103 protein-coding genes (2 of these 103 running past the window's edge) are annotated in these 115343 nt (G+C 44.6%); 41 read left to right on the top strand and 62 right to left on the bottom strand.

From position 1 onward, the window contains the following. The 4 genes in view from LZG73_RS16235 to LZG73_RS16220 are tightly spaced (at most 16 nt apart) and all read left to right on the top strand, a layout consistent with a single transcriptional unit that may run on beyond the window. Window positions 1–233: the 3' portion of a PqqD family protein gene (locus LZG73_RS16235; RefSeq protein ID WP_233852185.1), read on the top strand. 37 nt of this gene lie to the left of the window's left edge; 233 of the gene's 270 nt are visible here — the last part of the coding sequence; its start codon lies off the left edge, out of view; it ends in the stop codon at window positions 231–233. Window positions 234–237: 4 nt separating this feature from the next. After that, window positions 238–678 carry a lasso peptide biosynthesis B2 protein gene (locus LZG73_RS16230; RefSeq protein ID WP_233852182.1) on the top strand — a complete coding sequence of 147 codons (441 nt, stop codon included), beginning with the start codon at window positions 238–240 and terminating at the stop codon, window positions 676–678. A gap of 16 nt (window positions 679–694) precedes the next feature. Continuing rightward, window positions 695–1612, top strand: a complete 918-nt coding sequence (locus tag LZG73_RS16225) for a serine kinase (protein ID WP_233852175.1) — start codon at window positions 695–697, stop codon at window positions 1610–1612. Between the two features lies 1 nt (window position 1613). Beyond that, complete coding sequence (locus LZG73_RS16220; RefSeq protein ID WP_233852172.1) at window positions 1614–2738, top strand: nucleotidyltransferase family protein; 1125 nt, start codon at window positions 1614–1616, stop codon at window positions 2736–2738. Here LZG73_RS16220 and LZG73_RS16215 read toward each other — a convergent pair. The 3 genes from LZG73_RS16215 to rsfS form a co-directional block, all read right to left on the bottom strand. Then, the gene (locus LZG73_RS16215) at window positions 2735–3682 is read right to left on the bottom strand and encodes an aldose 1-epimerase (protein WP_233852170.1); all 948 of its coding nucleotides are present in this window, start codon (window positions 3680–3682) and stop codon (window positions 2735–2737) included. The two genes, LZG73_RS16220 and LZG73_RS16215, sit on opposite strands and share 4 nt — an antisense overlap. Before the next feature lie 89 nt (window positions 3683–3771). Beyond that, window positions 3772–5829, bottom strand: a complete 2058-nt coding sequence (ftsH, locus tag LZG73_RS16210) for an ATP-dependent zinc metalloprotease FtsH (RefSeq protein ID WP_233852168.1) — start codon at window positions 5827–5829, stop codon at window positions 3772–3774. 73 nt (window positions 5830–5902) lie between these two features. Further along, complete coding sequence (gene rsfS, locus LZG73_RS16205; protein ID WP_233852153.1) at window positions 5903–6286, bottom strand: ribosome silencing factor; 384 nt, start codon at window positions 6284–6286, stop codon at window positions 5903–5905. A gap of 44 nt (window positions 6287–6330) precedes the next feature. On the opposite strand from rsfS, the gene LZG73_RS16200 reads away from it, so the two are divergent. Beyond that, window positions 6331–7098, top strand: coding sequence for a biotin--[acetyl-CoA-carboxylase] ligase (locus tag LZG73_RS16200; protein WP_255697126.1), 768 nt, complete (start codon window positions 6331–6333; stop codon window positions 7096–7098). A gap of 1 nt (window position 7099) precedes the next feature. Here the strand turns inward: LZG73_RS16200 and LZG73_RS16195 are convergent, their stop codons facing one another. Together LZG73_RS16195 and LZG73_RS16190 are read right to left on the bottom strand one after the other, a co-directional pair. Then, a complete protein-coding gene (locus LZG73_RS16195; RefSeq protein WP_233852138.1) occupies window positions 7100–7429 on the bottom strand; it encodes a transmembrane 220 family protein in 330 nt (109 codons plus the stop codon). A 91-nt stretch (window positions 7430–7520) separates the two neighbouring features. After that, window positions 7521–8222: a tetratricopeptide repeat protein gene (locus LZG73_RS16190; protein WP_255697125.1), complete on the bottom strand. Its 702-nt coding sequence runs from the start codon at window positions 8220–8222 to the stop codon at window positions 7521–7523. 281 nt (window positions 8223–8503) lie between these two features. Between LZG73_RS16190 and fsa the strand changes: the two genes are divergently transcribed. After that, the gene (gene fsa / locus LZG73_RS16185) at window positions 8504–9160 is read left to right on the top strand and encodes a fructose-6-phosphate aldolase (RefSeq protein WP_233852127.1); all 657 of its coding nucleotides are present in this window, start codon (window positions 8504–8506) and stop codon (window positions 9158–9160) included. 21 nt (window positions 9161–9181) lie between these two features. Further along, the gene (locus tag LZG73_RS16180) at window positions 9182–9859 is read left to right on the top strand and encodes a cell division ATP-binding protein FtsE (protein ID WP_233852125.1); all 678 of its coding nucleotides are present in this window, start codon (window positions 9182–9184) and stop codon (window positions 9857–9859) included. A gap of 75 nt (window positions 9860–9934) precedes the next feature. Here LZG73_RS16180 and LZG73_RS16175 read toward each other — a convergent pair whose 3' ends face one another. After that, entirely contained in the window at window positions 9935–11503 is a 1569-nt protein-coding gene (locus LZG73_RS16175) for a bifunctional response regulator/alkaline phosphatase family protein (RefSeq protein WP_233852111.1), read from the bottom strand. A gap of 156 nt (window positions 11504–11659) precedes the next feature. Continuing rightward, window positions 11660–12400, bottom strand: a complete 741-nt coding sequence (kdsB, locus tag LZG73_RS16170) for a 3-deoxy-manno-octulosonate cytidylyltransferase (RefSeq protein WP_233852108.1) — start codon at window positions 12398–12400, stop codon at window positions 11660–11662. Between the two features lie 55 nt (window positions 12401–12455). On the opposite strand from kdsB, the gene LZG73_RS16165 reads away from it, so the two are divergent. The 5 genes from LZG73_RS16165 to LZG73_RS16145 all read left to right on the top strand — a co-directional run bounded on the left by LZG73_RS16165 (window position 12456) and on the right by LZG73_RS16145 (window position 17151). Next, window positions 12456–13244 carry a DUF4905 domain-containing protein gene (locus LZG73_RS16165; protein ID WP_233852104.1) on the top strand — a complete coding sequence of 263 codons (789 nt, stop codon included), beginning with the start codon at window positions 12456–12458 and terminating at the stop codon, window positions 13242–13244. Between the two features lie 3 nt (window positions 13245–13247). Further along, on the top strand, window positions 13248–14330 hold the full coding sequence (locus LZG73_RS16160; protein WP_233852103.1) for a LysM peptidoglycan-binding domain-containing protein: 1083 nt from the start codon (window positions 13248–13250) through the stop codon (window positions 14328–14330). A 17-nt stretch (window positions 14331–14347) separates the two neighbouring features. Beyond that, window positions 14348–14560, top strand: coding sequence for a hypothetical protein (locus LZG73_RS16155; RefSeq protein ID WP_233852102.1), 213 nt, complete (start codon window positions 14348–14350; stop codon window positions 14558–14560). After that, a complete protein-coding gene (locus LZG73_RS16150; protein ID WP_233852101.1) occupies window positions 14547–15350 on the top strand; it encodes a TIGR02757 family protein in 804 nt (267 codons plus the stop codon). The genes LZG73_RS16155 and LZG73_RS16150 overlap by 14 nt, the downstream gene beginning before the upstream one ends. 163 nt (window positions 15351–15513) lie before the next feature. Continuing rightward, window positions 15514–17151 carry a tail fiber domain-containing protein gene (locus LZG73_RS16145; RefSeq protein ID WP_233852100.1) on the top strand — a complete coding sequence of 546 codons (1638 nt, stop codon included), beginning with the start codon at window positions 15514–15516 and terminating at the stop codon, window positions 17149–17151. A 79-nt stretch (window positions 17152–17230) separates the two neighbouring features. On the opposite strand, the gene LZG73_RS16140 is transcribed toward LZG73_RS16145, so the two are convergent. From LZG73_RS16140 to LZG73_RS16120, 5 genes are all read right to left on the bottom strand, one after another. Continuing rightward, window positions 17231–20638 carry a ThuA domain-containing protein gene (locus LZG73_RS16140; RefSeq protein ID WP_233852099.1) on the bottom strand — a complete coding sequence of 1136 codons (3408 nt, stop codon included), beginning with the start codon at window positions 20636–20638 and terminating at the stop codon, window positions 17231–17233. A 92-nt stretch (window positions 20639–20730) separates the two neighbouring features. Further along, window positions 20731–21783 (bottom strand): sugar phosphate isomerase/epimerase, encoded by a 1053-nt coding sequence (locus LZG73_RS16135; protein WP_233852098.1) that lies wholly within the window; start codon window positions 21781–21783, stop codon window positions 20731–20733. Window positions 21784–21840: 57 nt separating this feature from the next. Next, window positions 21841–22209: a four helix bundle protein gene (locus tag LZG73_RS16130; RefSeq protein WP_233852097.1), complete on the bottom strand. Its 369-nt coding sequence runs from the start codon at window positions 22207–22209 to the stop codon at window positions 21841–21843. 62 nt (window positions 22210–22271) lie between these two features. Next, on the bottom strand, window positions 22272–23417 hold the full coding sequence (locus tag LZG73_RS16125; protein ID WP_233852096.1) for a Gfo/Idh/MocA family protein: 1146 nt from the start codon (window positions 23415–23417) through the stop codon (window positions 22272–22274). A gap of 36 nt (window positions 23418–23453) precedes the next feature. Then, the gene (locus tag LZG73_RS16120; RefSeq protein WP_233852454.1) at window positions 23454–24581 is read right to left on the bottom strand and encodes a Gfo/Idh/MocA family protein; all 1128 of its coding nucleotides are present in this window, start codon (window positions 24579–24581) and stop codon (window positions 23454–23456) included. A gap of 243 nt (window positions 24582–24824) precedes the next feature. On the opposite strand from LZG73_RS16120, the gene LZG73_RS16115 reads away from it, so the two are divergent. Then, the gene (locus tag LZG73_RS16115; RefSeq protein WP_233852095.1) at window positions 24825–26060 is read left to right on the top strand and encodes a sugar MFS transporter; all 1236 of its coding nucleotides are present in this window, start codon (window positions 24825–24827) and stop codon (window positions 26058–26060) included. Between the two features lie 69 nt (window positions 26061–26129). Here the strand turns inward: LZG73_RS16115 and LZG73_RS16110 are convergent, their stop codons facing one another. Next, window positions 26130–28541: an endonuclease MutS2 gene (locus tag LZG73_RS16110; RefSeq protein WP_233852094.1), complete on the bottom strand. Its 2412-nt coding sequence runs from the start codon at window positions 28539–28541 to the stop codon at window positions 26130–26132. 48 nt (window positions 28542–28589) lie between these two features. After that, window positions 28590–29108: a hypothetical protein gene (locus LZG73_RS16105; RefSeq protein ID WP_233852093.1), complete on the bottom strand. Its 519-nt coding sequence runs from the start codon at window positions 29106–29108 to the stop codon at window positions 28590–28592. Window positions 29109–29250: 142 nt separating this feature from the next. Here LZG73_RS16105 and LZG73_RS16100 point away from each other — a divergent pair, with 142 nt between their 5' ends. Further along, window positions 29251–29547: an iron-sulfur cluster assembly accessory protein gene (locus LZG73_RS16100; RefSeq protein ID WP_233852092.1), complete on the top strand. Its 297-nt coding sequence runs from the start codon at window positions 29251–29253 to the stop codon at window positions 29545–29547. 13 nt (window positions 29548–29560) lie between these two features. Here the strand turns inward: LZG73_RS16100 and LZG73_RS16095 are convergent, their stop codons facing one another. Further along, window positions 29561–30133, bottom strand: a complete 573-nt coding sequence (locus LZG73_RS16095; RefSeq protein ID WP_233852091.1) for an NUMOD4 domain-containing protein — start codon at window positions 30131–30133, stop codon at window positions 29561–29563. A 145-nt stretch (window positions 30134–30278) separates the two neighbouring features. On the opposite strand from LZG73_RS16095, the gene LZG73_RS16090 reads away from it, so the two are divergent. Beyond that, entirely contained in the window at window positions 30279–30638 is a 360-nt protein-coding gene (locus LZG73_RS16090) for a CoA-binding protein (RefSeq protein ID WP_233852090.1), read from the top strand. 6 nt (window positions 30639–30644) lie between these two features. Here LZG73_RS16090 and LZG73_RS16085 read toward each other — a convergent pair whose 3' ends face one another. The 5 genes from LZG73_RS16085 to LZG73_RS16065 all read right to left on the bottom strand — a co-directional run bounded on the left by LZG73_RS16085 (window position 30645) and on the right by LZG73_RS16065 (window position 34744). Beyond that, window positions 30645–31646 carry a 3-oxoacyl-ACP synthase III family protein gene (locus LZG73_RS16085; protein ID WP_233852089.1) on the bottom strand — a complete coding sequence of 334 codons (1002 nt, stop codon included), beginning with the start codon at window positions 31644–31646 and terminating at the stop codon, window positions 30645–30647. A gap of 50 nt (window positions 31647–31696) precedes the next feature. Continuing rightward, window positions 31697–32416 (bottom strand): CDP-diacylglycerol--serine O-phosphatidyltransferase, encoded by a 720-nt coding sequence (pssA, locus tag LZG73_RS16080; RefSeq protein WP_233852088.1) that lies wholly within the window; start codon window positions 32414–32416, stop codon window positions 31697–31699. A 37-nt stretch (window positions 32417–32453) separates the two neighbouring features. After that, complete coding sequence (locus tag LZG73_RS16075; RefSeq protein ID WP_233852087.1) at window positions 32454–33092, bottom strand: MBL fold metallo-hydrolase; 639 nt, start codon at window positions 33090–33092, stop codon at window positions 32454–32456. Window positions 33093–33243: 151 nt separating this feature from the next. After that, a complete protein-coding gene (locus tag LZG73_RS16070; protein WP_233852086.1) occupies window positions 33244–33948 on the bottom strand; it encodes a hypothetical protein in 705 nt (234 codons plus the stop codon). A 91-nt stretch (window positions 33949–34039) separates the two neighbouring features. Beyond that, window positions 34040–34744, bottom strand: a complete 705-nt coding sequence (locus LZG73_RS16065) for an SAM-dependent methyltransferase (protein WP_233852081.1) — start codon at window positions 34742–34744, stop codon at window positions 34040–34042. Between the two features lie 80 nt (window positions 34745–34824). Between LZG73_RS16065 and LZG73_RS16060 the strand changes: the two genes are divergently transcribed. After that, complete coding sequence (locus LZG73_RS16060; protein WP_233852079.1) at window positions 34825–35259, top strand: hypothetical protein; 435 nt, start codon at window positions 34825–34827, stop codon at window positions 35257–35259. Here LZG73_RS16060 and LZG73_RS16055 read toward each other — a convergent pair. Beyond that, complete coding sequence (locus LZG73_RS16055) at window positions 35252–36028, bottom strand: alpha/beta fold hydrolase (RefSeq protein WP_233852077.1); 777 nt, start codon at window positions 36026–36028, stop codon at window positions 35252–35254. The two genes, LZG73_RS16060 and LZG73_RS16055, sit on opposite strands and share 8 nt — an antisense overlap. 451 nt (window positions 36029–36479) lie before the next feature. Between LZG73_RS16055 and LZG73_RS16050 the strand changes: the two genes are divergently transcribed. Continuing rightward, entirely contained in the window at window positions 36480–39836 is a 3357-nt protein-coding gene (locus LZG73_RS16050; protein WP_233852057.1) for a carboxypeptidase regulatory-like domain-containing protein, read from the top strand. Window positions 39837–39867: 31 nt separating this feature from the next. Here LZG73_RS16050 and LZG73_RS16045 read toward each other — a convergent pair whose 3' ends face one another. Beyond that, on the bottom strand, window positions 39868–40776 hold the full coding sequence (locus LZG73_RS16045; RefSeq protein WP_233852052.1) for a patatin-like phospholipase family protein: 909 nt from the start codon (window positions 40774–40776) through the stop codon (window positions 39868–39870). 175 nt (window positions 40777–40951) lie between these two features. Here LZG73_RS16045 and LZG73_RS16040 point away from each other — a divergent pair, with 175 nt between their 5' ends. Together LZG73_RS16040 and LZG73_RS16035 are read left to right on the top strand one after the other, a co-directional pair. Further along, window positions 40952–41926 carry a polyprenyl synthetase family protein gene (locus LZG73_RS16040; protein ID WP_233852043.1) on the top strand — a complete coding sequence of 325 codons (975 nt, stop codon included), beginning with the start codon at window positions 40952–40954 and terminating at the stop codon, window positions 41924–41926. Window positions 41927–42044: 118 nt separating this feature from the next. Continuing rightward, a complete protein-coding gene (locus LZG73_RS16035; RefSeq protein WP_233852040.1) occupies window positions 42045–43421 on the top strand; it encodes a leucine-rich repeat domain-containing protein in 1377 nt (458 codons plus the stop codon). Window position 43422: 1 nt separating this feature from the next. On the opposite strand, the gene LZG73_RS16030 is transcribed toward LZG73_RS16035, so the two are convergent. Together LZG73_RS16030 and LZG73_RS16025 are read right to left on the bottom strand one after the other, a co-directional pair. Continuing rightward, a complete protein-coding gene (locus LZG73_RS16030) occupies window positions 43423–45600 on the bottom strand; it encodes a DUF5916 domain-containing protein (protein ID WP_233852038.1) in 2178 nt (725 codons plus the stop codon). Window positions 45601–45645: 45 nt separating this feature from the next. Next, a complete protein-coding gene (locus tag LZG73_RS16025; protein ID WP_233852036.1) occupies window positions 45646–45945 on the bottom strand; it encodes a DUF3817 domain-containing protein in 300 nt (99 codons plus the stop codon). 273 nt (window positions 45946–46218) lie between these two features. On the opposite strand from LZG73_RS16025, the gene LZG73_RS16020 reads away from it, so the two are divergent. Beyond that, window positions 46219–48771 (top strand): TonB-dependent receptor, encoded by a 2553-nt coding sequence (locus LZG73_RS16020; RefSeq protein ID WP_233852033.1) that lies wholly within the window; start codon window positions 46219–46221, stop codon window positions 48769–48771. 72 nt (window positions 48772–48843) lie between these two features. Here LZG73_RS16020 and ccsA (LZG73_RS16015) read toward each other — a convergent pair whose 3' ends face one another. From ccsA (LZG73_RS16015) to LZG73_RS15995, 5 genes are all read right to left on the bottom strand, one after another. Continuing rightward, entirely contained in the window at window positions 48844–51441 is a 2598-nt protein-coding gene (ccsA, locus tag LZG73_RS16015) for a cytochrome c biogenesis protein CcsA (RefSeq protein WP_233852029.1), read from the bottom strand. After that, window positions 51438–51872, bottom strand: a complete 435-nt coding sequence (locus LZG73_RS16010) for a cytochrome c maturation protein CcmE (protein ID WP_233852017.1) — start codon at window positions 51870–51872, stop codon at window positions 51438–51440. The genes ccsA (LZG73_RS16015) and LZG73_RS16010 overlap by 4 nt, the downstream gene beginning before the upstream one ends. Window positions 51873–51878: 6 nt before the next feature. Next, the gene (locus LZG73_RS16005; protein ID WP_233852014.1) at window positions 51879–52103 is read right to left on the bottom strand and encodes a CcmD family protein; all 225 of its coding nucleotides are present in this window, start codon (window positions 52101–52103) and stop codon (window positions 51879–51881) included. Between the two features lie 72 nt (window positions 52104–52175). Next, the gene (gene ccsA / locus LZG73_RS16000) at window positions 52176–52862 is read right to left on the bottom strand and encodes a cytochrome c biogenesis protein CcsA (RefSeq protein WP_233852010.1); all 687 of its coding nucleotides are present in this window, start codon (window positions 52860–52862) and stop codon (window positions 52176–52178) included. A gap of 36 nt (window positions 52863–52898) precedes the next feature. Beyond that, the gene (locus LZG73_RS15995; RefSeq protein WP_233852007.1) at window positions 52899–53576 is read right to left on the bottom strand and encodes a heme exporter protein CcmB; all 678 of its coding nucleotides are present in this window, start codon (window positions 53574–53576) and stop codon (window positions 52899–52901) included. A 170-nt stretch (window positions 53577–53746) separates the two neighbouring features. Here LZG73_RS15995 and LZG73_RS15990 point away from each other — a divergent pair, with 170 nt between their 5' ends. Further along, on the top strand, window positions 53747–53974 hold the full coding sequence (locus tag LZG73_RS15990) for a FeoA family protein (protein ID WP_233851995.1): 228 nt from the start codon (window positions 53747–53749) through the stop codon (window positions 53972–53974). Between the two features lie 30 nt (window positions 53975–54004). Next, window positions 54005–56140, top strand: coding sequence for a ferrous iron transport protein B (feoB, locus tag LZG73_RS15985; RefSeq protein WP_233851993.1), 2136 nt, complete (start codon window positions 54005–54007; stop codon window positions 56138–56140). Window positions 56141–56372: 232 nt separating this feature from the next. Here feoB and LZG73_RS15980 read toward each other — a convergent pair whose 3' ends face one another. From LZG73_RS15980 to LZG73_RS15970, 3 genes are read right to left on the bottom strand one after another with little or no spacing between them, the layout of a single operon-like run. Further along, window positions 56373–56729 (bottom strand): DUF5615 family PIN-like protein, encoded by a 357-nt coding sequence (locus tag LZG73_RS15980; protein WP_233851989.1) that lies wholly within the window; start codon window positions 56727–56729, stop codon window positions 56373–56375. Further along, complete coding sequence (locus tag LZG73_RS15975) at window positions 56729–56956, bottom strand: DUF433 domain-containing protein (protein WP_233851978.1); 228 nt, start codon at window positions 56954–56956, stop codon at window positions 56729–56731. Before LZG73_RS15975 ends, LZG73_RS15980 begins: the two co-directional genes overlap by 1 nt. 37 nt (window positions 56957–56993) lie before the next feature. Continuing rightward, window positions 56994–58475, bottom strand: coding sequence for an NAD(P)H-hydrate dehydratase (locus tag LZG73_RS15970; RefSeq protein WP_233851976.1), 1482 nt, complete (start codon window positions 58473–58475; stop codon window positions 56994–56996). Between the two features lie 132 nt (window positions 58476–58607). Here LZG73_RS15970 and rplS point away from each other — a divergent pair, with 132 nt between their 5' ends. Beyond that, window positions 58608–58970 carry a 50S ribosomal protein L19 gene (rplS, locus tag LZG73_RS15965; protein ID WP_082213983.1) on the top strand — a complete coding sequence of 121 codons (363 nt, stop codon included), beginning with the start codon at window positions 58608–58610 and terminating at the stop codon, window positions 58968–58970. A 156-nt stretch (window positions 58971–59126) separates the two neighbouring features. After that, the gene (gene dapF, locus LZG73_RS15960; RefSeq protein WP_233852452.1) at window positions 59127–59912 is read left to right on the top strand and encodes a diaminopimelate epimerase; all 786 of its coding nucleotides are present in this window, start codon (window positions 59127–59129) and stop codon (window positions 59910–59912) included. A gap of 19 nt (window positions 59913–59931) precedes the next feature. On the opposite strand, the gene LZG73_RS15955 is transcribed toward dapF, so the two are convergent. Both LZG73_RS15955 and LZG73_RS15950 read right to left on the bottom strand, forming a co-directional pair. Then, entirely contained in the window at window positions 59932–60237 is a 306-nt protein-coding gene (locus LZG73_RS15955; RefSeq protein WP_233851974.1) for a rhodanese-like domain-containing protein, read from the bottom strand. 2 nt (window positions 60238–60239) lie between these two features. Beyond that, complete coding sequence (locus LZG73_RS15950) at window positions 60240–61382, bottom strand: DEAD/DEAH box helicase (RefSeq protein ID WP_233851971.1); 1143 nt, start codon at window positions 61380–61382, stop codon at window positions 60240–60242. Window positions 61383–61583: 201 nt separating this feature from the next. On the opposite strand from LZG73_RS15950, the gene LZG73_RS15945 reads away from it, so the two are divergent. Beyond that, entirely contained in the window at window positions 61584–62381 is a 798-nt protein-coding gene (locus LZG73_RS15945) for a hypothetical protein (RefSeq protein ID WP_233851955.1), read from the top strand. A 3-nt stretch (window positions 62382–62384) separates the two neighbouring features. Here LZG73_RS15945 and LZG73_RS15940 read toward each other — a convergent pair whose 3' ends face one another. From LZG73_RS15940 to LZG73_RS15860, 17 genes are all read right to left on the bottom strand, one after another. Continuing rightward, window positions 62385–64115, bottom strand: a complete 1731-nt coding sequence (locus LZG73_RS15940; RefSeq protein ID WP_233851950.1) for a M14 family metallopeptidase — start codon at window positions 64113–64115, stop codon at window positions 62385–62387. A gap of 17 nt (window positions 64116–64132) precedes the next feature. After that, a complete protein-coding gene (locus LZG73_RS15935; RefSeq protein WP_233851948.1) occupies window positions 64133–65290 on the bottom strand; it encodes a lipase family protein in 1158 nt (385 codons plus the stop codon). 83 nt (window positions 65291–65373) lie between these two features. After that, entirely contained in the window at window positions 65374–66402 is a 1029-nt protein-coding gene (locus LZG73_RS15930) for a hypothetical protein (protein ID WP_233851946.1), read from the bottom strand. A 5-nt stretch (window positions 66403–66407) separates the two neighbouring features. Further along, window positions 66408–69092 (bottom strand): hypothetical protein, encoded by a 2685-nt coding sequence (locus tag LZG73_RS15925; protein ID WP_233851943.1) that lies wholly within the window; start codon window positions 69090–69092, stop codon window positions 66408–66410. Between the two features lie 11 nt (window positions 69093–69103). After that, window positions 69104–69847: a glycosyltransferase family 2 protein gene (locus tag LZG73_RS15920; RefSeq protein ID WP_233851939.1), complete on the bottom strand. Its 744-nt coding sequence runs from the start codon at window positions 69845–69847 to the stop codon at window positions 69104–69106. A 75-nt stretch (window positions 69848–69922) separates the two neighbouring features. Beyond that, window positions 69923–71041 carry an acyltransferase gene (locus LZG73_RS15915; protein WP_233851937.1) on the bottom strand — a complete coding sequence of 373 codons (1119 nt, stop codon included), beginning with the start codon at window positions 71039–71041 and terminating at the stop codon, window positions 69923–69925. 2 nt (window positions 71042–71043) lie between these two features. Then, window positions 71044–72738 (bottom strand): hypothetical protein, encoded by a 1695-nt coding sequence (locus LZG73_RS15910; RefSeq protein ID WP_233851935.1) that lies wholly within the window; start codon window positions 72736–72738, stop codon window positions 71044–71046. Continuing rightward, entirely contained in the window at window positions 72735–73655 is a 921-nt protein-coding gene (locus LZG73_RS15905) for a transketolase family protein (RefSeq protein WP_233851932.1), read from the bottom strand. Before LZG73_RS15905 ends, LZG73_RS15910 begins: the two co-directional genes overlap by 4 nt. A 21-nt stretch (window positions 73656–73676) precedes the next feature. Then, window positions 73677–74036 (bottom strand): helix-turn-helix domain-containing protein, encoded by a 360-nt coding sequence (locus tag LZG73_RS15900; RefSeq protein ID WP_233851928.1) that lies wholly within the window; start codon window positions 74034–74036, stop codon window positions 73677–73679. Between the two features lie 11 nt (window positions 74037–74047). Next, on the bottom strand, window positions 74048–74341 hold the full coding sequence (locus tag LZG73_RS15895) for a type II toxin-antitoxin system HigB family toxin (RefSeq protein ID WP_233851917.1): 294 nt from the start codon (window positions 74339–74341) through the stop codon (window positions 74048–74050). 78 nt (window positions 74342–74419) lie between these two features. Further along, window positions 74420–76414 carry an NAD-dependent epimerase/dehydratase family protein gene (locus tag LZG73_RS15890; RefSeq protein ID WP_233851909.1) on the bottom strand — a complete coding sequence of 665 codons (1995 nt, stop codon included), beginning with the start codon at window positions 76412–76414 and terminating at the stop codon, window positions 74420–74422. Next, window positions 76407–77234 (bottom strand): transketolase, encoded by an 828-nt coding sequence (locus tag LZG73_RS15885; RefSeq protein ID WP_233851899.1) that lies wholly within the window; start codon window positions 77232–77234, stop codon window positions 76407–76409. The genes LZG73_RS15890 and LZG73_RS15885 overlap by 8 nt, the downstream gene beginning before the upstream one ends. Window positions 77235–77349: 115 nt before the next feature. Beyond that, complete coding sequence (locus tag LZG73_RS15880; RefSeq protein WP_233851897.1) at window positions 77350–79218, bottom strand: glycosyltransferase family 39 protein; 1869 nt, start codon at window positions 79216–79218, stop codon at window positions 77350–77352. Between the two features lie 107 nt (window positions 79219–79325). Beyond that, window positions 79326–81377 carry an OmpA family protein gene (locus LZG73_RS15875; protein ID WP_233851895.1) on the bottom strand — a complete coding sequence of 684 codons (2052 nt, stop codon included), beginning with the start codon at window positions 81375–81377 and terminating at the stop codon, window positions 79326–79328. A gap of 20 nt (window positions 81378–81397) precedes the next feature. Beyond that, entirely contained in the window at window positions 81398–82681 is a 1284-nt protein-coding gene (locus LZG73_RS15870) for a DUF4038 domain-containing protein (RefSeq protein ID WP_233851893.1), read from the bottom strand. A gap of 57 nt (window positions 82682–82738) precedes the next feature. Next, complete coding sequence (gene rpe, locus LZG73_RS15865; RefSeq protein ID WP_233851888.1) at window positions 82739–83386, bottom strand: ribulose-phosphate 3-epimerase; 648 nt, start codon at window positions 83384–83386, stop codon at window positions 82739–82741. Between the two features lie 118 nt (window positions 83387–83504). After that, window positions 83505–84026 carry a Uma2 family endonuclease gene (locus tag LZG73_RS15860; RefSeq protein WP_233851874.1) on the bottom strand — a complete coding sequence of 174 codons (522 nt, stop codon included), beginning with the start codon at window positions 84024–84026 and terminating at the stop codon, window positions 83505–83507. Window positions 84027–84227: 201 nt separating this feature from the next. Between LZG73_RS15860 and ligA the strand changes: the two genes are divergently transcribed. From ligA to LZG73_RS15800, 12 genes are all read left to right on the top strand, one after another. Beyond that, window positions 84228–86318, top strand: a complete 2091-nt coding sequence (gene ligA, locus LZG73_RS15855) for an NAD-dependent DNA ligase LigA (protein WP_233851870.1) — start codon at window positions 84228–84230, stop codon at window positions 86316–86318. A gap of 61 nt (window positions 86319–86379) precedes the next feature. Further along, entirely contained in the window at window positions 86380–87270 is an 891-nt protein-coding gene (dapA, locus tag LZG73_RS15850; RefSeq protein ID WP_233851865.1) for a 4-hydroxy-tetrahydrodipicolinate synthase, read from the top strand. Between the two features lie 6 nt (window positions 87271–87276). Further along, window positions 87277–88335, top strand: a complete 1059-nt coding sequence (locus LZG73_RS15845) for an aminotransferase class V-fold PLP-dependent enzyme (RefSeq protein ID WP_233851860.1) — start codon at window positions 87277–87279, stop codon at window positions 88333–88335. A gap of 69 nt (window positions 88336–88404) precedes the next feature. Continuing rightward, window positions 88405–89118, top strand: coding sequence for an NrtR DNA-binding winged helix domain-containing protein (locus tag LZG73_RS15840; RefSeq protein WP_233851854.1), 714 nt, complete (start codon window positions 88405–88407; stop codon window positions 89116–89118). Window positions 89119–89206: 88 nt separating this feature from the next. Then, window positions 89207–89776 (top strand): MarC family protein, encoded by a 570-nt coding sequence (locus LZG73_RS15835; RefSeq protein ID WP_233851847.1) that lies wholly within the window; start codon window positions 89207–89209, stop codon window positions 89774–89776. A 43-nt stretch (window positions 89777–89819) separates the two neighbouring features. Beyond that, a complete protein-coding gene (locus LZG73_RS15830; RefSeq protein WP_233851840.1) occupies window positions 89820–90284 on the top strand; it encodes a nucleoside triphosphate pyrophosphohydrolase family protein in 465 nt (154 codons plus the stop codon). 24 nt (window positions 90285–90308) lie between these two features. Continuing rightward, entirely contained in the window at window positions 90309–91544 is a 1236-nt protein-coding gene (pepT, locus tag LZG73_RS15825; RefSeq protein WP_233851834.1) for a peptidase T, read from the top strand. 78 nt (window positions 91545–91622) lie between these two features. Beyond that, window positions 91623–92258, top strand: coding sequence for a viroplasmin family protein (locus tag LZG73_RS15820; protein ID WP_233851827.1), 636 nt, complete (start codon window positions 91623–91625; stop codon window positions 92256–92258). A 7-nt stretch (window positions 92259–92265) separates the two neighbouring features. Further along, entirely contained in the window at window positions 92266–92988 is a 723-nt protein-coding gene (locus LZG73_RS15815) for a tRNA1(Val) (adenine(37)-N6)-methyltransferase (protein ID WP_233851821.1), read from the top strand. 60 nt (window positions 92989–93048) lie between these two features. Continuing rightward, entirely contained in the window at window positions 93049–94017 is a 969-nt protein-coding gene (locus LZG73_RS15810) for a glycosyltransferase family 2 protein (protein WP_233851816.1), read from the top strand. 59 nt (window positions 94018–94076) lie between these two features. Further along, on the top strand, window positions 94077–94688 hold the full coding sequence (locus tag LZG73_RS15805) for an inorganic pyrophosphatase (protein WP_255697117.1): 612 nt from the start codon (window positions 94077–94079) through the stop codon (window positions 94686–94688). A 98-nt stretch (window positions 94689–94786) separates the two neighbouring features. After that, on the top strand, window positions 94787–96382 hold the full coding sequence (locus tag LZG73_RS15800; protein ID WP_233851811.1) for a peptide chain release factor 3: 1596 nt from the start codon (window positions 94787–94789) through the stop codon (window positions 96380–96382). A 78-nt stretch (window positions 96383–96460) separates the two neighbouring features. On the opposite strand, the gene LZG73_RS15795 is transcribed toward LZG73_RS15800, so the two are convergent. The 4 genes from LZG73_RS15795 to LZG73_RS15780 form a co-directional block, all read right to left on the bottom strand. Beyond that, window positions 96461–96832: a hypothetical protein gene (locus LZG73_RS15795; RefSeq protein WP_233851801.1), complete on the bottom strand. Its 372-nt coding sequence runs from the start codon at window positions 96830–96832 to the stop codon at window positions 96461–96463. A 66-nt stretch (window positions 96833–96898) separates the two neighbouring features. Beyond that, on the bottom strand, window positions 96899–97642 hold the full coding sequence (locus LZG73_RS15790) for a DUF3307 domain-containing protein (protein ID WP_233851798.1): 744 nt from the start codon (window positions 97640–97642) through the stop codon (window positions 96899–96901). Further along, complete coding sequence (locus LZG73_RS15785; protein ID WP_233851792.1) at window positions 97639–98277, bottom strand: SatD family protein; 639 nt, start codon at window positions 98275–98277, stop codon at window positions 97639–97641. The genes LZG73_RS15790 and LZG73_RS15785 overlap by 4 nt, the downstream gene beginning before the upstream one ends. 82 nt (window positions 98278–98359) lie before the next feature. After that, entirely contained in the window at window positions 98360–98650 is a 291-nt protein-coding gene (locus tag LZG73_RS15780; protein ID WP_233851781.1) for a hypothetical protein, read from the bottom strand. Window positions 98651–98729: 79 nt separating this feature from the next. Between LZG73_RS15780 and LZG73_RS15775 the strand changes: the two genes are divergently transcribed. Both LZG73_RS15775 and LZG73_RS15770 read left to right on the top strand, forming a co-directional pair. Continuing rightward, a complete protein-coding gene (locus LZG73_RS15775) occupies window positions 98730–101756 on the top strand; it encodes an amidohydrolase family protein (protein ID WP_233851776.1) in 3027 nt (1008 codons plus the stop codon). A gap of 27 nt (window positions 101757–101783) precedes the next feature. Further along, the gene (locus LZG73_RS15770; protein ID WP_233851773.1) at window positions 101784–103106 is read left to right on the top strand and encodes an amidohydrolase family protein; all 1323 of its coding nucleotides are present in this window, start codon (window positions 101784–101786) and stop codon (window positions 103104–103106) included. Between the two features lie 37 nt (window positions 103107–103143). Here LZG73_RS15770 and LZG73_RS15765 read toward each other — a convergent pair whose 3' ends face one another. From LZG73_RS15765 to LZG73_RS15735, 7 genes are all read right to left on the bottom strand, one after another. Then, entirely contained in the window at window positions 103144–103983 is an 840-nt protein-coding gene (locus LZG73_RS15765; protein WP_233851761.1) for a S1 RNA-binding domain-containing protein, read from the bottom strand. Window positions 103984–104032: 49 nt separating this feature from the next. Further along, window positions 104033–106438, bottom strand: coding sequence for a TonB-dependent receptor (locus tag LZG73_RS15760; protein ID WP_233851753.1), 2406 nt, complete (start codon window positions 106436–106438; stop codon window positions 104033–104035). Between the two features lie 169 nt (window positions 106439–106607). Next, window positions 106608–107936: a TolC family protein gene (locus tag LZG73_RS15755; protein ID WP_233851751.1), complete on the bottom strand. Its 1329-nt coding sequence runs from the start codon at window positions 107934–107936 to the stop codon at window positions 106608–106610. A gap of 49 nt (window positions 107937–107985) precedes the next feature. Further along, on the bottom strand, window positions 107986–111075 hold the full coding sequence (locus tag LZG73_RS15750) for an efflux RND transporter permease subunit (protein ID WP_233851747.1): 3090 nt from the start codon (window positions 111073–111075) through the stop codon (window positions 107986–107988). 39 nt (window positions 111076–111114) lie between these two features. Further along, window positions 111115–112212, bottom strand: a complete 1098-nt coding sequence (locus LZG73_RS15745) for an efflux RND transporter periplasmic adaptor subunit (protein ID WP_233851742.1) — start codon at window positions 112210–112212, stop codon at window positions 111115–111117. 148 nt (window positions 112213–112360) lie between these two features. Beyond that, a complete protein-coding gene (locus LZG73_RS15740; RefSeq protein WP_233851739.1) occupies window positions 112361–113608 on the bottom strand; it encodes a chorismate-binding protein in 1248 nt (415 codons plus the stop codon). Between the two features lie 50 nt (window positions 113609–113658). Then, window positions 113659–114084, bottom strand: coding sequence for a hotdog fold thioesterase (locus tag LZG73_RS15735; protein ID WP_233851736.1), 426 nt, complete (start codon window positions 114082–114084; stop codon window positions 113659–113661). Window positions 114085–114169: 85 nt separating this feature from the next. Between LZG73_RS15735 and LZG73_RS15730 the strand changes: the two genes are divergently transcribed. Continuing rightward, a complete protein-coding gene (locus LZG73_RS15730) occupies window positions 114170–114814 on the top strand; it encodes a histidine phosphatase family protein (protein ID WP_233851726.1) in 645 nt (214 codons plus the stop codon). Window positions 114815–114916: 102 nt separating this feature from the next. Continuing rightward, on the top strand, window positions 114917–115343 hold the start of the coding sequence (locus LZG73_RS15725) for a sensor histidine kinase (protein WP_233851724.1). 641 nt of this gene lie beyond the right edge of the window; only the first 427 of its 1068 coding nucleotides appear in the window; the start codon lies at window positions 114917–114919; its stop codon lies beyond the right edge, outside the window.

Genomic DNA, 115343 nt, shown 5'->3' with positions numbered 1-115343 from the left:
CCAAAGTTGCCGGCGAAACAGTAATTCTTAACCATAGCAAAGGCGCTTATTACGGGCTGAATGAGGTGGGTGTGTTGGTGTGGGACAATCTTGAAAAGGGTCCACAAACATTGGATTCACTTTGTGACGCGGTGATAAGTGAATATGAAGTGGATGCTGAAACCTGCAAGACTGACATTGATATTTTGCTTAAAGACCTTATTTCTGAGAAACTGGTTGAGAAAACCGACTAAGCCATTGAAACGATTACAGCATTACATTGGCAAATGGAGCAGTTTATCCGGCGAAGAGAAATTGATTTTTCTCAAAGCGGCTGTTTGTCTGGTGCTTGTGAAAATAGGCTTGACCGTGTTGCCTTTCGGAACTTTCAAAGAGGTCTTTCACTGGTTTTGCAAAACAAATTCGTCAAGGGAAATTTCGGCTAAGCGAATCGAATTGACGGTTTGGGCAGTGGACACGGCTGCTAACTTGCTTCCAATGGACCTGCTGTGCCTGCCTCGTGCGCTGGCTACAAAATATCTGCTACGAAAAGTGCCAGCCTTAACATTGGAAATTGGGATAGAAGTTAATCCTGCCAAGCAATTTGAAGCACACGCCTGGGTGGAACGGAATGGCTCCATCATCATTGGTAATTGGCCCGAATCAGTGCTGTATAAGCGAATTTGGGTTTGGAAATGAATTTACTATTACACACATGAAGTCTTATAAAGCCTTCGGGTTAATAATCCATTCTGAAATTGAATTGCCAGAACTGAGTGATGGCGATGCTGGCATGGAAGCTGATCTGCACATTGAACTTGGCGAATTTGAACTGCCGCCACTAACAAATACGCATTTATACAGGAGAGGAGTAAGGGCCAGCTTTGCGAAAGATGCAGACGAAAATCTCTATCTGCATTGGGACGGCATTGCGTCCTTTAAAGCGATTAACGGCAACCAGTTGATTGTTAATCCGTTGGTTCAGGATCATAATTTGATCAGCCTCTTTACAGTCAGCGAAGCCGTCGGGCTAATTCTGTTTCAGAGAGGTCTTTTCCTTTTACACGCAAGTGCGGTCCAGGTCGGAAATGAGGCATGGTGCTTTATGGGAACGCCGGGGGCAGGCAAATCGACCACAGCTGCTGCGTTTATCAAGGCAGGTTGCAAATTGTTGAGCGATGATTTGACAGCCATTTCTTTTGATTCCGATGGTTTAGCCTACATTATCCCCGCCTATCCGCAGTTGAAAATCTGGGACAACACTGTTAATGGATTGGATTATGAAAGGTCAGATCTGCATCCGGTCAGTGAAGGTGTCAACAAATTTTCCTATCAGCCAAAAACCGACTTCCCGCAAGAACCGGTGCGATTAAGGGAAGTTTTTTTCTTGCACAGAGCACGCAATAAAAAATCATTGACGCCCTTGCCGGCCATTGAAATGCCAACCGAGACGCTTAAAAACTTTCCCTTGCCCAGTCAGTTGCTAACGGACAGTGTGTTGCGCAGTCATTTTTTGCAGAGCCTTCAATGTGCAAAGTCAGCGCGCCTTTGGAAAAAAAAGCGCCCAGACGGTTTTGCAAACCTCGAAAAATGGGTGAATGACAGCGTTCAGCAACAACTAATTGCTGGTTGATATGCCCAATTTGAAAATTTCTCCTGAACTGGCATTATTAATTCAAGCTGCGCTAAAAAGTGATCACATCCCGGTTCCTGAAATCCATCAAGACATTCATTTTGATAAGCTGACCAGATTGGCTAAATGGCATCAGGTCAGGCCGTTGTTGCTGCATTATATAGAGGCGATCGAAGTCAAAGTTCCAAAGCAACATTCCGAGGCACTGAAAGATTTTGCCATGGGACAGGCGGTGACAAATATGGCCTTCTTGGGAATTTCGGTCAATCTTTATAAGCAACTTTTGGCCAAGGATGTCAAAGCCTTTTTGATGAAGGGAGCGATATGGGCCTGGTTACTTTATGAGAATCCGACTCAGCGTGAGTTCGGTGACATTGATTTTTTTATCAATGATAGTGATTTGAATAAGAGTTTGCTTGTGCTCGGGAGCAATGGTTTTCAACCTGACGCTTACCGCCAATATTTGGTTGCTCAAAAAGCGCTGCGAACCGCCTATATCGCAACAGATTACCAACTTCCACTCGAACCGGTGTCAGATCATACATTGCAATCGCTCGAAGTGCAATGGCGGCCAACTTATCCTCGATATTGCTACAATTTATCTTGGGAAGAGCTCTCAGAAGACATGATTTCGGTAAACATGTCTGGTTCGACCATTCAAATTCCAAATATGGAAAATCAACTGCTTATGATGGTCATTCACCACGGCGGCGTTGAACAATGGGATAAACTGAAATACATGGCTGACTTCGTCAGACTTTTGAGCAGACATGCCGAGACAATGGATTGGGCTTATATTCAAAGCGTTACCAAGCGAAAAGGTTTCAATCGGCTGCTAATGGAATCGCTGGGAATGGCTTATTTGCTGACAGGCGAAAAGATTTTCAGTTTAGAAACGAATGTTGCCGCATTTCCGTCAGAGCGCTTTCGGGATGCAATCCTGTCACATTGGGAAAATGAGCGCCCGGCCCTGAAATCAAAGTCCTGGCGCATTTTTCTTTATAATATGCGCGTCCGGGATAATCTTAAAGTCAAGTTATCCATTCTCGCGGCTCACCTCAGCTATCTGACCAATTGGCAATTACTCTGGCATAAAGCCCTTTGGTATAAAAAACACCGTTTTTAAATCAGATTCAGCGTTATCTCTCCTGTAACACGCGTTCCAGGCGACAGAATGTTAAGTCCGTCTCCTGAATTGAAGGAATCAACATTAGCCGTTAACGGCTCAATCGCCACGCAATCGCGGGAAGGAGGTGTATAAATGACCAGATAATTGAATTTACCTTCACCTGTTTCCTGGCGAATTTGCAATGTAACATGCTGATTTTCTGAAATGAGTTCGGTTAGGACGGTTCCATTTGTGGAGTTAATGACGAAACAATTGTCAAATGCCTTGCGATACAGTTTTGTCGGCTTTTCAACCAAGAATGGCTTTTTGCCAATAGGAATCAAGTTGCTGTCAAAGTCTACGATCTCATCAGAAGGAATTTTGATTTTCCAGACATCGGCTGTCTCATTCCCAAGCACGAAATAGGGATGCCACCCGAACATTACAGGAGCGGGGCTGGTGCCTTCATTCACGGCTTCATAATTTAATGTGAAACGTCCATCTGCGTGCAATGTGTAAAGAACTGAAAACTGAACATGAAATGGATATCCTTCCGGTTCTTGAAGCTTGTAAGATAGTCTTAGCGAAGCAAAATCCTCCTCTGCAATTTGCTCGTCCAAATCAAATGCCTGCTTTCTAACCAGACCGTGAATTGCATTTAAATTGCCAGTTTCGTTTCTTACCAATCGATATTCTTTCCCCAAGAACTTGTATTTACCATCCGGAATGCGGCTTGCAAAAGGGAAAAGCAATTCACTTGCACTCTTTGCATCAGCGATGAGCGCATCGGGAGTGGGCGGCGTTTTTAGCAGCGAAAACAATGTCACGTCTTTGCGGAGCGATAACTGGCGGAGTAGCCCTCCGAGTTCCGGGATTATTACGGCTCTATTTCCTGTAATTGTGTCTTGAAGGACGATCTCAGTAAGGTCACCGAATTGCTGCTTGGATATTTCGAAAGGCATTTTTGAGGGGATTAGCTGTATGGTTTTACAAAAAAATAGCCAGACAATCAGTTTGTCCGGCTATGTACTCATTATATCAATGGAATTGGCTATTCGTTAGAAGATCCTTTTTCAGCTTCTGCCATTTCTTCTTCCTTTTTCTCATTTTCAAGCGTGTTCTTCACAACTTCTTCGTGAATTGCAGCTTCTTCGTTTGAGCGACGGTTTATGTAAGCCTGATAGCTCGTTTCCTTCTCGTAAGGACGTTTTCCAATCAGTTTTTCAAGATCACTTTGGAACAAGATTTCTTTTTCCAAAAGCTCTTTTGCCAACACTTCCAGTTTATCGCGTTTTTCGGCTAACAAGTTTTTAACAAACTGGTAAGCCTGGTCGATCAATTTCCTAACCTCTTCATCAATCGCTTGCGAAGTAGACTCAGAATATGGTTTGGTGAATGCGTAATCGCTTTGTTTCGAATCGTAATAGGAAATGTTACCAATCCGCTCATTCATGCCGTACATTGTAACCATGCTGTACGCCACTTTCGTAACTCTTTCAAGGTCGCTCAATGCACCGGTTGAAATTTTACCAAAAACAACATCCTCTGCCGCACGTCCGCCCAATGTCATACACATTTCGTCGAAAAGCTGCTCTGTGCGATACAAATACTGCTCTCTTGGTAAATACTGTGCGTAACCCAAGGCTGCAACACCACGAGGGACAATTGAAACTTTAACCAATGGATCAGCATGTTCCAGGAACCAACCTGCCACTGCGTGACCAGCTTCGTGATAAGCAACGATCTCTTTCTCTTCTGGCGAGATCAGCTTGTTTTTCTTCTCCAAACCACCAATAACGCGGTCCATTGCATCTTGAAAATCCTGCATGGTCACTTCATCGCGGTTACGACGAGCTGCAATTAAAGCCGCTTCGTTACAAACATTCGCAATTTCAGCACCCGCAAAACCTGGGGTTTGAGACGACAGTTTTTGAATATTAACATCAGTCGAAAGTTTCAAAGGTTTTAAATGCACTTTGAAAATCGCCTCGCGACCGATAACGTCTGGCTTGTCTACTGAAATCTGACGGTCGAAACGTCCCGGACGAAGCAATGCTGGGTCCAAAACATCAGGACGGTTTGTTGCTGCAACGATAATGATTCCTGAATCGGTTGCAAAACCGTCCATTTCTACCAACAGGGAGTTCAATGTATTTTCACGCTCGTCATTAGAACCTGGCATTGCGCCACGTCCGCGTGAACGTCCTACTGCGTCAATCTCATCAATAAAGATGATACACGGCGCTTTTTCTTTCGCTTGTTTGAAAAGGTCACGAACCCTTGCAGCTCCCACACCCACAAACATTTCAACAAAGTCGGAACCTGACAGCGAGAAGAAAGGAACACCCGCTTCACCTGCAACAGCCTTAGCCAACAACGTTTTACCCGTTCCCGGAGGTCCTACAAGCAAAGCGCCTTTTGGAATTTTAGCACCCAGCTTCTTGAATTTGTCAGGGCTTTGCAGATATTCAACAATTTCCTTAATTTCTTCCTTCGCTTCATCTAAGCCAGCAACGTCATTAAAGGTGATTTTCACCTTGTTTTCAGCATCGAACAATGTTGCGCGTGAGCGGCCAATGTTGAAAATCTGTCCACCCGGTCCAACCCCACCTGACATTCTGCCCAGGATAAAATACATTACCAAAATCATCACAATAAAAAAGCCCCAGGTTCCGAGGAAACTGGTCCAGTCATTGCGCGTATCAACCACAAAAGGCACTTTGTCATCGTCCGGAATGCCCTCCTGCATCTTGTCAAAATCTTTCTTGAACGTTTCCGCAGAAGTTACCTGGAACTGATAATGCGAAGCAGTCTCACCTCCAAAATAATTATTTTCCTTTCCAACAACCTTATATTTATCTTGTTTTAGAGCCTCTGGTTTTAGTGTAACCTCAACCGACTTGTCATTTACAATCGTTACCCGTTCAACCTCCTTGTCAGCCATCATTTTTTCAAAACGTTTCTGAGTCGTTTCGCGAATGGTTGACGTTCTGTTCAGATATGTAATTCCAAGTATAGTGGCAATCAGAGCGGCGATAATCCAGCCCTGATATCCCTTCTGAGGACTTTTAGGACTAAGAGGCCCTCTTTTGTTATCGTTTTCAGACATTCTGTGTTTTAAATTAAGAGGAAATATAATAAACAACATACCGGGCAGGGTGAATGTTCACCTGCCCGGCCATTTATACCATGGAATCTTCCAGGTATGTTACCTCTGCATCTCCCCAAAGTTCTTCAAGATCATAATGCTTGCGACGATCTTTGTTGAAAATGTGCGCTACAACGTCTACATAATCAATCAAGATCCACTCTCCATTTGCCTTTCCCTCCTTCTGCCAGGGTTCTGTTTTGGACATTTTATAAACTTCGTCTTCAACCGAATTGGCCAAAGCATCTATTTGCGTGTCGGAATTACCCGAACAAATTACAAAAAAATCAGTTATTGAATTTTTAACTTTTCTGAGGTCAAGTATTGTGATGTCCAAGCCCTTCTTTTCTGTCATTCCTTTTGCTACCAGCTCAGAGAGATCTTTTGAGGATAGTTCTTTATTTTTGCGTTCTTTCATTCGTAGTTAATTCCTTTTCTAAACCCTAAAGTAAAGCAAAAAAATTGTACAACTCCATACAGGATACCTTAATTATCGGTAAAAAAGTTATATATCTGCCAACTTGTCATTCTACAAACGACATAGCGGCTGAAATAGTGCATGCCGGGTTGTTCGACGAAGGGACCATTGTCATAACCGATAATCAGGTTAAAGGAAGGGGCCAGCGGGGGACAGAATGGCTCGCGAATCCGGGCGAAAACCTGACTTTTTCAGTCATTTTAACGCCGCACTTTTTGCCGATTTCTCATCAGTTTTTGCTGAGCCAGACCGTTGCCCTTGCGGTGAGAGATTTTGTCGGGAAATACGTTGTTGACACGAAAGTGAAATGGCCCAATGACATTCTTGCCAATGGCAAAAAGGTCTGTGGCATATTAATTGAGAATGCAATCCAGGGAAGTAAAATCGTAAGCTCCGTTGCTGGAATAGGGTTAAATGTCAATCAGATCCTGTTTGAAAACCCTTACGCAACATCGATTAGCAACGAAACAGGCAGGCAGATTTCGTTGCAGGAGGCGTTTGAAAATTTAGTGCTGGTCATTGAATCCTATTATTTCAAACTAAAAACAGCTGATGGTCAGGATCAGATCCGGGCGGCCTATTTAAATCATTTATACGGATATAAAAAAACTGTCCGGTTCAAGTACGCAGATCGCACGCTCGAAGGGACAGTTGATCATATCACGCCTCAGGGAAAACTTGTTTTGCAACTCCTTTCAGAACCCGGTCAGATCGAGGTTGGGCTGAAAGAGATTGAATGGCTTTGGGATTGAATCAACCCCATTTGCCAATGACCAGCATTACAAGCGTACAGATTCCCAGTCCAAGCGATTCTCTGGCCAGCTCAATATTCATGCTTCTCATTGCTGCCTCGCCAAAAAATATTCCTTCAAATTCCGGCGGCCATTGCAGCACGGCTGCCACCAAATATCCGGCACCAAGCGCGTAAAAAACCCAGCTCGGCCATAATTCGCGAATGCTCATAAAGCAGGCTAGCGCTGCGAAGGAGTAAATCGCAATCCAAAGTCCCGAATCGGGATCATTGAGCTGCAAATAGGCGAAAATTACAAATACAATTCCGAAAAAAATCTTGAAAAGTCTCATTTACTATGCGTTTTAAGCGTCTTGCTGATCTTATAATATAATAAGCCCGGGGCTTACAATTGTTAATCACACAAACGCTGATTTTTTCAAATTATTGACAAAACTGGGCCATTGCATTGGCGGCATCAGAATAACCCAAGTTCAGTGATTGCTTCAAGTTGGAACAGCCTAAATCCTTTTCTCCATCATTCCACTGCGCGAGGCCCAGCCCATAAAACGCTTTGCCATAACTTGCGTCCAGCCTTACCGTCTGCCGAAACGCCAATGTTGCTTTTTTGTAGTCCTTGTTACGATAATAAGTGTTTCCAAGATTATACCAGGCTTGCTTGTTGTTTTCATCAAGTTTTGTGGCCTTCTCAAAATCGGTGATGGCCTCATTGCTTTTTTCCATCAACACCAATAACTGTCCACGGTTGAGAAAAACGTCAGCCGTGTCAGGCGCAAGGGCAGCCGCCTTATTATAATCAGAAAAGGCAGAATCCAACCGGTTTTCGTCTGTATAAAGCAAGGCGCGATTGAAATAGGGGCGATACGAATCGGGTTGTAATTTGATGGCTTGGCCAAAATCAAGCAATGCGGTCGGATATTCCTTCAATTCATAATAAGCGACGCCGCGCAGGTTGAATGCATCCGCGTTTGCATCGTCTTTTTCTATGGCTTTGTTAATAAATTCAATGGCTTCACGCTGCTTTCCTTGCTGCATCAACTCCTTGCCTTTTTTAAGAAAAGCATCAGAAGATTGGGCACAAGAGCAGAGTAAAAAAAGAAAAAATAAAAAAAAATTACGCGGCATAACTGTTCATTTCTAATTGATTCGCACAAAAGTAAGCCCAAACGTTAATTGAATGTTTTCTTTTTGTCAATAAAATGTCTTTATCTTTGCACCTGGCAAATCGGAACTACCAGCTCCTTCCGAATCCCCCAGGTCCTGACGGAAGCAAGGGTAGGTGGTCGATGCGGTGAGATTCTCGGTTTGCCTTTTTTTATGCCCTTTCGGTTCTATTCTCCTCTTTCATTTTGCATTTGACCAGGGTTTTCTACTTTTGTGGAAATTCTAACCATTAAAATCCCGATATGAAATTTTTTATTGACACTGCTAATCTGCAGGAGATTCAGGAAGCACAAGCACTTGGTGTTCTCGATGGCGTTACGACCAATCCATCATTGATGGCGAAGGAAGGAATTACGGGAAAGGACAACATTATGCGCCATTATAAAGCCATTTGCGATATCGTGGACGGCGATGTAAGTGCTGAGGTGATCTCGATAGATTTGGAGGGAATGATTCGTGAAGGTGAAGAATTGATTGAAATTGATGATAAAATTGTAGTTAAAATTCCAATGACCAAAGAAGGCGTGAAAGCGTTGAAATATTTCTCTGGCAAAGGTGTTCGTACAAATTGCACATTGATTTTTTCTGCTGGTCAGGCACTTCTGGCAGCAAAAGCAGGCGCAACTTATGTGTCTCCGTTCATCGGGCGTCTGGACGATATTTCAACAGACGGCATTGGTTTGATCGAACAAATACTTCTGATTTATAGAAATTACGGTTTTGATACACAAGTTTTAGCAGCTTCCGTGCGTCACCCGATGCACATTATACAATGCGCAGAAGTTGGAGCTGACGTTATGACAGGCCCGTTGAGCGCAATGGAAGCATTGTTGAAACACCCACTTACCGATATCGGACTTGAGAAATTCCTTGCTGATTATAAAAAAGGAAATTCCTAAGACTTAATTTTCTTCAATGCTATGACTGAGTCAACAGAGCCAATTATCATACTGGATCGGGCGGATATTTATCAAGGTGAGCGGCCTGTGTTGAATGATGTGCATTTTGAAATAAAAAACGGCGAGTTCGTCTATATGATCGGACGGACCGGAAGTGGCAAAAGCTCTCTTTTGAAAACGCTTTATGCGGATTTATGGCTGCATACAGGATCGGCAAAAGTCGCTGGTTATGAGCTGCATAACATTAAGAGATCGGATATTCCCTTCCTTCGACGCAAAATCGGCATCGTTTTTCAGGATTTTCAATTGCTTTCCGACCGGTCGGTTGAAGATAACCTGTCATTTGTCCTTCGGGCAACAGGCTGGGATCAGCAGGCGAAGATTTCCAAACGCATTGCAGAAGTTTTAATGCAGGTTGGACTTGGAACGGCTCAGAAAAGAATGCCACATCAGCTTTCCGGCGGTGAGCAGCAGCGTGTTGTGATTGCCCGCGCCATGTTGAACGAGCCGCGAATTCTGATCGCAGATGAACCAACCGGTAATCTCGACCCGGAAGTCGGAGAGCAGATCATGCAGGTTTTTCGCACCATTAACAATGCCGGTATTGCGATTTTAATGGCAACGCATAACCACGAATTTTTACGAAGATTCCCAGCCCGCGTTTTAAAATGCGAGAATGGAAGCGTTATAGAAGGATAAAACGAGTAAGCATAAAAAAGGAGAGCATCCCGTCGATCGATGGGATGCTCTTCTCTTTTATATTTTGAACGAAAATTATTTTGCTGTCAAATCAATGATTGGAATGATCATTTCTTCCAATGAGACGCCTCCGTGCTGGAATGTGTCGCGATATAAATTCACGTATTGATTATAATTGTTGGGGTATGCAAAGAAATAATCCTCTTTGGTAAACACGTAAGACGTTGACACGTGCGGTTTAGGAAGGAAAATTCGCTCAGGCTTGCGGCAAACCATCAGGTTTTTATCATCAAAGCCCAAGTTCTTGCCATGTTTGTAACGAAGGTTTGTATTGGTCTCGCGGTAGCCGATGATTTTTACGGGTCGTTGCACGCGGATCATTCCGTGGTCTGTTGTCAAAATCAGCCTGCATTTCTTCTCTGCCACCTTTTTGATAAAATCCAGAAGTGGCGAATGCTGGAACCATGACTTCGTAATTGACCTATAAGCAGCCTCATCCGGAGCCAATTCTTTGATCATTTGAACGTCCGTGCGCGCGTGTGAAAGCATATCCACGAAATTGTAAACCACCACATTCAGCTGATTATTCAGCATGTTGTTGAAGTTATCAATCAATGCTTTCCCCTGATTCGCATTCAGAATCTTATGATAGGAGCTTTTAACATTGTTCAAATGATTCATTTCCAGTTGTTTCTGGAGAAAGTCATGCTCGTGATTATTGAGTCCTTCTTCGCCTTCGGGTGTATTTTCATCGCTAACCCACCATTGCGGGTGCTTACGCTCCATCTCGCTCGGCATAAGGCCTGAAAAAATGGCATTGCGCGCATAACCGGTTGTTGTAGGCAAAATCGAGTAATAAGAAGACTCTTCCTCAATGTTGAAATATTCCTGCAAAATAGGCTGGATCATTTTCCATTGATCATAACGGAAATTATCAATCAGCAAGAAGAACAATGGCTCATCCGATCCTTTCAGATGCGGGAAAACCTTTTGTTTCATCAACTGATGCGATAAAATTGGCTTATCCGCACGCGGATCATTCAACCATTCCTCATATTTGTCTTCTATAAATTTGCAGAAATTAGCGTTGGCCTCACTCTTTTGCATGCTGAAAACTTCCGCCATGCCCTGATCTTCTGAACTTTCCAGCTCCAACTCCCAGTAGATGAGTTTTTTGTAAATATCAGCCCATTCTTCATGACCTATCCGGTCCTGATATTGCATGGCCAGGTTCCTGAATTCCTGCTGATAACTCAATGTCGTTTTCTCCGTAACCAGCCTTTTATTGTCCAGGATCTTTTTTACAGAAAGTAATATCTGATTGGGGTTCAGTGGCTTAATAAGATAATCGTCGATTTTTGAACCAATGGCATCTTCCATTATATGTTCTTCCTCACTCTTTGTAATCATCACAACAGGCAAATTCGGCTGTTGCTGTTTTATTTGTGCCAATGTTTCAAGCCCGGTCATACCCGGCATCATTTCATCAAGAAACACAATATCAAATCGGTCGTTTTCAATCCGGTCCAAAGCATCCGCACCGCTGTTAACAGGCGTCACATTGTAACCTTTATTTGTCAAAAACATGATATGTGGTTTGAGAAGATCTATCTCGTCATCGGCCCAAAGAATGTTATATTGCATAGAAATGGTTTTTCAAAAATGGTTAATAAATTACTGTAAGGGTAACGCCCCAATTTCCGTGGGTCGTATAAAAATACCCGTTTTAACGTTTTTTAAGAGAAGTTAATCCGAATGCTTCGTGTCATAAAAGTTACAAATAGCATTCCAGATCGCCTTTTATAACAAAAACTTTCTGGTAACCCGGATCAAATCCTCCGGTGTATCCACGCCATGCGAATCGTCAGAAGTTATCACCGCTTTAATCGCATAACCGTTTTCCAGCCAGCGAAGTTGCTCTAATGCTTCGGCTTTTTCGAGAGAAGAAACGGGCAGTTTGGTGATTTCCGCAAGCACGTCCGCCCGATATGCGTAGATGCCTATATGTTTGTAAAATGTGTGAGCGCCAAGCCACTGCCCTGATTCGGGATTGCGCAGATAAGGAATGGTTTGCCGACTAAAATAAAGCACTTCATTTCTTTTATTCAAAACGGCTTTTGGCACATTGTGATTGAACAGAATTTCGTCGCTGTCAATGACCTTGACCAATGTTGCCAGCTCGGTTTCACCATTCAATGCTGCGGCAAGATCATCAATCGGCTCGGGGCTTATGAATGGTTCGTCGCCCTGAATGTTGATGACATAGTCGTACACGCCTTCCGTTTTTGTCATCGCTTCATAGCATCGATCGGTGCCGCTTTGGTGACTATCGGCAGTCATAATGGCTTTTCCGCCAAACTCAGTAACATGATTATAGATTCTTTCGTCATCCGTGGCAACGATAACCTGATCGAGTTGCGTAGCTTTGGACGACTGTTCATAAACCCGCTGGATCATGCTTTTTCCGCCAATATCCACCAATGCTTTGGCAGGAAAACGGGTTGAAGCGTAGCGGGCAGGGATGATTCCTAATATTCGCACGAGGTTTGTTGGTATGGTCTTTGTTGAAATTTGTTTCAAAATAAAGCCAAAAAAATTGCAAAAAGTTTTTTCCAAAGCGTTTTCCCAAAATATCTGGCGGATTTTGCCAAACGAAGATCCGCATAGCAACTTGTGGGTGATTGAATTGCGCGAAACGGAAGCCAAGAAAGTCTCGTTTGCATTAATTGATACGGCAGCAGAACGGATTTTGTGGCAACGCACTCCGGAAGAAGCGGATTGGTGGAGCTCGCTAACTGCGTTTTACTACGACCATTTTTTCTTGCACAATTACCGCTATCCCGAAATTCCCGAACCCACCGACCTGCTTGCGTTCCATGCCAATGATGGTCAATATTTATGGGTTTTGCCAAATCATTTGCTTGTTAAACCATTGACTACGAAACTTATTGAAGTTGCGACTAAGTCAGGCGAACAATTTATTTACAAGGAATGTGAAGTCGAGACGGGCAAGCTTTTCGCCCGTCAGGAAAGTTATCCGGCAGAGTTTGAAAAAGTAATTTTGCAGGAACCCGTTCGTTACAAGAAAAACAGCATTTACTTTGAAAAGCTTGCCACATTTATTCATAAAATAACGAATGGGCACATTGCGGTAAGCATTGATTATTTGGAGAAAAGGCCCTATATAATGTTTTCTTATTATATTTACGAGCAAGATAAATCAGTTCAATATCTCCTCATTGTGACAGATCAGCAGCAGGTTGTATTGCACGAACAACTGTCAGAAGAACGCGAAGGAATGGGCCGCTCAACAATGATGTTAAAGGCATCAACATTGGTTTATCTAAAAAACAACAACGAATTTTCGAGTCTAACACTTTCATAATAAATGAAATACATTTTTTGCCTGACCTTTTTGGCAGGTTTGTTGACGAGTTTTATTGAAGTCCGGGCTAACGGAAATTTTGTTGTAGACTCTGTCGGAGTCGAAAGAGTGGGAGGGAAGGTTTTCGTTCTCCATAGAGTGAATCAGGGGCAAACGATGTTTGCAGTCGTGCGTCAATATGGCACGACCATTCAAGCCCTTAGAGAAGCCAACCCAGGCATGGCGGATCAGATTCAGTCTGGCCAGACCATTCGAGTGCCCTACACAGCGAAGGCCGGCAAAAAAGAATCTCGAAAAGAGGAGAAAAAAGAAGCTGCAAAAGCAGAAGTTAAGGATGTAAAACCGGCACCGACTGCTCCCGCACCGACCGCGCCTGCACCAACAACAACCGCAACAACAACAGTTACAACACCTTCTGCAACAACGCCACCTGCGTCAACGCCTGCGCCAGCCGTGGCAACCAATTCTGCGCCCATTGCAGGATCGGCAGTTTCGGTTCCTGCCAATGGCATTCACATTGTAGAACCCGGGCAAACCTTATATCGCGTGGCTGTGAAATATGGCGTTTTAATGGCTGATTTGAGAAAATGGAATAACCTGGCTGACGATAACCTGAAAGATGGTCAGGAACTGATTGTAAGTGAAAAAGGCTTAGAAAAGCCTGTTGCGGCTCCTGTTGCAACAGTTGCGCCGCCTGCACCGAAAGTAACCACTACTACCACCGTTGTGAAAGATTCAGTAAAAGCCAAAGCCGTTGTTCCTGAAAAGGTTGTTAAGCCGGTGGAAGAAGTTGCTGCTCCAAAAGTGGTGAGAGGAAAAAGAAAATCAGAATCGGGATTGGCAGAGGTGATCGAAACGGACGAAAGCACAAGCAAATTTCTCGGACTGCACCGCACAGCTCCTGTTGGTGCATTGGTTGAGGTTTTGAATGAGTATAATCAGGAAAAAATCATCGTCCGCATCATTGGTCGCATTCCCGACACGAGCATTAATGATGACATTGTAATCAAGTTATCTTCAAGGGCTTTCGAAAAAGTTTCGCCCAACAGTAAACGATTCAGGGCGGTTGTCAGTTACCTTGAATAAGCACTTACATCAACATCATGAAACATTCACCTGAATTTCGTTCTAAAAGAGAAGAAGAGCGGGCCGCGCTCAAAAACACCGCAGGATACAAGCTTTGGAGCGTTATGTTCACGCTGCTTTATCCGTTCATCGCCATTTTTACATTCTTGTTTTCTGGCGTAATCATGTTTTTTTCGGGTATTTCAAAAGTTTTGGCTTACCTGTTTGGAGGAAGCCATGTTAGGCACTGAGACGATAATTCCTACATTCTCATCATTTGTTACAGATTTATTGGAAGAAAAGGCGGAGCAGTACAATCAGCCTGCATTCATTCCTTTTGACCCAATCAGCATTCCGCATTCGTTTTCTGTAAAACAGGACATTGAAATCATGGGCTTCTGGGCAGCAGTGCTTGCCTGGGGACAGCGAAAAACGATTATTAACAAATGTCAGGAACTGTCCGCCTTAATGGACGGCGCTCCCTATGACTTCGTGCTTAACCACACAGAAAGTGATTTAAAGCCATTCCTGCATTTCAAGCACCGCACATTCAACGCGACGGACACATTATATTTCCTGCATTTTTTCCAGCAATATTACCGCCAGCACGATTCGTTGGAATTTGCATTCAGCAGTCATTTGCAAGAAGGTGACGAAACGATTGAAAACGCCCTGATTGGCTTTCATAACCTATTCCGCGACTCGGAAAATTTCCCTGGCAGAACCGCGAAACACATTGCGACACCCATAAGAAAATCCTCCTGCAAACGCCTCAACATGTTCCTTCGCTGGATGGTAAGAAAGGACGATAAAGGCGTAGACTTCGGCATATGGAACACCATCAAACCATCTCAGCTTGTGTGCCCCTGCGACGTCCACGTAGACCGCGTCGCCCGACTCCTCGGCCTCATCAAGCGCCCCAAGACCGACTGGCAAACCGCCAAAGAACTGACCGCTTCATTAAAACAACTTAGTCCCGAAGACCCTGTAAAGTATGATTTTGCATTGTTTGGCTTGGGGATTGAAGGTTTTGCGAAGTAGTGTTACCTAGACGCTTACAACTATTTACATTTTTATAAATCTCTTTTCCGATTATTAACTCCGCATTACCGGTTATTCATTGATTTTGTTTTAAGCCTTGGATAAGTACAATTTGGACTTATTACTAATCGAGGTGAGAGCCTCCTAAAACAAAACAATTTTAATGAAACAGATTTGCAAAATCGCGGCTACGCTTTTTCTAGGCGCATTATCAATGCAAAATGTCAATGCACAAACGCATTATGGTGTTGGTGCTGGGACCAAGGGAAATGGCCACGCATTTTTTGGTGCCAAAGCGGGTCAGGTAAACTTAGCAAGTAGTAACACATTTATCGGGGATGAATCAGGGGCAAGCAATGTTAATGGGCTTGAAAACACATTTGTAGGCTTTCAGTCTGGTACCAATAACAATGGAAACTACAATACGTTTATAGGGATTTTCGCAGGGGCAAAAAATGTAGGGGGCGGGACAAACACATTTGTTGGACATTCAGCGGGTGTGAATAATTTGAGTGGATCGTCCAATACATTTATTGGAATGGGAGCAGGAGGACATTTGGTCACAGGAACTGCAAATACATATGTCGGACTTGGTGCGGGCTCAAATAGTGACGGAGGTACACACAATGTAGCATTAGGAGCCAACGCAGGAACATTTGCTAATGGCAATAGAAATGTTCTAGTAGGCCATAGCGCTGGTGACAATGCAGAAGGAGATGAAAATGTATTTGTAGGTTCAAAGGCCGGTTTCCTAACAAAAACTTCATGGAACACCTTCGTAGGTTCTCAGAGCGGTTATAAAAATCAATCAGGAACGGCTAATGCTCTTTTTGGAACGGAGGCGGGATATTCCAACACGACAGGAAGCAATAACGCATTCTTTGGCTTCGGCTCGGGCTACACAAACACGAAGGGTGAGAAGAACACTTACCTGGGATATGCAGCTGGTGGAAATCCTGAATTAACAAATGCAACCGCAATTGGTGCGCTTTCAAAAGTGACAGCTAGCAATAGCCTGGTACTAGGTAACAATGCGAATGTTGGGATCGGCTTGTCAGCTCCGGCCTATCAACTTCATCTTAGCACGGACGGCGCTGCTAAACTTGGATCTCCAACTTGGACGGTTGCATCTGATAGGCAACTAAAAAAAGATATTTCCAACTACACAGATGGTCTGGAAGTGCTGAAAAAGATTAACCCGGTTTGGTTTAGATACAATGGCAAGGCAGGGACTAAAACCGACAAAAAATTCGTAGGCATAATCGCGCAGGATATGAAGGAAATTGCGCCTTACACCGTAGGAAGCTTCACCTACAAAGACTCCCTAGACAACAAAACAGAATATCTGGATTATGATGCGGGTGCGGTGACTTATATGTTGGTTAATGCGGTGAAAGAGCAGCAGGAGATTATTGAGCAGAAAGAGACGAAGATTCAGGATTTAGCCAAGCGTCTGGAACAATTAGAACGCATTGTTGCCTCTGGATCAATCAAGCCTTTGACCGGTAATAATGCAGCGCGTCAAGAGCCCAACGCAAATGGAGTTTTGTTGGAGCAGAATGCGCCGAACGGGTTTTCTCAAAGCACTGCCATTCGCTTCTTCATTCCGCAGGCAGTGAAAGAGGCTGTGATAAATGTCTATTCAATCGAAGGCGTAAAAGTAGGTTCTTATCCTGTTAAAGATCGCGGCGAAAGTGCATTAACATTATCCGCAGACCAGTTTGCCAGTGGCGTTTTTGTCTATGACCTGATAACAGACGGTAAAAGTAACGGTGCCAAGAAGATGGTTATCACCAAGTAAAAACAGCTTTTTAATTATAAAAAAATGCTGGCCCCGTTCAGGAGCCAGCATTTTCGCTTCTGAAATCGCATTCAAAACCTTACATGACCGAGCTGTCAAACTTTACCCATTCAATTCCAAAAAGGGGTTTGGGGCCGGCTGAGGGGTTTTTGTAAATGAAAAATACTTTGTGCAGCTTATTATCTGCCGGAGCCTTGATTGGAATGTTGATTGTTTCTGCTTTATCTACTTTTCCTTCGCCCACTTTCGGGCCAGAAACGCCGTCGAGATGGATTTCCAGGGTTCCGCCGGCAGTTCTGGCTCCATCGGATATAACTGCCACTGAGAGGTTGGAGATTCCGCTCAGGTCAATGTCGTCGAATGATATGAAACTGCCGTTTTTCGTTCCTATGACCATTTCGCCGCCTTTTTCATTCTTGAATTTGAAAATGCTGCTTGTGCTGTCAGCTGCATTTGCAAGGATTGTAGCAGGACGCAATGCAATGGTTTTTGAACCTGTCAATGGTCCCATGGCCACACCGCCTTTATCCGTATAACTGGCTGTAAAAATGTAAGAACCTTCTTTTTTCTTAGCCTCGGTTACGTATGTGCTTTTCAGCGGCTTTTTATCAACGACTTGTTCCTTAGCCAAGGAAAGAATGTATTTCACCATTTCTTCCGCTTCCTCTGGCTTGTGCTGCGGATGAGCTGCCATTGCCTGCTCGCCCCAAACGCCGCCACCGCCTGTAATTACTTTTTGAGCCAGTGTTTTGACAGCATTGCGTTCTTTCTCGTAACGTTTTGCAACTTCAATATAAGCTGGTCCAATTGACTTTTTGTTAATAGAATGGCAGGCTTTGCAATCGCTCAATTCAATCAAACGCTTGCCAGTTTCGAAGCCCGTGTTAGCCACGTGGCCTTGCGCCAGCTGCGTTTTGTCAAAACCTTCCAGATAATTGATTGTCAATGTTACTTCGTCTTCCGGGATTTTCTTGTCTGCCAATGTTCCATCTTCCTTATCAGCGACGGATACTTCATAATTTACAGGTTTATCATTCCAATAAAATGTCTTATTGCCTTTGATGGCGACATCCACTTTTGGAATTGCATTGCCCGCTTTTACAGTCACCTCGGAAGTGTTAGAGTTGCCAGAGGCATCGGTTACTTTCAAGACAGCAACATATTCACCTGGTTTTGCATAAGTGAAACTTGGGTTGGCAACCGTGCTTTTTGGCAGGCCTTTTCCAAAATTCCATTCATATTTCACCGCGTCTCCGTCATGGTCTATCGAGCCTTTTGAAGAGAAATTCACTTTCAAAGGAACCGCACCGATTGTGTTCGTCGCTGCCGCAATGGCAACCGGAGCGCGGTTTCCTGCATTGTAAGTAATGTGCGACAAGCTGGCTTCATCATTTTGCGCGAACCAGTTTGGGCCGTATTCCAATGTGTACAATGATCCGTCATTAGCAAACTGCATGTCAATCGGGTGGCTGAACTTTGCACTCGGCATAAAGCGCTCAATGTTCTGCAAATCGCCTTGTTCGTTCATGGTTACAATATTGATGTAATCGCGAATCCAGTCATAAGCGAAGAATTTACCATTGTAATAACCAGGGAATTTGCTTTTACTATCCTGAAAATCACCTGCATAGTAAACTGGTCCGGCCATTGCATTACGACCTCCCTTACCCACAATCGCGCCGAATTCTGGCGAATCTGCATACGGATAGTAAATGAATGCAGGCTGTGCTGGCGGAAGCTCCTGCAAACCCGTGTTATGCGGTGAGTTGTTGATCGGCTTAGCCGGATCGAATGGCTTACCCGATGTGCTGTCTGCAAAATTAAACTCTACATATGGCTTGTTATCGGCAATGAAGAGGGGATAACCAAAGTAACCTGCCTTTCTAGCTTGGTTCACCTCGTCATAACCACGTGGGCCGCGTTTCGGATCGTCATTAGAGGCGTCCGGTCCGACATCTCCCCAGTACAAATATCCTGTGTGCTGATCAATTGAAATACGATAAGGGTTTCTGGTTCCCATTACATATATTTCTGGTCTAGCCTTTTCATTTCCAGCCGGGAACAAGTTTCCTTCCGGAATGTCATATAAGTTAGTTCCGCCCGGCATGTTCGCACGGCGATCACCATATCTTGGCTTGATCCTTAAAACTTTTCCACGCAAAGAATTGGTGTTGGAAGAAGAATGGCGACCGTCCCAACCCTCACGTCCCGGACGACCATCAATTGGTCCATAACCGTTTGATTGGAAAGGATTTACGTCGTCTCCTGTCGATAAATACAAATTGCCTTTTGCATCCCACGCAATAGAACCGCCAGTGTGGCAGCAATCTGTTCTTTTCACAGGAACAGTTAGCAAAACTTCTTCTGTCGAAAGCAGCAATGTGTCCTTTACATCGTCATATTTAAAACGCGACAAATGCTGCGCCGTGTCTTTTTCAGTTGATGGAGGCGAATAATAAAGGTAAACCAGTTTGTTGGTTTTGAAATTTGGATCAATGTTCAATCCCATCAAACCATATTCTTGCTTGATATAAACCGGAACATCAGCTACAACTTTGATTTTGCCCGTTTTTGGGTTATAAAGTTTTAGTTTCCCTTTACGCTCTGCTAATAAAACACGCTGATCTTCAAGCACAACAAGCTCAGTCGGTTCGTCCAGTTTCGTGGCCAGCACTTTTTTGGTGAAGCGGTTTTCTTCGGGGCGGGATTTGGAATAATCCAGCTTGGAAGCCATGACATAATTAAGGCCGCCGGTCAAATGTTTGACAAAAACCGGGTTGACAAATGTGGCATCTTCATGTCCAAAGTTGGTGTAAAATGCCTTTCCGCCGTCATATTCATGATACCAAGACATCGGGTGATTATCGCCCATCTTGCCGTCTTTGTAAGATTTCTCATCAATTTTAATAAGCACATTAACCTTTGGATTCAAGTTTTTGAAATCATAAAACTCATCCTTAATCTTCCATTTTTTAGGAAAATCCGTCATGGATTCGTGTTTATCATTCACCACGTAAGCTTCGCCTTCCTGCACATTCGGATTGCCTGGGTGGCTCATGAATTGCGCGCCGGCCAACTTGTTATACCACGACCATTCATATTCTGTGTCCGTGGACGCGTGAATGCCCAGGTAACCGCCGCCAGCCTGAATGTAACGCTCAAAAGCATCCTGCTGCTTGTCGTTTAATACATCGCCCGTAGTATTCAGAAAAACCACCGCGCTGTATTTTTTCAGATTCTTTTCGTTAAAAACAACTGAATTCTCGGTTGTGTCCACCGAAAAGCCCTTCTCCTGACCAAGTTTGATCAGTGCCGTTCTTCCCGCCGGGATGGACGAGTGCCGGAAACCTGCCGTTTTTGAGAAAACGAGGATTCGCTTCTCTAGCGTGACGGTCTGGGCGAAAACATTCACACAAAAACAGGCCATCGCCGCAATACCAAGCGCACGGAGCTGTTTTGATGAGATTTGATAAAAGAAATTACGCATTCTTGTTCTTAATATTTGTGTTAACTGATATAGCAAAAAAACCTATCACACATAAGCGTGATAGGTTTTCAATATACTTGTGCTTTCGACAATTAAAGTCCTAACACCTTGCGGTTGAATGCTTCATCTGCACCAGTGCCTGCAAAATCGTCAAATGCTTTCGTTGTTACTTCGATAATGTGGCTCTCGATAAATGGCGCGCCTTCCGCTGCTCCTTGAACCGGAGATTTGAGGCAGCATTCCCATTCCAAAACCGCCCAGCTGTCATAGTCATACTGAGATAATTTTGAGAAAATGCCATTAAAATCAACCTGACCATCTCCTAGTGAACGGAAACGGCCTGCGCGATCGGCCCAGCCTGCAAAACCGCTGTAAACGCCTTGCTTGCCAGTTGGATTGAATTCCGCATCCTTTACGTGGAATGCTTTGATGCGGTCGTGATAAAGATCAATGAATTGCAGATAATCCAGTTGTTGCAACACAAAGTGACTCGGATCGTAATTGATGTTCGCACGCGTGTGACCGTCGAGGTAATCCACAAACATTTCGAATGTCGAACCATCAAACAAATCTTCACCTGGGTGCAGCTCGTAAGCCACGTCTACGCCGTTTTCGTCATACACATCCAGAATCGGCTTCCATCTTGCAGCCAATTCTTTAAATGCTGTCTCAACCAAACCGGCTGGACGTTGTGGCCAAGGGTAGAGGAATGGCCAGGCCAATGCACCAGAGAATGTCGCGCTGGCTTTCAAACCAAGGTTAGCGCTCGCTTTCGCCACATATTTCAAATGCTGCGTCGCCCATTCTGCGCGTGCTTTCGGATTATTTCTAACTTCCGGAACAGCAAAACCGTCATACATTTCATCATAAACCGGATGCGAAGCAACCAGCTGTCCGATAATGTGTGAAGCCAATTCTGTAATTTCCAACCCTTTATCCGCCAGTTTGCCTTTCAACTCATCTGCATAAGTCTGCGATTCAGCCGCTTGCTTCACATCAATGACACGAGGGTCCCAAGTAGGAAGCTGCAAACCTTTATAGCCTAAACCTGCCATGTAGTCGGCAATTGTATCTAACGAATTAAACGGAGCTTCGTCGCCAAGAAATTGTGCCAGGAAAATCCCCGGCCCTTTGATAGTTTTCATGTTGTTCAATTTTGAATTAGTGAATGAGTGAATGAGTGAATGTTGAGAATGTGGTGTTTAGCTGGCGCTTTTGCGGGCTTTTGAGAGAATTTTGATGATTTCGGTTGCCTCGTTCATTAAGTTTTGTAATTTTTCGATTGGAAGAAGTCCTGCTTCTGAGATGATTTCCATCCAAAATAGGGACTCGTCTGCTTCTTCGATTGTAATGCTCAGTTTGGCAAAAAATTCCCTTTGACTTCTGGCCCTGCAAGCAGCTCGATAATTGGCACCAACCGAAGATGATGATCTCAAAAACTGCTTACCTATAACCCGCGCCTCTTCATTCGAAGGCAACGACTTAAATAACCGGATACTCCGCAAAACGAAAATCTTAGTCCTATCCCGAAGCGCATTAACAAACACTTCCTTAGCATTAAAATCATTCATAAATAGTGTGTTATTAAAATGCACCCTCACAAAAATTCATTCACTCATTCACTCATTCAAAATTATATTGTTACCCAAGCCTCCGCCCGATTGCTTTCCAAAATCTTCTCACAAATAAGTAATTCACGATATCCATCTGCGAACGTCGGGAATGTTGGGTTTTCGGGTTGTTTGCCGGCTGCGATGGCGGCGTAGACTTCTTTGAACATTTGTTTTGAAGTGTCCGGGAAGCCTTCGTTGTGTCCGCCTGGGAATGTGATCGTTGAGCGGACGTCTTCGTTTACTAATGACGGGTCGCGCAATAGGATTTCATTTGCTTTGTCGCGGTTTCCAATCCACATTTCGTTTGGCGATTCTGAGCACCAGCTGAAAGTTTTCTTTGAACCGGATATTTCCAAGCTCATGCGGTTTTTGCGGCCGGCTGAAACTTGCGAAACAGTGATAACACCTTTGTTTCCATTGTCAAAACGAAGCAAAACATTTGCGTGATCTTCTGTTGTGATGGGAACATCCGCGTAATCTTCTGGCTGCAACATTTTACCGGAATACGTTTCAACGGCTTTGAGCGGCTTTTTGCGCGTTTTATGAACGGTGTTGAAATCGGCCATCACGGCAACGGTTTTCAATCCGGTAATGTATTCAAGAATGTCCATTAAGTGCGAGCCAATGTCGGCAATGGCGCGGGAATCGCCTGATTTGTCTGGTTCAAGACGCCAGTTGTAATCTGTTTGGTAAAATAACCAGTCTTGCAAATATGAACCGATGAAAGAATAAATCTCGCCCAATTCTCCTTTTTCACGCATTGATTTCATTTGACGCGCCAAAGGATAGTAACGCAAATTGAAGTGAACAGCATTGACAAGGCCGGTTTCGGCAGCCAATTTTACCAGTTCTTCTGCCTCATGCAGATCTTTGGCAAGCGGTTTTTCACAAATAACATGTTTCCCGGCAAGCAATGCGGCTTTTGACTGGGAATAATGTAAAAAGTTTGGAGTGCAAATGTGAATCGACTGGATATCGTCCTGTTTTAGTAATTCGTCGAATGTATAGGAACGTGCGATTCCAAGTCCATCTGCTTTCTCTTTGGCAAGCTCGGCGGTAACTTCGCAAAGTGCAGCAACTTCTACATTAGGAAGACGTCGCAAGGCTTCAATGTGAGCGGGCCCGATGAAGCCGGTTCCGACAACGCCAACTTTAATTTTGTCCATAAAAAGGGTATTGAATGAAAGGTGAAAAAGATTAGATCAGAAATTCGTCCACTTGGTGTCCGAAGTGTTTGAGGCAAGCACGGCATCGATGAACTTCATGCCTCTGAGGCCATCCTGCGCGGTTGGGAAATCATAAACAGGATCGACGTCCCGGCCTTCCCAGCGTGCTCTCAAATGGAATGCAAAGTTGCGGTAAAGGTTTGCAAATGCTTCAAAATAACCTTCCGGGTGGCCTGCGGGAATGCGCGTATGAACTTGTGCGGCTTTTGAAAGCTCGCCAACGCCGGTGCGGATAATGCGAGCGCCCTGGTTGGTTTTATGGATCAATGTGTTGGGATCGAGCTGTTTCCATTGCAAGCCGCCGGTTTCGCCGTAAACACGAATGTTCAGGTCGTTTTCCTCACCGTTAGCAATTTGGCTGTTTTGAAGAATTCCTTTTGCGCCATTGTCGAAGCGAAGCAGAATGTTGGCATCATCATCCAGCAAACGGCCTTCTACAAAAATAGTGAGGTCGGCGCAGACCTGTGTTATTTTTAAACCGGTGATGTATTCAGCGAGGTTTTCGGCATGTGTGCCAATGTCTCCGAGGCCTCCCGCAGCGCCTGAGCGTTTAGGATCTGTGCGCCACGCAGCTTGTTTGTTGCCCGTAACTTCTACCAATGTGGCCAGCCAGCCTTGCGGATATTCAACAATCACCTTTCTGATTTTTCCGATTGCGCCGGAAGCAATCAAATGCCTCGCTTCCTTCACCATTGGATATCCAGTATAATTATGTGTTAGACAGAAGAGCAAACCCGTTTTTTCAACCAATGCTGTGATTTCTTCTGCTTCCTCCGTATTCAATGTAATGGGTTTGTCGCAAACGACGTGAAATCCGTTTTCAAGTGCGAACTTGGTTGGCGCCTTGTGCATGTGATTCGGCGTCACAATCGCCACGAAATCCATACGTTCTCCTTCGGGAAGTTGTTTTTCTTTGAGGATCATCTCCTCGAAATCGTTATAAACCCTATCTTCCGGCAAATAAAGTGCCTTTCCAGTCTCTTTGGATTTGGAAGGATCTGAGCTAAACACACCGCAAACCAGCTCTATTTCTCCATCCATTATTGCAGCACGGCGATGGACCCCGCCAATAAAGGCATCGAGCGATCCGCCAACCATACCCATCCTGATCTTTCTTGACATTCCAGTTGGTTTAAAGTTTTGAAAAGATTTTTACAATATTAAAGAGTAGTAAGGATCACTCTTACTTCTTACAAATATAATTTTAACACATAAAAAACACTGCTCACGCTTGATTAAACCAGTAGAAAAAGCGTTTATTTGTTTTTTCTGTGAAATTCTTTCATAAAAACATTAGTCGTCGGGCTCTTAATTATCTCATTTTAAATAACAAATCCTTTTAGTCTCATGACTCAAACAATCAATAGCGACAGGCTTTTTAATGCCAGTTGTTTTGCGCTCATCACAACCGCTTTTTCTTTCAGTATCAGGGCGGGGATCCTTCCACAGTTGGGTGTTGAATTTAATCTAACGGCGGAACAACTCGGCTTTATTAATTCAATGTTTTTCGCTGGATTTCCGTTGTCTATGATCATTGGAGGGCTCGTTTATCATTCTGTTGGCCCCAGAATTATTATGCAGGTCGCTTTGGTTTGCCACATTATCGGAATTTTATTGACGATTTATGCAGGCGGATACACAGGACTGCTTGTTTCTACATTCTTCATCGGGATTGGAAATGGTTGCACTGAGGCTGCTTGTAACCCAATGATTGCCGACACTTACGACGGTTTGAAAATGAATAAAATGCTGAACCGCTTTCATATGTGGTTTCCGGGTGGAATTGTAGTCGGTAGTTTAATTTCAAAATTCATGACCGATGCTAACCTGGGATGGCAGGCTCAAATCTGGGTGATTATGATTCCGACCGTAATTTATGCATTCTTGTTTTGGGGACAGGCTTTTCCTAAACCGCACATTGCAGGTGTAACTTCTATCGGCGAGAACCTGAAAGCAATGGCTACGCCTCTTTTCATATTTATTTTCGCTTGCATGGCTCTGACTGCTATTTCGGAGTTCGGACCACAGCAGTGGACAGGGTTGATCATGAGCAAAAGTGGTGCAAGCCCTATGCTTATTCTTGCGCTCGTAACAGGCTTAATGGCTTTGATTCGCTTCTTCGCCGCGCCTATCGTGAAAGTGCTTGGCGCAACCGGAATTCTTTGGGGATCGTCCATATTGGCTGCAATTGGTATTTATTTGTTCAGTACAGTAACTGGCGGAGCGGCTTATGCAGCTGCGGTAATTTTTGCCATGGGCGTTGGGCTTTTCTGGCCAACAATGATCGGGTTCATTGCTCAGAATGTGCCATTAAGCGGTGCTTTGGGAATGTCCATCGTGGGTGGCGTAGGGATGTTCTCAACGGCAATCTGGCAGCCTGTTATCGGTAGATGGTTGGATGATGCCAAAGCTGAAAAAATAGCGGCAGGATTAACAGGTGATGAAATGGAACTGGCTGCCGGTCAGGCAACGCTTAGCACCATGATCATTTTCCCAGCGATCCTGATTGTGGCATTCGGTATTTTGTTTTTCTGGATGAAAGGCCGTCCTGCTACTACAACTGCGGCAGCAGGAGCACATTGATTTGTGCCAATAAAAACAAAAAAGGGGGTGCCAATCGGCACCCCCTTTTTTGTTACGTCCAAGAAGAAATTAGCATTTCAACTTCACAATGGTTACACCCGCACCGCCGCGGTCCGGATGCTCGTCCTGCATGCCTGAGACCTGTGCATAGCCGCGTAAATGATTCCTTACCAGCGTTCTCAGAATGCCGTCGCCTTTCCCGTGCACAATGCGCAGCTCGTCGTAACCTAGCATAATGGCATTATCCATAAACTGGTCCACTAAGCCCAATGCTTCTTCACCGCGTTTGCCGCGCATATCCAGATTAAAGCTAAAATTGAGCATGCGTTCATTCAAATCAACGCCTTTCGCGCTCGTTTTTAGCTTCTTTTCGCCGGTTGCAGCCTTGTAAGTTTTGTTTGAAACCTTTTCAAGCCGGTTGAGTTTAATTGTCGATTTCAAATCGCCAATCCGGACTTCCGCATCCTTTCCTCTCAATCCAATGACCTCGCCAATGGCAGTTTGTCCAAGAATCCGAACGTAACTTCCGGGTGTAATGTCGCCTGCTTCTGGCTCAAAAACCTCTTCTGCTGGCGCTGTCTCCACGACTTGTTCGAGTTCAAGATTTTTCTTGCCAAAGTTTTCAAGCTCAACCCTTACGGTCTTCGTTTTCTCTTTCTCGGCCTTATTTTCTTTTATTTCGCGAATCGTGTTTTCAATGAGCTGATTTGCGTCGGAAATGAGGTTTTTGGCTTTTTGCTTGGCCTCATTGACGATCTTCTTCTCATTGTTTTCAAGATTTTCTTTCAGCGAAGTGTAGTCAGCAAGTTGTTTAGTGAGCTTGCGCTCCTTAATGCCAACCTCTATATTTTTTTCTGCGAAAACCCTTCTTTCAATGTCGAGTTCTTTCAAAAGCTTTTCGAAATTCACTTGCTGCGTTCCCAGTTTTTCTTTCGCACGATCCACGACTGCATTCGGTAAACCGATTTTTGAAGCGATTTCAAATGCGAAAGAACTTCCCGGCCTGCCAATTTCCAGTTGGTAAAGCGGCTCTAAATGTTCTCCGTCAAACCGCATTGCACCGTTTACCAATCCTTCCGTCTTGTCTGCAAGCACTTTCAGGTTCGTATAATGCGTGTTGATGACGCCATAAGCGCCCGATTTGGTCAGATTTTCCAGAATCGCTTCTGCAATTGCACCGCCAAGGCCAGGCTCTGTTCCCGTTCCGAATTCATCGATCAGGAACAATGTGCGTCGGTTGGCCATGGCCAAGAAATGGCGCATGTTGGTCAAATGCGAACTGTATGTGCTGAGGTCATTTTCAAGCGATTGCTCATCACCAATGTCAATGAAAATGTTTTGGAAAAAGCCCATCGTCGAACCTTCCGCAACTGGCACGAGCAGGCCACATTGAAACATGTATTGAATCAGACCAACGGTTTTGAGCGACACGGATTTCCCGCCTGCATTGGGTCCGGAGACGATGAGAATCCGCTCTTTTTCCTGTAATGTAATGTTTAGCGGAACAACTTTCTTGCCTTGTTTTTGAAACGAAAGGTGCAATAACGGATGACGTGCGTCGCGCCAATCGATAAACTGTTTGTTAAAAAACGGCGGATTAATCGCGCTCATTTCCGCAGCTAATTTTGCCTTTGCTCTGAGGAAATCCATCAACCCCAGAAATCCATATGCTTTTTGCAGATCCGGAACATAGGGCCTTAGCTGGGCAGTCAGTTCCAGCAAGATCCGATTAATCTCACGGCGCTCTTCATATTCAAGCTCGCGGATCTCATTATTGGATTCGAAAACGTCAGTTGGCTCAATGAAAACGGTCTGGCCTGTTGCGGATTCATCGTGAATGAAGCCGCGCAGTTTTCGCTTATGCTCGGCAGCAACAGGAATCACCATGCGTCCATTCCGAACTGTGAGCGACACGTCATCACCGATCCAGCCATTGCTGCGTGCCGATTTGAGGATCGTGTCCAGCATTTTTCGAATGCCCGATTGCTCGGATATCAGCCTTTTTCGGATTCTGGACAATTCCGAAGAAGCCGAGTCCCGAATTTGTCCACGGTCGTCGATAATGCGGTCAATGGCGTCGGTTATCGGTTTTTCTACGCGAATGGTTTTCGCATATTCACCAAGAATGGGATAGGCTTCCGGTTCTTCATTCTCAAAAAATCGCAGGCAGAGCCGGATTGTCAGCAAGGAAACCTTAATGTCTGAAAACTCCTGTTGCGTGAGCAGCATTCCTTCAATGGCGGCGCGTCGCAAATACGAAGTTGCGTCAATGTAGTTTTGAGAAGGGAAATTTTCGCCGATTTGCATAATCTTTTGCATCTCAGCCGTTTGACTCACCAGCTTTTCTACAAGCCCGAAATTTTCTGAAAATTTAATTTTTTCAACAAAATTCTGGCCGAGGGGGCTTATACAGGCTTCTTTCAACCTTTCCCGGAGCTTATCGAAACCTAATTTTTGTTCTAATGTATTGGGATAAAGCATTTTATATTTTTTTGCTTTCAGCCATTGGCAGTCAGCTTCTTGTCTAAATTAAAATAGTGTTCTAATTTCTTCTTTCAGCACTTTCAATGCATGCGCGGAGGGCTGCACTTCTTTTTCGATTACGTGCGAGAATATTTTTTTCGCAAGATCCGCAGGCGGCGCTTCACCGGGAATTTCAGTTGCGGCCTGATTTATCACGGCAACCGTTTCATTCATTGCATTGGTAATTTGCTCCCACGCATTGCTGCTGATATACATTTGCTGCGCCACATTGTGATTATATTCTTCGCGAATGTCCTGTAACAAAATTTGCTGCAATTCCAGCGCGCTCATTGCGGAGGGCACCAGTCTTAACAACAAATTATTGGGTGCAATGCGTTCTAAAAACAGACACATGCGCTCATAAGCTTGCAATCGCAGCGGGAGGGTGATGCCTGTATGTTTGCCGCGGATTTCCCATTTTTGCCTGTCCGCAAACTTGTCGGCCAAAGTCGTGATCGTCGCGTAAACGCCGAAGATGATGGCGGCGCCCAGAATGACAATGGCAAGCAATATGTAATATTCCATAATTTTAGAGTGCTGATTTATCAATTAAACCGCAAAATTAAAGGAATAACTGCATCAAGCGCAGATTTATTTGAAATAGCGAATGGATTGCCAGCGAATGGTGTTCATTGTGATACGCATCAAAAAGCATTGCAAATTATACATGGAAAGTCCGGTTCAACTTACGGAAAAAGCCAAGCTGGAAATCAAGACTACGCTTGCTGCCAACAAAATACCGGAAACATACGGATTAAGGGTGGGGCTGAAAGGTGGTGCGTGCAGCGGAACGTTCCTGTTGGGTTTTGATACAGCGACAGAGCATGATCAGACCTATCACGTTGACGGCATTAAAGTGTTTGTGGACAAGAGACACCTCATGTATGTAATCGGCCTGTCGGTCGACTATGAGGAAGGAGCGAACGGCAGCGGTTATACGGTTTCGACTGAGGAGAAAAAGTAATTAAGTATTTGTTTTAATCCTCAATGGTTACATGCTTCCAGTTTTCACCCGAACGAATCCGGTTCAGCTGCGTATGGGTAATGCCAAACTGCTTGGCGATCATTTTTAAGCGGTTATTGTCATTTTTTAACAGCTTTTTAATAATCCGCACTTTGCTTTCCGTCAATTTATAGTTCTTCGTTCTCCTTGGGATTACGCGGTTAATAAAAGCGGGATTTTCACGATTGTGATCGATCATCTCGACCTTTGTCACCCATTTCAAGTTTTCGAAATAGTTGTTTTGTTTTTCAAAATCCGAGTGAATCACGAAAATATGATCGTCACTTGGCTTGTCTACAAAATGCTCTGCAACCAGTTTGTGTACGTATCTGTTGATGGTCTTTCCTCCCGCCACACGTATATTAAGCGACCTGTAACCTTGTATTACAGACCCTTTTATCACAATTCCTTCCTTGGGATTGTTCTGGAAACTTTTCAATCTGCCGTAATTCGAGACTTCGTAATGAGGAGCATTCTCAATTTCGTCGAATAAAATTTTAGCCCATTTTTCGTTCCAGAAACTCCGACTCACATTTGACTCATTCATCTTAATACAATATATAATTGGTTTTTAGAGCTATTTTAGGCATTATCGTCGCCGGGTTTTTTCCTGGGGAAACGAATTCGCAATCTTTCATTGTTTATAGTGTGTTAGGAACACAATTCCTCATTCGTCAACAAAACTGAAAAGTATGAAGCGCACCTTAATCATCGGAGCAACCTCAAATCCTTCCAGATATGCCTATCTGGCTGCACAGAAACTCAGAACATACGGACATCCGATATTGCTGCTTGGGCGAAGAAAAGGCAATGCATTAGGTGAAGAAATACATTTGGACAAAATAGAATGGAAAGATGTAGACACTGTAACGCTATACATTAATCCTAGCCACCAGCCCGAATACTATAATTATATCATTTCTTTAAATCCTAAACGCGTCATCTTCAACCCTGGCACCGAGAATCCTGAATTTAAAAGCATCTTGGCCGATAAAAATATCATACCAATAGAGGGATGCACATTGGTGATGCTTTCGATAGGCCAATATTGAAGATTTTTACCACCTGATGAGCGCAGATGCCCAGGTGAAACCGCTTCCAAATGCTGCGAGGCAAATCAAATCACCGTCTCGCAGCCTTCCTTGTTCCCAGGCTTCCGCCATCGCAATCGGAATAGATGCGGCCGTTGTATTGCCAAAACGTTGAATGTTATTAACAACTTGCGCCTCTTCCAGACCCATTTGCTGGCGGACATAGTCGCTGATACGGATATTGGCCTGGTGCGGAATCAGTAAATTGAGGTCGCTTTGCTGGAATCCGTTGGCTTCCAGAGCCTCATTGATGACCTCGCCAAAACGCACAATGGCATGCTTGAAAACTGCATTTCCATTCATATGCACATTAAATCCACCCGCATCGAGCATTTCTTTGGTGACTGCCCGGCCCGGCCTGCTGCTGCCTGGTTCTTTCACATAAAGATCTTCCGCAAAACGCCCGTCAGCATGAAGGTGTGTAGATAATATACAATGTTGGGGATCTTCAGTGGCGGTAAGAACCGCTGCTCCCGCGCCGTCTCCGAAGATTACAGCCGTATTTCGGCCCTCTGTGCTTCGGTCGATCCACGACGATTGTATCTCGGAACCGACAACTAGTGCGGACTTGTACATGCCGGATTTAATGAACTGGTCGGCGATCGACAAAGCATAAACAAAACCGGAACATTGCTGACGAATGTCGATCACGGGCTTGCCATCCATGCCGAGCTCGCGCTGCATCAGGAATGCCGAGCCTGGGAAAAAGTAATCGGGTGTAATTGTTGCGTAAACAATCACGTCAATGTCATTGGGTTGCAAGCCGGCGCGTTCCAGTGCCTGACGTGAGGCTGCGGTGGCCATGCTCGCATTGGTGTCTTTGCCATGCTCAAAGTAACGCCTTTCCTTAATCCCGGTCCTTTCCTGTATCCATTCATCCGAAGTCTCCATCCATCTGGTCAGATCGTTGTTCGTGATGATGTTATCAGGGACATAATAACCAAGACCAGTGATTTTAGAAAAAGCCATACTTTTTTATAGAATAATAATGTGAGTCAAGGGCAAAAGTGCAACAAAAACTAAATGTTACCAATCGATCGGTTCTTTTTAGTAAAGTTGTCGACGACCGAGAGGAGGATGTAAAGAATGATGATTGCCGGAACGGCCAGAATTTTGAAAGCCACTATTAAAACGATCGTGAGCGCGATCAGGATGAAGCGAAATTCATTGCCTTTCCAACCGAAATTCTTGAATTTCAATGCAATAAGCGGCATTTCCATTACGAGTAAGAAGGACATAACGACCGAAAATAGGAGCAGATTGGTCGTGTTTACAATAATGTCTTTCCAAAATGAATCTTCGGTCAAAAGAATGATGGGCAAGGATGCGATCAACATTGCGTTGGCTGGCGTAGGAACGCCAATGAACGAATCTGACTGCCTTGGATCGTTGTTGAATTTTGCAAGCCGGATGGCGGAAAAAATTGCGATGATGAATGCGGGATAAGCTTTCCAAATGCCAAACAGATCCGGAATGCTTTGCATAAGAAGCTGATAAACAATGATGGAAGGCAGCAATCCAAAAGTGACCATGTCCGCAAGCGAATCCAGATCTTTTCCAATGGCAGAGCTTACCTTTAATAATCTGGCTAAAAAGCCGTCAAAAAAATCAAATATCAATGCGACACCGACCAGAATGCATGAAATGACGAGGTTATTATGAAATGCTTCGACAACTCCAATGCAGCCGCAAAGAAGATTTCCACACGTAAGGGCATTGGGAAGATTGCGGCGGATCATTTGTTTTGAGAAAGGTTGTGATGAATGTTGGTGGCGGTTATTGAAAGAAAGGATTGTTTTTCTTCTCAAAACCAATGGTGGTCGGCTGCATATGGCCTGCGTAGACTTTGTAATCGTCGGGCAGGGTGAATAATTTGTTTCGAATGCTCGCCAGCAATGTCGCATGGTTGCCGCCGGGAAGGTCCGTTCTGCCAATGCTCATGTAAAACAGCACATCGCCGCCGATGACAAACTCGTCCGCTGCGCTTACGAAAGCAACGTGCCCCGGCGCGTGTCCCGGAACGAAAAGCACATCCAGGGTGGAATTCCCGAAACGCACAACTTCTCCCTCAACCAGATAACGATCAATTTCCGGTTCATCAAATTGATAAAAACCGTAATTAGACGCATAAGTCTTCACTGCTTTCAGATAAGGCTCATCAATTTGATGCAATGCAAAAGGAATGTTGTATTTTCTTTTTACACCCGCAACGCCCAAAACGTGATCAATGTGCGCGTGTGTGTTGATTATCTCAACGGGTTTCAGTCCATTGGTTTCGATGAAATCATATAATTCCTGAAACTCGTGTTTCTCAAAGCAGCCGGGGTCAATAATGACCGCTTCGCCCGTTTCGTCAAAAAGGACAAAGGTGTTTTCCGAAAACGCGTTGAAAGTAAACTGCTGAACTGATATCATTTAATTTCTGTAAAAAGCCACATGATCATTCGGCGAAGTTACAAAACTTTGGAAACCGACCTGAAATGGCTCTGCATATTAACAAAAAACAAAAGCGCCGCCACTTTAAATGTGACAACGCTTTGTACAATCGTTGTTTTGAAATGTTAGATCATTGCGGATCGAGGAAAACCCTGATCCGGTCATAATATAATGTTGTAAGCCCTTCAAAGCCAGAGTCAGTTCCCACGAACAGCCAAATTTCGCCAGCCTCATTGGCTTTTACGGTCAATGTTTTGCTGCCGCTATTCTTTTGCACAAGCTTATAAGCCGCGGTTGCTTCTCCATTCGAAACATTTCCAAGCACGATTGCATCCGCCCCTTCCTGCGACTGATGGCCTTTGTCGAGATTGAACTGATACATTTTATCCTTAACCACCCGATTCGGCTGAGTCGGTGATGCACCGGCCTTCAAATAAACAGAGCTTCCCGGCGATCCACCGATTCCGACGCTGTTCTCAGGATATTGCGTGCCCAGCGTAATTTCAAATGATATATTGTAAGTCTGGTTAGGATTGAATCCGGTAACCTTTTTCTTCAAATACATAAACATATCATCGCTGCGGTTATGACTTTCCATGCGATACGCGTATTTGGTTGAATCGATTGCTTTGGGAAGCCGCGCACGGCCCGCGCTCATTTCAAATGTCGTTGAATCTGTTTCCGTGGAGTAGTCCGAAAATTGCGCCACCCAGCCGTCAGTGCCAGTTTCAAAAGCAGAGTCGGAAACAAAAACAGGGTCCAGCGAGTCGTCATCATTACATCCGGACATCAGGCCCGTGAGGGATAATGCTGTCCATAACATCCATTGCTTCATGGTGTATTTAATTTGGTTGAGTTATTGTTATTAATCACCATTAGGAGCAGGTTTCGGTGCATTTGGTTGGAAGAATGGCTGATCTTTTCTGCTAACCAATCAGGAAAATGGTCGGTTTTTTATGCAGATCCGGCTTGTTCATTTTCCAGTTCTTGACCGGCAATGTTTTGATAAATTCATCATTTCCAGTCACATTAGCGGCAATGCAAAGCAGCGTGTCCGGCGCGCACGCTTCCAAAATCGCCTCCAAAAAAGAATTGTTCCGGAAAGGTGTTTCCATGAAAATTTGTGTTTGCCCGTGCTGTCTTGCATCTCTTTCAATTTGCTGCAACGCTTTTTTTCTTTCTGCTTTATCAATGGGCAAATAACCGTGAAAGGCAAACGACTGTCCGCTCAGTCCGGAAGACATTAATGCAAGCAAAATCGACGAAGGGCCAACCAGCGGAACAACCTGCATGCCAAGCCTGTGCGCAATGCCAACTGCCACCGCGCCTGGGTCTGCAACGCCCGGGCAGCCTGCCTCCGAAAGCACGCCCGCATCCTCGCGAAGGCTGCGCATATGCTCCATGGTAACGTTTTCGGGGGTGTCTTTGTGCAGCTCGATGAAGGTGATTTCATCGATCACTTTGCCAATTTTAAGGCTGCTGATGAATCGCCGCGCAGTCCGGACATTTTCCACAAAAAACACATTCAAATTCTTAATGCTGTCCACAATTTGCGGACTTAGCACCTGGTGCTGTGTGTCTTCTGCTAATATGGTTGGAATGAGATAAAGCTTTGTACGGGGCTGATTCATAAGTTAATGCAAAATTTAAATGGCCTTCCAACCTTATGCATGCGATTTGTATCATAAGGGAAAGAACAAAGTTAAATACAATGAAACGACTACTATACATTCCCCTTTGTATAGCCCTGCTTTTATCTTGCACAGAAAAAGAGGACATGTCTGCGATGACCGCCTATGCTTTTGAGACGATCCAGGGAAAATGGTATCTCACCGCAGTAGAAAAAAATTCCATCGACGGCACCAAAAATATCTGGGAGCAAGTGGCTGCCGGCAAGGCAGATACGCTCGTTTTTCGGGCGGATGGCGTGGTGCTGGATGCGTCGGGTAAGCCTGCCTGCTGTGTGCCAGGAGCATTCATTATCAACGGCAATTTAATGGAGGTCAGGCCGCAAACTGCGGTTCCGGCCAATCCGTTGTGTGCATCGGTGAATTGTGTGAATTGCCCGAGCTGGGATATACAATTGAATGGCAATGAGATGATTATGACGCAATGCAACAAACCCAGACTTAAATTTATCAGATAGGCCGTTCAAGAAACTGCATTAGGATCGCAACGAACGCTTTGGGCTGTTCTGCCTGCACCCAATGTCCTGCGTCTTTCACGGTTTCGAGTTTGGCATTTGGAAATATTTTCAGTATTCCTTCCCAGTCTTCATCTTGAATGTAATTGGAGTTCTCGCCCCGCATGAAAAGGGTGGGAGCTTCAATTTTTTGTTTTGACACGATCTCAGAACCCACTTTGGCCATATCCGTCGTCAGCAACGGCAAGTTAAATCGCCAGCCAAAACCGCCTTCTTCCTTTCTGTATAAATTTTTCAGCAAAAACTGGCGAACAGCCAATATCGGCTCATAAGCGCTCAGGATTTCGTCAGCCTGATTTCTCGTTTCGATTTCGTCAATTGGAATGGCATTCAGTCCTTCCAGAATTTTCCTGTGATGGATCGGGTAAGCTTTTGGGCCAATGTCAACAACGACGAGCTCGGAGAATGTGCCCGGATAAGTTACGGCATATTCCATAACCGCTTTTCCACCCATTGAATGTCCGACCAAAATCGGGTTTGTAATCTGATGTTCGTCCAGAAAACCTTTCAAATCCGCTGCCAGTGTCGGGAAATCCAGTGGACCTTCATGCGGAGATCTTCCGTGATTGCGCTGGTCTACAAGATAAACCTTGAAGCCGTGCTCCGAAATGGTTTTGCCAATGGTAAGCCAGTTATCCAAAAAACCGAAAACGCCATGAAGAATGATCATTGGCCTGCCACTTTCACCGATTTGTTTATAGTTAAGCTGCATCAAATTATGGGTTAATGTTTTTTTCTGTCATGCAGAAGTAATACTAATGTCAGGGATTGTAAAGTAGTTCCTGAGCTGGTTAATTCCAGTTGGATTTGATTCGGGGCAAAGTTAGTTGCGGACTGGATTTGCAGTAAAGCAGCCATTGTTTTTTTTACCAAAAAATATTTCTGTTTGACTCAAAAAAAACTTTCGTCAGACCAAAAACACGTTTAAAAGCATTGGGACGCATCTGTCAGTTTCTTAACAATTTGTTAATCTGAAAAATATTGAAGTATTGTTACGAATTTCTGAATTATTCCAAGAAATCAGGCAGTTACGAGGAATACTATTGCATTTTAGTAGGATTTGCGTTTTTGTTATTGAAATAAAAAAAAACTTATTTTACGGTAAATATTACTCATCAGCATTGATGAAGCTACTAATATTACAAACCAAATCAACCAAATTTATGAACCAGAAAAGTTTACTTTTCAGGGCAGCGGGACTCGCGCTGGTCGTCTTTCTATTAACCCTGTTTGGCCCGAATGTTCAGGCGCAGGTAACTTCATCAGCAATCACGGGTCGTGTTGCAGACAGCAAAGGTGATGTATTGCCGGGCGCAACTGTCGTAGCAATTCACGTTCCGTCAGGAAGTAAGTATGGCTCCATCACAAACGAACAAGGTCTTTACACAATTCCGGCGGTTCGCGTTGGCGGGCCTTACACGGTGACCGTATCATTTGTGGGTTATAATGACAAATCGCAGGAGAACATTTACGCTAACCTGGGAACTGCCGCGAACGTAAACTTCGATTTGCAGGACGGCGGAACGGAATTGAGCGAAGTGGTTGTGACAGGCGCGGGGAGCGACATTTTCAGCTCGGACCGTACGGGTGCAGCAACGACTTTTAACAAAGGTTTGCTGACCAGCCTTCCTACTTTGGGAAGAACGCTGAACGACATTACGAAATACAATGCTTACGGAAATGGGCGCTCATTTGGAGGCCAGGACAGCCGTTACAACAACTTTACCATTGATGGTTCTGTGTTCAACAACGGTTTCGGGTTGGGTAACGAGGCTGCTGCGGGTGGCCGGACAGGTTCAAGTGCGATCTCTCTGGACGCAATTGAAGAAGTTCAGATCAACATTGCGCCTTTCGACGTGCGCCAATCGGGCTTTGCGGGTGCTGGCATTAATGCCGTAACGCGCTCAGGAACGAATGAAATTTCGGGTTCTGTTTTTCACTTTTTCAAAAACAAAAGCCTTGCGGGTGACAAACCAGATGGTAACACGATCAAAATCAACGAATTCAATGAGAAAACGACTGGATTCCGCCTCGGTGGGCCAATCGTTAAGAACAAGCTTTTCTTCTTTGTAAACGGTGAATTTGTAAAACGTTCAAGCCCTGCGTTGGATTTCGTGCTTAACCGTGGCCAAACGGGAAGCAACGTTTCCCGCACAACTGCTGCCGATCTTGAAGATTTAGGCGCATTCATGAAAGAGAAATTCAATTATGATATCGGTGCAATCGACGGGTTCAACAATGAAAATACAAGTAAGAAATTCCTTGGCCGCATTGACTACAACATTAGCGACGCGCACAAGCTGACATTGCGTTACTCGCACCACGATTCTGATTCGGACGTTTTGATCAGCCAAAGCAACAGCAGCAACACGGCAGGTTTTGGTAACCGTACGAATTCACTTTCCGCGATTTCTCCTGAAAACACAGGTTACATTATCCAGGATAACACGCGTTCTTTTGTAGCGGAATTGAATTCCAACTTTGGAGGAAAATTTGCCAACAACCTGATCGGAACATTTAACAAGCAAATCGAGGACAGAAAATACAAAGCGCCTATTTTCCCAACGGTTGAAATCCAGAAGGACGGGTCAACTTATACAACAATCGGTTCGGACCCTTTCACGCCGAACAACCGTCTGGATTATTCAACATTGAACATCACAGATAACCTGACTTATTTCGCCGGAAAACACACGCTTACGGCTGGTGCTTCTTACGAATATTTCAAGTCGAACAACTTGTTCTTCCCAACCTCAAACGGTGTTTATGTTTTCAAATCGATTCAGGATTTTAAAAATGCAGCCAATGCATATCTTGCTAATCCAAATTTGACCGTTGCGCCGGACACATTGGTTCGTTTCAACTATCGCTATTCGTTGCTTCCAGGCCAGGCACCACCTTGGCAGGTTTTCAAAACGCAAACGATCAGCCTTTATGTGCAGGACGAATATCAGGTTGCACAAAACTTAAAGGTTACCGCTGGTCTTCGTGGCGATTATATCACGATCCCGAACACTTCAAAACAATATTATAATGCAGATGTGGCTGCTATCGAATTTAAAGATCCAGCTGGCAAAGCTTACAATGTAAACACGGGTAATGTGCCAAAGTCACGCATCTATCTGTCTCCACGTATTGGTTTCAACTGGGATGTGAAAGGAAACCGCACTACGCAGGTTCGCGGTGGAACGGGATTGTTCTTGTCAAGAATTCCTTATGTGTTGATCTCTAATCAGCTGGGTAACAATGGTGTGAATTCTGCAACGGTGGCTGGAAGTAACACAACGGCATATCCATTTACATTAGATCCGTCACGCTACAATCCGGAAGAGGATAAAACTACTAAACTGACTGGTTATCAGGTGAATGCATCGGATGAGAACCTGAAATTCCCACAAGTTTGGAAAAGTAACATTGGTATTGATCAGCAATTGGGCTGGGGCGTTGTAGCGACGGTTGAAGGGATCTTTAACAAAAACTACAATGCATTGCGCTACATTGACGTAAACTTGAAGGCGCCAACGACAGAGTTTGTAGGCGCAGATACACGTGATCGCTTTGCTGGTTCAGGTCTGAGCGGAAGCGCGGCAACAATTGCTCGTTCGGTTTCAGATAAAGTTTCCAATGTTTACGTTTTGACCAATACAAACAAAGGTTATTCTTACTCAATCACTGGTAAACTTGAAAAAGCGGCAGTGCGCGGCTTCGGTGGAATGATTGGTTACACTTACGGACAAGCGAAGGACATCGCTTCGGTTTCCAGCACAGTTGAAGGAAACGTTCCGGGTGTTAATGGTCTGAATTATCTGGATCTTGCATGGTCGGGTAACGACTTGCGTCACCGGTTTGTGGGTTATATAACTTATCGCAAAGAATACGGCGGTAAAATCGGTGGAGCAACCATGTTCACATTGGGTGGTGTTTCCAACAGTGGATCGAAGATTTCTTACATCAGCTCTACGGACATGAATGGCGACGGTCAGAACAATGACTTGTTGTTTGTCCCAAAAAATGCTTCCGATGTTTCTTTCTCCACATTGACCACAACTGTTAATGGAAAGGCTTACACATTCTCTCCTGAGCAGCAGTCGGCAGCTTTTCAGCAATACATTGATAACCACCCATATTTGTCAAAAAGAAAAGGACAATACACAGAACGTAACGGCGGCGCATATCCTTGGTTGACAAGATTCGACTTCACTGTTGAGCAGGATTTCTATGTAAAAGTTGGAGCGAAAAACAAGAAAAACATCATTCGCCTGAGAGCTGACGTTTTCAACATTGGCAACATGATCAACAACAAATGGGGCGTAGGAAATCAGGTGACTGTTTCTTCAAACTCCACGCAGTCCAACCCGCTTAACTTTGCAAGCGTGTCGGCAAATGGAGTTCCTTCTTACAGAATGGGAACGCAGATTGTAAACGGAGAACCTGTTTTGGTTCGTGATGCATTTGTTAAGTCGCAAACAATCAATGATGTTTGGCAGGCACAAATTGGTATTCGTTATATTTTTAACTAAGCAAACAATCGCTGGTTAGCACAAAGCCCGGTCATATGGCCGGGCTTTTTTTATTCACAATCGACTCAATCCCCGCCCGATAACCTTCCACGATAAGCCTCGAAATGTCGTCTGATGTGAAATGCTGCAAATCCAGAAAAAGTGGCACTGCGGGACGGATGACGGTCAGTCTCATTGGCTTGTCTCGTAGATTGGAACGGTCCACGTAGGATTCGGCCCAGGCGACGTTGCTGTTAACAATTTGATTCACCGTGATATCCCGGACGCGCTCGATGAGCGTGATGAGGTTGCGCGAATTCATGTCTTCGGGTTGATATAGAAGCGGTGAATGGCAGGCTATGAGCACGATTTCAGTCGCGCCGTCTTCAATCGCCTGGCGAATGGGCGCGACCTCACGTAAGCCGCCGTCCAGATAAAGTTGCTGCTCAATTTCAACAGCCGGCATCAGCATGGGAATGGATGAGCTTGCACACACATAACTTAGAAAATGCCGGTTTTCCGGCGAAGCATATTTCATTTCCCCACTGCCAATATTCACCGCGCCCACTTTAATTTTGACTGGACTATTGGCAATAAAAGCATCATTGACATGCTTGCGGATTAATGTATGCAACGGCAGGGGATCTACGATGCCTTCGAAACGGCTCATTAATGTTGCCATTCCAAGACTCACCCTCGAACGAAGCATGGAAATATCCTGCGGTTGTGTAATGTTCTTGATCCAGAATTCGAGCAGCTTTCTTCCTGCGAGGGGCCATTTGACTTCCTTCTTTTCCAGCAATTGTTTCCCGGTTTCATTGGCAAGAAACGTTGCATTCAATGCACCGACGGAGATGCCGTAAACCATCTCGGGCTCAAAGCCATTTTCCAGTACAGCCTGTATAACGCCGACCTGAAAGGCCCCTTTCATTGATCCCCCGCCCAGAACTAGTGCTTTCATGTAAATTCTAATTTTTTCAATTCTAAACATTTTCAAAATTAAATTGATATAAACAGAAGATTTTATTCCAAATTTGAAGATTAGAGTTCAGAAGCATGAAAAGCTTAAAATTGAGGCTGCTTTTGTTCTTCGCCTTTTATATCAGGAGGGATCGTAACGGCCCTCGTCCATTAATATGACCCTTTCAGTAAAGGAAATTCAGGTCCCGATTGCAGATGAAATGAAGGCTTTTGAGCACAAATTTCGTCAGTTTATGAAAAGTGATGTAATGCTGCTGGACCAGATCATGAATTACATTGTTCGCCGCAAGGGAAAGCAGCTCCGGCCCATGTTTGTGTTTCTTTCGGCTGGCGTTTGCGGGCAAATCTCCGAGTCCACACACAGAGGCGGCGCACTAATCGAGCTTTTGCACACTGCTACACTTGTGCACGATGATGTGGTGGATGACTCCAATTATCGCCGCGGTTTCTTCTCCGTCAATGCATTATGGAAAAATAAAATCGCAGTTTTGGTGGGTGATTATCTGCTTTCACGCGGATTGCTTTTGTCTGTGGATCATGGTGAATTTGAAATCCTGAAAATTGTTTCCACCGCCGTTCGGGAATTGAGTGAAGGGGAACTGCTGCAAATTGAGAAAGCGCGAAGACTGGACATTAACGAAGAGGTTTACTATCAGATTATCAAGCAAAAAACGGCCTCGCTGATTGCTTCCTGCTGTGCCGTAGGCGCTAGTTCAGTGGGCGCAACTGCGGACATTGTGAAGCGCATGCATGCTTTTGGTGAAAAAGTAGGCATGGCTTTTCAGATCAAAGACGACCTTTTTGATTATGGCGAAGATGAAATCGGGAAACCGCTGGGCATTGACATTAAAGAGAAAAAAATGACCCTGCCGCTCATTTATGCCCTCAATAAAGCAAGCTGGCTTGAAAAAAGAAGGATCATCAATATCATCCGTAACGAAAGTCACAAACCCAAGAAAGTAAGCGAGGTGATAGCATTCGTTAAGGAGTCGGGTGGGCTGGGTTATGCGCAGCAAGTGATGCAGCGTTACGTTGAAGAGGCGCGTGCTTTATTATATGAATTTGCGGATTCTCCACACAGGCGTTCGCTCGAACAGCTTGTTCAATACACCATTGATAGAAGTAAGTAGCTCATTAATAGCTGTTTATTTAATTTGAAAAGGTCGCAAAGAGAAAATATGTAAGTAACTATAATAATATGACTAAACTTTTAGTTATGTTAGTGCTTCCATAAAAAACCTTTGTGTCATGAAAGTATTCCTAGCTACATTAGTTTGTTTGTGCGTCCAAAATCTTTGTGCACAAACCCGGATCTTGTCTTCAAAAAGCGCCGAAAAAGAAGGTGTTGACGCCGCCACATTGGCCAATGATTATGCTAGGGATGACGAGCTCGCGACTCGTGAAGTGATGAAGAAGTTCAGGGCTTTGGTGGTCGCCACATATCCTGAAAACCCCGAACCCGGAATTACAGTGTTTGGCCAGTTTTTCTTCAATGCCTCGGGCAGCCTTGATTATCTCCTTTTTGACATTCAAGCCAGCGCGAGATACGACAAGGATTCACTGGAAAATCATACGAGAAATGCTTTTCAGGCTGGCTTGGAAGGCTTTAAAGTGGCGCAATCGCCCGGCCGTAAGTTTTCGGTGATGGGCATTCAAAATATTGGAAAAGTAGAAATGCCACGCGCGGTTCGCAGCGGCGACAGTGCAGTTGTGGATCTGAAAACAGCATTGGTTTTCCAGGACACATTGAAAGTCAAGCGTCTCTTTTTAAATCAGTTAGATCTTGCGACTGTGCCGAATGTTATTTACAGATTTCCAAATCTGGAAGAACTGTATCTGGGCTCTAATCGGCTTACGGCGGTTAACATTGACATGCAGCGGCTGCCCAGGTTAACGCAGCTTCATCTGCAAGGCAACAAGCTGACTAACGAGAGTTTGGATATTTCGCCAAACAAGACATTGACATTGCTTAACCTGAAAGACAACCAGTTCGCCGACATTCCGCAGACGGTCCGAAATTCAAAAAAGCTCTCGATCCTTTGGCTTGGAGGGAATGCTTTGCCTGAGCTTTCAAGCCGCAGTTTTCGCAAGTTGAAGCAAATTCAGGATCTGAATCTCTACAAGTCGGGGATTGCCGTTTTGCCGAAGGGGATCAAAAAAATGAAGAATCTGCAAGTGCTGGATTTGTATTACAATAACCTTGAAACGCTTCCTTCGTCCATCACCAAGCTTAAAAAACTGACGCATCTGGCAGTGTCACACAATCAAATTTCCGCGCTTCCCGAGCGAATTGACCGGATGAAGAAAATCCACACGCTTTATGCGCATCACAACCATTTGAGCAAGCTGCCTGCGCGGATTACAAAAATGCAGAATCTGAAAATCCTGGATCTGGGTTATAACTGGTTTACAAATTTCCCAAAAGAGCTGACCGCATTTGTCCGGTTGGAAGAGCTGGATCTTTCTTCAAACAATTTCCCCGATTTCCCGGAGCAGCTTTTGGAGATAAAGCAGCTGGAAAAGCTTTATCTCCGTGGCAACCCATTTGTCAATGAAGACGCTGAAAAAAAGTATAGCAGACAATTGGGACAGCTCAAAAGCAAGAACATTGAGGTGTTTTATTGATTTACAAATTCCACCAATAAGTGAATTTCAAGACAAGCGCACGGTTCTTAACGAGAAAGTTTTCAGGCAAATAATTGTCCGTGTAAACAATGAATAAGTCCGACGCAGGCTTATAACGCCATTGCAGACGCGCGTTCAGGTTGATATTATCCGCCTGATTGTTATACTGCATGAATGTCGTAAAAAACAACTTATTGGTGAATGTGACATCCACACGCGGGCCTACGAGCCACAATTGCGTGCGTTTCCATGGTTCGGGCAGGCGAATGTCGTTGTAATTCCCGGCCATGGTGATGGCCACGTAAGGCTGCACACGGTAACCCAGTTCAGCACGTAAATTATTGCGGTGTCCATTCTGGTAGTAACCTCCAAAAATCCCGGAGGCTGTATAAGTAAGGCGGTTTTGCGGTCCGGAAACAATGTCGAAACCGGCTGCTTTCCAATTATGCTCACTGCCGGTTATCAATGTGCCTATGCCCAAGTTTGTCGGGTCAAATGGCCGGAGTAAACGGATGTAATTGCTTGATCCCCAAACGGCAACCGTTGCCCGATTGATGAAATTGAGGTTATAGGAAAGGATGAATTCCCGGTCGCTCAGATTAAATCTTTTGTCCCAAAACACATTGCTGATCAGTTTCGGTCCGTGGCTGATGATTTTCGGATTTTTTACAAAGAACAAATAGCCAACATTGGGGCTGATTTTATAGTAACCCATCCGAACCGCATTGGGCACATAACCCACTTCCGCATTGAAGTTTTTGCCGACATACTCATGCTGCCATTGCCAGAAGAAATTGGCCTTATTAAACTTCAAATCGGCTGCATGCGTAAAATCGTCCGTGGTTTTTCCGGGTGTGAATGATTTGAGCATCATAACTTTTCCCGTCCAGAGATTTTTCGCACTCGCGAGGTTAAATTCAGCACCAATGTTGCGGTTATAGCGGTTTGTAGCGCCGTGGTTTTCCAGTGAATAGTTGGTCGCATCCTTATTTACAAAGATGAAACGCACATTGGATCGCGCCAGTAATTGCCTTTGCAATGCAAAAACCGCATAATTGTTTCTGGGCGTCAAACTGTCAGACGAGCCGGTCTGCACATCCAGCACGCCGATCCGCCAGTTCTTATTCAGCTTCCCGCTCATACGCGCGCCAAACTGAATGGGCACACCTAATCCAATGCGCCGGGAGAAAAACGGCCGAATGGTAGCGTACCCGAAGTTGGCGAAAAGGTCAGCGTTTTCGAGGAAGAACTGACGACGCTCCGGAAAAAACAGTTCGAAACGGTCCAAGTTGGTTTGCTGCACGTCCACGTCCACCTGCGAAAAGTCGGGGTTGACGGTCAAATCAAGGTTAAGCGCGGGCGTCAGTCCGATTTTAACGTCACCGCCGACGGCAGGCTTGTATTTGCTGGGCGTGTCTTTCTGATAATCTTTTGTCAACCGATTGGCGAAATAGGGAATAACGGAAATGTTCGGACCCGGATTGGGCGGCGGCACATCCCAGGCTAGGACGCCGGTGTAAGCAAGGGATGCAGAGGGGAATTGTCGCGGGACGGGAGCCCAGGCTGATTTTTCGGAAATGGTCAGATCCTGGCGGCTGAAATTGATCCCCCATTTCGTAATTCCCGGCTTGTAACGAATGCTTTTGAAAGGAATTGCAGCCTCCCAAACCCACTTGTCGTCATCGTTTTTGACAGCGCTCACCCATTTGTTATCCCAACTCAAATCAACCGTTCCGCCGTCGCCCTGCTGGCCATCCCAGGGAGCTCCGGCTGCATTTGCGCCAAATGAAAAACCATTGGTTTTGTCATCAAAAGTGTCCATGAAAAGCAGAAAATTATCATTCTTTCCGAATGCGAAATCCCTTTTCAGCGACTCTACAATGATGGAGCCTTTGACCGTTTTGTAGTTGATAACCAGGATGTAAATGTTGTCTTTGTCATAACACATCTTCACATCAGTCTGCGCCCGGGAGAAGCTCGTGTCCATGGGCGTGATCATGAAAAAGTTGTTCGCAGTTTCCGCAGATTCCCAGGCCAGGTCATCGGCGACGCCGTCAATGTTCAGCGATGAAGTCGCGGAATGGATATTGTATTGATATTTTTCATTGGGTTTCTGAGCAATGCTTTGGATGGTGATTAAACAGAAAAAAATTAAGGTTAGGATAAAATTACGTTGCACTTGATCGGGGTGTAGGAATGTGTAAAATATTAAGGTTCAGGGAATTCAGTTTCTAAACCATTTGGCGTCAGCATAAAATGTGCCGAAAGGGACCAATGAGGATAGGAATGATAAAAAGGATTTTTTGAATGACCAGCCTCTTTCAATAGCGACCTGGATCAGTAACATTACAAAAAGCACAAAGAGAACGCCGTGTGCCATGCCCACAACACGTACGGCCTGTGGAACGCCCGCCATGTATTTTAAAGGCATGGCAATGCCGAGCAAAACAAGGAAAGATATACCTTCAAGAAATGCGACAATGCGCAGACGGCCAAGGGCGGATTTGATGAGATTAGAATCCATAATAAACGATTATAAGCGGAAAATTTTAATTGTAAATATAACTATTCAGATCTTTTGACGGGCAGCAAAGTAAAAAACGTTTTGCACGGAAATGTTATATATCAGCTGGTTGTGATTCTCCATTCCGGAAAATTGATATCATTTATTTGAAAATACAAATTTAATATCGCTGACTGTGAGTTTGTGGTTACAAAATTTTGAAAAAGTTTTATTTCAAAAAATTTTATATTGCCGCCTGTTATTTACGCGTACGTTCCAAACATAATCATCTTCATGACTAAAACAATTTTTACCTGGCTATTGATTTTTTCTGCGTACTGCTCGTTTGCCCAGGGCTTTAAGGTGACGGGAAAGATTTCGGATGAAAACGGCGATCCGCTGATTGGGGCCTCTGTCGTTGAAAAGGGAGCCAATAATGGCACAATAACAGACGGGCGCGGCGCATACACGCTTGCGGTTGGCCGTTCAAACGCCACATTGGTGGTGACTTATGTCGGTTACACGACCATGGAGCGAGAAATAAGCGGCTTGGTTTCTCAGGATTTTGTAATGCAGGACGCAACGATCTTGAATCAAGTTACAGTTGTGGGTTCACGCAATGCAAACCGGTCGTCCACGGACACGCCGGCACCGGTGGACATTATCGACATTCGTGAAGTGACCACCAAACAGGGCCAGCTGGACGTAAATCAGCTTTTGCAGTTTGCAGCTCCATCATTTAATTCAAACAGGCAAACGGGCTCCGATGGCGCCGACCACGTGGACCCGGCATCATTGCGCGGCCTTGGACCCGATCAAACATTGGTTCTGATCAATGGAAAAAGAAGGCATCAGTCGGCGCTGGTCAATTTGTTTGGATCAAGAGGACGCGGGAACACAGGAACTGACTTAAATGCAATTCCAGCCGCCGCGATCGAGCGCATTGAAATTTTGCGCGATGGCGCCGCAGCCCAATATGGTTCTGACGCGATTGCGGGCGTTATCAACATTGTTTTGAAAGAAACAGTAAACCAGCTAACCGCCAATGTGAATGCTGGCATGTTTAAGGCAAAATATCGTTTTGATGACAAAAGTTTTGATGGGCTGAATTACAATGTGAATGTTAATTATGGCGTAAAATTGGCTCAAAAAGGTTTTCTGAATGTGACAGCAGATTACAATTTCCGCGATCACACCAACCGGGCGAACACTGTTTCAGATGAAAGCGAGCTGGCCAGACGCCAATATGGCGATCCCAAAATCAACAATGCTGCGCTTTATTACAATGCGAAAATTCCGGTGGGCCAGAATTTTCAAGTTTATAGTTTTGGCGGCGTTAACAAGCGAAAAGGGGATGCATATGCCTGGACGCGTTTCCCGGAAGATGACCGCAATGTGCCTGCCATTTATCCCAATGGTTTTGACCCGATTATCGCAAGCACCATTGACGACCGGGCTGTTACGGGAGGCGTGCGTGGCGTTTGGAAGTCCTGGGACATTGATTTGAGCAACACTTATGGGTTTAATAAATTCCAGTTTGATGTCAGAAATTCAATCAATGCTTCATTAGGCGAGCAATCGCAGACAGAATTCGATGCGGGTGGTTTTCAGCTGGCGCAAAATGTGACGAACCTGAATGTTACGCGTTATTACAAAGGCATTTTGCAAGGGCTTAATGTTGCATTTGGTGGTGAATATCGTACGGAACGTTACAAGATTTTCGCTGGTGAGCGTGCTTCATATTACAATTATGACCCGACTTTGGCTGGCGGATCTCAGGGTTTTCCGGGTTACAGTCCGGCCGATGTGACCAACCGCGGGCGTTCCAATGCTGGCGCATATTTGGACATTGAAGCAGATTTGACCAAAAAACTCCTGATCGACGCTGCGGTCCGATTTGAAAATTACAGTGATTTCGGAAGCACATTGAATGGAAAAGTTGGCTTGCGCTATAAAATTACGAATGCCGTTGCATTGCGCGGATCGGTGAGCACGGGATTCCGGGCGCCTTCATTGGCTCAAAAATATTTCAACTCAACATTCACAAATTTTGTCAACGGCGAGGCAGTTGAGGTTTTGCTTGCCAATAACAACAGCGCCGTGACGAGGGCTCTGGGCATTCCGCAGCTAAAACAAGAAACGTCGGAGAATGCGAGCATCGGCATCACGATGAATCCAGCGCCCGGCTTGTCTGTCACGGTCGACGGTTATTATGTGAAAGTAAAAGATCGCGTGGTGCTTACGGGCCAGTTCAGCGATGAAGACGAGGACATTGGCGACTTGTTAAAGGCGCTTCGGGTTGGTAAGGCGCAGTTTTTTACCAATGCGCTTTCTTACACGACGACAAAAGGGATCGACGTCATTATCGCGCATTCGACTGGGCTGGGGATAGGCCGGCTGAGCACGACGCTTGCTGCCAATTTCAATCAAATGGACCTTGGCCCTGTGAACACGGTGCCGAGTTTGGCTGGCAAGGAAGACACTTATTTCGACGAACGCGAACGCCGTTTTGTGCTTGCGTCCGCACCGCCGTCCAAGATCAACCTGACATTGGATTATGCGGTTCAAAAGCTGAGCTTTATGCTTCGTTTTGTACGTTTCGGAGAGGTGAAGCTTGCCAATTGGGATTATGAATTGGATGTTTACAAGGCAAAGGTTCAGACGGATTTGACTGTTAATTACAGGCTGAACAATCATTTCGCAATCTCTGTGGGTGGAAGCAACATCCTGAATGTGTATCCCGACATGTCGTCGCCGGCATTGACTGAATCGGGTGGGGGCTGGGACCCTGTGCAAATGGGAAGCAACGGCGCGTTCTTTTTTACGAGGTTAGGGTTTAGATTCTAGTGATAAAAATGAAAAAGTCTCCTGCTGAATTATTCGGCAGGAGACTTTTTTTATGCTTAAATTCTATGAAAATCAGGCGGGTTGCACTTTAACCTTCACCTTGGTTTTATTATTCGAATTGTTCTCTTTGTCTCTGACCTTGATGAAATCCTTAAACCTTCTGACAGTCGCCATAATGAAACCGATGACGAGCACAAATGTTCCCAGCCAAAGAATGTTGATCAGCGGCTTTTCAATGGCTTTCATCACAATGAAATCGCGCTGCGTGGTGTTGACTGAGAATGAGAATTGGCCCGTTTGCGGGTTGATTTCCTGAAACTGAATCCGCATGCCCAGATCGTTATTGACCTCAGGCTTGCGCGCAACCATGCGGTCGCGGATCACAAACGATGGCGTAACCACATATTCTTTGTCTTTGTCCAGAACGCGGATAATGGCTTTTACTGCCGCATCGCCTGCGCCCAATTTCACGCCTTCAACCTGTTCTGTGCGGACTACATTGTCCAAAATGGCAACATAATCGTTTACAAAGAAAGTATCGCGCAAGTTGATGGTGAAGTTTTCCGTCTGGCTCCAAACAGGCTCGGCAGTTGGGTTGGTCACCATGTTGACGTGGGTGTAAAGGTCTTTGTCAACTTTCCTTTGAATGTCCGGCGAAGAGACAATGCCACCCATTCTCGGATTGATCTGTACCCGAGGGAATAAGCTGAAAATTCGTCCCGATGGCTCCCTATACTCGATTTCGTAGTAAAAGTTTTCCGGAAACAGCTCAATGGTGTCGCCCTTCACATTGTATTTTTTGTTATCGACCACAATGTCGCGTAATGCAACCGCGTGGAAATCACCCTCGATAATATCGACCCAGCTTTTTGGAATGTAACCTGGAATGTGTCGCGGTTCTACGCGGACGTCACGCCAGGTTAGCATATAATCGCCCATTTTTTCCGGCTTATTAAGCCATAGGGTGATATTTTCCTTGTTTTCCTTATTATCGTTGCTGGTAAATTCTTCGCTGCGGGAAATCATCAATCCCGAGTTGTTGATGGAAACGACTTTCGTGTAAGCAGAAGAAAACAGGATCCCGATCAACATTAAAGCAACGCCAATGTGCGTAATCGCGCCTCCGGAAAGATTATAGTTTCCGCGAATGATGTTCAAGAGGATCGTTCCGTTGGCAACAATGGCAAAAACTGCCGCGGTCAGCAATGCGATATACTGAATTTCCTTAACGCCTTGAATGGTGATAATGGCCGCACTGATTATCAGCGAGATAAGCAATGGATTGTAAAGCGCTTGTAACTTGTCTTTACCCACTCTTTTCCACCAGAAAAACTGTCCAACGCCAGTCAGAATAACAATTAGCGAGAAAAACCAGAGCTGGAATTTATTATAATGTCCAATCTGATCGGCTGGAAGCGCCATATTCAGCACACTCCCGAACGCTTCCGCGATTTTATTATAAACCGGAATGGAAGTGGTTGCGAGGATTTGAAAACCGGACAAGCAAAGCAATGTTGCTCCAATGAAAATCCAGAATTCCTGCGAATAAGTTGACACTTCTTCTTCATCACTCGGCAAATCCTTCCAGCGATAAACGAGCAGGACGATGGCCAGAATGGTGAATGTGAACAGATAAATGAGCAACTGCCCGGATAAACCCAAATCGGTAAATGAGTGAACGGATGCGTTCCCCAACACGCCACTTCTGGTCATGAATGTGGAGTAAAGGATCAATATAAATGTTGCAATGGTCAGGATGAAAGACGTTTTCAGCGCAGTTGCATTTCTGCGACCAATGATCATGGTGTGAACTGCCGCAACAAGAATAAGCCAGGGCACAATTGACGAGTTTTCAACGGGGTCCCAGTTCCAGTAACCACCAAAATTAAGCGTTTCGTAAGCCCAGTAAGCGCCCATCAAAATACCAATGCAAAGGATCATTGCAGAAAAGAGCGCCCAGGGCAAAGCCGGACGAATCCATTCCTGGATTTTCTTGGTCCAAAGACCCGCAATGGCGAATGAGAATGGGATCAGCGTTGTTGCAAAGCCCAGGAACAGGGTGGGAGGGTGAATAACCATCCAATAGTTTTGCAAAAGGGGATTCAAGCCGTTACCATCTTTCGGAATGAAATTCGCATCCATCTGATAGACGGGCAGGTCCGGCATCACTTCTTTAAGCAATAAAAACGGCGTTGAACCGATTTTTAAATCCAAGCCTGGAATAACAACGCCCAAAATCATGGACGTCAAAAACGCCTGAACGAGCGCAAAAACGGTCATAACAGGAGCTTCCCAAGAACGATTTGTGAAAATCAAAACACAGCCCAAAATCACATTCCAGAAGATCCATAACAGAAAACTTCCTTCCTGATCTTGCCAAAAACTGGAAATGGTGTAACCTGTCGGCAGCGACAAGGAAGAGTTTTTCCAGGCGTAATGATATTCGAAATAATGGTTTCCAATGATCCAGTAAAGCGAGAAAACCACTCCGAAAACCGCTGCAACGTGCGTGTAAAAAACACCGCGTCCAAACTTTTTCCAGGTGGTGCTTTCTTCAATGCTAAGTCCGGCCGTGCCGGCTTTGAAATAGGCAAAAGTTGCAACAAGGGCTGTTACAAAGGCAATGATGACAAGCAGGTGACCTGCACTTCCAATGGTGCTGTGAATCATGATTTTGCTGCCGTATGTTCAGTTTCTTCCATTTTGCCGTTCTCGTATTTCGATGGGCATTTCATCAGGATCTTTTCAGCAGTAAAAGCGCCGTCTTTCATTTTGCCAACGACAACAACCTGCTCTGATTTGTCAAAATCCTGCGGTTTCGAATTTTTGTAAACCACTTTCTGCTCCACCTGATTGTTGTCAATGAGCGTGAAAACGAAATAATTAGGATCAATCTGTGGTTGATATTCCATTTCCAGAATGCGGCCAGCGGCATCTTTTTTAAGTTTGCCCACCACGTGAATGCTTTCGGCATCACCTTCCTGCGCCATTTCTTTTGCTTTGGTAAAATCAACGTAAGTGCTTGCGTCCCCGGCAGTTGAGACAATGATGCCTATGGCAACTGCAATGATGATTAAGCCGAATATTTGTATCTTTTTCATGAAATGTTACTTGATATTTAACTCTTTTTCAATTTTGCTCACTTTGGAATCAATCCGAAGCATGTTAACTGCAATGCCCGCAAAAACGACGGCAATCACGGCCACCACAACCCAAATTTTACCATCTTCACGCAGCTTATCGGCCATGGCAACACCATTGTCTGCGGCTTGCGCAAACAGGTTTCCGGAAATCAAAAGTAAGGTTAGCAGAATGAGGGAGACTCTTTTCATTGTATGAGTAATGGACTAAAATCTTAACGAAAAATTGAAATAAAATGTTTGTCAAAACATAAATTAACGGACTTATTGCACTTTCTCGGAGGTGATCAAAGCTTCGTCTCTCACCCGGTTGATCACTTTGATGCGAATTCGAAGCTCGGCCAGCCACAAGCCAAGTAAAATGTATCCGATAATGGCGGGATAAAAAACTTTCCGGATATTATTGTCAAAATCGTAAGAACCGAATGTGCTGTTTCCACCACTTCCCGGGTGCAGCGAATCGGTTAATCTAGGCAAGATGTAAATGATCGGAATGAACACGGCGAATGCAAAAATGTTGTAAACCGAAGAAATCCGGGCCTTGCGCTGCTCATCTTCGAAAGAACTCCTAAGCAATAAATAAGCAAGATAAATCAGTATTCCGACTGCGGCTCCGTTCAGTTTCGGATCATTCGGCCAGGGGTCGCCCCATGTGTAATTAGCCCATATTGAGCCAGTTAGGCAACCCAGAATTCCAAAAAATATCGCAGACTTCGCCAGCTCGCTCGCAACGTCGTCATCACTTATGCGTCCTTTGCCCAAATAACGGATTGAAAAAATCATTGATGCAAAAAGCAGCGTGGTCATTGCCAGCCAAAGCGCAACGTGAAAATAAGTGTTGCGAATGCTTTCATTGATGATGGCAAGATGCGGAACAGGGCCCATTATTCCCATGATGATCACATAGAAAATGATCACTATGCAAAGGATTTTCCACCAGATCTTTCTCATTTTATGCAGTTACTTTAAATCTTTACTCGCTCATTCTCAGCTCCTCCACAAATAAGGGAAAAGCAGATAACTGAGCGTAATTACTATGAGATCAATTGATAATAGTGTGGTGATTTCGTCTGTGCTTACCGACCAGTCTAAACCGTCCATTGCGTTTTTGGCAAGGCGGATCGTCATCAGCATCATGGGCAAAATAATCGGAAAACTCAAAACAGCCATCAATGTTGCGCTGTTATCAGCTTTGGATGCAATGCCAGCCACCAAAGTTAATACAGAAGCAAATCCGATCGCAGCCAGAAACAGGCACAATGTAAAAAGCCCCATGTCACCCACTGCGTTGCCCATTACAAAAGCGTAAAAAATGAATCCCATTCCAGATAACAACAACATAATGAATGAGTTGTAAATAATTTTGGAAATGATGATCGCCTGCGGGCTGCAAAGGCTGTAATAGTAAATCAGGCGGCCATATCTTTCCTGGGAAAAACTTTTGGCAATGGCATTAACCGCTGTAAACAATATAATGATCCAGAATAATGTGTTCCAGACAATAGGAGTGAGTTGGTTTCTGCGCAGATTAAAGCTGAGATAACAAACGAAAACGGTGCTGATCACGTAAAGTAACATGCCACTCAGCGCATATTTTTGACGCCATTCGAGTGTTATTTCTTTCCAGATAAGGGTTTTAATCTCGTTCAAAATGCCGCTGCTCATTTACTCTTTGCGCTGCAAAAGTACTACATAAAGCCCGAGGGAAATAATTAATGCGCATGATTTTGCGTGATTTGTATCAGACAAAATACAATTCGAAAAGTAATATTTGAATTACGGTCTGATAGTGCTTAATTTGCACTTTAAATAAAATGAATCTAAATAAGGAGCGTATGTCAGCTCGTACAGTCAGTCATCTTCGAAAGGGCGAAAAAGGGATTATCAAATCTTTCACAGATCGGGCTATGTCTTTGAAATTGCTGGAAATGGGCTGTCTGCCTGGTTGCGAAGTGCGGCTGGATGCGGTGGCGCCATTTGGTGATCCGATCTGCATTAATGTTGGTGGATCTTATTGTCTTTCTCTACGACTGAATGAAGCCGCGGTGATTGAGATTGAGTGACAAATACGTTCCGTTTATTAAGCCGCTCCATTGAAACAAGGGAATATAAAAGTTGCGCTGGTTGGTAACCCGAATGCCGGCAAGTCTACATTATTTAATGCATTAACCGGTTTACGTCAAAAAACAGGGAATTTTCCGGGCGTCACAGTTGAAAAGAAATCAGGAACTTTTAAGCTTTCGGGAGCTGACGGACAGCCTGAGCTGAGTGCAATAATCGTTGATCTTCCAGGAACATACAGCATTTACCCGAAATCACGGGATGAAACTGTCGTAATGGACATTTTGGCGAACCCAAAACATCCCGATTTCCCGGATGTGGTTGTGGTTGTGGCTGATGCATCCAATCTGCAAAGAAATCTTTTGCTTTTTACGGAAGTCAATGACTTGGGCCTGCCTTGTGTGCTGGCACTGAATATGTTAGATGTTGCTGCAAGCATGAATTTGACAGTTAATGCTGTGCAGTTGGCTATGAAACTCAATGTGCCTGTCGTGCGCATCAACGCGCGGACGGGGGAAGGGATTAATCAGCTTAAAGAGGCAGTTAGGCAAGTTGTTGAGCGATCAGAACATTCCGCATTCGCTTATTTTTATGAGCCGAAAGAAAATGAAATAAGGCTGATTGAAGAAGTAAAAGCAATGTATGCGCTTGACAATGATTATGTTGCGTTGCAATATGTTTGTCAGCATGATAATTTTTCTTTTCTCGAAAAACCGGCACGTGTTGCACTTGACAAGCTGATTGAAAAACATGCATTTGACGAAAATCTATTCTTGGCTGAGGAAACGGTTTCGCGTTATGAAAAGATAAAACCAATTGTCAACAAATCAGTCAAATCTGCGGGACAAACCGAGCAACCTTATTGGACGCGCAAGCTCGATAGTGTGCTGCTGCATCCGTTTTGGGGTTATGTCATGTTTGCTGCGGTGCTGATCTTGGTTTTTCAAGCAATATTTTCGTGGGCAACATATCCGGTCGATTTATTGGACGCGGGCATTGCAGCCAGCATTGAGTGGACCAAAGGGGTTTTGCCAGAAGGCATTTTAAATGATCTGATTACAGACGGAATTATGGCCGGACTGGGCGGAATCCTTCTTTTTATTCCTCCCATTGCGATTTTATTTGCGCTCGTTTCTATTTTGGAAGAATCGGGTTATATGGCGCGGGTGATGGTGATTATGGACAAGCTGATGCGGAAATTCGGGCTGAATGGCCGGAGTGTTGTGCCCCTTATCTCAGGTGTTGCTTGCGCTGTTCCAGCCATTATGACAACCAGAAGCATCAGCAGCCGTTATGAACGACTTTTGACGATATTGGTGACGCCGTTGATGAGCTGCTCTGCGAGGCTTCCTATTTATACAATTCTAATTGCATTGGTCGTGCCTTCCACAAAGGTGCTTGGCTTTTTGAACATGCAAGGACTTGTTTTGTTTGGGCTTTATTTGTTGGGATTGGTTGGCGCGTTGGGGACAGCCTGGCTTCTTTCCTTATTTATACCAAGAAAAGAACCCGGGTATTTCATGTTGGAAATGCCATCTTACAAGCTGCCGCGCTGGGGACATGTGGCTTTTACGATGTATGACAGCGTGCGTTCTTTTGTGTTGGAAGCGGGCAAAGTGATCATGTCCATATCGATCATTCTCTGGGTTTTGTCTTCTTATGGGCCTGGTGACCGCATGGAAAATGCAGAAGCTCAGGTCGTTGCAACAATGCGCAATGCACCGCAGGAGCAGGTTAATGCTGCCATTTCATCCGTGAAACTGGAAAATTCTTATGCGGGTCAGTTTGGACATTTTATCGAGCCAGCGATCAGGCCGTTGGGTTATGATTGGAAAATCGGCATTGCATTGCTAGCATCATTTGCTGCGAGGGAAGTTTTCGTGGGAACAATGGCAACCATTTACAGCATTAGCGGTGATTTTGAAGACGTTCCAACCGTGAAGGAACGATTGATAAAAGAGAAAAACCCCGAAACCGGTCAGGCCATGTTCACGCCAGCCGTCAGTTTTTCCCTGCTTATATTCTACGTTTTCGCCATGATGTGCATGAGCACGATCGCCGTAGTCCACCGCGAAACCCACGGCTGGAAATGGCCACTGATCCAGCTAGCGTATCTAATGACGCTGGCGTACGTCTCGGCGTTTGTGGTTTATCAGGTTTTGAGTTGAAAAAAAAATCTAATGCCGCAGGCAGGACTTTTTTTCATGATACTCATGTGTCGTCCGACTTTTAAATAATTCGTCCAGATTTTTTCCTGTTATCTTTCCTTTTTGCGCGATATTTCGATTAGCGCTTCCAGCAGCTCAACTAACAAATCTGCGATCGGCAAAATGAATAAATGGTTAGGTTGTTAAGGGATTCGTAGCCAAAACGAGAAAACTGCAACTCCGAAAGTGCGGTCTACAAATTGTAAACTACCGCGGAGCCGCCCAGTTCAAGAAAAAATCCAGTTTCTTCATTCAGCTTCGAAATTAGCGGGAGATTTCTTTGGATAAGCTCGATAAGCATTTGATTAGAAATGTTACCCAAAACAATTCTAACGAGTTTCTTGGGCGTCTGCCGAATCAAAAATGAGTTTCGGAAATCTTCATCTTTTGTGATGACTATCAAATCTTGCTTATCCGCTAATGCGCATATCTCAGCATCGGTTGTGTGCCATTTGGAAGGAAGGCTATTGACATGGGATGCTGAATGTCCTATACTGCTCAAATGCTTGACTAGCTTAATTGGAATATGCACGTCACATAGAAAATTCATTAGGCGGCTTCTTTTATTAAGCGCCCTGCAACCAAGAGTTTAGCATAGCTGAGACATGCTAAAATATCTTCCCTCTCAAGTTCGGGATGGTCTTCAAGAATTTCGTCAAATGTCATTCCCGAGGTTAGCATGTCAATAATCACTTCCACGGGCCAGCGCATTCCTCTAATGCAGGGTTTCCCATGGCAGATTGACGTGTCGATCGTTATCCTTTCTAAATATTGCATGTGCTTCTTGCCTAAATTCAAAGTTAACTATTTGCGCTCACCAACGCAATTTCCCTACCAAATCTGATGCGATCAGCGCAGTCTCACTTCTCTGCTGCGCGGCTCGGTCACCGGCCAGGCCGTGCTGGTAAACGCCTAGAATGGCGGCTTCATATGGAGGATATTTTTGGGCTAAAAGGCTGGTGATGATTCCGGTAAGGACATCGCCTGTTCCGCCGGTTGCCATGCCTGGGTTGCCAGTTGAGTTGAAATGTACTTCGCCGTTTGGGAGAATTACAGCTGTGTTTGCGCCTTTCAGGCAGATGATAACTTTGTATTTTCGAGCGAAATCAATGCTGATTTGAAGCCTTTCAAATTCGTTTTTGCTTTCTCCCGCAAGACGCTGAAATTCTTTGGGATGTGGTGTTAGAATGGTGTTTTCAGGTAATTTGTCTAAAAGATGCCGGTTCTCTGATAGAATATTCAGGGCATCGGCGTCAATGATCAGTGGGCTCTGCGTCGTTGCTAGCAATTGTTCGATAACCAAGACTGTCTCTGAATCTTTTCCCAAACCAGGACCAATTCCAATCGCGGAATAACTTTCCAAATCTGGCAATTCGCTGATATGCTTGTGATTAGTGTCCGTGACAGCCATCGCTTCGGGGACAGAAATTTGAATGATGTCATAGCCGCATGACGGAATATGCATTGTCAACAAGCCAACGCCGGAACGCAGACATGCTTTTCCAGACAACACTGCCGCGCCCATCTTGCCATAACTGCCTGCAATGAGCAGCGCATGCCCGAATGTTCCCTTATGAGCGAATTTGTCACGCGGTTTAATCAACTTTTCCGCGGCCCGCTTATCTGTGTAATAAAATGGCGTTTCAACATCATGGATAAACTTTTCATTCAAACCAATGTCAACCAAATGCCATGCACCAACAAACTTTGCGTTTTGCGGCATCAGGAAAGCCAGTTTTGGCAGCTGAAACGAAACCGTGAAGTTCGGCTCGATAATCGCATCGGTCGTTTCGTTGGCTTTGTCGGTGTAAAGACCACTGGCGATGTCGATTGAAACCATCTTATTAGGCAATGCATTAAGATAGCCGATAACTTGTGCTAACAGTCCGTCAGCTGGGCGGGTTAGGCCGGAGCCCAGAAGCGCGTCTATACAAATCACATTTTCAGATAATTCCGGCAATTGGTCGGCAGAAGCAATGCTGGTGGGCTCTAGATGTTGTTTCAGTCTTGTTAAATTGCCCTGAAAATCTTCCGAAGCATTGTTTGAGTATTCAATTATAAATACTGAAACATTGTAGCCGCCAACTTTCAGCAATCTGGCAACGGCCAGGCCGTCGCCGCCATTATTGCCTTTGCCACAAAAAATGGCCACAGGTCGGGTGTGAACGAATTGATTGCAAAACCACCTTAAGAATGCGTTGGAGGCCCGTTCCATCAGATCCAGTGAAGAAATGGGCTCATTTTCAATGGTGTAAGCATCCAGCTGGCGAGTCTGATTTACATTGAGTATTTTCATTCAAAATGCTTTTACAAACAAATAAATAACGTTAGCTTTGCACTCGTTTTCGCAAGAGCTGTTTTGAATGAAGGGGCGTCACCTCATCCGCTGGAAGCAAGCTATCATTTTAAATCCAAAAAAGCATTCGTCATGAGCGAACTTATTAAACTCGTAGAAGCAACGATTGAAAATCGTAAATCCGAGTATCCTGAATTCAATTCAGGCGACACGATCAACGTTCACGTTAAAATTCGTGAAGGTAACAAAGAGCGTATCCAGCAATTCCAGGGTACAGTTATGCAGCGTCGCAATTTGAGCGGCAGCGGTGAAACTTTCACAGTGCGTAAAATCTCGAATGGCATCGCCGTAGAACGTGTTTTCCCAATTCTTTCACCAAGTATCGCTAAAATCGAATTGATTCGTCGCGGTAAGGTGCGTCGTTCACGTCTGTTCTTCCTTCGTGGCCGTCAGGGTAAAGCCGCTCGTATCAAAGAGCTTAAAGTATCGAAGTAATATAGAGATTCTCTTCGGACAAAAAATTTTAAACCCTGCAGGTGATTATTTCCTGCAGGGTTTTGTTTTTCCCATATCTGCTGGCCGTCCGTTTAAACGGACGGCTATAGGTGAAATGGGAGGAGATTTTGAAATGATGAAAAAATGATTAATATTATGAACATTGCGTTTTACAAATATCAGGGCACAGGCAATGATTTTGTCATGATCGACAACCGCGACCTTTCATTTCCCGTTTCAAAAGAATTGATCGCATCCATTTGCCACCGCCGCTTTGGGATTGGTTCAGACGGACTGATCTTGTTGCAGAACGAGCCGGGTTTCGACTTTCGGATGGTTTATTTTAATGCGGATGGGGGAGAGGGCAGCATGTGCGGAAACGGCGGTCGTTGTGTTGTGCGTTTCGCGCATGATTTGGGATTGTTTACCGAATCAACTTCATTCATTGCCGTCGATGGCGTGCACGAAGCGACAGTTTCTGAGGAAGTGATTAGTCTCAAAATGTCCCCTGTTGCTGACGTTGAGCGTTATGAAGAATTTGATTTTATGAACACAGGTTCACCACATTATGTAACTTATGTGGATAATGTATCAGAAACCGATGTGTTTAATATAGGAAGTGAAATTCGCTACGGTTCTGTTTATGGACCGAAAGGCGGAACCAATGTTAATTTTATTGAAATCATTGAAAAGGACCACCTGAGCGTGCGAACCTACGAGCGCGGCGTTGAGGACGAAACTTATTCATGCGGAACCGGCGTAACCGCCTGCGCATTATCCGCACATTTACGTGAAGGCTGGAACGGGCCGATCACGATAGAAACAATCGGTGGAACTTTGAAAGTAGATTTTGAGGAAACGGCCGTAGGATTTGACAACATTCATTTAATAGGGCCTGCTGTGCGGGTTTTTGAAGGAAGTTTAGACTTACCAAATCTTTAAGACTTGGTAAGTCTGTCAATCACTCTGATTCGATAATCCCCCCGTGAACGTGAAATATCTGCTTGTCGAGCCATTCCGGAACGCGGCAATAATCCATGGCGGCGACCTTGCTTCTCACGCCATTAGTGCAAATCACAACAATGATATTATAAGGAGCCAGATCTGTTCTCCGCGCCCTGATGTCAGCCAGGGGAATGTTGATTCCTCCTTCATTGAACTCTTCAAATTCCCAATTTTCACGCACGTCAACAAGAATGGCATCTGGCTTATTAACAAGATGCCTGGCTTCTTGAAGCGTAATATCAGCGAAATTATTTCTGGTCATTGTCACCTGGCGGCAGCATAGGGATGATCATTCACCACCGGAATATTTTTAGCGATCAATTTGTGAATGTCTTTCAAATATGCTTTTTCGTCCAGGTCACAAAATGAGAAAGCAGTTCCTTTCGCTCCTGCACGACCGGTTCGGCCAATTCTGTGCACGTAAGTTTCCGGAATGTTTGGAATCTCGTAATTGATGACATGCGTCAAATCATCCACATCAATTCCTCTTGCAGCAATGTCCGTCGCAACCAAAACCCGCGTTGTTTGACTTTTAAAGTTCTTCAATGCGTTTTGACGTGCATTTTGCGATTTGTTTCCATGAATGGCTTCTGAACTTACGCCAGCTTTTCTCAAAACTTTCACCACTTTGTCAGCGCCATGCTTCGTCCTTGTAAAAACAAGCGCGGTTGCAATGGATTCATCTTTCAAAATGTGCAGAAGCAATGAATTTTTATCTGATTTATCAACAAAATAAACAGACTGACGAATGGTGTCCGCAGTGGAAGAAACAGGTGTAACTTCAACTTTTTGTGGATTTCTTAAAATTGTATTTGCCAATGTAACAATGGCGGGAGGCATGGTCGCCGAGAAAAACAACGATTGTCTTTTTGCAGGAAGCAGCTTGATCACTTTTTTGACATCATGAACAAAGCCCATGTCAAGCATGCGATCCGCTTCGTCCAAAACAAAAAATTCCAGCTGGTTTAATTTGATAAAACCTTGATTGATAAGGTCTAACAAACGTCCCGGCGTTGCGATCAACACATCAACGCCCCTTTGCAGCGCGTCCGTTTGAGGCTTTTGCCCAACTCCCCCAAAAACAACTGTATGCTTAACGCCCGTGTGCCGTCCATATGCCGCAAAACTCTCACCAATTTGAATGGCAAGCTCGCGTGTCGGCGTCAGGATCAAAGCCCTGATGTGACTTCTCTCAAACTTCCCAAATGGATTATTATGAAGCAGTTGCAACATTGGAATGGCAAAAGCTGCTGTTTTTCCCGTGCCCGTTTGCGCGCAGCCAAGTAAATCTTTTTGTTCCAGAATAATAGGAATCGCTTTGGCCTGAATCGGTGTGGGAGTTGTATATCCTTCTTCTTGCAGAGCCTTAGCAATAGGCTCAATGAGTTTTAAATCTTGAAATGTCATTTGATTTTTTTAAAGAGCTGCCCCGAAAATCTTAATTTAAGCAGCCAGAATAATTTAAAAGGCGTTGTGAGCCAAGGATATAACAGAAGTGATTTTCTAAACGTTCAGTCTATATACTCTGCAAAAGTATCAAGGATTATTTAAATTTGGTCAACATTCATCAACCCAAATCGCATTATGATCAGGTCCATTACGCTAACTATGTTATTATCAGTGACATTTCTGCTTGCAAACGGGCAGGACATTTTGGTTAAAAAAAACGGCACCACCGTCGAGGGTAAGGTTATCGAGGTTGGGATAGACCGCGTTTCGTATAAAATCAATTCTGACGAAAGCAGTGCAAACTTTGTGATCAGGAAAAGCGAGCTTAGCCGCATTGAATTTGGGAACGGGCAAACGGTTTTTTTGGACGAGCGCAATTTACCTAAAAACAAAAAAGCTGTCACAGATCAGGCAGCCAGCACATTTGGCAGACATTTAATTAATTTTTCTCCCTTCAAAGCCTTGGACAGCGGGCCGGGCCTTGGTTTTAGTTATGAGTTTCTGGCCGACAAGCGCGGATATTTTGGCGTTATTCTTCCGCTAAGTCTGGTTTTTCCTGACCGTTATGATTTTTCGATTGATGGCAATGGTGATCAGAAGGAAATGTTCTATTTCTCTCCCGGGCTGAAAATTTATCCGTTTGGGCAGAGGAAAGTGACTTATGCAGTTGGTCCAACTATTTTTACCGGGTTTGGAAATGGCGTTCGAAACAATGGTTCATATGATCCGAACACGGGCATGTATACCAGCAGTGGAACAGAGACCAAAATCTTTCGTTTTGGCATTATTGTCAACAATTATGTCAATTTTCAGATCACTCCGCACTTTCAAATCGGTTTGAATGGTGGATTGGGATCGAGATACATTGACAAGGAAACCTACAACTCATTCAGCAGCTCCAACGGCGGCATTAACATTACGGGGGAGTTTAATTTCAATATCGGATTGCGTTTTTAACGATCACTTCATCAGGCGAAAAACGGGATAACGCATGTATTCTTTCTCCCTGTAAGGCGAGTTGTCGTAAATAAAGTCGAGTTGCGCATTGCCGTTCTTGGCAAAATCAGGATCAGCTTTTCGCTTTTCTTCCAACTTCGCCTTCAACTCCGGATTTTTGTCAAGAAGCTCGGCAGCAAGATCTTCAAACACATAACCGGAGTAATGTTCTTTCGACTGCAAAATGGTGTCAAAAAAATTCCATTTGAAAAACGAATCGACGCCCTTAGGCTCCAATGTTTCAACAATGTAACGGTTATTTGATTGATCTACAGGAATATACCAATCTCCTTGTTTGAATGTGATCTTTTGTTTTTCGGTTCTTAATGTGACATTTGTGTGCCAGTAATGTCCTTCAAATGGCTGCTTAGGCGTTTCCAAATCCCCGATATAATAGGTCTCAACTTCCATTTCAGTATCTTTTTCAAGCTGCTTTACTTTCACTTGGTTGAGTTTTAGCAAATCAATGACATTGTGCCATCCCTGCGGAATAATGTAAGCAATGGGCTTGGTGACTTCATCCAACGGAACGTAAGTGTTGTAAAAAGGAATTGTTTTTGTAAATGGCTTTGATCGGTTGTAAAACAATCTTTGCGCGCCGCTAACCTTGCTGGTCAGATATTCCGGCTCGTAACCTTTGAATTCGATTTGCGTATTTTTCTCCTTATTCACCTGCCAGCTGACAGCAAATTTTGCCTGCGTTTTAACCGATTGTTTTGTCTCATTTCTCAGTCGCAGCAATTCCTTTCGATTTGCATCCAGAAATTTAATGTTCCCCAGCAAATAAGCATAAGTGGATCTAACGCGCTGATCGTAAGGCTTTAATATGTGTGTTTCAGTCATGACGCCAATGGTGTGAAACAATGCAGCATAACCTGTCGAATAGCGCGGCCAATCCGGAAACTGCACGAAACCTTTGTCAGGCGTTTGCCCCCAGGAGTTGACATAAGGCGTCGCTTCAAAGCCTGATTCCTTCAAATGTTTGTACATGTATGGCAAGAAAACCTTTTCATTGAACTCGCCCAGCTTACCGCCAAGCTTGTCCGACTGCGCATGATCGAGCGTCATTACATATTGATAATCAGCGCCGTTGCTGACGTGCGTGTCTGCAAAAAGATCCGGATCAAGTTCATGAAAAATCGCGGCAAAACTCCGGGCGTTCCGCGTATCGCTTTTGATAAAATCGCGGTTAAGGTCGTAATTCCGGGCATTTCCCCGAAAACCATATTCTTCCGGTCCGTTTTGATTGGTGCGCGTTGTGTTGTTGCGGTTCAATGTCCCGCCGATATTGTAAAATGGAATAATGGCCAAAACAACATTGTCCAATTCTGGAAATCTCTCGGGATTGACGGCAATGTCGCGCAGCAGCAGCATGGAAGCGTCAACGCCGTCGGGTTCACCGGGATGGATCGCGTTGTTAATGAAAAGAATCGCCTTTTGCTGTGATTTAAGTTTCTTTATATCAAAGGTTTTGCTCTTCGAATACAAAACCAGATGAAGCGGTTTGCCGCTGTCTGTCAGACCTTTTTCAGTAATCTGAATCTGGGGAAAGTTTTTGGCAAGAAGCTTGTAAAATGCGATTCCTTCTTCATAAGTCGGTGTTTGTTTGCCGCCACCTGTCTCAAAACGGGTTTTATATTGAGCATTAGCCGAAAAATGGAGGATTAATAGGAATAGAAGGAGTGATAATCGCATGTCGGCAGGTTATTGTTTTAATGTTTGTATTGCTGAATTAAATACAAATAAGGGCCCATCAAATGATGGACGAAAATATCTTTGTTCGAGTCTGGGAACTGCTTATAATATTCAGCGTCAGGCAATAATGCAATCGTCGGCCCGATCCGAACGTAATTATTGCTTTTGAAATAAACCGGTGGCTGAAATTCAGGCAGGTTTTTGATGATTGCTTTGGACGCATAGTCACCCAAATATTTCTGATAATTTTTTTGCGCTTTTTTGCTTGGATTTTTCATGCGCTTGTAGGCATGCCTGAGCGCCAGTCGCGCCAGTAACTTTTGCTTTTTGATCACTGGGTCAATGTTTTTGAAAGGGTTCGTTTCGTTGAAGTCTTCCAAAGTTTGAACGGAAAAAGGCACTTCCGGCACCCAATCCGCTGCATTGACCACATTAAAACCCCAGCCCCCTCCAATCAAATTTTCATATTCATAAGCATAATAAGTGTTTCCCGCTTTGGGGCTCGCGCTGCAATAAGTTTTGAACTGAATGTCTTGCGGCAGTTTGTTTTGCTTTTGAAGATTGTACAAATGTGAGGTCAGCAAAAAAGTGATTGCTCCACCCTGACTGTGGCCCATAACCAGAAATTCTTTGATCCCCGCTTTATAACACGAATCGATTTTTGGCACAATATCCCTCGCTAGAAACGCAGTGCCCACCAGCCATCCAATGTGTACAGCCGCCTTCGCGTCGTCGGCCAAGTGATATTGAAATGTGAAGTCTTTTGAAAGTGTCAATTCGCCTCGGGCAGGCACCATTGCTGCATAAAAATTTTCCAGCCATCCAACCGGATTAAGCGTTGTTCCCCTGATGTTAATGACTGCAATCGGATGCGCATTGCTTTTCCAAAGCGCCCATTTGTTGTCCAATCCCATGGCGGGAGACGCATACACAGGTTTGTAATGCGCAGGTTTCGGAATTACTGTTTTAGGTTTAGCCGTGTCGGCTTTTGTAGAGTCATAAAGCAGCACATGCATGCGCAAAAGCTCTATATATTCCGATTTATCAAAGCCCGGTTTTAACTTGTTATTCTGAGCATTTAAAGTGAAATTGGAGGAGGCGATTAAAAGCAAAAAAATGTTTAGAAATAGCCTTTTGGTCGTGATAAGCTTTAAACTTCCATGATTTTCACGCATACATTGGATCTGTCGATGATGAGACGCTGCATTTTTTAGTTACTTAAATGTATGCATTCCCGTCAGATAAGCAGGCAATGCATTTAAATATTTTCCTGATCAACGAGGCTGTTAATCAATGCATTCACTTTATTAAGCCAGAGATTTTGACCCTCGCAGGTCCAATGCGAATCTCCTTTTAAATACGAAGCAGTTCCCATTTTTCTAAAATCACCCAGCACATCAATATAAGGAACAGGAAGTTTCGGATGTTGGTAAACGCGCTCAATTAGTTGATTATAAGCATCATATTCGGGATGGACAACAGAGACTTTATTGGGAATTATGGATAAAGCAACAAAGTCAAAGCCCATTGCCAATGCTGAATCTTTGGTCAGTTGCAAGTTTAAAACAAGCGAATCCAGCTCAGAATTGCGTATTTCGGAAAAAGCGGAAGTGACATTGGGCGTGTCCGTGTCCATGTAAGAAACCACGCTCCGGTCATTATCAACAAGCGTCACGCTCGTGTTAACGCGATGAAATAAATGATAAGTGAAGTCCGCCTTCCATTCTTTCACTTTCAAGAAGGCTTCGTTTTGGAACAAAAGCGCTTCAAACCTGTCCTGCGCATATTTTCCATTGAATGCGTCGTCCAGTTGATTCATGAATTTGGAAGAAACCACTCGCTGAACAAACGTCGCCGAATCCGGAAGAATCAGTGAAACCGGCGTTGCTAAATGTTGCCTAAAATGTCGCTCAACCGATTCCAGCAATAAAATATTCGTTTCGGCAGTGTCCAGTTTGGCATGCAGCAAATCAGACCATTTGACGTGCGTGTAGTTATCGACTGAAAAGTCCTGCTGTCCGACGCGCTGCTCTTCTGTGAAGCTGTCACCGATAATATATAGATGAACCCTTTTTGAAGAATGCTTTTTAGCAGGAGGACTGTAAGCCGGACATTCTTTTCGGGGATCTTTAAAGGCGGAAAGGTTTGCCATGCGGTAAAGGTCTCCATACTGATAACCATCGGTGATCAATTTGTATTTACCAACCAATGACAGCAGGGTAGGATTGAGGCCTGCGGCCCAAACAATGCATCCCAACACTAAAACAATGTATTTTAAAAACCTCATATCTGTTAACGCAATTTCACGGACCAGACCTGGATCTTTTTCTCCGACCGACTGAATATAAGCAATTTATAGTAACCCGGCTGATAAGTGAGTTGCACCGGCATTTCTGATGGAATTGCCTTATCGCCCAGTCGTTTCCCCGTCATATCAAAAACGGTCGTATAATTACCTGATTTGATGGTGATAAAGCGGTTATCGACGCCAAAAAAGTGATATTGAATGATCGAATTTGGTAAAATATCTTTAATCTCAAACAGGTCATTCCCATCCTTTGTGATAATCGCCGTTTTTGAATTTAACGACCTAACTAAAATCCAGTCGAGAGAATTTCGGTCGAAAAGTGTTTTGAATTTCGAACCTGGTTCCGGGCGGAGCAGTTGCTTGCGGGAAGTGATTTTCCCGTCGAGACCAATGCGGATCAGTTCACCTGACACACTCACGCCGACAAGCTCGGGCTGGCCGGTTTCGGCATTTTGCGTCCATGTAAACGCGCTTTCCGTTCGGGTCAGGATGTCGACCGGGAAGCCTGGACGAACTGTCCCGTTTTCTTTTAGTAAAAATATCTTTCCGTTTTTTTGTGTCACGATGAAGCCCCGGTTGCCAATCTGATTCAATGCAACAACAGGACTTTGAATGTTTTCAAACTTTGTGGTGTGATTCAAGCGTCTGATCGGCTTTGTCACAGTTTCCCAAATAAATAATTCTTCGGCGTTGTTCTTGATAATGAACCGATTGCTGCCGTCATCGCCGCCATCAATTGCGTATAACGCGGCAATGTCTTCGGAAGAAGGCAGGGTTGCAGTGAATGTCGTAACCGTCGTCGAATCGTCTTCATCCAGTGCGTAAACGGTCCTGTTTGTCGCAAAAATGCGTTGCTGCCTGCCGATATTAAGGAAATCAACTTTATAAGCGGCAGTTATAATAGGACCGTTTAGTTTGGCGATTGTTTGTGTTTTTCCTTCTTTCAGATTGTTGGTTCTGAGCAGGTTATGTGCCTTGTCGGTAAGCAGGATTTCGGAACTGCCATCAATTGGGTTTTGCAACGCCGCGAGCTCGGAGTCAAAAATGTCAGGCCATTCAATGTCAATGTTCAGGAATGTGCGGTTGAGGACTTTTCTGGCTGTCTGTCGCTTTTTGGCAACAAGCGTAATTTCAGGAATTGCGTCACCATCGTCGTATTTACATTGAAATACAATCGATTCCATTTTGGAAACCAAGTCGCTATATTTTTTGATTCCATCACTTCCCGCCCTGGATTGGGCCTTGCGCAAGTTAACGATTAATGAAAGTTGCGCATCGGATTGTGCGGAAGTGAGCACGCTGTCATATTCTGGCGACTGCTTCCATGTGATCTGGTTTTCGTAGTCAACAATGTAGTTTTGAAGGACTTGCGAACTGTTGCTGATCACCAGATAAGGTGCAATGTAAGTAATGTAACTTCTTGTGAAACCTGTAAACATAGGCCCGTAAAGCCCGGAGGGCAATTCGGAAATGGGCACGGAATAAATGTCATAACCCTGATATTGGTCAATGGCGACATTGGTTTCTTCGTTTGCAAGGCGCGAGAGCTTTTGTAAAACCGGCCGCAGTTTCTCATAATTTGAAAATTCAGCCAGCAGGATTTTGCCGTCGCTAATGCTGTTATTTTCTTCCAATTGACATAAAATTAACTCTGCGCCCAGATTGTCAATCAACAAATTGCTTTCTTTTCCAATGTAATAATTCAGCTTATTCCAGGATTCTGATTTGTAACCCTTGTGCCAGTCGGCAAATTCTTTTTGAAAAGCCTCGCGGTCAACGACAGCCGATCTATACAAAAATGAAGTTTGCTGAGAAATGTGCTTGTGACCGGTGAATGGCGCGCCCGGAATGTCTTTAACGATATCAGTCAGGTAATAATCGGGTGGGGTTGTGCCTTTTGACTTTAAGGATAGGTTGCTTTTTGTCTTGGCTTCGTCAATGTGATAATCCTGAAAATTGGGAAAGTTTCTGCCAAATTCATAAAAATTTGCATTCACATTATCACCAGAAATAACGGATTTCCAGGCATCATTGCGCAAATAAATGCTGGTGCCATAATCAGCATCATTGATATCGGCAAACCTGGATTTCAGCTTGAAAGATTCAATGTTAATCGAAGAAGCACGCACGGCATCTTCAATCAAATCTCCATAATAACTTACGATAAGATAATGATCCTCAATCAGATAAGAGAAAAGCGGACGTGAATTGCTGTCAATGATATCGGTAATCCGGTGATTCTGAAAGTTATGGTGCAGTGCCCGAATATTCGGATGTCTTGGCAAGCTCAACCATTTTGTTTCCTCCTCATTTGCAATGGGAATGTACATGATTACGCCCCATTCTGTGCTGGTTCTGGGATGATAGGAATAGGAAACTGCCTTGTCTTTCAGGAAGTTATATAGTTTCTTTTGATCGTTGGTAAACAAATTGAGCAAGGATAAATTATCGCTTGCGATGTCTAATAAAGGAAGGCGCTTAATGTCAACAGAAGCCTCTGTGGCGATGTAAGTGGAATCTTGAAGGTGCTCACTCGTAATGACGACAATTGCACTGGACGGGATAAACTTCCAGGCAGCTGCGGAACCTCGTGAATATTGGAACAGAAAATATCCTGCTGCCGCAATGACAGCAGCAAGCAGGATAGCAATAATGTATTTTTTCGACACAAGCCTAGTTTTTAAGCACGGATCGCTTTGACTTTATTATTGAGTTCAAGTCGAAACCGCAACAGTTCTTTAAAGCTGCGTATACAAACCTTCCAAAGGTTCCATTTTACGATCGAAACCGTTCCGGTTTCACGATCTTTATGTGTAATGGGGATGTCAAATAATTCCTGACCAGACTTTTTGGCCATAACGGATAGGAATATATTTGGTGCAAATGGCTCTGGATCAGGAAGCTGATTCATGAGTTTTTGCAAGAATGTTCCTTTGATCAAACGGAAAGGAATATTACTATCCATGATGAATGTCCCGTAAACCGTGGAGATAGTCCCGCGCAGGAACTTTGTGATAAACAAACGCACGCCAGCATCATGTCTCACCTCGCGGTAACCCAGGATAAACTGCGATTGGCTGCGTTTATTCCATAATTTATCAAAATCATCGGAGACAAATTGGTCATCGCTGTCGGTCTGGAAAACATATTCAGAATTCAATTCCAAAGCCTTGCGATAGCCATTCACGACTGCATTGCCATGACCACCATTTTTCTGATTAATAACAGTCAGATTGGTAACTTTTTGCTGCAATTGGTCCAATAGCACTTTTGTATTATCCTTGGATCCGTCGTTGATTACGATGAGTGTTGTATTGTCGTTGGGAAATTTATTTTTAAGAAAATTAGTCCAATTATATACTACCTTTTCGATACAATCCTGTTCATTGTATGCGGGCATTACTATACTAAGAAGGTACGACATGCAGAAACTTATTTGGTATGGTTGCGCAAAATTAATAAATAAAGCCTGTAACCGGGCTATCGGTCTCAAAAATTACTAAGCGTACCTGTCTTTCAGCGCATTAATTGGCTTTTCAAAAAAGTGCCAGGAGATGGATGCAACAGCAATTGTAAGCGTAATAACAACGAACGCTTCGAAAGCAACCGAACCTTTTAAATCAGGAGCATATTGGTATATTTTCCGGAAAAGCCGGACAGTTGGATGCATTGGACCGCTGTGAAAATGATTGTAAACAAAGTTGTGATAGAGATATAAGCCATAACTTATTTTTCCCAGATAAATGCTCACCGGATTTTCAAGGAAAGCCGCCATTATTCCAGTATATCCCATCACCGCTCTTCCAATAAGAAAAAAGCCGAAAACGGACGAAACCGTTCTATCCAAAACAACGAACGAGACATTAAACCTGTTATCAAAGGATTTGGACCAGAATTGAAGCAACAACCAACCTGCAAACGCAAGTAACACCGGCCACGACTTATTAAAGAGATTTACAAAAAAATCGTTCCTGTAAACTTGCAGCCAAGCCAGCAGTCCGCCGAGCGCAAACGAATCGAGACAAGAAGGCGTGCTGACATAAGTGACAATCCAGTCATCAATTGCAAAGTCGGGATTAGCGAAATAATAGTAAAAGCGAAAGGCAATGCTAAGCAAGCCCATGATGCCCAAAACCGGCACCAGCTTGTTTTTTGGGATAAAAAAGATGAGAAACGGGAAGAATAAATAGACCTGCTCTTCAACAGCCAGCGACCACAAATGATCCATGGAACCCATCCAGGTTTTGTTCCAGGCCATGTAAATGTTGGTTCCGTACAATGCGAGCCAGCCAAGCTTTTCCCTGACCGGCGGCACATTGAAAACATAGAGCAGGAAAATCGTCAGATAATAAACTGGAAAAATCCTTATCGTTCTGCGAATGAGAAACTTACTTAAATATTTTTTAAATCCGCCAGGCGTTCCGTAATTCTTTTCCTTGCTTTTTAACAGAATTCGGGAAATTAAAAAGCCGCTTAATACGAAGAAAATTGTTACGCCTGTGGCGCCAACGGGAACTGTATTTATTTCTACAAAAAGATGTTCGATAAGCACCAGCGCAATGGCAATGAATCGGATTCCATCAAGTTGGATAATGTGTCCTTGTGAATTGCTGCGCATGTTTACCAGTTTACCTTCGCTTTATTTTCCTTAGTTTCTTTTACCTGAACTTTCTGATTTTGAAATAAAATCGCTGTTTGTTCTCCTTGCACGCGCACCAATCCGACATCATAAAGTCCCTTCTTCATTTTTGAATAGGGAATTTCTGCGCGGAATCCCGGAGCAAAGTAATATTGTTTCAAAAACAGCTCTTTTCTGCTCGTATTCCTGGTTCGGGATGCAGGAAACAGATAAAATCGATTCTTTGAACTGAGCAGAATGTAGACACCGCTGTCTTGCAATCTTTGACTTGTGAATGTGCTGTTTTCAACAACATAATTGTCGTTTTCGGCTTTGAATGAACTGTTGTCGAAAAGTTCGGTCATTCCGCGCGAGTTGCCTGCGTAAGTTTGCCTGTCTGCAAGCTTAATGAGCGGAAGCAGTTTGTCGTAAAACACAGGCGTCTTTTCCACAATGTTGGCTGCAAACGAAGTGTCGGCAGGGTAGGCGAGCTCTTTGTCAGCAAAAGTCCAGTTGAACTGATCCGTTGTAAGCATTTTACGCAAATTGTACGCGTCCACCAAATGATAGTGATAACTGAAAACATTAAACAGAACGCCCAGAAACACAATGGCCGTAATGTAAGGCGATAAAAAACTGCCGCGAATGGGAATGACCAGATACAAATACGCGATGATCAGCAGCAGCACAGAATAAATTTTATAACGGCTTGTCACCAGTCCTTCCAACCCAAAACCCGCACGACTGTAAACGACGATCAATGCTGTGGCCAGTATAAAAAGAATGGTTCCCAGGCAAAATAGATCTGTAATGCGTTCAAACTTATTTGCGTATTTATTGCGAACGATGCGGAAAAGTGTCGTTGAAACAATGGAAACAGCAACCAGGAACAAAATTATCCCCAGCAGAAAACATGCTTTGAAATGATCAGCAACAGGAATTGATTCGGCAAATGAGCCCAGAAAGGCCATATAACCTTTGATCAGCTGAAAAAAGGAAGCCCGCGAAACAGGATTGGATTCGGGCTTGACATACCAATTGAAATAGCAGAAAATATAAACTGCACTTAAAATGGTCCACAATGCAAACCGCTTTCTATTTTGAGATAAGAAAAGCAGTAATGCTCCTAATGGAAGCACGAGCAAGCCATTTCCGCTGGTCAGGATCGTTATTCCTGCCAAAATCAGCGAAATGATATATGGGACCGTCTTGAAATTTATGCAAAGATAAAGCGTCCAAAGTGTCAGCGTTACGACGCCAAAGTTCTGAATCGCAGCCATTCCCCAATACATATTTTCCCAAAAGGCGAGCGTAAGCCAGAGAAAAGGAATGGGGAGGAGCGCGAAAAGTGGCTTTTTGTTCTTTTTAAGGAGTTCGTACCAAAGTGGAATAACGGCAAGCAGCAACAGATTTCCGGCTGTCATCAAATGCCGGTAATTCAACGCTCCGAAAGCTGAATAATCCAGCCAGGCGATGAGCCGTGTTGTAGAAATCCGGTGCTCGTTGTGTTGTTTGAAAAGCAACCATATCTTTTCTTTCCAGGTCGTCGCATGCGCATAATAGAGGATGAATTCTTTCAGCGCGTGGTCGTCCCACTTGGGAATGTTAATCGCATAATAATTCCAGACCGTAAAGTAAATCAGGACGGGTAGCAATAAAATCAGGCTCAGAATGACGGTTAAAGCCTTTTTTGTCATGCCGGAATCATTAATTGACCAATATGTGAAATAATGGAATCAGGGTCTAGTCCGGACAATTTTTGGTGATATCCCTGGCTGCCATAACGACTGTTTGGATAACCTTCTGCCTTTAAACTTTTGAAACTGCGTGGGAAAATGCCTTTTTCCAATAATTGAATGGAAAGTTGCTGTGCAAGTCCGCCCGTGCTAATGTGCTCTTCCGCAACAAGAATAGACGGCGCCTTTCTGATCAATTCAATCAAGTCATCATTGATCTGCAATGGGAAATGCAATGCTGTGACAACATTCACTTTTGCTGCAAGATCATCGGCCATTGAAAGGGCAGTCATGACGTTATTAGCAATCGGGCCAAGCGCAAATACTGTGATTTCAGCCGTTTCAGGAGCATGTATTATTTTAAATGACCCGCTGGCGTAGCTGTTGTCGGGCGTTGTTTTCCCCGCACCCAGGCGCAGATAAGCCGGACGGGCATCCGCAACGATCTGCTGAATGACGGACTCTACTTCATCTGCAAATGCCGGCACCCACACATTCGCATTTTGCTGGCCACTCAGACAAGCCAAATCTTCAATCGTGTGGTGACTGCTGCCCATGATTCCGTAACCATATCCGCCACCATTGCCCACAAGAAAAACGGGTAAGTTGTTAAAGCACACATCATTGCGGAACTGTTCTAGGCATCTGTAAACGATAAAAGGAGCAATGCTGTAACAAAAAACTTTATATCCTTTATGTGCAAAGCCAGCTGCAACGCCGATCATATTTTGTTCCGCAACGCCTGCATTGATAAATCGCTTTCCCATTTTGGCCTGCAAATTTTCCAATGCATTGTAGCCGAGGTCGCCAGTAATAAAAACAATAGAATCATCTTCCACTGCCAATTGCTCCATAGCGCTTGAAAATTCTTTTCTCATTCGGTTTGTATGATGATGCTGTTAAGCATTTCTAAGTAGAAATCCTGGATCAACGCCCAGTTTTAAATAAACTGCTTTCAAGAATGTCACATCCGGCTGTCTTTTCCCATTTAAAATTTGAGACAGTTTGTCAGTTGTTATCTCAAGCAAAGCTGATAATTGCTTTTGTGTAATCTTACGCTCATACATTTTGAGCTCAACCATTTCCACGACCGTCTCGGGTTTAGGCAATGGATAAAACTTCTTCTCATAGTCCTGAATTGCTTTTGCCAATTCAAGAAACTCTTTTTGTTTGTCCGTATTATCTTCAAAATTTTCCGCAATAAGGCTGTCAATTTTCTTAAAAGCCTCATTATAATCTTGTTCAGTCGAAACGCTCATAGCAATGCTTTCTAAATTATTGAAACATTGATCTTGTCATATTCACTATGCGCTCCGAACCAACGAATGTAAACTGTTCGAACGCTGAAAAATATCATTGCCACCATTCTAAATTGGTTGCCCTTGACATTGAAGACGAATCTGTTGTCTCCAACATAATCCACACTGTTGAAAACCGATTTCACTTCCATGAAATTGGCCCAATTCGAAGACTCCGTTTTGCTTGCCCATTCAGCAATTGCAATTTTAGCCTCGGGATATTTAATGCAATAGTCGTGTAAAGTCTTCTGTTTGATAATAACCATCAAGCGACAACATTGATTTGAATTTATCCAATATAATCTGAGATTTCAAAATTTGTTGAGCTTGTGTGATGGTTGAAGTTATTTACGCAATTGCTTTACCAATGTCCTGATTTCGTCTGCCGTTTTGTATGATTTTGAGCCGCGGCGAATTTTGGTTCTAATGTATTTTGGACGCTTTTTAGTTTCCTCGAAAATTTTGGCAATGTATTCTCCTAAGAATGAAATGCCGAGAATCGTAAGCCCGCCAAAGAAAACGACAAGCACAATAACCGTGCTGATTCCTTGAGGAGTGTCTCTGAAAAACACGAATTTGGCTAATATTTGCCAGATAATGCCTAAAATCGACAATCCGGTCAATGCAAAACCTGCATAACTCATTAATTCCAACGGTGCAAAACTGAATGAGAAAATCGCCTTTTTTGCCCACCAGATGTTCTTTGTCCAATTATTGGTTGAAACGCCGAACATTCTTTCTGGCCTCACATACGGAACGCCCGTTTGCTTGAAACCAACCCAGGCGCGCAATCCTCTCAAAAACTGCTCTACTTCCTGCAAATCAACCAATTCCTTGACAACCTTGCGATCAATCATTGAAAAATCACCAGCATCTCGGGGAATTGGAATGTAGCTAAGCCCCTGAAAAACTTTATAAAACGATTTGTAAAAAAAGTGAATGTGCGGCTTCATTTCCCGCTGCACGCGAACGCCATAAACGACGTCGAAACCATCCATCCATTTCTCGTAAAAAGCAGGGATGATTTCTGGCGGATCTTGTAAATCACCGTCCATCAACACAACGCAATCACCCGTTGCAATTTCCATCCCGCTCAAAAACGCCGACTGAGAACCGAAATTTCTTGAATGACTTATTCCAACAACATTCGGATCCTTATCGCAGATTTTATTAATCACTTCCTCCTGATTATCAGGCGAATTGTCATTTACAAAAATAATCTCATAACGCACTTTCAGATCATTAAAAGTCTTCACAAGACGCTCATACATGAAAGGAATCGCCTGCGCATCTTTATAACAAGCAATAATTGCAGTAATGATCGGGTTCAGTTTCGGATTCTCAAAGGCAGGAATGACGCGGTCCTCATATTTAATTTGCGCTTGCCAGTCGCTGTATTTCGACAGTCCAGTTTCCAGCGGAGTTTTAGCTTTCCAGCCGAAATCTTGCTCAAATGCGCTTGGATCTCCAAACCATTCAGCCAAATCCCATTTCCGGTTGGACATGCTGCCCCACTGCGGCTCTTGCGCAATGGCAAAGGTCTTTCTGGAAGTTTCAACAAGGCTGCCCATCGTGGTTTTGCGACCTGTTGCGATGTTGTAAGATTTGCCGGAAGTTTCCTTGCTGATTTTCAATGCAGCATCCAGAAACGCTTCTACGCAATCCTCTATAAAAACAAAGTCACGGCTTATATCAGGCGAAACTAGCGACGGAAGCTGCTTTTTTCTCGCATTTTCAATCAGTTTCGGGATCAGCCTGTCAGGCTCTTCCCAATATCCGTAAATGGAGTAAAGCCTCAGGTTCAATGTTTTAAGATTGAAAACCTTGGCATAATATTCGAGCAAATAAGCTGCTGAAACCTTGGAAACAGCGTAATGACTGTTCGGTTCTACGCGATCCGTTTCTTTGGGCGATGTGCAATTGAAGCCATATTCTGAGCTGCTCCCGGCGTGAATGTAAACCATTTCGGTCGAGCAGTTTTGCAAAATATTGACCGTCCCGATCACATTGGTTTCGTAAGTCAGGTTGACATTATTCTGCTTGCTGTAAGCTCCGTAAGCAGCAAGGTTGAAAATGGTCAGCGGCTTATATTTCTCAAAAACCTCCTGAACAGAATTGTGGGAAAGGATATCGCAATGGACAATGTTCTCAAAAGGCACATTCAGCAATTTCAATCGCCAAGCCTTTGTTGCATCGTGTGTCAATGCGTAACAGTCCTTGCGGATCTTAAAAATTTCGTTGAATAGATTAGCACCGATAAAGCCGCTTGCACCAAAAACAAAAACAGGCCCTTTTAAACTTTCTATTTTATCGCGGAAAACCGGCAATTGGTCAAGCATTCGTCAATTCATTAAAGTAGCGTTCCTTTACTTCCAGCGTGGCTTGCTCGTATTGGTCTTTGTTCATTGGTAAATAATGCCACTCTAATTTATTCTCCATGTAGGACACTCCTTTGCCCTTTACAGTGTTTGCGATAATTGCCTTAGGAAGTCCGTTTTTATGCGTTTTTAATTCGTCGATCGCCAGACTAATAGCACTAATGTCGTGACCATCAACCTCTATGGTTTCAAAACCGATCGCATTCCATTTTTCCACAGAAGCAGTTTCTCCTAAAACCTTGTCCGTAGAACCAAAACCTTGCAAACCATTTTTATCAATGATCATGAAAAGGTTGTCCAGCTGATTTTGAATTGCGTAATGTGCTGCTTCCCAGGTTGTTCCTTCATTTGTTTCACCATCTGAAAGCAATGCGAACGAATAAGTTTCTTCGCCGCTCACCTTTGCCGCATGGGCAATGCCGGTTGCGATGGGCAAGCCGTGACCCAATGAGCCGGTAGCGAAAGGAATTCCCTTATATTGTCTTGGAGCAGGGTGGGCTGGGAGCGATGTCCCGTCGAGGTAAAAAGTGTCCAGTTCTTCGTCTGTGATCTCGCCTGCTACATTCAGGCACGCGTAAAGCGCAGCTGCGGCGTGGCCTTTGGATAAAATGAAGGTGTCTTCCTCTGATTTTTGCAAGAAAAGGACCGCGATCATCAGGTCGATACAGCTTAACGAGCAGCCGATATGACCGGCGTTGGCTTTATGGTAAAGGCCCAATATTTTAAGCCGAAGTTCTCCGCTTATCTGTTTTGGGTCGTTCAATATCTCTTCTGCGGTCATGCCTGTGTATATGTCGATATTAAGAAAATCTCACGAAATAAAGGGCTAATCTTCGATTTTGCGTTTGCAATATACGAAATCTTATTTGTCGGCTTTTGCAAACCGGACACATTGCTTATTCCAATCCGTAACGTAGTCCTTTCAGTTTCTTGATCACAATCGGTTCTGCCTTACCTGCTTTTTTTAGCAAAATATGTGTGGTTTGCGTCGTATCCATTACCTGGACATATTTTGCGTCTTTTGGCAAATATAAATTCGTAACCTGCGCATCCTGAACCGAATAGGGCAGGAATGTGCGATCCATTTCTGACAAAATCTCGTAACGGGAAGCCGGATAAAGAATCGTGTCGCCCGACTGATAAAGCGCCTTGATCTTTTCGGCAGCTTCCAGATAAGGATTCGGCTGTCGTGGATTGGAAAAATAGCCATATTTAGGTGACCGGTCCTCGTACAATTCAACAAGCCTCACGGAAACAAAATAGAGCTGGCAAGCCAAACCAATGAAAACCAGCGCCCTGAACTCAACCCGGATCGTATTATAATATTGTAATAAAAGGCTTAAAAGAATGATCACATAAGGAAACGAGAAGCCCGAATAGCGCTGCATTAAACCATACGTGTGCCCGTTTTTAAACGACATTAAAATTAAAAAGAAGGTTGGAAAAAGCGCCATGATGTAAATCATCCAAAGACGCTTTTTTTGCTGATTATCAGCTTTTCTGTGGACGTCTGGTATGAACGAGAGAGCAAAAATGCTGATCGAGAAAATGACGAACTGCAATTTGTGATTGTTATAAAAAACAGCCCCCAGCAGCACCAATAGGAATGGAATCGCCATTTTCAAACTTTCCGGGATCTTGAAATAATTGCGGAAGCGATAAAAAATGATCAGTAAAATGCCAATGAAAAGTGAAGCCAGCACATTTTTCTTTCCTGCCAATGCATCGGTAAGGCCATTGGTAAAAATGACCAGATCCGCAAAAATGGGTAACGATTTGGTGAAAACATTGCCAAGCGTCGCCGGCAGAATTACGCCAAACGGATTGTCGTAAGGCTTCGTTTCAGCCATTCTGCGATACAAATCTGCCTGATAATTTAGCGTGTACAAAGTGTAAATGCCACCTCCGAAAAGCATCCACCAAGTCACTGGTGACAGCGCTACGGCAGCCGAAACGGCCATTTTGATCCAGCCTTTGATCGTCCTGAGGAAAAGCAATGCGTATGCCGCATGGGCCACCAAAACAGCGATTGTCAGAAAGTGAGACATTAAACCCAGTCCTGCTGCAATAATGTAACCAATGTAAAGACCCGCGGTTTTGCGCCGACTGCTTTCATTTTCGACAATTTGTAAAAAGAAATAAGTCGCAAGCAAGGTTAAGAAGAAAGTCAGCGAATAACTGCGCGCCTGATGGCTGTAACCGATAAAAAACGGCTCAATGGCGACAATGGCGGATGCAATCAAACCGGTGTTAACGCTGAAAAAACGCCTCGCAAAAAGATAGGTTAATCCGATGATGAGCACGCTGAAAACAACAGAAAGAAACCTTATTGAAAAATCGGTCAGGCCGAAAATCTCGATCCAGTTATGCAACAGCAAATAATAAAACGGGCTGTTTCCAATGTCGCTGCGGTTATTTGCTTCGTAATAATCTTCAATGGTTTTGGGTGCCCAAAACTCTGCCGGCGTAAAAGCGCGTGGATAATAAGTCTCATTATAGGTAAATGACCGCAAGACTCTTGGTGGTCGGAGACTAAATTCAGGCGTTTTCCAGAAATCAGAGCCAGAAACTTTTAGCTTGGAAAAGACTTCCTTTTGATTAGCACCTTCCAGAACAACTCCCTGACTGATCACCAATGTGCTCCTTTCATCGAAAAAGATGCTGTAACGATCCAGGCGATAGACTCTTAACGCGATTCCCGCAATGATAATGACGGCGAAAATGAGCCAGGTTTTCAGGGTTTCGTTCGTGCGGATTGGAGACATTTAAGAAAATTGACGTGCGCTGATATTCCGATTTTCGCCAACAAGATTGAGACGAAACAGATTGAGTTGCCGCGAAATTAAGCAAATTTCCCTTTATAGGATATTTTTTAGATTTTAAGAATTGTAAACTCGACCCTCCGGTTCTTCTGGCGGGTCTGTTCTGTCAGGTTGCTGGCGATCGGTTTGGCTGGCCCCCAGGCCTTGGTTTGGATCCTTTTGGCTACAATTCCTTTGGATAAGAGATACTTTTTAACCTGCTGCACGCGGTCCTCGGCGAGCTTAACATTTTTCTGTACTTCTCCCTGATTGTCAGTGTGTCCTTCCAGTAAGATTTCCATTTCCGGATATTCTGTCATTGCCTTCACAATCCGGTCCAGTTCGGCATAAGATGAGCGGATCACTTCCGCGCTGCTTTGTGCAAACATTGTGCTGCTCAGCCTGATTTGCTGACCCGCTTTGATCGGTGTTAAATAGAGATCTTTTCTGATAGTTTTGAGCGTGCTGTCCAGCGAAAGATTAATCTCCTCCGTGAAGGGGAAATAGCCTTTTTCAGAAGCCGTAATGCGGTAAATTTCTTTCAGCGGCAGAATAATGCGATACTCGCCCGTTTCCGGATCAAATGTTGCTTTTGTAAAAACCTCATTGTTCTTTTTAAATTCCGCAATAAGATCGGATCGCAAAGGTTTGTTGGTTTCCGCCTCCATAATGTTCCCCGTGACGATTGCAACCGGGTCCGGACGCAACTCGGGCGTGAGCCTTACGCGAAAAATATCTTCCTGACCTACAACTTTTTCACTCGCGCTGAAATACGCATAATCGCCCGTCGCGGGAATGTTAATGTAAGCGTCCCAAAGCGAAGTGTTAATTGCCGGACCCAGATTTTCGGGTTGTGACCAATTGATCCACGTATCGTCGAGACGTCTTGTTACAAATAAATCGCCGTCGCCATAACCACTGTGGCCTTGCGATGAGAAATATAACGTCTTGTTATCCAATGCTAAAAACGGTGTTCCTTCATAATCTGCGGTGTTAATAACATTGCCCAGATGCCGCGGTTCGGACCAGGTGTCATCCGACTGTAAAAATGAAACATACAAATCCTTTTTTCCCTCAGTGTCACTGCGTTGCACGGAAATGATCATCACATTCCCATAAGGCGAAACGGTGGTTTCCATGCTTTCAGCCTCGCCTTTCTGGTTTGCATTATAGTTTTCGCGCAGGTTATTGATTCTGTATTCTTTCGGAAATGTCCACCCGGTTTTGGTTTGAAAGGAACGCGACAAGCCCAGTTCCATGGTTCCGTCCGGGCGATAAATGTTGATCACATAAATCGTTTTACCATCCGCAGAAATACTTGTTATGGCATTGTCACCGAAATTATTGATCGGCGGCCCCAGATTGACGGCCGGCCCCCAAACATTCTTTTCACTCAATGTCGAAAACCAAATGTCCTGCGATTTAGGCGAACCGACATTCCCCACGAAATTGCTTCGTGTAAAATAAAGCGTCTTGCCATCAGGCGAAATAATCGGCGCAACTTCCTGGCCGGTGCTGTTAATGGCCGCGCCCATATTTTCGCGCTTTGTGGTGGTTAGCGGCCCTTTCGCAACATTAATGACGGCTTCGACTGGCTTAACGCCATCTGAGATCGCGATGGCATCTACCTGGTTGAAACCCGAAACTTTGGAAGGTTGCATCACGATTTTTATCGCATTAGCAAGCAGATTTTGCTGTTTTGGAAAAATACGGAGCATTCGTCCCTTGACAGAAAGCTGCGTCGCGGGCGTTTCCGAAATCAGAAATTCCTTTCCGGATTCATCATATGCATACACCCGCGCAATGGCGCCGGGATTAAAGTTTTCCGCGATTGCGACTTGTTTCAGTGATATTGTTTTTTCAAAACCAACTTTAATCCATTCTTCATTTCGGCCGTCAGCTTCTGCGGGCGACCATGCGCAAGGGCTGTTGCCAAAATCAGGAAGCTTGTTGGGAATGCCCAAAATTTGTTTTGAACGGAATGCATGGCCATACTGCGCCGGCCTGTATTCGGAGGAATAGCCCAGCACCTTATTGGCCCACAAAATCTGCTGACAGAATGCCTCGTCCGCAAAAATTGTCAAAAACAGAAGGAACGCCTTGATTAGTATACTTTTAGTCATGGATGCAATCCTGGTAAACCTTATTTTTTTGCGCCGATCAACAGAATCCAGTCCCAGCCGGGTTGTGAATCTGGTGGCTGGACAACGGCTTCTGGTGCAGCCTTGAATTCTCCGCCCGGCCACCTTTTCCCAGTTCGCGGACTATACCAAACAGCCGCAAAAGTTGTTCCATTCAAATAATTCAAATTCAGTTTAACGGGCCGGGATTCGGGGAGATAAAGCATCGACATTCTCTTGTTTGACAACGAAACAATGCCAATTTCGGCTTTGTCAGCAGAGTCGGGCAAGAGTTCGGGCACATTTTCCGGCTGCATGTATTCCCACGGAATGCCTTTCAAAATCTTTACCAGCTCATGAATGTATTCCGCGCCGTCCTTATTAATGTTGACTTTCCATGTCGGGTTAAAATTCTTGATCGTGCTCATGTGACAAAACCCCGCCGCAGCGCTCATAATGGATTGATAAGCCTGATTGCGGATTAGCACGGATTGGTCTGTAATCTCTTTTGGGAACTCTGAATTAGCAATCAAAAAGGGTCTTAATGCTGCTTCAGCGGAGTTTTTCTGCCAGTTCGCCAAAGCAGCATATTCGGCTGGCGTCACTGTCGAATCGGGAATGATGAATTTTAGGTCCGAACGAACGGCCGAGCTGTCATTGACGCTCGTCGGAGAGCACGTGCTTAATGATGCGAGAATCTGACCTCCGGAAGCCGAGCGTATGCCGTCTGCAATAGCCTCAAATTGAGCCGCCGTTTGATATTCTTCTTCGCTTACAATCCATATAATGTTGTCATATTTTGCAAATTGCTTGCCCACAAAAGCGCCGTAATTTTTCCAAACTGCCGGGTCCTGCGCGTCAAAAAGTGCATTCCAGCTTTTTCGAGAAACCACCATTCCCACGACCAGATCACGCTCTTTTGCCGCGGCAATGATCTTTTCAAAATAATCAAAATAGACTTTATTGGGTTTTGAAAGGTCGTTGTCCAGAAAGGGAAGGGCCTTATTAAAATTGCGCTGATTGGGCAATGCAGGCAAAAGCTGCACGAGGAATGTGTTGAAAGACTGCGCCTTACGGATGTCCATATATTGCACAGCCTCGTTGTGACTGAGCTTACGAAGCATTTGCCAGGCCACATCAGCAACCATCAAAAAAGGGACGCCATTGTTGTCCGTAATGTGACGGCCGTTCGGGCTGATTTTCAATGGAAATTTAGGAACAGCAATCTGGCTCGGCTGCGGAATGTTGATAGCAGCAAGACAAGTTGCAGCCAAGACGCTGAAAATGAAGTATCTAAACCACTTCATGGTTTGTGTCTGGAAACTTTTTCTAACATATAATTGGTGTTCCAGAGTCTGGAAAAATCAGCTGTTTTTTAGATCTGCAATGGTTTTGGAGGGGTTTTCCGAACTGAAAACGAAACTTCCCGCAACCAAAATGTTGACACCTTCGCGGATCAACAGTGGCGCATTGTCAAGATTAACGCCGCCATCCACCTCAATCTTGAATGTATAGCCAAATTTTTCTTTCAGGCTCTGCAACCTGGCAATTTTCTGATAAGTGTGTTGAATAAATTTTTGCCCCCCGAAACCCGGATTAACGGACATGATCAAAACCAGCGAAAGGTCACCCAGAATCTCCGAAAGCACTTCCACGGGCGTGTGCGGGTTCAATGCGACGCCGGGCAGCACGTCAAGTTCTTTAATGTGCTGCACTGTTCTGTGCAAATGCGGACAAGCTTCATAATGCACGGTCAATCCGGCTGCCCCGGCTTTTTTAAACGATTCGAAATAGCGATCAGGCTGTTCGATCATCAAATGCACGTCCAATGGTTTGGTCGCATGCTTGTTAATCGCCTCGCAAACAGGGATTCCGAAAGAAATATTGGGCACAAACATGCCGTCCATTACGTCAACGTGAATATAATCAGCGGGACTTGCATTGAGCATTTCAATGTCGCGCTGCAAGTTTGCAAAGTCGGCAGCAAGTATAGAAGGAGCAATTTCAGCCATGAATGTTATCAAAATATGAATGTAGGCCGAAATTAAGGAAGTTGTCCCCGATTTCAAATGTTGCAACTTCCCCAAGCATTCACCACGACTGCACCTTTCGAATGGATTCAGGCAGAAACTAAAATATAATGCTAAGCTTGAATGCTAAATCATGGAATAATGGTGAACTAACGACATCATTTTCCTCTAACAAAGCATGAAGTTCGTATCGGCCATCCGCAAGCGTGTAAATTTCTAAAATTCGTTTTTCGGGTTTTAAAAGCCAGTATTCCTGCACGCCGTAACGCTCATAAATTTCTTTCTTGACGACCGTGTCCATCTTGACCGTGCTCTGTGACACGATTTCAACCACCATATCGGGAACACCCCTGATCCAGTCTTGCACAATGTCTTTCTTCTCTTTTGAGATAAAAATAAGGTCTGGCTGCAAACGGTTATAATCTTCTTCGAAAATTACGTCCATCGGGGCGTTCCAAACCTCACCAAGATCATGATCATTAGCATAGTCTTCTAAAACCCTTTGCAATTTGCGGGATGCTTTCTGGTGTGGCGTCTTTGGGCTAGGAGACATGATTTCCTCCCCGTTTATGATCTGACTCAGATCCCAGTCCTGCCAAATGATTGTTTCTGTGCTTTTCATGTGCATAGCTTGTTTTTACGAAAATAATCAAATTTTTTAAGAGATTCATTTAGTGTTGTTTTGATAAAATCAGTATGTCAATTCGGTTCTTTTTCTGTTGATACGCGTAATTCAGAAAAAGTAACGGGAAGCCGTCCAGCATTTGAAATCGGCGCGAACGCTTCTTAAATTTGACCTCCATCCCCTTACAGCCGCCTTAACATGGATCCACAACAGCAAATACAGGAACTCGCAGAAAAACTGCAGCATTATAATTATCGCTATTATCAGGACAATGTTTCGGAAGTGTCGGATTTTGAATTTGACCAGCTGCTGAAAAAATTAAAAGCGCTTGAAGATCAACATCCGGAGTTGCGGCTGGATGATTCGCCGACGCTGCGTGTAGGCGGGACGATTACAAAGAATTTCAACACCGTTTATCACCGTTATCCGATGCTGTCATTGGATAACACATATAACGAACAGGAGCTGCGGAATTTTGACGACCGCGTGCGGCGCGGATTGAATGGAGAGGCCTATGAATACATTTGCGAGCTGAAATTTGATGGAATTTCGCTCAGCTTCACATACGAAAACGGCATGCTCGTGCGCGGTGTGACGCGGGGCGACGGCACGCGAGGCGATGAAATCACACATAATGTAAAAACTATCCGGTCATTGCCATTGCGTGTAAAGGCCGAGAATGTGCCGCCCGTATTTGAGATCCGCGGCGAAGGTTTTATGCCGCTTACTTCATTTCAAAAGCTGAATGAAGAAATGGAGACTCTTGGTGAAAATCAATATGCTAACCCAAGAAACGCGGCTTCCGGATCATTCAAATTGCAGGATTCTGCGGAAACCGCCAGGCGCGGACTCGACTGCTATCTTTACTCATTTTTAACCGACACAGAATTTTTCAAAAGTCATGAGGAAAGCTTGCTGGGACTGAAATCGTGGGGTTTTAATGTGTCGCCCGGCTGGAAAAAAGTGCAGACGATTGACGAGGTCCTCGAATTTATTCATGAATGGGAAGATAAGCGCCTGACGCTTCCATTGGCAACAGACGGAATAGTGATCAAAATCAATTCGTTCGAGCAGCAGCGCGAGCTTGGTTTTACGGCTAAGAGCCCGCGTTGGGCCATTTCATTTAAATATAAGGCGGAAAACAAGCCAGCAGTTTTACGCATGGTGACTTACCAGGTCGGCCGCACGGGAGCGATTACGCCGGTCGCCAACCTTTGCGATGTTACAGAACGTGCATTGCCCTATAATCAGGTGAAAGGCGTGCATCTTTCGGGGACGCGTGTCAAGCGCGCAACATTGCATAACGCCAATGAAGTGCTAAGACTGGGACTTGAAGTGGGTGACACGGTGTTTGTCGAAAAAAGCGGCGAAATTATTCCTAAGATAACCGGCGTCGACATTTCGCAACGCGAAAATTATCCAACCGAGCCGCTTATTTTCCCAACACATTGTCCCGAATGCGGCTCAGAACTGCAACGTAATGAGGGGGAAGTTGCCTTTTTCTGCCCCAACGACAGCCATTGCCCGCCGCAGCTCAAAGGCCGGATCGAACATTTCATTCACCGAAAAGCGATGAACATTGAAAGTTTGGGAGAAGGAAAAATTGAGTTGCTTTTCGATCTCGGACTTGTGCGCACGCCAGCGGATTTGTACGATTTGAATGAAAAAACATTGCTGGGTCTCGAAAAGAACATTTTGAATGAGGAAACTGGAAAAGTTAAGAAAATCAGCTTTCGCGAAAAAACGGTTGAGAATATTTTGAATGGCATTGCATTGTCAAAAACAGTCCCTTTCAAAAATGTGCTTTTTGCGCTTGGAATTCGGTTTGTGGGTGCAACGGTGGCCGAAAAGCTGGCTGCTTATTTCAAGTCGATGAATGCGTTGCGGTTGGCAACTTATGATCAGCTGATTGCCGTTCCCGAGATCGGAGGGAGGATAGCATTAAGCATTGCTTCATACTTTGATGTGCCCGAGAATCAGCAGCTTGTTGAGCGATTGCAGGCAGCCGGTATCCAAATGGAAAGCGACGAAAAGCCCGTTGAACTTGAAAGTGACTTGCTGGAAGGCAAAACTTTTGTGATTTCAGGTGTATTTGAAAACTTTGAAAGAGACGATCTTAAAATGAAAATCGAGGTCAATGGAGGGCGTGTGCTTAGCGGCGTTTCGGGCAAACTGAATTATCTTTTGGCAGGTGCTAACATGGGCCCAGCCAAGCTTGATAAAGCAAGAAAGCTGGGTGTCACGATTCTTGGTGAGGAAGAATTTTTGGCGATGATTGAGAATAAATAGAGAAAAACGGCCTAGAAAGCTAACTTTGTGTTTTGAAATCTAACAATTATATAGGTAAATAATGCCATTGGACCAACGTTTCAAAGGAGTAGGGGCGGCGCTGATTACACCTTTTGATGAGCAAAATCAAATCGATTATCCCGGATTAAAAAGACTGATCGACCTCGTTTCCGAAGGTGGCTCCGATTTCCTTGTCGTTCAAGGCACAACAGGAGAGTCGCCCACTGTAACTTCCCGGGAAAAGCTTGAAATTCTGGCATTTACGATTAAGAATAACCCCAAGTCGCTTCCCATTGTTTACGGTCTGGGTGGCAACGATACGCAATCTGTTCTGGACTCTATTGCAGAAACCGATTTTACAGGAGTTGATGCGATTCTTTCTGTTTGTCCTTACTATAATAAACCGACTCAGGATGGCATAATTGCACATTTTACCGCCATTGCTGACGCTTCTCCTGTTCCTGTCTTGCTATATAATGTGCCTGGTCGGACTGTTGTTAATATGAAGCCGGACACTATTGTGAAACTGTCTCAGCATGCCAATATCATTGGAATAAAAGACGCCGGCGGATCAATTGAGCAAAGCATGGAGCTTGCTTCACGTGTTCCGGACGATTTTCTGCTGCTTTCGGGTGACGATAATCTCGTAACAACAATGGTGAGCGTGGGCTGGCATGGCGTTATTTCCGTGATTGCCAATGCATTTCCAAAAGAATTTGGTGAACTTACCTGGCATGCTTTGGAAGGTCGTTTCAAGGAAGCGGCCAGATTGCAGCTTGCATTTCTGGAATTTGACACTTTGTTATACATTGAATCTAATCCGGTTGGCATTAAAAAATGTCTTGAAATCAAAGGCATTTGCAGTTCTGCCGTAAGGTTGCCGCTGTTGAAAGCTTCGGATGAATTGGGCGAGAAGTTGCAAAAAGCAATGGTTCGCGAAGGATTTATTTAATCAAAAATGATAACCTTTTATCCCGGCCCTTCCAAAGTGTACCACGAGGTTGGGCAGTATTTGCAGGAAGCGGTCGAAAGCGGCATTATCAGCGCCAATCACAGAAGCGCGGGTTTCATGCAAATGCTCGAACACGCCATCACCGGTCTGAAAACCAAGCTGAATGTGCCCGATGAATATGAGGTTTATTTCGTTTCATCGGCTACGGAATGTTGGGAAATCATTGCTGAAAACCTGATTTCGGAGGGCAGTTTGCACATTTACAATGGTGCATTTGGCGAGAAATGGATGGAATACACGCAAAAGCTGACGGGTTCCGCCAGGTCTTTTGAATTTCAAACCAATGAAACGCCGGTCCTGAATGCAGATATTCAAGTTTCTGCTAACGATGTAATTTGCGTTACACACAATGAAACTTCCAACGGAACAGCACTTTCGTCTGCATTTCTAAGCACATTACGTGCGAATTTTGACAACATTATCGCCGTTGATGCCACATCTTCCATGGCTGGCGTAATGCTTCCCTGGCAAAGCGCCGACGTTTGGTATGGATCGGTTCAAAAGTGTTTTGGGTTGCCAGCGGGAATGGGCGTGATGATCGTTTCACCAAAAGCAGTTGAACGCGCGTTAGCGATCGGCAATCGGTCACATTACAACAGTTTACTCTTTATCCGCGACAATTTTCTCAAATTCCAGACGCCCTACACGCCCAACACATTAGGCATTTACCTTATGGACAGGGTGATGGACCAAGTTGCGCCGATTGAACATATTGCGCAGGAAACGCGGGAAAGAGCACAGGATTGGTATTCATTTTTGCCCCAAAATTGCTATGCGCTTTTGGTCGAAAACGAGTCAGTTCGGTCTGAAACAGTTGTTGCCGTTCAGGATTCGAAAGAGCGCATTGCGGCCATCAAAAAAGCAGCATTCCAGGAAGGCATCGTGTTGGGAAACGGTTATGGAAAGGACAAGGAAACCAGTTTTCGCATTGCCAACTTCCCGGCAATTACCAAAAATGAAATCAAAACATTGAAGGAATTTCTTCTTTCATTCACCTCAAAATAGCGAATGAGTAGTAATAGGGGCGTTTTGCTTTATTAACTAAATATTAACTCACTCCCGCAGTATCAAGTTGTGCGATTAGACATATTAAAACAATATCAGGCCCAAACCAAGTGTCTGGTCGCTCTGGATTCCATTATTTTCGGCTTTGACGGTGAAGAATTAAAATTGTTACTGGTCAAAAGAGGAATTGAAGATGAGCATCATACGTGGTCTTTGATGGGTGGATGGGTGCAGCCGGACGAAAGCCTCGAAGGCGCATCATCACGCATTCTTTTTGAGCTTACCAATCTTACAGACATTTACCTCGAACAGCTGCACACATTTGGAAGCCCGCAGCGCGATCCGGTCGAAAGGACGGTTTCAGTGGCATATTTCGCATTAATTAATGTGGAAGATTACGACCATAAGCTTTCCAAAAACTTTGAAGCGCAATGGTTCCCGATCCAGGAATTGCCGAAATTACTTTTCGACCACGGCGCAATGGTGGAAATGGCCATTCAGCATTTGCGTTACAAAGCTTCACAGCATCCCATCGGATTTGAACTGCTTCCTGAAAAATTCACGATTCCGCAATTGCAAAAGCTTTACGAAGCGATTTTCGGAACGGAGCTCGACAAGCGTAATTTTTCCCGTAAACTCCTTTCAACCAATCTGTTGGTTAAGCTGGAAGAGAAACAAAAAGGCTTTTCAAAGAAAGGTGCTTTCTTCTATAAAATTGATGAGGAGAAATATAAAAAGCAGTTCAATACATTCCTGAACTTCCTGCCCGGAAGCGCTAATTGACGCGCTAATTTTGATTCGAATCGCATTAAGGGTTGTGTAAGCAGTGGGTTTTAAGCAACTTTGCGGGCAGATCACCAGGCCCGACCCCATGTTTAATTTTAAGGAAATCGTTTCCGTCACACTCATTCTTTTCTCGGTTATCGACATCCTGGGTTCGCTGCCATTGATTGTTGATTTTCGCAGAAAGCTGGGCAAAATCGAATCGGAAAAAGCCACTTTGGCGGCGGGCTTTATAATGGTCATTTTTCTGTTTTTGGGAGAAAGATTACTGAGCCTTTTCGGCGTTGATGTCGCTTCATTTGCCATAGCGGGTGCGATAATCCTGTTTTTATTAGGTCTCGAAATGATCCTTGGACGCAATATTTTCAAGCATGACAACATGGATGTCGGCGTCGCTTCTATTGTTCCCATCGCATTCCCGCTCATTGCCGGCGCCGCTACGATGACCACATTGCTTTCCCTGCGTTCCGCTTATCAAACGCAGAATATTCTGGTCGGCATCATGCTCAATCTGTTCTTTGTTTATCTGGTTCTGAAATCTTCAAACTGGCTCGAAAGAAAACTCGGGCAGGGCGGAACGGACATTTTAAGGAAAGTTTTCGGGATTATTTTGCTAGCCATCGCGATCAAATTATTCAAGACAAATCTCTCCATGTGAGGTTTTTACATTCATTTACAAAAATTAATTTAACTAAATAAAAATGCAACAATTGGACAGCCTTAACCAGGTCGCTGAATTCCATAAAACTTTTAAACACCCAATTCTGGAAGCGCCTGCAATTCCATCCGAGGAGCGCAGCAGATTGCGGGTTGCTTTGCTGGCAGAGGAATTGAAAGAATTGGAAGTTGCCATTTTGGAGAAGGACATTGTAGAAATCGCCGACGCGCTTTGCGATCTGCAGTATGTGTTGTCGGGCGCGGTTTTAGAGTTCGGATTAGGCGAAAAGTTCAGGGCTTTGTTTGATGAAGTGCAGCGTTCGAATATGTCGAAGGCATGTCTCAGCATTGACGAAGCCGAAGCGACCGTTGCGCATTATCAGGCCAAGGGAACCGAATGCTATTTCAAGGAAGACAATGGCAAATATCTCGTTTACCGCACAGCAGATGACAAAACGCTCAAAAATATCAATTATTCACCTGCTGATCTCGCGTCGCTTTTAAATTGATCTAAGATTCCAAATCACCCGCATATGACATCCGTTCTGGAACGTTTTCTTCGCTACGTAAAAATTGATACGCAATCAGATCCCAATTCTGAAAGCTTCCCAAGCACTGCAAAACAGCGCGATCTGAGCAATCAATTGGTTGTGGAGCTTCTCGAAATGGGTGTCGAAGATGCGCATTTGGATGAGCATGGCTATGTTTATGCAACCATTCCGTCCAATTCTTCCAAAACGGACATTCCAGTGATATGCTTTTGCTCGCACGTGGACACGTCGCCGGACGTTTCAGGGGCGCATGTGAACCCCATTGTGCATGAAAACTGGGATGGGTCAGACATTGTGCTGCCCGATGATCACACGCAAGTTTTGCGCATAGGCGAATTGCATGATCTTGACAAACAGATTGGTAACGACATTGTAACTGCCAGCGGGACCACGCTTTTAGGTGCAGATAATAAAGCGGGCGTTGCCGAAATCATGGCCGCAGCAGAATATTTAGTGCATCATCCCGAAATCAAGCATGGCGCAATCCGGATTCTCTTTACACCCGATGAAGAAGTTGGCAGAGGAACCGAGCAAGTGAATATGGCCAAGCTTGCAGCAGATTTTGGTTACACGGTTGACGGTGAGGCAGTAGGCACATTGGAAGACGAAACTTTTTCAGCCGACGGTGTCAAAATCATCATTCACGGCGTCAGCACGCATCCTGGCTATGCTTTGGGCAAGCTCGAAAATGCATTGAAAATTGCAGGAGAAATCCTTGCTGCATTGCCCAAAGATGCTTTATCGCCTGAAACAACGGAAGGAAAACAAGGTTTTATCCACCCGGTCCAAATTGAGGGAATTCAGGAAATAACAACATTAGGCTTTATTGTAAGGGATTTCACGGTCGCAGGGCTGCATGAAAAAGAGGCGCTGTTGCAGGGGATTGTCGACAAAGTGCTCGCTAATTACCCAAACTCAACAGCGGAAGTCATTATAACACAACAATATCGCAACATGAAGGAAGTGCTGGATCAATATCCGCAGGTTCTCGAAAATGCGGTTCTGGCAATGGAAAGAGCAGGTTTACAGCCAATCCAGCGCAGCATAAGAGGCGGAACTGACGGTTCAAGGCTGTCATTCATGGGCTTGCCCTGCCCCAACATTTTCGCAGGCGAACACGCCTTCCACTCTAAACTAGAATGGGTCTCGGTCCAAGACATGGAAAAAGCGGTAGAGGTGATCGTAAACCTAGCCCAGATCTGGGAAGAAAAAGCATAAGACCAAATCATTAAATATAAACAAGCAATCGACATTAGTCATTCACTCATTCACTCATTCAAAATTAAAAACCGCCCCATGGCTAAAAAGACAAAATACTATGTCGTGTGGCAAGGCAGGAAAACGGGCGTTTTTACGGATTGGAAAGAATGTGAGTCGCAGATAAAGGGTTTTGAGGATGCCCGATACAAATCCTTCGAGTCCATAGAAGAAGCAGAAGCCGCCATTCAGCGCAATTATTGGGAATTTGTAGCCAAAAAGGAAAACAAACCAGTCCTGGCAAAAGAGATTCCAGCCAAGATTGGCAAACCACTGAAAAACAGCATTGCCGTCGATGCAGCGTGGAACACGGCATCTGGCGACATGGAATATCAGGGCATTTATTATGCGACTGGTGAGCGGATATTTCTGCAAGGACCGTTCAAAGATGCCACAAATAACATTGGCGAATTTCTGGCCATCGTTCACGCTTTGGCTTATTTGCAAAAAAAAGAAAGCGACTTGCCCATTTATAGCGATTCGCGAACAGCGATTGCCTGGATCAAGAAAAAGCATGCGAACACAAAACTGGCCTTGACGCCACGTAATAAGCCTGTTTTCGAAATGTTACAACGCGCGGAACGCTGGCTTGCGGCAAACAAGTTTCCAAATAAAATCCTGAAATGGGAAACCGAATACTGGGGTGAAAATCCGGCTGACTTTGGTAGAAAATAGAACGGTTATGGCTAGAAATTCCTCCTTTCGCTTCAAAAATTTTACGGTGCAGCAAGACAAATGCGCCATGAAAGTGTGCACGGATGCCTGCGTGCTCGGCGCCTGGGCCGACGTGTCGGACGCTGACCACATTCTGGACATTGGGGCGGGCACGGGCTTGCTGTCATTAATGGTTGCGCAGCGAAATTCCTATGGCATTATTGACGCCGTTGAAATCGATGCCGAAGCATTTTATCAGGCCGGAGAGAATGTTGAAAACAGTCCCTTTCATGAACGGATCAGGCTTTTTCACTCTGCTGTTCAGGAGTTTACGTCCGAGCACAAATATGATGTCATTGTCACCAATCCGCCTTTTTTTCAGTCCGACCTGCTTTCGCCCATTGACAAAAAGAACATTGCGCACCACGCCAAATCCCTAGATTTTGCAGAATTGCTGACCGCCATTGACAGGCTTTTGTCCGACACTGGAAAGTTCAACATTCTTTTTCCAATTGACGAAGGACAACAATTTTTAAAAAAAGCATTAGAATCCGGCTGGGTTTTGAGCAGAAAACTCACATTGTTTCATCACGAAGGCAAAAAAGCATTTCGCCTTGTAATGACATTCCAGCGCTCGGAACTGATTCATAATAAGCATATTGAAGAGGAAATCTGCATTTACGAGCCGGATGGAACCACTTATAATCAGTCGTTCAGGGATTTGCTGAAAGATTTTTATATGATATTTTGATCGGGAAAAATACGAACTTTACCCGGTGACCCCGGTTTGGGCTTTGCTATTGAAACATTCATGACTAATTCACCTATCCAGATTTCCGTTGTCGTTCCGCTTTACAATGAAGAAGAATCATTGCCGGAGCTTAGTGAATGGATTGCGCGGGTAATGAATGAAAATGGTTTTTCCTACGAAGTGATTTTTGTAGATGATGGCAGCAAAGACAGCTCCTGGGACGTTATTTCAAGGATTTCTCAGGAGAATCCGCACGTTCGCGGCCTGCGCTTTGTGCGAAATTATGGCAAAACAGCTGCATTACAAACGGCTTTTCAGGCAGCCAATGGCGATGTGATCATTACCATGGACGCTGATTTGCAGGACAGTCCGGACGAAATTCCAGAGCTTTACAAAATGATCAAAGAGGATCGTTATGACCTCGTTTCGGGCTGGAAAAAGAAGCGCTATGATCCTGTAACCAAGACAGTTCCCACCAAAATATTCAATGCAGCAACGCGCAGCATCTCCGGTGTTTCGCTTCATGATTTCAATTGCGGACTAAAAGCTTACCGAAAAGACGTTGTAAAAAACATAACGATTTACGGGGAAATGCACCGTTACATTCCTGTGATTGCCAAATGGAATGGCTTCGCAAAAATTGGTGAAAAAGTGGTGCAGCACCGCCCGAGAAAATACGGCACGACGAAATTCGGGCTTGAACGTTTCATTTTTGGCTTTCTGGATTTGCTTTCGATTGCCTTTGTGAATAAGTTTGGGCGCAGGCCTATGCATTTATTCGGCAGTCTGGGAACACTCATGTTTTTTCTGGGAAGCATTATAGCTTTCTGGCTTTTAGGGAAAAAGATTTACAATATTTACAATCTGCAACCCTATCGAAATGTGACCGAAAACCCGCTGTTTTTTCTTGCATTGGTCGCCATCATGGTTGGTTCGCAACTATTTCTTGCCGGGTTTCTCGGCGAACTGTTTGTGAAGCAGTCTGTGTCAAAAACCGGTGACTACAACATTTCAGAGAAGGTCGGATAACCCAAGACCACTTGTTATATAAAATATCCATTTAAACGTTATTACCTATTACACAAATAATGATCGCTAACGTACACAAAGCTCATCCCTGGCATGGAATTTCGATGGGGGAGGGCGCACCAAACCTTGTCACCGCCTTTATTGAAATTGTTCCTACCGACACAGTTAAATACGAAATTGACAAAGCGACGGGTTATCTGATGATTGACCGTCCGCAAAAATATTCCAACATTGTTCCGGCCCTTTACGGTTTTATTCCAAAAACTTATTGCGCAGAGAAAATTGCAGCGCTTGCACGCGAGCGCTCGGGCCGCGACGTGACCGAAGGTGATGGTGACCCGCTGGACGTGTTGGTGCTTTGTGAAAAAATCATTTCGCATGGAGACATTCTGTGCACAGCCAAGCCAATCGGCGGAATTCGCCTGATCGACGGTGGTGAAGCTGATGACAAGATCATTGCTGTTTTGAAAGGTGATGAAGTTTATGGAGGATTTTCAGATTTGAGCGAGCTTCCGGAAGGAATTGTAGAGCGTTTGAAACATTACTTCCTGACTTACAAGAACTTGCCGGGTGAAAAAGCACACATTGAAATTACGAATGTTTACGGCAGAGAAGAGGCGCACGAAGTGATTATGACATCTGTGGAAGATTACAAGCATTCTTTTTACTGAGATTAAGCGAATGTTCTGCGTTTAAAGACGCGATAATTTAGGGCCGCTCCGGTTAGGGGCGGCCTTTGTTTATTCTTATCTTTGTGCAAATTTTAGATATGAGTAATTTACTAGAGATAAAGAAGCGCCGGACATTCGCAATCATCAGTCACCCAGATGCCGGGAAAACGACGCTTACTGAAAAATTGCTGCTTTTCGGAGGCGCGATTCAAACTGCGGGAGCGGTAAAATCCAATAAAATTAAGAAAACCGCGACTTCCGATTTCATGGAAATTGAGAAGCAACGTGGAATCTCGGTCGCTACTTCAGTAATGACCTTTGAATATAAAGACCTGCTGATCAACATTCTCGACACGCCTGGTCACAAGGATTTTGCAGAAGACACTTACCGCACATTAACCGCAGTCGACAGCGTAATTCTGGTTATTGACTGCGTAAAGGGCGTTGAGGAACAGACCGAAAGGCTCATGGAAGTGTGCAGAATGCGCAACACGCCGGTGATTGTTTTTATCAATAAGCTCGATAGGGAAGGCCAAAATCCATTTGAATTGCTGGATGAGCTGGAAACGAAATTGAGCATCCGCGTTCGTCCGCTGACGTGGCCGATCAATATGGGCGTCAATTTCAAAGGCGTTTATAGCTTGTATGAGCAAATGCTTTATTTCTTCAAAATCAACAAAACGAAGATCGAAAACGACGTTGCGAAGGTGAGTTTGGAAGACGAAAATCTTGCGAATCTGCTTGGAGAAAGGGATGCATCGCAGCTGACCGAGGATGTAGAACTTGTGGAAGGCGTTTATGATGTGTTTTCAGAAGAGGCTTATCAGAAAGGTCAGTTGGCACCTGTTTTCTTCGGAAGTGCGATCAATAATTTTGGCATTAAAGAGCTTTTGGATACATTTTGTGAAATCTCTCCAATTCCGCAGCCACGGCCGACGGACGTTCGGGAAGTTTCGCCAATGGAGCCCAAGTTCACTGGTTTTGTGTTCAAAATTCACGCTAACCTGGACCCAAGACACCGCGACCGCATTGCGTTTTTAAGGATTTGCTCCGGGAAATTCGAGCGGGGGAAATTTTATAAACACGTCAGAATGAACAAGGATGTTCGTTTTTCGAGTCCATTTACATTCATGGCTTCTGCTAAAAGCGTCATGGATGAAGGCTTCCCGGGCGACGTTGTAGGACTTTATGACACGGGCAGTTTCAAGATCGGCGATACATTGACAGAAGGAGAACATCTTCAATTCTCAGGAATTCCAAGCTTCTCGCCCGAGATCTTTAAAGAACTCATTAACCTTGATCCAATGAAATCAAAACAATTGGAAAAGGGCATTCAACAACTTACTGATGAAGGAGTTGCGCAGCTCTTTACATTGGATTTAGGAAATCGTAAAATCGTTGGGACGGTTGGTGAACTTCAATTTGATGTAATTCAATATCGTCTGGAACATGAATATGGCGCAAAATGCCGCTGGGTCCCGATGAACATTTCATGCGCTTGCTGGTTGACAGCGGATGAAAAACCGGCTATGGACCAGTTTGTTCGTCTCAAAGGAAATCAGATCGCTTACGATAAGGACCGAAATCCTGTTTTTCTGGCAGAATCTGAATGGATGATTCGCATGAACAGGGAAAACAATCCAGCCATACATTTTCACTTCACGTCGGAATTCAAGACGGAAATGGCGATTTGATCAATTTTGAATGAGTGAATGAGTGAATGAGTGAATGTTTAAAATTTATTCAGTCATTCACTCATTCAAAATTCAAAATTAATTTCTCCCACGCGGCCCTCTGCTTCCTCCTCCGCCACCTCCGCGGCGATCTTCTAGCATTGTTTTGTATTTTTCCTGCTGTTCGACTGTCAGGATTTTGGCCACTTCATTGTTGAAAGTTTCCATGGAAGCCCTGATTTGATCCCGGTCGACCGTCTGTGCTTCTCTGAGCTCTTTCACCTTCTGGGCTCTTGCCAGACTTAAATTATAAATCTGCTTTTGCTGATCTTCCGAAAGATTTAGCTTCTCATTCATTGTCTTCACCTGATTTTCAGCACGCTTTTCCGGAGTCATATCCGAATCCTGACGTTGGGCAAAAGCGGTGATGCTGAAAAACGCCAATAACATGGCCATCAATGTTTTTTTCATGGTTACAAAGTTTAGTTACCGGAGTTAGAGCGGTTTATTTTGCCAAGGTTTAATCAGCAACGGATTTTAGTACAATGTTTTGACCACCAGCGCCACGGCAATTGCGCATGTATAGCTCATTAATGTGCCCACCAGCACATATTCTGATTTTTTGCTGATGTAAGCCGCGGATATTTCACCACTCGCGGACTTGTCATTATAACGCAGCAACGATTTCGCTGCAATCAGAAATCCAATCGCGGAAAACTGGCTTACCAGCACAAAAACGAAAATCAGCAATCTTTCGGACATGCCAATCCAGCGGCCTGCATTGGCCAGATTATCGTCTGCATTCGGTGCCAGTGCTGCAAGTTCTTCACGCCAAGGTTTTGTTAAAATGCCCACAAAAAAGGAAATAGGAGTCAGGGAAATCAGCGCTCCTGAGAGGATGGCAAGCGTTTTTGTTGTGTAAAGCCATGCTTTGAATGTATCCAGGCCTACTGGAAACTTATTTGTAATGACAAGCGCAGTGATGGCAATGCTGATCACATGCGCAATCTGATCGCCAGCGAACCAGGCCAATGTTCCCTTTTTGTCAAAACTAACCTTTAAAATGTCGATAACACCATGAGCAAGACCGAGTGCAATGGCAGGAACTGGATCGGTCCAATGGCCTAACAAAATGTAAGAAACAACAATTACGAGGACAATGTGCAGGTAAAGAAACTTGGAGCCGAGCGATTTTTCTCTTTTGTCAATGACCCATTTCGTGGGCTGCCAATAAAAATCAACCAGAATGTGTGCGAGCAGAAGCTGTAAAAACTCGATCATGATTTTGTTTTTGTGTATAGTGATAAATGTTTGGGAAAGGTAGCCAGAAAATTTTCAATCGCCCACCATTTTGATGCAGCAACTCTTTGACTGGCCGCTGGCTGGCTGATTCCAAGCTGCTCTGCGATTTGGGTGATGGTTTTTTTCTGAAGTAATGCCAAAACCACTTCGCTTTGGGAGACGGTCCAGTTTTCAATGAGGGTTTCAAGCAGATCCAATGACGCATTCAAGGGCTCGGAAGGAGTAGGCAACGCAATTCCTATCCGCGCTTTTTGTTTTCGGATATTATCCGCCAGTCGCCCCGACAAGCGAAATGCTTCTCCGTCAGACGTGCCCGCACGATCGGTAAGCTGCTCCGTTTTCCCTATGCCGATTGCAATCCGTAAGTCCGTGTTCGTGGCGTGCTTGCGCATGGATGCACGTGCAAGGATCGCGGCATGCATGGCTTCATTATAGTTCTTCAAAACTCCCTGAAAGCTGTCGCCCCGGTAAATTTCGGGTTTGAGTGCCCAGTCAAAAGATGGATCATTGCGCAGCAAATCAATCATTTCATCTAGCCATGCTGTGGTTTTTTCACGTGGATAGCGCGTTGAGTTAACCATATCAGCGGTGATTACAGCCTGATATTTCTTCATAGGATATAAGCTTTAAACCTTATAATTACCAAATATAAGGTAAAAGCCTTATATTTCTAATATATAAGGTTAAAACCTTATGTTACTTAGTGAATGATTGGGCTAAAAATTCCCACTCTTCTTGCAAAGATCCCTTAAAAACCGCCTCTCCGGCACGTTTGTACCAATATCCGGCATTCCATGTGTCGCCTTCAACCCGATGCAGATACGCATGCAAACGATCATAAATGGGTGTGCCTTCTTTGCTCTGCGCAATGTTGTGAGCGGCTTCCCAATCATCATTAGCAGCATGCCAGAGCGCTTTTAGCGGTTCTGAGATGTTTTCCGGCGGTGTGGGCAATGTGACTGATTCTTTGAATTGATTGTAATTCATTTTGAAAAGGATTAGAAATATGGCTTAGTAATGCAAACATAAGTATCTTGTAAATCTTACTGCAATCAAACAGCAACATATGTTTAAACAATTATCAAGCCTGCTGACCTGTCTGACGTTCAGCATAATTTGTCACGCGCAGGAAACATTCCCTCAAAACGGAGCTTATGACGAACGACCGGGACGCTATGCATTCACCAATGCCACCATCGTAGTCGATTCCAAAACCACGATCCTGAAAGGGACAATGCTTATCGAAAACGGCGTGATACGCGAAGTGGGCAAGCCAGTGAAAATCCCTGCCGGAACGGTGGTGACAGATTTGAAAGAAAAATACATTTATCCTTCATTGATTGACCTGGATTCGGATTATGGAATGCCGGAAGTGAAGCGGGAAAGAGCCGCTGGCGGAAGGCAGACGCCACAATTGGAATCCAATAAAAAGGGCGCATTCGGCTGGAACCAGGCCATTCAGCCCGAAAATGACGCGAGTCAGACATTCACTCCGGATGCTAAGAAAGCAGAAGAACTCAGGAAAATCGGTTTTGGGACAGTCTTGATCCATGACCATGACGGCATTGTGAGAGGAAGCGGCGCAATTGTGACGCTCACCGATGAAGGCGCAAATAAAGCATTGCTAAAAGGGAAAGCTTCGGCTCATTTTTCATTCAGTAAGGGATCTTCATCGCAAACTTATCCGTCGTCCACAATGGGCGTGGTGGCATTACTAAGGCAGAATTACTACGATGCAGACTGGTATGCTAAAACTGACAAGGCCAAGGAAACGAACTTGTCGCTGGAAGCATTTAACCAGATCAAAACGCTTCCCGCTTTTTTTGAAACCAATGACAAATACAGCGTCATGCGCGCCGATAAAGTGGGCGATGAGTTTGGTATTCAATACATTATCAAAGGCGGGGGAGACGAATATCAGCGTTTGAAGGAAATTAAGGCAACAAAAGCGACGCTGATTTTGCCGCTCGCATTTCCAGAAGCTTATGATGTTGCCGATCCCTGGGATGCGGATTTGGTGAGCATGGCTCAGTTGAAACATTGGGAAATGGCACCGAAAAATCCTTCGGAAGTTGCGAAGGCAGAAATTCCTTTTGCATTGACCGCGACGGGACTCAAAAGCAAAGCTGACTTCTGGAAAAACCTGAAAACGGCCGTTGAATACGGACTGCCGAAAGAAAAAGCATTGGAAGCATTGACCACCATTCCTGCCAGCTTAATCAAGGCGGAAGGGCAGATCGGCAGTTTGAAAAGTGGCTTACTGGCCAATTTTATCATCACTTCCGGCGATCTGTTTGGTAAGGATAATGTGATTTACGAAAACTGGATCCAGGGTAAGAAATTCATTCTGGCGCCGATGAATGCCCCCGATGTTCGCGGAACTTATGCGCTGACATTAAACAATCAGCCCTCGGGTAAATTGCAGATCACGGGTGCAGCCGACAAGCCCGAATACAAAGTGATCGTGCGCGATTCTGTGAAAATAACGCCCAAGGTCATTCTTTCGGATAAGTTGCTCACAATGACTTACCAGCCTGAAAAGAATGCGGGAACCATCCGCCTGACGGGCTGGCTGAGTGGAACCGGCTTATCGGGTGAAGGCATTTTACCAGATGGAAGCGTTGTTCCATGGACTGCCGCTTTATCTGAAAAATATCAGTCAGTTGCTGCGAAAGATTCCACGATTGCAAAAATTAAAGAAACAGGCGCTGTTTATTATCCTTTCGTAGGTTTTGGAAATGAAACATTGCCCGCGGCTGAAACGGTTTTAATAAAAAACGCAACCATTTGGACAAACGAAAAAGAAGGGATTTTACAAAACGCTGATGTAATCGTGCAGAATGGTAAGATCAGCAAAGTGGGAAAAGGCCTTTCGGCGCCGTCGGGAGCAAAAACGATTGACGGAACCGGAAAACACCTGACCAGCGGCATCATTGACGAGCATTCGCACATTGCCCTTTTTACCATTAACGAAGGCGGGCAAACCAGCTCGGCAGAAGTTCGGATGAGCGATGTAATCAATCCGGACGACGTCAACATTTACCGACAGCTTGCGGGTGGCGTAACCACGTCACATCTGCTGCACGGATCTGCGAATTCAATCGGTGGACAGAGCGCTCTGATCAAGCTGAAATGGGGCGCGAGCCAATCCGACATGCTGATTCCGGAAGTGAAGACGATCAAGTTCGCTTTGGGCGAAAATGTGAAGCAATCCAACTGGGGCGATATTGTGAGAACGCGTTTTCCGCAAACGAGAATGGGCGTTGAGCAAGTGTTTTTCGATCATTTTCTGCGCGCCAAAGATTATGCGGCATCGTGGAAAACTTACAATGCAAGTTCCAAAAAACAGGCTGCTAATGCGCCAAGGCGCGACATTGAACTGGACGCACTTGCTGAAATCCTGGCGAGCGAGCGATTCATAACCTGCCATTCATATGTGCAGTCGGAGATCAATATGCTCATGCACGTTGCCGATTCGCTGAACTTCAAGATCAACACATTCACACACATTTTGGAAGGTTACAAGCTTGCCGACAAAATGGCGAAACGCGGCATCGGTGGCTCAACATTTGGTGACTGGTGGGCTTATAAAATGGAAGTGAAAGAGGCGATTCCATACAATGCTGCCTTAATGTATCATGAAGGCGTGACGGTTGCGATCAATTCGGACGATGCAGAAATGGCGCGCAGGCTCAATCAGGAAGCGGCGAAAACAGTTGAATATGGCGGCGTTCCCGAAGCGGAAGCCTGGAAAATGGTGACACTGAATCCTGCCAAATTATTACACATTGATAACAGGCTTGGAAGCGTAAAAGCCGGAAAAGACGCAGATCTGGTGCTTTGGAATGTGCATCCGTTGTCGATTTATGCCCGCCCGGAGTTCACTATGATCGAAGGCGCCATTTATTTTGACCGGAAAAAAGATGAGGAAAAGCAAAAAACAATGTCCGTTGAACGTGAAAGGCTGATCCAGAAAATGCTGGGCGATAAGGCAGAAGGCAAGCCAACGCAAAAACCACAGGCGACGCAGCCAAAAATGTGGCATTGCGAGGACATTGTAGGCGTCCACACCGAGCACGAGACGTCACATTAATTTTCATCCAGATTTTAACTCATTGTTATGTTAAAAAATAAATTTATAATTCCACTTACCAGCTTGGTGCTGAGCTGCGTTTCGCTCATTCCAGCCAGTTATGCGCAAAATCCGGCTCCTGCAATTGCGCAGTCCAAATCCATTTTCGTAACCGGTGCGACCATTCATGTGGGCAACGGACAGGTGATCGAAAACGGCGTCATCGCATTTGACAAAGGCATTATCACGCAAATAGGAGCGTCCGGATCGGTTACCAGCGGAAACGGCGCCGAAGTGATTGACGCAAAGGGAAAGCACATTTATCCCGGCATCATTTCACTGAACACAACGGTTGGTTTGCAGGAAATTGCTTCTGTGCGCGCAACATTGGATTATAACGAAATAGGGCAGGTTAACCCGCATGTGCGGGCACTCGTGGCCTATAACACGGATTCCGAAGTTATTCCGACGCTTCGTGGCAATGGGATTTTATTGTCTCAGGCGGTGCCACAAGGCGGCGTGATTTCTGGTTCTTCTTCTGTTTTTTACATGGATGGCTGGAATTGGGAAGATGCAGTTTTGAAAAAAGATGACGGGATCTGGATCAGTTGGCCGCCATTCCTGGCCAGCAGCTTTAATTATGAAGATTTTACAGTTTCGGTTAAAAGGAACGAGAAGCGGCAGGAAGTTATCAATGTGTTTCAAGCCACTTTTACAGATGCAAAGGCTTATGCTGAAACGCAAGCTCCAAATCCCGTAAACTTGCGTCTGGCCGCTATGAGGCCGCTTTTTGACGGCTCTGCTAACCTTTACATTCGCGCTGAATATGGGAAAGACATCATTGAGGCCGTGAATTTTGCCAAAGAAATGGGTGTCAAAAAGATTGTTGTTGTCGGCGGAGATGAGTCTTACAAGGTCGCCGCTTTTCTGAAAGAGAATCAGATTCCTGTCATTCTGAACCCGACGCACCGCCTGCCAGGCCGTGTGGATGAAAACGTGTATCTTCCTTATGAACTTCCGGGAATGCTGCACAAAGCAGGCGTAAAGGTTGCCATAACTTATGCGGATGAATGGTGGCGCACGCGTAATCTGGCATTTCTAGCGGGAACTTCCTCAGGTTTCGGCAATGTGACGCCCGAAGAAGCATTGCAGTTTGTGACCAAAAATGCAGCGGAAATTATCGGCGCCGATAAGGAAGTGGGAACATTGGAAAAAGGAAAGCAGGCATCATTTCTGGTCACAACCGGCGATATGCTTGACATGCGCGGCAATGTGATTCAAATGGCCTTTATCAAAGGTGGCAAAGTCAATCTGGACGATAAACAGAAGCGCCTTTACGAGAAATATAAGGAGAAATACGGGACAAAATGATCATAAAGAATGCCGGTTAACAGCCGGCATTTTTGTTTCAATCTTCGTTAATCAGCCGAATTCCGTCGTCGCCGATTTTGATGAGACCTTGCTTATAAAGTCCTCCAATGGCTTTTTTGAAGACTTTTTTGCTGATCTGCAATTTTTTGTAAATATCCTCCGGCGAACTGTTGTCCGACAAATTTAGAAAACCGTCCGTTTTTTTCAATTCGTCCAAAATGTGCTGCGCAGTTGGCTCTACAACTTCATAGCCCGTTTTTTGCAGGCTCAAATCGAGTTTGTTCTCTTCTCTGATTTTCTTGATATAACCCTTTAACGAATCGCCGATCTTAATCTCACGAAAGACTTCATTGCCATAAATAAGGCCCTTATGATATTGATTTACAATGGCATTATAACCCAAATCGGATTTTGAAAAGATAAGCAAATCGACCTCATCACCTTCACTGACAATCAGGCGCTCATTTTCGAGAAAGCGGTCAATTTTGGTGGAAGCGATCAGGCGTGAAGATTTTTGGTCCAGATAAAGGAAAACCACATGCCATTCTCCCACCTGCATGGGCGTGCTCTGCTCGCGGAAGGGCACGAAAAGATCTTTTATCAATCCCCAGTCCATAAAAGCGCCGTGCTCGGTAACGTCAGTCACTTCCAGAAATGCGAACTGGTTGCGCACGATCTTGGGCGTCTCCTTTGTCGCGACAGGCCTGTCTTCCGAGTCCAGATAAACAAACACTTTAATGGTGTCGTCGATCTGCATTTCATCCGTCAGATATTGATTGGGCAAAAGCACTTCCTCGCCTTCGACATCGCTTAAAAACATGCCGACGCTCGTTAGACGCTGGATGGTAAGGTGATTATATTTTCCTATGAAAAGCATTCGATATTATTACAAAGTTTGCGCAAATGTAACGGTTTCGACCGTAGAATCAGTCTTCCTCGTCACTGCCGCCTTTGTTATCCGAGTTTTGCTTCTCTTTCGAGCGGTTCAGGCGATAAGCGAATGTTACTAAAAATTGCCTCGTCCGCCATTGAAATTCGGAGCGCGAGTAATAACCCGCATTCTCGACAATGTTGCGCCTTTTTTGAGAGTTGAGCAAATCACGAACACTGGCCGTAACTGTTCCGCGACCTTTCAAAATATCCTTCGAAAAACCCAGATCAATAAAATAAACAGCCAAATCTCTTCCCTGAGTGGTTTTCCTCGGGGCACGATAGTTGAATGATGACTGGAAATCAACGGATTTGAAAAGAGTCAGGCGAGATGAAAGGCGGCTTGTCCATGAATAAGTGTCGCTTTTTAAGACCTTATCATTATAAAAACCCTCATTAATGGCCCTGAAAATGTTGGCATTGGCCGTAAGTTTCCACCAAGGCGCGGGGTCATAAGTTAAGTTGAACTCGAAGCCGTAAGAATCGCCCGTTGCGAGGTTGATGGGCGTAACTGTTGTAAATCCAGTGGAATCGACCGAAGTGATATTCTCAACGACACCCAATCTGTGGCGATAATAAATGCTGGACAGGAGTGAGCCTTTGGGCATATTCAACAAATGTCCGGCCTCAAACGAATGTGTGAATTCGGGATTAAGCAACGGGTTCCCAGCGCGAAAAACGCGAGAATCGCTGAAATTCGAAAATGGCAGCAAGTCGCGGAAATTGGGTCTGCTGAGTCGGTAACTGTAACTGAGCTGCACCGTTTGCGCATCTTGCAATTTATACGACATGTGCACGCTCGGAAATAAATTGAAATAACCGCGGTGATTGCTTTGGTTGGTCTTTTTCAGCTCGGTTGTAATGTCTGAATATTCACCACGAAGACCGGCTTGCAGGAAAACCTTCCCAAATTGATTGCTGGCCATTACATAACCTGCGTGAATTTTTTCATCATAAGCAAACCGGTTGTCATATTGATCCAGAATACGCCAATCGCCCTGCTCATCCTGCTGGTGGACTGAGAAATCGTTGTCTAGCAACCGGACCGAACTTTTAAGCCCAGCCTCAATTTTCCCGTCTTTCCCAATGGGTTGAATGTAATCGAGCTGTGCAAGGAAAGTTTTTTCATCTTCCGTGTTAAAGGATCTTTGGAAAATTCCTGTTGCATTTATGTTTGAAAACTCCTTAAACTTTGCTGATTCGGTTTCGTCACTGATAATGTATTTCCCATTGAATGTCAGGCTCTGGCCTTTTTTATCAAACTTCTTTTCATAATTCAGCGCTCCTTCCAGATTAATTCTTGGTTCGGTTTCACGCTCTGTCCTGGTCACGGTTTGGGTCAGGACATTGTTCATGTCAAAATCCCTGTATTGCAACTCGGAATTGTTGTTATTCATTGAGTTACGATAAGAAACTGTTGCTGTGATCGTGTTGAAATTGTTTAAAAAATAATCCAAACCGACCATAAAATTATTAGAAGTGCCGGATCTGTTTCGGGCTGTGCTTTGCTCGTAAACAAAGCTCGTGTCCGCGCTGTTGTAAGCTTGTCGGGAGTTGCCGCGGCCGGGTCCTTCTCGATACATGAGGCCGTAATTGGCGATGAGATTCACTTTTTTTCTGCGATAATTGAGGTTAAATGATCCGCCGAAATTGGCTGGATAACCCGCAGTGGCAGTAAACGAACCATTCAATCCATAGCGGACATTTTTCTTCATCACAATATTCAAAATCCCGACTTCACCTTCCGCATCATAGCGCGAAGAAGGATTGGTAATAATTTCAATGCTTTCAATAAGGTCTCCCGGAATTTGCCTCAATGCCTCCGCAGGATTCAGTCCAACCATTCCTGACTGCTTGCCATCGATCAGAATCCGCACATTCTGGCTTCCTCTTAATGCAACATTTCCTTCAACATCCACGGTTACGGAAGGCATATTATTTAAAATGTCGGACGCATTGCTTCCGATGTTGCTCAGGTCTTTTCCAACATTGAAAACGCGCTTGTCAAGTTGCAGCTCCATCTGGCTTTTTTCGCCTCTTACAAGCAGTTCTTCCAAAACTTTTGCATTCGATTTTAATGAGATAATTCCCAAGTCAAGATCTTGAGCTGCGAGGTTTATATTGGGGACAATCTTCTCATCCAATGTGAGATACGTGATTTTGAGAAAGTAATTGCCCGCCGTTGCAGGGATTGCAAAAAAGCCTTTATCGTCCGAGGCAATGCCGCCGGTCAATGTTGAATCTTTGGCAGAATACAAGGCAACATTGGCAAACAAAACGGGATTTTTATCTCCATCTTCCAGCTTCCCCTTGATCGAAACGGTCTCAGCCGGCTCCTCCTGGCCATAGACGCAAATGGTCGTGAGCAATGTGATCAGCAGGCAATGCAGAAGATTTCTCATAAAGCTGGTTGAAGGAAGTAAGTCCGTTAGACGGGGAAGTCATGAAAAGGTTTAATGACTTTTTAATCTTATTCGATTGCATAGGAAAATTATGTGCCAAAAACGCCTTAACATAAAAAACGAGCTGACTTGTTTGAAAGTCAGCTCGTTGCATTTCGCAAAATGACGTTTATTGTAATGAATTGCTCAATCTTTTTAGCTCAATTTCGGCTGCTTTGGCTGCATAATTCAAATTGATCATTCGGTAACCGGCGTCCTCGAAACTTCTCTGCGCCTCACGAACATCAATGATTGTTGCTTGAATCAGCTCAAAGCGTTGCAATGTTAGGGAAAGCAATTGCCTGCTGAGGTCGTAATTGAGTTTCTGCGTTTCAAGTTGTTGCAATGAGCTCAAATAAGTTTGATACATTTTCACAGCCCCCGCATTGTAATCGCGAATAATGGTGCTGCGCTGTAATTTGGCACTCGAAGTGTTTATTTCAGCGACTTGCTGTTGTCTTTTAAATGCTGATCCATTGTAAATCGGAATGGCCAGCGAAAGACCCGCATTCGGTCCCACCGCTCTGTTTAGCAATGTAAAGCCCGCTGCATTCTGGTTTCGCGAATAATTGAAGGCTGTGTTAAAACGCACTGTTGGATAACGCAATGCAGCCGTTTCTCTGACAATCAGCTCGTTAATTTTGATCTGGCTGTCAGCTGCTTTTACGTCCGCATTCGTTGTGATCCGTTCCAGAATCGTGTCCAGGTTCATATTATTATCGACCATTATGGTGTCTTTAATCGTCACCGCGGCCTTCGGATCAAGGGTTAAGATGCGCAAAAGCTCTGTTTTGGCAACCTGCGCCACCATTTGCTGATCAAGCAGCGTCTGGTTTAAAGTGTTAAGGTCAATTTGCGCTTGAAAAATGTCTGCATTATTGGCCATTCCAGCTTCCTTGCGCACTTGCAGAATTTCAAGACGTTTTTCCGACGCCTGAATGGAAGTCCTGACCGTATTGACATAACTCAATTGCCGCACGACGTCATAGTAACTCGTCATCACCAGCGCAATCGTATTTTGGATTTGCGAATTCAGGAGTTCAGCACTTTGATTTTGCAACTCAGCCAGCCGTTTTTTGGTCGAAACAACCCTTTTTCCATTGTATAAAAGGATTCCGACATTCAAACTCGCCTGGGTGTTGTTTCCAGCTGCTGCATTCCTGTTGATCTCTGTTCCGTCGGTCAGCTTCTGATTAATCTGCGTAATTTGCTCCGTGTTTGTGGCGGCGGCAGTAACGAGTGGCAAACCGCCTGCGACACCGTAATTGTTTAAAAGTGTGTTTGCTTCGACATTGTTTTTCGCGATCTCGATCTCATAACTGTTTTTCAGAGCAAGTGCAATGGCATCATCAAGCGTGATAGTAAGACTGTCGGCCGGCGTTGAAAAGGCATTGCCCGCCGCGAGCAAGAGCATTAGCAATAGGTTTTTCTTACATTTCAAAATCAGGAGTGGGTTCATGCAACGTCAATGATTGATTTATAAAATATCTGTTCAAGTGGTTTTTCGCTTAAACAGCAAGTTCTTCTTTCATTTTTTGTTCCTCTGTCAACTTCGGTTTTCTAGGCGAAATGAATGTGTAAACCGCCGGGATAACGAACAAGGTGAGCACAAGCGAGAACATCAGACCGCCCACGATCACAACGCCAAGCGGAACGCGGCTCGTCGCAGCGGCTCCCAGGCTGAGCGCGATAGGCAATGCGCCGAATGCAGTTGCAAGGCTCGTCATTAAAATCGGTCTCAAACGCTGTGTTGCTGATTCCACTGCCGCCGCCATTCGTCCCATTCCCTGCTCGCGTTTTTGGTTTGCAAATTCCACGATCAAAATCCCGTTCTTGGTTACAAGTCCAATGAGCATGATCATTCCGATTTGAGAGAAAATATTGATCGTCAAATCAAAAAGATAAAGACTCAAAAGCGCACCAGCCAATGCAAGCGGCACGGTGATCATGATTATGAATGGATCTGTAAAGCTTTCAAACTGACCTGCAAGCACCAGATAAACAAGCAACAAGGCCAAGCCAAATGCGAAACTTGTGTTGGATGAGCTTTCTTCGAAGTCACGTGACGAGCCCACCAATGAGGTCTGGAATGATTCGTCCAGTAATTTGGCGGCAATCCTGCGCATGGCTGCAACGCCGTCACCAATGGTTTTGCCTTCCACAAGCGAAGCAGAGACGGTTGCGCTTTTATAACGATTATAGTGATAAATCGTCGGCGGGCCGCTCTCTTCTTTCATTTGGACAACCGCAGTAAGCGGAATGTTTTCACCCTGATTGTTCCGAACATAAAGTTTAGAAATGTCCGCAGGCTTGTTCCGTTCTGTGCGCTCAACTTGCCCGATCACCTGATATTGCTGCCCGTTCATGATGAAGTAGGCAAGCCTTCTCCCGCTAAAAGCAGATTGAATCGCACCGGCAATATCCGTTGTCGATAACCCCAGATCTCTGGCCTTCAACCGATCAATGGTTAGGCGGATCTCAGGCTTATTGAATTTCAGGTTTACATCAATATTCTGGAAGGTTGGATCTTGGCGCGCTTCTTCAAGGAATTTTGGTAAAACATCGAAAATCTTACCGAAATCAAGATTTTGCAGAACAAACTGAACCGGCAAGCCACCTCTTGAACCCTGACCAACGGAGATCGTTTGTTCTTGTGTCGCGAAGATCCTGGCATCATTAAAGCGAGCCAACTTCTTGTTGATTTCTTGCGCAAGATCATTCTGGCTTTTCTTCCGTTCATCGGCCGGAACAAGTCCGATACGCGCCGTGCCGCTGTTTACGCCACCACCACCAAAGCCGGGCGTCGCTGAAAACGTAAATGCCTTTTCCGGAATCGAATCATTTAAGAAATTGGATAACTGATCCGAAATCTGCTGCATTTGGTTAAAACTCGTGCCCTCAGGCGCAGAAAGGTTAAAACGAATGCTGTTCCGGTCTTCCATTGGAGCAAGCTCACTTTGCAGATTCGAATAGGTGAACCAAATGAGCACGCCGCATGCCGCAACGAGCACCCAGGCAGCCCAGCGAATTTTCATAAAGCCACGCAATGACCTGTTATAGCCATCTTCCATGCCGGTAAAGAATGGCTCTGTTTTGTCATAAAACCAGCCGTGTCCCACCTTTTTCCGGTTTAGAAACACGTTAAGCACCGGTGTGATCGTAAGCGAAACGAATGCTGAGATCAAAACGGCCGAAGCAACCACAATCCCGAACTCCCTGAACAAACTTCCAACAAAACCTTCCAGGAAAATTACGGGAAGAAACACAACGGCCAGCGTCAGCGAAGTAGAAATTACGGCAAAAAAGATTTCCCGGCTTCCTTCCAATGCCGCCTGTCGAATGGGTAGGCCGCTTTCCAGCTTTCGAAATATGTTTTCCGTGACGACGATCCCATCATCGACGACAAGTCCGGTTGCCAGCACAATGCCGAGCAGGGTTAGGATATTGATGGAAAACCCAAACATATACATGATGAAAAAGGTCGCCACCAGGGAAATCGGAATGTCGATGAGCGGCCGGATTGCCACGACGAAGCTTCTGAAAAAGAAGAGAATCACAATTACAACCAGTGCAAATGCAATCAGCAGGGTTTCTTCCACTTCCAAAATCGACCTGCGGACAAGCAACGTGTTATCGAGAAGCACATTGAATGTGATGTCTGATTTATTGGATTTTTGAATCTCGGCCAGACGCTTGTTGAATTCGTCAGAAATTTCGACATAATTGGCGCCGGGCTGCGGAATAACGGCCAAGCCAACGGCATACATTCCATTGTATTTCCAGCTTTGTTCTTCGTTTTCAGGACCGAGCTCCACTTTTGCAACATTAGCAAGGCGGACGATGCCGGCAGAATCATTTCTGATAACGAGGTCGCTGAATTCTTTTTCACTCGTAAGCCGACCCATTGTTCTGATGGTCAGCTCCGTGTTGTCTCCGTAAATTTTACCTGCGGGAAGCTCGACGTTTTCAGCACTCAGCGTATTTGAAATATCATTGAAGGAAATGCCATAAGCGCTCATTTTGTCTGAATCCAGCCAAATGCGCATTGCATATCTTTTCTGCCCGAAAATGTTGATTGCACTCACGCCATCAATGGTTTGCAAGCTTTGCTGCAACACATTTTCTGCATATTCACTTAGTTCCAAAAGACCTTTGGAAGGGCTTTGAACAGCCAATAAAAGGATGAAATCACTGTTTGCATCGGCCTTGCTGACAACGGGCGGCGCATCCACATCCTGCGGAAGGTTGCGCTGCGCCTGGCTAACCTTGTCACGAACATCATTCGCCGCGCCTTCTAAATCTGCTTCCAGGTTGAACTCAACAGTGATGTTACTGGAACCGATCTGGCTGGAAGAACTGATACTTTTAATGCCGGGAATGCCATTGATGCTTTTTTCAAGCGGCTCAGTGATCTGGCTTTCAATGATATCGGCATTCGCGCCGGTGTAACTCGTGCGAACATTCACCACGGGCGGGTCAATGGCGGGATAATCACGCAGCGATAGAAAGTTATAGCCTACAACACCAAAAAGAATGATGAGCAGGTTCATAACCACAGCCAAAACAGGCCGTTTCAGGGATAATTCGGAAATATTCATAAAACAGGTTTCAAAGGAATAGTCAGTCTAAACTCCAACTTACATTGCAACTTTCACGCTTTTTACGCTTCTCACTTTCACAGGAGCATCAGGACGGGCAAATAAGACACCCGAAACGACCACAGTATCGCCCACATTCAGACCACTTGTCACTTCCACCACATCCTCGCGTCTGTCCCCGGTTTCAATGCTCACGAACACCGCTTTGCCACCTTTCACGGTAACCGCTTTTTTGCCCTGGGCTTCCGGAATGATGGAGTTTGTGGGGATGAGGATACTGCTTTTATTTGAACTTGAATTTAAATATACTTTGGCAAATGATCCCGGGCTGGTCGCTCCCGAATTCAGAACGGCACGAACTGTAATGTTTCGGGTTGCCTGATTAACCTGCGGCTCAATGGCGATAATGCGGGCACTCGCGCGCTTGCCACCATTCTGATCAAGCAGCACTTCTACATTCGATCCTTTGGAAATAAATCGCTGGTAACTCTCGGGAATTGTAAAATCAATGCGGAGGTTGGAGAGTTGCTGCATCGTCGCAATGACATTGCTTGGAGAAATATAGGAGCCTTCGCTCACTTTTCGCAATCCAATCACCCCGGTGAAAGGAGCGCGAACAACCGTTTTGTCAATCAATGCTTGTGTGTAAGCCATATCCGCCTTTAATGTGCTGACCGAGTTTACAGCCACATCGTAATCGGCCTGGTTGATGCCGTTGACAGCAACCAATTGCTTCAACCTGTTTTCTGTGGTGACGGCGAGGTCGAGCTGCACTTTTGATCTGTTCAACTGCGCCTGCAAATCAGCGTTGTTGATGCGGGCTATGACCGTGCCTTTGGTGACAGTTTGTCCTTCCGGAACATTCAAATAAGTGAGCAATCCGCTCACTTCCGGCCTTAATTCGGCAAATTCATTGGCAACAATGGTTCCGTTGACTTCGACTTTATCACTTACTTTTTCTGACTTGGCAATGATCACATCGACAATGGTTGGACCGCCGCCACCTTTTTGCTGGAAGGTGTCTTTTTTTTCTTTACATGAAAAAGTCGTGAGGAGCGTGCCCGAGAGAAGGAGAATGGAGAGGTTTTTATTCAGGTTCGGTAATTTGAAAAATACCGAATTTGTGTTTGACTTCATAAAATTTATAATTCCTGGTCGTAAAAGGTTTAGGGGTCCTAAGATCTGATTAATATTAATTTTAGGCAGTTTCCCAAAATTATATATTAAAGTAAAACCTATTGGACTTTTTTCTACTATAAAAGTTTAAAACCAGAAAATATATTTTTTAGAATTCTTGCGCGATTACTTTTAATAATGTGTCACATTTCATTTCGGTTTCTTCCCATTCTCTTTCCGGAATGGAGTCTTCGGTGATTCCCGCTCCTGCAAAAAACGTGGCGGTTCCCTCCTTAAATCTTACCGTGCGCAGATTTACGAATAAATTGGTGTCGCCGCTAACCTGTGCCGGTCCCAAAAAGCCGCTGTAAAATGAGCGGTCGTATCCTTCTATTTCTGATAAAAATTTAAGGCTTGGAGTTTTCGGAACACCGCAAACTGCTGAGGTCGGGTGCAATAATTTCAGCATAATGGACGCCAGCTCGGGGAAGTTCAACGCAATTGTATCTATTTCAAAATCAGTTCGCAAGTGATACAAGTTGCCTGCTAACACAGTCTTTGGGCCAGTCTCGGTGTATTCGCGCAGCCGGATTTTTTTGAAACATTCAACAATATAGCGGCTTACCAATGCTTGTTCTTCAATTTCCTTTTCACCCCACCGAATGTCGAATTTTGGAATGAGTTCACCGGCTGCATTGCGTGCATTTTGCGTTCCGGCGAGTGACATCGTCCTGAAAACACCTGCTGAATCCTGGCGCACAAGTGCCTCAGGACTTGCGCCAAGCCACATTTCATTGCATTCGGGCAGATTCACCAGTGAAACAAATGCATGCGGATATACTTTTGCCAATTTGCAAAAAGCTTTTGCAGGCTGAAAATTCTCAGAATACGACAGATCCTTGGTTCGGGATAAAACAACCTTTTTAAACTGGTTCTGACGGATTGCCGAGACTGCCAGTTCCACAGTCCGCTGGAAACGCAACCGCGCGTCCATATCTGGCATTTCAGGCACGAGGAGCGGACTTACATGGCTGTCGGCTTGTGGAAGTTCTTTTTCAGCATTGGCCAAATGCACAATGCGGGCAACATCCGGATGCTCCTCGCCAAGCTTGTTGTCAACGCTTTTGATCTGATTGTCTTCTGAAAAAGTAATAATAATGTCGCCTTCCAGGAAAAGGACTTCCTCGTCAACCGCCCAGTGAAAATTGCTCATTACGAACCCAGGAGATAATTTTTCTAGATCAGGCTGGCATTTTTTAACCCCATCCTGAATGGAAATCAGCAGTTGAATTTCACTTTTATGTGGTAACCTCCATAATGCCGAGGGAAATCCGAGTTGCCTGGACGCTTTCCAGAGCGCTTCTATTTGCAATCCCTCAAATATGGAAACTTTGGAATCGGTTTGAATTGAAAGCATTTATATTGAAACGAAAAGAATTATCAACTATAATATTTTGCAAATTAAGGTCAGCGGTCCGCATTCACAATAGCGACGGTGAGCCTGCTGATGCACACGAGTTTATCTGCCTCATTCTTGATTTGTATATCCCAAATGTGTGTGGTCCTCCCCAAGTGAATCGGTCTCACCGTGCCATAAACGAAACCTTCCTTCACAGAACGAATATGGTTGGCATTGATTTCAAGTCCAACGGCATGTTGCTTTTCCGGATCGGGAATGCACAGGAATGAGGCAATGCTGCCCAATGTTTCTGCCAGCACTGCGGAAGCACCTCCATGCAAGATGCCAAAGGGCTGATGTGTCCGCTTGTCTACTGGCATTCTTGCAGTTATATAATCCGTTCCAATCTCGGTAAACTCAATTCCCAAGTGGTGCGAAATCGTGTTTTGACTAAAAGAATGAAGCGCATCAAGCGTGATTGTTCTAGTAAACATATCTAAAAATTATATAAATTTGTGTCGGCTGTAAAGGTTAAAAACAAAGTATTTGCAAAATTAATATTTAAATTATCCTATTATCTTGAAAAGAAAGTCTATCTATCTCATTCGCCACGGTGAAACAGATTTTAATCGCAGAGGGGTTGTTCAGGGAAGTGGTGTTGATTCCTCGCTTAACGAATGGGGAGAAGCCCAGGCGGCTGCTTTTTTCAATGCTTACCAACATGTTCCTTTTGATAAAATTTACACCTCTGATTTAAAACGAACACAGCAAACTGTTCGTGGGTTCATCAAATTAGGGATACCGCACGAAAGCTATGCGGGACTCAATGAAATATCCTGGGGAAACCGCGAAGGACGCGAGCCAAACACGGGGGACAACAATTATTACCGCGAGCTTGTGACAGCCTGGAAGAATGGGCAGGTCGATCTTGCAGCAGAAGAAGGCGAAAGTCCGGTGGATGTTCGCGCGCGCCAAATCCCTGTCATTGAGACGATTCTCTCACGACCACACGAAAGAAACATTCTGATTGCCATGCACGGCCGCGCCATGCGGGTTTTGCTGACAACGCTTTTTGATCAGCCGCTGGTAAAGATGGATGATTACGAGCATAGCAATTTATGTTTGTATAAAATCAATTACTCTTACGAAGCAGAGAAATTCGAATTGGAGGTTTCCAACGACATTACACATTTGTTATCACTGGAAATACCCCAAACTTTGTAAAAACCGCTTGTGTAGATTCGTCTCCTTTGGTGTATTTGTACGTCCAACTGTAACGCGCATCGATACATTTGCCAGAGTACAAACAGCACAACAGCGATATTCATGTCCAAAAAACGTACTTATTGGACGCTACAAATACTGGGCTGGACCTTACTTATCATGTTCGAGTATGTTCCATATGCCCTTGAATTCGGTTTTGAAGCCGGCGTATTTTACACAGCACTCGCCAATATCCTTTTAGGCATCTGCCTCACCCACGTTTACAGACTGGTTATCCAAAAGTGGAACTGGTCATCATTACCGCTTCCAAGGCTTGCATTGCGCGTTATCGGGTCCGTTTTATTATTGGGCTTGATCATGACGCTTGTCAATCAGCCGATGGACCGTAAGGTTTTAGAGCAAAATCTGTTGAATCAGCCATTGGTTTTTTGGGGTTATTATGCCAATTGGTGTAAAAATCTGCTTGCGTGGATCTTGTCTTACACGGTTTACCATTATATAGAACAAACCAGGTTGGCCGGTTATGAAA

Origin of the sequence: Dyadobacter sp. CY326, from assembly GCF_021390515.1 — a bacterium.
Lineage (GTDB): Bacteria > Bacteroidota > Bacteroidia > Cytophagales > Spirosomataceae > Dyadobacter.
The sequence above is the reverse complement of the archived record's forward strand: the minus strand, read 5'-3'. Positions and strand labels throughout refer to the sequence as shown.

Bases quoted from the DNA above. Each gene is read 5' to 3' on its own strand.
- LZG73_RS16225 (WP_233852175.1), top strand. From the start codon at position 695: ATGAAGTCTTATAAAGCCTTCGGGTTAATAATCCATTCTGAAATTGAA.
- LZG73_RS16220 (WP_233852172.1), top strand. From the start codon at position 1,614: ATGCCCAATTTGAAAATTTCTCCTGAACTGGCATTATTAATTCAAGCT.
- LZG73_RS16215 (WP_233852170.1), bottom strand. From the start codon at position 3,682: ATGCCTTTCGAAATATCCAAGCAGCAATTCGGTGACCTTACTGAGATC.
- ftsH (WP_233852168.1), bottom strand. From the start codon at position 5,829: ATGTCTGAAAACGATAACAAAAGAGGGCCTCTTAGTCCTAAAAGTCCT.
- rsfS (WP_233852153.1), bottom strand. From the start codon at position 6,286: ATGAAAGAACGCAAAAATAAAGAACTATCCTCAAAAGATCTCTCTGAG.
- LZG73_RS16195 (WP_233852138.1), bottom strand. From the start codon at position 7,429: ATGAGACTTTTCAAGATTTTTTTCGGAATTGTATTTGTAATTTTCGCC.
- LZG73_RS16190 (WP_255697125.1), bottom strand. From the start codon at position 8,222: ATGCCGCGTAATTTTTTTTTATTTTTTCTTTTTTTACTCTGCTCTTGT.
- fsa (WP_233852127.1), top strand. From the start codon at position 8,504: ATGAAATTTTTTATTGACACTGCTAATCTGCAGGAGATTCAGGAAGCA.
- LZG73_RS16180 (WP_233852125.1), top strand. From the start codon at position 9,182: ATGACTGAGTCAACAGAGCCAATTATCATACTGGATCGGGCGGATATT.
- LZG73_RS16175 (WP_233852111.1), bottom strand. From the start codon at position 11,503: ATGCAATATAACATTCTTTGGGCCGATGACGAGATAGATCTTCTCAAA.
- LZG73_RS16160 (WP_233852103.1), top strand. From the start codon at position 13,248: ATGAAATACATTTTTTGCCTGACCTTTTTGGCAGGTTTGTTGACGAGT.
- LZG73_RS16155 (WP_233852102.1), top strand. From the start codon at position 14,348: ATGAAACATTCACCTGAATTTCGTTCTAAAAGAGAAGAAGAGCGGGCC.
- LZG73_RS16150 (WP_233852101.1), top strand. From the start codon at position 14,547: ATGTTAGGCACTGAGACGATAATTCCTACATTCTCATCATTTGTTACA.
- LZG73_RS16145 (WP_233852100.1), top strand. From the start codon at position 15,514: ATGAAACAGATTTGCAAAATCGCGGCTACGCTTTTTCTAGGCGCATTA.
- LZG73_RS16140 (WP_233852099.1), bottom strand. From the start codon at position 20,638: ATGCGTAATTTCTTTTATCAAATCTCATCAAAACAGCTCCGTGCGCTT.
- LZG73_RS16135 (WP_233852098.1), bottom strand. From the start codon at position 21,783: ATGAAAACTATCAAAGGGCCGGGGATTTTCCTGGCACAATTTCTTGGC.
- LZG73_RS16130 (WP_233852097.1), bottom strand. From the start codon at position 22,209: ATGAATGATTTTAATGCTAAGGAAGTGTTTGTTAATGCGCTTCGGGAT.
- LZG73_RS16125 (WP_233852096.1), bottom strand. From the start codon at position 23,417: ATGGACAAAATTAAAGTTGGCGTTGTCGGAACCGGCTTCATCGGGCCC.
- LZG73_RS16120 (WP_233852454.1), bottom strand. From the start codon at position 24,581: ATGGGTATGGTTGGCGGATCGCTCGATGCCTTTATTGGCGGGGTCCAT.
- LZG73_RS16115 (WP_233852095.1), top strand. From the start codon at position 24,825: ATGACTCAAACAATCAATAGCGACAGGCTTTTTAATGCCAGTTGTTTT.
- LZG73_RS16110 (WP_233852094.1), bottom strand. From the start codon at position 28,541: ATGCTTTATCCCAATACATTAGAACAAAAATTAGGTTTCGATAAGCTC.
- LZG73_RS16105 (WP_233852093.1), bottom strand. From the start codon at position 29,108: ATGGAATATTACATATTGCTTGCCATTGTCATTCTGGGCGCCGCCATC.
- LZG73_RS16100 (WP_233852092.1), top strand. From the start codon at position 29,251: ATGGAAAGTCCGGTTCAACTTACGGAAAAAGCCAAGCTGGAAATCAAG.
- LZG73_RS16095 (WP_233852091.1), bottom strand. From the start codon at position 30,133: ATGAATGAGTCAAATGTGAGTCGGAGTTTCTGGAACGAAAAATGGGCT.
- LZG73_RS16090 (WP_233852090.1), top strand. From the start codon at position 30,279: ATGAAGCGCACCTTAATCATCGGAGCAACCTCAAATCCTTCCAGATAT.
- LZG73_RS16085 (WP_233852089.1), bottom strand. From the start codon at position 31,646: ATGGCTTTTTCTAAAATCACTGGTCTTGGTTATTATGTCCCTGATAAC.
- pssA (WP_233852088.1), bottom strand. From the start codon at position 32,416: ATGATCCGCCGCAATCTTCCCAATGCCCTTACGTGTGGAAATCTTCTT.
- LZG73_RS16075 (WP_233852087.1), bottom strand. From the start codon at position 33,092: ATGATATCAGTTCAGCAGTTTACTTTCAACGCGTTTTCGGAAAACACC.
- LZG73_RS16070 (WP_233852086.1), bottom strand. From the start codon at position 33,948: ATGAAGCAATGGATGTTATGGACAGCATTATCCCTCACGGGCCTGATG.
- LZG73_RS16065 (WP_233852081.1), bottom strand. From the start codon at position 34,744: ATGAATCAGCCCCGTACAAAGCTTTATCTCATTCCAACCATATTAGCA.
- LZG73_RS16060 (WP_233852079.1), top strand. From the start codon at position 34,825: ATGAAACGACTACTATACATTCCCCTTTGTATAGCCCTGCTTTTATCT.
- LZG73_RS16055 (WP_233852077.1), bottom strand. From the start codon at position 36,028: ATGCAGCTTAACTATAAACAAATCGGTGAAAGTGGCAGGCCAATGATC.
- LZG73_RS16050 (WP_233852057.1), top strand. From the start codon at position 36,480: ATGAACCAGAAAAGTTTACTTTTCAGGGCAGCGGGACTCGCGCTGGTC.
- LZG73_RS16045 (WP_233852052.1), bottom strand. From the start codon at position 40,776: ATGAAAGCACTAGTTCTGGGCGGGGGATCAATGAAAGGGGCCTTTCAG.
- LZG73_RS16040 (WP_233852043.1), top strand. From the start codon at position 40,952: ATGACCCTTTCAGTAAAGGAAATTCAGGTCCCGATTGCAGATGAAATG.
- LZG73_RS16035 (WP_233852040.1), top strand. From the start codon at position 42,045: ATGAAAGTATTCCTAGCTACATTAGTTTGTTTGTGCGTCCAAAATCTT.
- LZG73_RS16025 (WP_233852036.1), bottom strand. From the start codon at position 45,945: ATGGATTCTAATCTCATCAAATCCGCCCTTGGCCGTCTGCGCATTGTC.
- LZG73_RS16020 (WP_233852033.1), top strand. From the start codon at position 46,219: ATGACTAAAACAATTTTTACCTGGCTATTGATTTTTTCTGCGTACTGC.
- ccsA (WP_233852029.1), bottom strand. From the start codon at position 51,441: ATGATTCACAGCACCATTGGAAGTGCAGGTCACCTGCTTGTCATCATT.
- LZG73_RS16010 (WP_233852017.1), bottom strand. From the start codon at position 51,872: ATGAAAAAGATACAAATATTCGGCTTAATCATCATTGCAGTTGCCATA.
- LZG73_RS16005 (WP_233852014.1), bottom strand. From the start codon at position 52,103: ATGAAAAGAGTCTCCCTCATTCTGCTAACCTTACTTTTGATTTCCGGA.
- ccsA (WP_233852010.1), bottom strand. From the start codon at position 52,862: ATGAGAAAGATCTGGTGGAAAATCCTTTGCATAGTGATCATTTTCTAT.
- LZG73_RS15995 (WP_233852007.1), bottom strand. From the start codon at position 53,576: ATGAGCAGCGGCATTTTGAACGAGATTAAAACCCTTATCTGGAAAGAA.
- LZG73_RS15990 (WP_233851995.1), top strand. From the start codon at position 53,747: ATGTCAGCTCGTACAGTCAGTCATCTTCGAAAGGGCGAAAAAGGGATT.
- LZG73_RS15980 (WP_233851989.1), bottom strand. From the start codon at position 56,729: ATGAATTTTCTATGTGACGTGCATATTCCAATTAAGCTAGTCAAGCAT.
- LZG73_RS15975 (WP_233851978.1), bottom strand. From the start codon at position 56,956: ATGCAATATTTAGAAAGGATAACGATCGACACGTCAATCTGCCATGGG.
- LZG73_RS15970 (WP_233851976.1), bottom strand. From the start codon at position 58,475: ATGAAAATACTCAATGTAAATCAGACTCGCCAGCTGGATGCTTACACC.
- rplS (WP_082213983.1), top strand. From the start codon at position 58,608: ATGAGCGAACTTATTAAACTCGTAGAAGCAACGATTGAAAATCGTAAA.
- dapF (WP_233852452.1), top strand. From the start codon at position 59,127: ATGAACATTGCGTTTTACAAATATCAGGGCACAGGCAATGATTTTGTC.
- LZG73_RS15955 (WP_233851974.1), bottom strand. From the start codon at position 60,237: ATGACCAGAAATAATTTCGCTGATATTACGCTTCAAGAAGCCAGGCAT.
- LZG73_RS15950 (WP_233851971.1), bottom strand. From the start codon at position 61,382: ATGACATTTCAAGATTTAAAACTCATTGAGCCTATTGCTAAGGCTCTG.
- LZG73_RS15945 (WP_233851955.1), top strand. From the start codon at position 61,584: ATGTTATTATCAGTGACATTTCTGCTTGCAAACGGGCAGGACATTTTG.
- LZG73_RS15940 (WP_233851950.1), bottom strand. From the start codon at position 64,115: ATGCGATTATCACTCCTTCTATTCCTATTAATCCTCCATTTTTCGGCT.
- LZG73_RS15935 (WP_233851948.1), bottom strand. From the start codon at position 65,290: ATGCGTGAAAATCATGGAAGTTTAAAGCTTATCACGACCAAAAGGCTA.
- LZG73_RS15930 (WP_233851946.1), bottom strand. From the start codon at position 66,402: ATGAGGTTTTTAAAATACATTGTTTTAGTGTTGGGATGCATTGTTTGG.
- LZG73_RS15920 (WP_233851939.1), bottom strand. From the start codon at position 69,847: ATGTCGTACCTTCTTAGTATAGTAATGCCCGCATACAATGAACAGGAT.
- LZG73_RS15915 (WP_233851937.1), bottom strand. From the start codon at position 71,041: ATGCGCAGCAATTCACAAGGACACATTATCCAACTTGATGGAATCCGA.
- LZG73_RS15910 (WP_233851935.1), bottom strand. From the start codon at position 72,738: ATGACAAAAAAGGCTTTAACCGTCATTCTGAGCCTGATTTTATTGCTA.
- LZG73_RS15905 (WP_233851932.1), bottom strand. From the start codon at position 73,655: ATGAGAAAAGAATTTTCAAGCGCTATGGAGCAATTGGCAGTGGAAGAT.
- LZG73_RS15900 (WP_233851928.1), bottom strand. From the start codon at position 74,036: ATGAGCGTTTCGACTGAACAAGATTATAATGAGGCTTTTAAGAAAATT.
- LZG73_RS15895 (WP_233851917.1), bottom strand. From the start codon at position 74,341: ATGGTTATTATCAAACAGAAGACTTTACACGACTATTGCATTAAATAT.
- LZG73_RS15890 (WP_233851909.1), bottom strand. From the start codon at position 76,414: ATGCTTGACCAATTGCCGGTTTTCCGCGATAAAATAGAAAGTTTAAAA.
- LZG73_RS15885 (WP_233851899.1), bottom strand. From the start codon at position 77,234: ATGACCGCAGAAGAGATATTGAACGACCCAAAACAGATAAGCGGAGAA.
- LZG73_RS15880 (WP_233851897.1), bottom strand. From the start codon at position 79,218: ATGTCTCCAATCCGCACGAACGAAACCCTGAAAACCTGGCTCATTTTC.
- LZG73_RS15875 (WP_233851895.1), bottom strand. From the start codon at position 81,377: ATGACTAAAAGTATACTAATCAAGGCGTTCCTTCTGTTTTTGACAATT.
- LZG73_RS15870 (WP_233851893.1), bottom strand. From the start codon at position 82,681: ATGAAGTGGTTTAGATACTTCATTTTCAGCGTCTTGGCTGCAACTTGT.
- rpe (WP_233851888.1), bottom strand. From the start codon at position 83,386: ATGGCTGAAATTGCTCCTTCTATACTTGCTGCCGACTTTGCAAACTTG.
- LZG73_RS15860 (WP_233851874.1), bottom strand. From the start codon at position 84,026: ATGAAAAGCACAGAAACAATCATTTGGCAGGACTGGGATCTGAGTCAG.
- ligA (WP_233851870.1), top strand. From the start codon at position 84,228: ATGGATCCACAACAGCAAATACAGGAACTCGCAGAAAAACTGCAGCAT.
- dapA (WP_233851865.1), top strand. From the start codon at position 86,380: ATGCCATTGGACCAACGTTTCAAAGGAGTAGGGGCGGCGCTGATTACA.
- LZG73_RS15845 (WP_233851860.1), top strand. From the start codon at position 87,277: ATGATAACCTTTTATCCCGGCCCTTCCAAAGTGTACCACGAGGTTGGG.
- LZG73_RS15835 (WP_233851847.1), top strand. From the start codon at position 89,207: ATGTTTAATTTTAAGGAAATCGTTTCCGTCACACTCATTCTTTTCTCG.
- LZG73_RS15830 (WP_233851840.1), top strand. From the start codon at position 89,820: ATGCAACAATTGGACAGCCTTAACCAGGTCGCTGAATTCCATAAAACT.
- pepT (WP_233851834.1), top strand. From the start codon at position 90,309: ATGACATCCGTTCTGGAACGTTTTCTTCGCTACGTAAAAATTGATACG.
- LZG73_RS15820 (WP_233851827.1), top strand. From the start codon at position 91,623: ATGGCTAAAAAGACAAAATACTATGTCGTGTGGCAAGGCAGGAAAACG.
- LZG73_RS15815 (WP_233851821.1), top strand. From the start codon at position 92,266: ATGGCTAGAAATTCCTCCTTTCGCTTCAAAAATTTTACGGTGCAGCAA.
- LZG73_RS15810 (WP_233851816.1), top strand. From the start codon at position 93,049: ATGACTAATTCACCTATCCAGATTTCCGTTGTCGTTCCGCTTTACAAT.
- LZG73_RS15805 (WP_255697117.1), top strand. From the start codon at position 94,077: ATGATCGCTAACGTACACAAAGCTCATCCCTGGCATGGAATTTCGATG.
- LZG73_RS15800 (WP_233851811.1), top strand. From the start codon at position 94,787: ATGAGTAATTTACTAGAGATAAAGAAGCGCCGGACATTCGCAATCATC.
- LZG73_RS15795 (WP_233851801.1), bottom strand. From the start codon at position 96,832: ATGAAAAAAACATTGATGGCCATGTTATTGGCGTTTTTCAGCATCACC.
- LZG73_RS15790 (WP_233851798.1), bottom strand. From the start codon at position 97,642: ATGATCGAGTTTTTACAGCTTCTGCTCGCACACATTCTGGTTGATTTT.
- LZG73_RS15785 (WP_233851792.1), bottom strand. From the start codon at position 98,277: ATGAAGAAATATCAGGCTGTAATCACCGCTGATATGGTTAACTCAACG.
- LZG73_RS15780 (WP_233851781.1), bottom strand. From the start codon at position 98,650: ATGAATTACAATCAATTCAAAGAATCAGTCACATTGCCCACACCGCCG.
- LZG73_RS15775 (WP_233851776.1), top strand. From the start codon at position 98,730: ATGTTTAAACAATTATCAAGCCTGCTGACCTGTCTGACGTTCAGCATA.
- LZG73_RS15770 (WP_233851773.1), top strand. From the start codon at position 101,784: ATGTTAAAAAATAAATTTATAATTCCACTTACCAGCTTGGTGCTGAGC.
- LZG73_RS15765 (WP_233851761.1), bottom strand. From the start codon at position 103,983: ATGCTTTTCATAGGAAAATATAATCACCTTACCATCCAGCGTCTAACG.
- LZG73_RS15760 (WP_233851753.1), bottom strand. From the start codon at position 106,438: ATGAGAAATCTTCTGCATTGCCTGCTGATCACATTGCTCACGACCATT.
- LZG73_RS15755 (WP_233851751.1), bottom strand. From the start codon at position 107,936: ATGAACCCACTCCTGATTTTGAAATGTAAGAAAAACCTATTGCTAATG.
- LZG73_RS15750 (WP_233851747.1), bottom strand. From the start codon at position 111,075: ATGAATATTTCCGAATTATCCCTGAAACGGCCTGTTTTGGCTGTGGTT.
- LZG73_RS15745 (WP_233851742.1), bottom strand. From the start codon at position 112,212: ATGAAGTCAAACACAAATTCGGTATTTTTCAAATTACCGAACCTGAAT.
- LZG73_RS15740 (WP_233851739.1), bottom strand. From the start codon at position 113,608: ATGCTTTCAATTCAAACCGATTCCAAAGTTTCCATATTTGAGGGATTG.
- LZG73_RS15735 (WP_233851736.1), bottom strand. From the start codon at position 114,084: ATGTTTACTAGAACAATCACGCTTGATGCGCTTCATTCTTTTAGTCAA.